This window comes from Kribbella steppae (genome assembly GCF_004342025.1).
Taxonomy (GTDB): Bacteria; Actinomycetota; Actinomycetes; order Propionibacteriales; family Kribbellaceae; genus Kribbella; species Kribbella steppae.
Genome location: NZ_SLWN01000015.1, coordinates 1 through 112925, shown reverse-complemented (window position 1 = coordinate 112925; position 112925 = coordinate 1). Strand labels below are relative to the sequence as shown.

The window sequence follows — 112925 nt, the reverse complement described above, 5'->3', positions numbered from 1 at the left end:
GTTCGAGCTCGACTGGATCCGGCCGGTGCTCGACGGAGCGGCGGATCGCGGGATCGGCGTCGTCCTGGGGACTCCGACGTACGCCGTGCCGCCATGGCTGCAGCGGGCGCACCCGGAGATCGCGGCCGAGCGTCGTACCGGGGAGCGGGTGCCATGGGGTGTGCGGCAGGAGGTGGACTATCACCAGCCGGCGTTCCTGTTCCACGCCGAGCGGGTGATCCGGCGGATCGTCGAGCACCATCGCGACCACCCGGCCGTGATCGGCTATCAAGTCGACAATGAGCCCGGTTTGTTGCTGCCGCACAACGAGAGTGCGTTCCAGACGTTCGTCGCGCGGCTGCGGGAGACGTACGGGGACGTCGACACACTCAACGAGGCGTGGGGACTGACGTACTGGTCGCACCGGTTGAGCGACTGGTCGGACCTGTGGCGACCGGATGGGAACAGCACACCGTCGTACGACCTGGCCTGGCGACGGTTCCAGGCCTCGCGGACGACCGAGTTCATCCGCTGGCAGGCTGAGCTGGTTCGCGAGCTGCGGCGGCCGGAGCAGTTCGTGACAACGTGTCTGGCCTACGACCGGGCCGCGGTGGCCGACGTACCGCTGTCGTCGACGCTGGATGTTGCGGCGGGCAACCTTTACGTGCACGTCCAGGACGGGTTGGAGCGGCCGGCGCAACCGCCGCGGTTCGAGCCCGGCTGGATCGGACGCAGCGTCGCCGAGCTGTACCTCGCGGCCGACCGCGTCTACGGCTCGCGTGGTGAACCGTTCCTGATCACCGAGACGAACGCGACCTCGATCGGCGGCTCGCAGCTGAACCATCCGCCGTACGACGGCCAGCTCCGGCAACTCGCCTGGGCGATGGTGTCGCGCGGCGCGCGGATGGTGCAGTACTGGCACTGGCACTCGATCCATCACGGCGCGGAGACGTTCTGGGGCGGAATCCTCGGCCACGGCCTGCAGCCGGGACGGGTGTACGACGAGATCGCGGCGATCGGAGCCGAGTTCGCGCAGGCCGGGGAGTCGGTGGCTGAGCTACGGCCGGATGTCGATGTGGCGATCGTGTGGTCGACGGAGAGCGATTGGGCGTTGCAGTTCCAGCCGCCGCTGGCGCATCCGGGTGGTGCGCCGGACAAGTCGTCGTACCGGACGATCGTCACCGCGTTCTACACCGGCGTGCTCGTCGCCGGGCTGCGGCCAGGCATCGTGCCCGTCGAGCGTCTTGGAGACGATCCGGTCGAGTTGGTGTCGCGGTATCCGGCGTTGGTGGTGCCCGCGCTGTACATCGCGTCCGACGCGGTGCTGGATCTGTTGGTCGGCTACGCGCAGGCCGGCGGTCACTTGGTGATCGGACCGCGGACCGCGTACGCCGATCCGGAGGCGCGGGCGCGGGCGGAGGTTGCGCCGGCGCGGTTGCGTGCGGCGGCGGGCGTTCACTACCTGGAGTACGAGAACCTGCTGGACCCGCAGCCCGTGGCCGGCCTGGACGGACACGCGACCCGGTGGGCCGAGAGGTTGATCGTGGACGACGCGGAGGTGCTGGCCGCGTTCGAGCATCCCGGCGGCGGGCGACGGCCGGTCGTCACCAGTAAGGAATTCGGGGCGGGCAGGGTGACGGTGGTCGGGACCGTTCCGGACAATGCACTCGCTCGCTCGGTCTTCACCCGTGCGGTGGACAGCGTGTGGCCCGGTCTCCCTGCCTCGGTGACGGCTGTGTCGGCGGTGAACCCTGCGGGTGAGCGGCTGTGGTTCATCCACAACTGGTCCGGCTCGCCGGTATCCGTCGAACCGCCGAAGGGCCTGACGGTCGATCGGCTTGAGCTTGCGCCTCGTGATGTGCGCGTGGTGAGGGAGGAGCGGGCATGACGTCGTACTTCGAGGATCTCGTGCCGGGGACCGGGATGCGCACGCCACGGGCATGGCTCAGGTCGTCGCGGCCGAAGCTCAGTCTGAACGGGCGTTGGCAGTTCAAGTTCTGGCCCGAGGCACCGGTGGATCCGATCGCGGGTGACGACGGTTGGGACGAGTTGGAGGTGCCGGGGCACTGGGTGCTGCAGGGGTACGACCGGCCGCGGTACACGAATACCGCGTTCCCTTTCCCGATCGACCCGCCGCGCGCACCGGACGCCAACCCGACCGGGGATCACCGGCGGTGGTTCGACCTGCCGGACGACTGGCCGCGGGACGGCGCCGTCCTGCGGTTCGAAGGGGTCGACTCGTGTTTCAAGGTGTGGGTGAACGGTGTCGAGATCGGGACGGCGAAGGGGAGCCGGCTGCCGAGTGAGTTCGAGGTCGGGTCGCTGCTGAGGCCGGGCCGGAACCTCATCGCGGTCAGAGTGCATCAGTGGTCGTCGGGGAGTTACCTCGAGGACCAGGACATGTGGTGGTTGCCGGGGATCTTCCGGGACGTGACGCTCTTGGCCCGGCCGCTGGTCGAGGATGTGTTCGTGCATGCGGACTACGACCATGTCACCGGCGGTGGGACCTTGCGGGTCGACGTCGATCCGTCGTACGCCCGGATCCTCGTTCCCGAGCTCGGGCTGGAGTTGGCGCCGGGGGAGACCGTGAGCATCCCGAGCGTGGAGCCGTGGTCGGCCGAGATTCCTCGGTTGTACGACGCTCACGTCGAGGCCGGCGGGGAGACGGTCGAGGTGCGGATCGGGTTCCGCACGGTCGCGATGGTCGACGGGCTGCTGACGGTGAACGGGCGACCGCTGTTCTTCCGTGGCGTGAACCGGCACGAACATGATCCTCGCCGCGGGCGTGCGGTCAGTGTCGAGACCATGCGCCAGGACCTGGTGCTGATGAAGCAACACAACCTCAACGCGGTCCGGACGGCGCATTACCCGCCGCATCCCGCGTTCCTCGACCTGTGTGACGAGCTCGGGTTGTGGGTGATCGACGAGTGCGACATCGAGACGCACGGGTTCATCTACCCCGACTGGCGCGGGAATCCGGCCGACGATCCGGACTGGGCGCCGATGATGCTCGACCGGATGCGCCGGATGGTCGAACGCGACAAGAACCACCCGAGTGTGATCATCTGGTCGTTGGCGAACGAGAGCCACCGCGGCCGCAACTTCGGGGTCCTGGCGGAGTGGACGCGGGAGCGCGATCCGGGCCGGGCGCTGTTCTACGAGCGGGACCGCAGTTACGAGTTCTCCGACTTCTACAGCTTGATGTATACGCCGCTGGACGAGCTGGAACGCATCGGGACGCGCACCGAGGACGTGTCCATTGACGATCCTGCGCTGGAGGCGCGTCGTCGGGGGTTGCCGTTCGTCCTCGCCGAGTATGCGCATGCCATGGGCAACGGCCCTGGTGGGCTGACGGACTATCAGCGGGTGATGGAACGGTATCCGCGGCTGCAGGGTGGGTTCGTCTGGGAGTGGATCGATCATGGGTTGCTGTTGCCGGGCGCAACCGACTACGTGTACGGCGGCGACTTCGGCGAACGTGTCCATGGAGCCAACTTCTGCATCGACGGGTTGATGCTTCCGGATCGGACGCCATCGCCGGGGTTGCTCGAGCTCAAGAAGGTGATCGAGCCGGTGCGCATCACCGGGCCCGAGCCCCTGACCATCCACAACCTGCAGACCTTCGCGACGCTGGATCACCTGGACTTCCTTTGGGTGGAGGAGGTCGACGGGGTCGAGGTCGCTGCCGGAAGGTTGGAGGTTCCTGCAGTCGAGGCGGGCGCGGCGGTTGAGGTGGGCATGCCCGTGCAGGTGGAGGCTCGGCCCGATCTGGGGGAGCGGTGGATGACGGTTCGTGCTGTGTTGGCCAAGGACGAGCCGTGGGCCGCTGCCGGGCACGAGGTCGCGTGGACGCAGTTCCCACTGCCGAGTGCGCCGGCCGAAGAACCGGTGAAGGGCGGGGACGAGCGGCTGCGGCCGGTGGACGGCAAGGTTGTCTTTGGGGGTGGGGAGTTCGACGCGCGGTCGGGGCGGCTGGTTCGGCTGTTCGGGGTGCCGGTGAAGGGGCCGCGGCTTGACTTGTGGCGGGCGCCTACTGACAACGACAACGGGCAGGGTGGGAACAACTCGGTCGCCGTCGAGTGGCGGGCCGCTGGACTCGATCGACTCGAGCACCGGGTAGATGAGGTTGTCGTCGAGGACCAGGAGTTGGTGGTCCGCGGGCGGGTCGCGCCGAACGGGCTCGGCCTGGGCGTGCGGGTGTCGTACCGGTGGCGAGCTCTCGGAGATGGGTTGCAGCTGACCGTGGATGTGGTGCCCGAGGGGGAGTGGGAGGGGTCCGCGATCACACCGCGCTGCGGGAGTTGGCCGCGTCTCGGTGTGCGGATGGCGCTGCCGGCCAGCTTCGGCAAGGTCCGGTGGTTCGGTGGCGGTCCAGGGGAGGCGTACGCCGACAGTCGAGAGGCTGCTCGGGTCGGGCGCTACGAGTGCACGGTGGACGAGTTCCAGACGCCGTACGTCGTACCGCAGGAGAACGGATCGCGGATCGACGTGCGCTGGGCTGAGCTGACGGATGCCGATGGCAACGGGTTGCGGGTGGAAGGAGCGCCGTACTTCCAGCTGACCGCCCGGCGATGGACCACCGAGGATCTGGAGCGTGCTCGTCACCGGTCCGACCTCACGCCGCGCGAGCACGTCTTCGTCAACCTGGACCTGGCCCAGAACGGGCTCGGTAGCGCGTCGTGTGGTCCGGCGGCGACTGCACAGCACACGCTGGAAGTTGCCGAGCGCACCTTCACGCTGACCTTCCGGGAATTCGGTGGGCAGGGCGACGCGGCTGTGCCATCATCGGCGCCATGACAAGCTTCTTCTTCCGACTGGGCTAGCCTCCCGCTGGCCAGTTCGAGGCTCTGCCCGCGGCCGGCGATGCGGGAGCGGACCGATTGGCCGCTCCCGACCGCTGACCGGGAGACATTGTCATGCCCTCTGCGCGCCTTGGCGCGGCAGAGTCGATCACCCGAGCCCTGTGCATCGGTGAGCAGCCGATGGTGCTGGTGCGAACCGTCACCGGCTTGGAGCGCCTGGCCGCTGCCGAGCTGACCGCGGCGAATCACCGCGTGATCGACCTGTCCAAACGTCAACTCATCGTCGAACCCACCTCCGCGACGATCGTCACCAACCCACCACGCCTCGCCGACGATCTCTTCATCGTCCAGGCCGCCGTCACCGACCCAGGCCGCACCAGAGCGGCGTTGACCGCAGCCGTGAACAGCCTTGACCTGCGCGGCTGCCCACCTGGCCGTCTCGCGGTGAGCGCGTCATTCCAGGGAACCCGCAACTACAATCGGTTCGACGTCGAAGACCTCGTCGGTGAAGCCGTGCAGAGGCTCGCCGGCTCCAGGTATCACTCGCGCCGGAACGGCACAGCTCCGCCGACCGAGCGGGTCGACTGGCGGGTCGTGCTCGACGGTACGACGATGTGGGTCGGCGTCCGGCCGTTCGACGTACCCCTCCATCGGCGCGAGTACCGCCGGCACACGGTCACTGGCAGCCTGCACCCACCAGTCGCCGCCGCAATGGCGAGGATCGCGAACATCGGCGAGGGGCATCGAGTGGTAGACCCCTTCTGCGGCGCGGGAACGCTCCTGCTCGAGGCGCAGGCCATCGCACCCAGTGCGACCTATCTGGGAATTGACAAGGCGACGATCGCGGCCGCCCGCGCGAACACCGCCGACCACGCGCCCATCCACTGGCGCACCGGCAACGCACGAGCTCTAGCCGGTCAGTTCGATCGCATCGTGACCAACCCGCCCTGGGACGTCCGCCTCGGCATCGGCGACCTCGCGCCGTACCTGAACCAATGGCGCCGGGTTCTGAAACCGGACGGGCTCGTCGTCGCGATCCTCAACCACGAACAGGCGGCAAGGATGATCGGGGACACTGCCTGGCGGATCCACGACGTGTACGACGTCGCTGTCGCCGGGCAGCATCCCCGAATCCTCGTAGCCGAGCCAGCTAGGCCCCGGCGAAGTACTCCCGCAGCCGCAGCACGATGTCCTGTTGCCCGGTGAAGGCGTTCTCACCGCCAGCCGCAACCAGGCAGAACGGGCAGTCGTAGTCGTCGGGTTCGTGGTTGAACATGTCAGCGAGGAGTAACGAAGGTTATATAGCTGGAGTTCCCCTTGCCTTCGATGCCCGAGTTCGGGCCCAACGCGAGCTGCCCCGCTGGTACCTCACGCTTGAAGAGGATCAGGCGTTGGTCCGTGGTGCCTACGGTCTCGCCTGTCTTGGTGAAGGTGTTGAGCCAAGCCGGCCACCAATCGTTCTCGCCTCGGGGGTCGTAGGCGACGTACACCGTTGCCGGGCCTGTGAGGTTAAGGGTCAGGTAGTCGGCTGGTGCGGTTGCCTTCGAGTCGTCGTTGGAGCCTGGGACCATCGCCTGTCCGGTCAACTCCGCCGGGAGGTCGGTGATCTTGTAGCTGCGATCCACGTAGATCTCTGCGCCGGGCTGTGCCTTCACGAGGTTCGACAGCTTGTCCGGGGTGCGTACGGTGACCAGATCGCTCAGCATCGGCGGCTCACTCTTGGGTACGCCGAGCATGCGCGTGCCGACCGTCTTGACCGCAGACGCGGGCTGTCCGGTCAGTCGCACGTGCTTGAAGGACGACAGCGGTACGGCGACGCGTTCGACAACATAAGACTGGTTGGCCAGCACAGGCACCGTCAGGACATCATCGCCAACGGGTCCGACGACAGTCCGGCCGCGCGAGTCGATCACGCGCACCTGCTGGCCCGGCCACGGGTTGCGGACACGCAGAGACTCGCGGCTGCCCGCCTGGATGCCGATCAGGCTCGGTACGCCGTCACGGACCTCAGTGCTGATCCGGTGACCACCTTCGATCTCCACAGACCCAGCAACATCCCACTCGCTTGGCCAAGCCGGTGCGACCTGCACGATCCCGTCGTACGACTGGACGAGCGCCTCCTGCAGACCGGTCGTCAGGACGCCGCCCCACTCGTTGTAGAAGCTCCCCTGCCGGACAGGCTCACGGCCAGTGCGGTGCACGGTGAAGCCGTTCGGGAAGATCTGGAAGTCCTGGATCCCCTTCAGCATCAGCCGCTTCACCTCGTCGGCCTGGCCGAGGCGCGCGGCCCACGTGGTGTCCATACCCCAGTCCTTGTCCTGCGGGTAGACCCGTTGCCGGTACGTCGCCTGCATCAGCTCGGAGGTCTCGTCGAAGAGCCCCCACGGCCAGAGCACCTCCATCTCCGGGTTCTGCGTGTTGTGCGCCTCTTCGTCGGTGCCGGACCACGCCAGCACCTCCTCACCACCCCGCTGCACAGTCCGGAACGGCGGAAGCTTCCCAACAGCAACCCTCAGTCGCTCGGCGAGCGCAGAATCTCCCCGCGCCGACGCCAGGTCCGCGACGATCGGGAAGATCACCCGCATCGCGGCCAGGTCGGGTGCGGGGTCATTGGTGTCCCACTGCACCTCGAGCGCGTTCACGTGCTCCAGATGCAGGTACCCGTCCTCGCCAGGTGTCAGCGCGGCCAGATGGAACTCCGCGATGTCGCGAATCAGCGGGTAGGCACGATCCAGGAGATTCCGGTCGCCGGTGTAGCGGTACTGCCACCAGATGTTGTTCACCAACTCCGGTCCACTGCTGAGGATGCGCTTCACCCAACCGGGCTCGGACATGTTGTCGCAGCCGTCGCCAGTACCGTCGTACCGCAGGAACTCCGGCACACACGTCCCCTGGGCGTTGAACCAGTGGTCGTGCGTCCACTTCTTCATCAGGTCGGCGCGGTCGAGGTAGAAGCGGAAGTACGGCGAGTTGAACTCTCCGATGCCGGCACCCAGGTTGGTCGAGATGATCATCCGCAGGTTGAAGTGCCAGTACGAGTCCTGCGCCCAGTCAGCCTGGTCCTTGGCCGACGAGAACATCCGGATGACCGCGCCGTGCGTACTGGGCACCGGCGACCGCATCGACGCGGCCATCGTGTAGAGCTGGAGCGTCCGGACGGTCTCGACGTACTCGCCGGTGCCGTCATTCGAGGTGATCCGCATCGGCGCGGCCTTCGCCCAGAACGCGTGCCACCAGTCGAGGTGCTTGCTCTTCGACTCAGTGACTGCACGACGCGCGGCCGTCGCGACGTCGCCACCCGTGTACGACGGAACGCCGACAACCAGCCGGAACGAGCCGTCCGCATTCGGGCGGAAGGTGATGCGGACAGTCAGCGGGTCGACCACGGATGCCGAGACATCGCGGGCGCCGGCGGTCAATGCGGCGACAGCGCCGGTCAGGCTGCCCGAGGCAGCGTCGCGGAAGGTCTCGGCGAGCGAGGCGACCGCGCCGGTGGCGTTGGCAGTCGGCGTACGGCCCTCCCACAGCTTGAGGTCCGCGGTCTGCGTCTTGCCGGGATCGGCGCCGGTGACCTCCAGGACGAACTGGTCCGCGTCGGCCCGCACGTACGAGCGGGCCGACATGCCACCACCACGCTGGACGAGCTGGCCGTCGTACATCGCGAGCCGGCCGGTGTAGTCGGCAGCGCGCATCAGCGGCTGGAGGCCGGGTACGACGAGGCGCCCGGCGGACTTGAGTTCGGGGAAGGTGTCGACACGGTTGAGTTGGGCACTGAAGCCCTTCTCTGCCCAGACCGCGGCACCGAGGACGCCGTTGCCGAGCGGCATCGCCTGGTACGCACGCCAGGCCGGGCCCTCCTGGACCAGGTCGGACCGCGAGACGAGCCCGGCCGGGTCGGTCCGGAGCGCGCCGTCGTGCCACGCGGTGGTGAGCTGGTCGGCGGGTTGGGCGGGTGGACCGGCCGCGGCCAGCGACCCGGCGCTGGTGGCGAGGAGTGTGACGAGTAAGGGCAGGGACCATCGACGTACAGGCATGGTGGTGCAACCTTTCGGGGCGGTATGTGTTGCTAGGAGTCGAGAGCTGTCCACAACTCGGCGGGCAGTGGCTGCCGCCAGAGCTCGACGTTCTCGCGGACCTCGGCGGCGGTGGCGCAGCCGATCAGGACTGTCGTCACCGCGGGATGAGTGGTGGGGAAGCGCATCGCGGCCGCCTTCAGCGAGACGTCGTACGACGTGCACACCTTGGCCAACTGCTCGACGCGGCTGACGATCTCGGGCGACGCAGGACGGTAGTCGTACGTCGAACCGCCGGCGAGGATGCCGGAGTTGAAGACGCCGCCGGCGATCACCGCGACCTCGCGGTCGGCCGCTGCGGGGAGCAGGTCGTCGGCGGCCGACCGGTCGAGCAGGGTGTAGCGGCCGGCGATCAGGACGACGTCGAGGTCGGTCTCGCGGACGAACCGGGCCGGGATCTCTGGACTGTTCACCCCGATCCCGATCGCGCCGATCACGCCTTGGCGGCGCAGGTCGTCGAGCACCGGGTACGCCTCGTCCAGCGCCTGCCGCACGTGGTTGTCCGGGTCGTGCAGATGCACGATGTCGACCCGATCCAGCCCGAGCCGCGTCAGACTGTCCTCGACCGACCGGGCAATCCCGTCCGCGCTGAAGTCGTACTCGACCCCGTCACCGACAACCCGCCGCCCAGCCTTCGTAGAGACCTTGTACGACGCCCGGTCCACCCCAGCCAACGCGGAACCGAGTCGCCGCTCAGCCGAACCCGCTCCATACAGCGGAGCCGTGTCGAAGTAGTCGATCCCCGCCGCCAAAGCCGTCTCAAGAGCAGCCTGAGCAGCGCCCGCTTCACCTCCGGCGAGTGGTGCGGTGCCCAGCCCCAGTGGGCCGAGCACGGTCATGGGCGAGGCTCGATGAAGTAGTCGACGCCTGGGCGGGTGCGGAATTCGACGACGCCTTCTTCCGGGCGGGCGAAGGCGACTGGGCCGGCGCTGGACTTCACGTCGACCTTGAGGCCCGTGCGGAGCTTCAGGCGGTTGCCGAGCAAGGAGCGGATGCGGGCTCGGGTCAGCTTGCCTTCGGACCAGGTGAGCTCGAGGTCGAAGCCACCGCGGGCGCGGAGGCCGCTGATCCTGCCGGTGGGGAACGCAGCCGGGACGCAGGGCAGCAGCGCGACCTCGCCGGAATGGCTCTGCATGATCATCTCGGTGATCCCGGAGACGCCGCCGAAGTTCCCGTCGATCTGGAACGGCGGATGCAGGTCGAACAGGTTCGGCGCCGTCCGGCCGGGAGCGAGCAGTTGGGTCAGGTGCTTGTACGCGTTGTCCGGCTCGAGCAGCCGCGCCCGCATGTTCAGCTTCCAGGCGAGCGACCATCCGGCAGTCACTGCCGGGCCACGCAGTTCCAGTGACTTCCGGGCCGCGTCGGCGAGTTCCGGCGTACGGCGGGGAGTGATCTGGTCGCTCGGGAAGAGTGCCCACAGATGGGAGACATGGCGGCTCGTCTCCATCGCGGCCTCTTCCCAGTCGATCAGCCACTCCTGGACCTGGCCGAGGTACCCGATCTGGATCGGCGCCAGCCGGGACCGCGCCTCGGCGACCTGCGCGGCCATCGCGGAGTCCTGACCCAGCAGGGCAGCCGCCTGGCCGAAGACCTTGAACAGGTCGTGCAGGATCTCGCTGTCCATCGTCGGACCGGCACAGATGCTGACACCTTCGTTGTCGTAGTCGTGGTGCTTGAGCTCGGGCGAGTGGGACGGGCTGGTCACCAGATAGCCCGTCTTCGCATCCGTCTGCAGCTGGTCGAGGAAGAACTCCACCGATCCACGCAGCACCGGGTAGTACTTCTGCAACGTCGCGAGGTCGCCCGTGTACTCGTACCGCTCCCAGAACAGCAGCGACAACCAGGCACCACCGGTCGGCCAGACCCCGTAGAACGCGAAGTCCACCGGAGCCGAACCCCGCCACCCGTCGGTGTTGTGATGCGCGACCCACCCAGGAGCGTCGTACATCACCTCAGCAGTCCGTGCGCCGGACTCGGCCAGCTCGGCGATCATCTGGAACATCGGGTCCCAGCACTCCGCGAGGTTGGCCGGACCCGCGGGCCAGTAGTTCATCTCGGCGTTGATGTTCAGGGTGAACTTCGACTGCCACTCCGGCAGCATCTTGTAGCTCCAGATGCCCTGCAGGTTGGCCGGCTGCCCCGGGCTGCGTGAGCTCGAGATCAGCAGGTACCGCCCGAACTGGTAGTAGAGCGCGGCCAGCTGCGGATCGCCGCCGTTGCGGAACGCGATCACCCGCTGGTCGGTCGGCAGTGCGATCGAGTCCGACGTACCGAGATCGATGTCGAGCCGGCCGAACAGCCGCCGGTAGTCCTCGATGTGTGTCTGCCGCAGGCGTCCGTACGCCGGACGCTCGGCCGGCAGATGCGTCGTCGCCTTCGCCACCTGGTCGGCGCTGACGTCGAGGTAGTTGCGGTAGCTGGACCCGATCGACAGCACCAGCATGACCGCGTCGGCACCGGCGACCGTCAGCTTTCCGTCAGCAACGTTCGTGGTCCCGCCCTCGGCGAACGCCCGGGCCAGTGCGCAGAACTTCACCGACCCCTTGAGCCCTTCGGCGTCCCCGCTGATCCCGTTCAGCGCCAGCGTCCGGTCGTCGTACCGATCGACCGTGGCCGCCTGCGGTGTCGTGAACGTCGCGTCGAAGGACAGCGCACCGGCGCGGTCCGCGGTCAGCCGCATCACCAGCACCTGGTCCGGATGGCTGACGAACACCTCACGCGTGTAGCGGACACCGTCGGCGACATAGCTCACCGAGGTGATCGCCGTGGTCAGATCAAGCTCGCGCCGGTACGACGTGACGCCGGCCTCGGTGATGCCGGGAAACCTGAGCGTCAGGTCGCCGACCGGTTGGTACTGCATCTGCTCGGTCGGGCGGCCCATGAACTTCTCATCGGCCAGCATCTGCGCGGCGAGGTAGTCCTCCTCGACGATCAGTCGCCGGATCTCCGGCAGCGCCTCGCGGCCGGCCGGGTCGTCGTACTGGTGTGGACCGCCGGCCCAGATCGAGTCCTCGTTGAGCTGGAGCTGTTCGGTCGCGATCCCGCCGTACACCATCGCCCCGAGCCGGCCGTTGCCGACGGCAAGCGCCTGAAGCCACTCGGTGGCGGGCTGGGTGTACCAGAGCTGCAGCGGATTGGTGTCGCTGCCGACCGGTTCGGGGGCGGCGATGGCGGCGAGCGGATCGGTCAAGGTGCCGGCGACGACAGCGGTGCCGGCCGCGGCGCCGGCGGTCCGCAGGACCTGGCGTCGGGTGTATTCGGTCATGGAGCGGTCTCCCTAGGGGCGGTAGGTGCGCTGGGCGGTGCCGCGGAACACGTCGTTGTGCGCGGCCGCCGGAAGCAGTTCAGTGGTACGGCGAACGACCTCGGCGCGACTGCTGGAGAGCGTGCACACGGGCCAGTCGGAGCCGAACATCAACCGGTCGCTGCCGAAGAGGTCGAGAGCCACGGCGATGAGTTCGGCGAGGGTGCCGGACGGTAGGTGGGCGGTGCCGGAGAGCTTGACGGTGACGTTCGGGCAGTCGGCGAGTGCCGTCATCCCAGTGAGCCAGTCGGCGTCGGCGGTGGCCGGGTTGCCGAGGTGGTCGAGCACGAATCGGGCGTCGGGCACAGCGGTTGCGAGCCGGGCGGCGCCGATGAGGGCAGGGGGTCGGAGGAGCAGATCGATGGCGAGTCCAGCGTCGGCGGCGGCCCGCACTCCGCGAAGGAGCGCCGGGTCGGTGAGCGCCTCGGGGTCGGTCTGGTCGGCGGGCGGGCAACGGATGCCCACCAGGTGGGAGTTCTGCGGAAGCTTGACGTCGGTCAGGAGATCGAACCAGCCGACGACGCCGAGGACGGAGGGTGTGGTCGCGGCGAGGTCGAGCAGGTCGGTGACTTCGAGCGGATCGGCGTCGGCCTGGACCAGAATGGTGTCCGGCAGGCGACCGCCGGATGCTGCGGCGAGGTCGGGGAGGGTGAAGTCGCGGCGGAGACGGTGGCCGGCGGGTAACCAGGGCAGTTGCCGGCGGGCGAGGTCCCAGACGTGAACGTGGGCGTCGAGGGGAGTCGGTGCGTGGCTGTCGGCCGGGGGTGGGCGGTTGTCCGGCGAATCAGTCATGGCGCCCCGCGGGTCTGGTGATGGAGCTCTCGCCGCGGGCGTGGGCCGAGAACAGGCGGGCCGCGTCCTCGGGATCGGTGCCGGCCAGGACCTCGACCAGATCGATGTGGCGACGGGCCATCAGGCCCCAGTCGCCGGCGTACATGGCGTTCGAGACGACCTGCAGGTTCCACAGCGCCGGCTCGAGCGTGCGCCAGACCTTCAGCAGCATCGAGTTGCCGCTGGTCGCGAGCACCTGCCGGTGGAACCGCAGGTCGGCCTCGCGGAAGGCGCCAATGTCGTGGTGCTCGGCCGCCTCGGTCATCCGCTGCACCTCGATCCGCAGCAGGTCGAGCTCCTCCGGCGGGACGTGTCCGGTCGCCCGCCGGGCCGCCGCGGTCTCCAGCAGCACGCGGACCTCCCGCGCCTCGCGGGCCTCGACCTGGGAGATCTCGGTGACGAAGTTGCCCAGCCGGGGCCGGTACGTCACCAGTCCTTCGTGCGCCAGCCGCCGTACCGCTTCCCGCGCGGGGGTCTGGCTGGTGCCGAGGACGCGGGCGATCTCGGACTCGACCACGCGCATCCCGGGCGCGAGCTCACCGGACAGTATCCAGCCGCGGATCGCCTCGTAGACCCGGTCCGAGAGCAGTTCGATGTCGGTCGACGGCGGGGGAGCGGGCTGGGCCGAGCCCAGCGCGAGTCCGCCGCCGGTGCGGTATTGGTGGATCTCCTCGCGACGACGGCGCGCGACGGTCGATTGCGACACTCCGTGAACGGCCGCGACCTCGCGCGTCGACGCCGGGTGTCCGGAATCGGCCATCGATCCTGCGCCGACGGCACCCAGCTGAACCCGGTCGACCATTCGCGGTCGGCCGCTGCGCATCCCGTCGTCGAGGCCGGCCATCCCCATCCGGAGGAACCGGCGGCGCCATTTGCCGACCGTGCCGGGGGTGACCGCGAGCAGGTCCGCGACGTCCTTGTTCGACTGGCCCTCGGCGCAGGCGAGCACGATCCGGCTGCGGATCCGCATCGCCGGGTTGGTCCCGTTCCCGGCGGCGAGATGGCTGAGCGCAGCACGCTCGGCCGGTGACAAGGTCAGCGGCGACTTGGGGCGTCCGGCATCGGGCATGGCTGCATAGTGACCCGGCCCACAGCAATCTGCCAACCCCTTATGGTGCGGACTTCTGACTCAGAACGTCCAGTTTGCCGTTTAAACGTTGACACTTGAGCGTCACTCCCTGCATCGTCCATCGCTAACGACGCCCGGCCGCCCCCGACGCCGGGAGGATCTGAGGAGGACCCCGAAATGGCTCGTTCGGTACGCCGTGCACTCGGCGTTGTGGCGGCCGCCGCGATCCTGGTGGGCGCGGCCGGCTGCGGTGGTGGTTTCAGTGACGACGGCGGCGCGGCCGGTGGCCCCACTGGCGAAGTACGCATGCTGGTGAACATCACCCCCAACCTGACCAAGGGTTACTGGGAGGAGCTGGTCAAACCGTTCGAGGAGGCCAACCCCGGTGTCGACGTGAAGATCGAGGCGCCGACCGGCCAGGGCGTGAAGGACACCCTGCCGCAGTTGCTCGCGGCCGGCAACGCGCCGGACGTGGTCGAGACGCTGATGGCGGACAAGACGCTCGCGCCGCAGATGATGGAGCTCACCGACCAGGCCTGGACCAAGGACACGCCGCTGGTCGAGCAGGCCGCGCTGGACAGCAAGGTCTACACCGTCGGTGTCGGCCAGCAGGCGCAGTCGCTGGTGTTCTACAACAAGGACGCGTTCACCAAGGCCGGTATCAGCGCGCCTCCGAAGAACCTCGACGAGCTGACCGCCGCGATGGGCAAGCTGAAGGCCGCCGGCTACCTGCCGCTGCAGACCGCCGGAGACTACGTCACCGGGTTGCAGCTGCTGCAACTCAGCGACCCGTCGATCGCGACCAAGCACCCGGACTGGTACAGCCAGGTCAACTCCAAGCAGCTCACCGTCGGCCAGACCATGCTGCCGCTGCTGGAGCGCTACGAGTCCTGGATCAAGAACGGGTACGTCGACAAGAACGCGCTCGGCCTGGACGACGTCAACGCCCAGACGAACTTCCTGACCGGCAAGTCCGCGATGTACATCATGGGCAGCTGGTTCGTCCGGACCGCGGAGAGCCAGAAGCCCACCTTCGACCTCGGTGTGTTCGCCGCGCCGACCGAAGCCGGCCAGCCCTACCCGGGTCCGCAGGGCGTCACGATGGCGGCGCCGTACATGGTGCTGAAGTCGACCAAGCAGCGTGACCTCGCGGTGAAGCTGGTCCAGTGGCTGGTCACCGACGAGAAGGCCGTGCAGAGCCAGCTCGCCCAGGACGGCAACTTCCGCAAGGGCTTCACCGACAAGCTGACCCCGCTCGGCAAGCAGGTGCAGGACATCCTCGACCAGGCGCCGAAGCACGTCGCCCAGGGCGAGGGGTACGGCGCCAACACCCTGCCGGGAGGTTTCAACGGGGAGTGGAACAAGTCGGTCCAGAGTCTCTACACCGGTAAGTCGGCGGCCGACGTCGCCAAGCGCATCGACAGTTGGATGGGGTCGAAGTCGTGAGCACCCCCGCAGCAGCCGCCCGTCTGCGGGACCGGCTGACCACCGCGAGCATGGTCGGTCCCGCGCTGCTGCTCTTCGTCGTGATGCTCGTGGTCCCGGTCTGCCTGTCGATCTACCTGAGCCTGACCGACTGGAACGGGTACAGCGCCAACCCGGCAATCGTCGGGCTGCAGAACTACCTCGATCTCGCTCGCAGCGAGGAGGCGATCCGCGCCGGCTGGGTGACCCTGCTGATCGCCGCCGTCGGCACCGTCCTGCTCAGCGTGCTGGGTCTCGGTTTCGCGCTGCTGGTGAACGGTGCGTCCCGGTTGAACGCGTTCTTCCGGGTCGTGCTGTTCTACCCGCACGTGCTGAGCGCACTCGTGGTCGGCTTCCTGTGGAGCGCCGTACTCGGGACGTCGGGTGTGGTCAACGGCTTCCTGACGTCCAAGGGCGCCGAGGTGCTGCCATTCCTGTCGAACCCGAACTGGGCGTTGGCGAGTCTGATCGGCGTACTGGTCTGGGCCGGGTTCGGCGTCAATGTGGTGCTCTACCTGGCCGGTCTGCAGACGGTGTCGCGTGATCTGCTCGAGGCGGCGCGGATCGACGGCGCCTCACCGCGGCAGACGTTCCTCAACGTCACGCTGCCCGCGCTCGCGCCGGTGGTGACGGTCAACCTGGTGCTGTCGCTGGTCACGCTGCTGAAGACGTACGACCTGGTCGTGTCGCTCACCGGTGGCGGTCCGGCCGGGTCCACGCAGACCGCGGCGTACCTGATCCTGTGGGACTCGTTCCACAACAACGCGCTCGGCTTCGGTTCGGCGCAGTCCGTCGTACTGATGCTGGTCACCGCCGGCCTCGCACTCACGGTCGCCCGGCTGCGGTCGCGGGTGGATCAGGGGGTCAAGGCATGAGTTCGATTCGCTTGGCCAGGGTTCGTACGACGGTTGCGCGGCCCGCTCCCGTCAAGTTCAAAGGTGCCGGCCGGATCGCGTTCCTGGTCGTGACGAGTGTGTTGATGCTCGTCCCGATGTACCTGCTCGTGGTGAGCGCGTTCAAGTCGCAGCAGGACATCCTCACCCACCCGTTCTCGCTGTCGCCGGACCTGCTGACCACCGAGTACCTGCAGAAGGCCTGGACCAACCCGGACTTCAACATCCTCAAGGGGTACGCCGTCACCGCGCTGTTCGTGGTCTCGGTGAACGTGCTGTCCGTCGCACTCGCCGGGCCGGTGTCGTACGTGATCGCCCGCCGGACCGAGCGCAAGTACCGCGTGCTCCTGCTGCTGTTCGTCGCCGGCACGTTCATCCCCAGCCAGGTGCTGGTGATCCCGGTCGTCTACACGCTGAAGTTCCTCGGCCTGATGGGGACCATCCCGGGGTTCGTGCTGTTCGAGACGACGCTGACCCTGCCGTTCTCGATCTTCCTGTACGCCGGCTACATCATGACGATCTCGGCCAGCCTGGACGAGGCGGCCGCGGTCGACGGCGCCGGTAAGCACCGGATCTTCTGGTCGATCGTCTTCCCGCTGATGAAACCGGCCGTGGTGACGATGGTCATCCTGAACACCTTCTCGGTGTGGAACGACTTCGTGAACCCGCAGATCATCCTCGGTCCGGGCAGCGGCCTCTACACCGTCACCACCGGCGTCTACGCAGCCGTGAGCCAGTACTCGACCGACTACACGGTCGTCTTCCCGACGCTGCTGCTCGCCGTGGCGCCGCTGCTGGTGGTCTTCGTGCTGCTGCAACGGCACGTGATCAGCGGCCTCACCGCAGGAGCGACGAAGGGATGACGACGATGACCAGCAGCTTGGATGCCACCACCGCAGCCGCCGCCGCAGCCACGCCCCGCGTCGTCGCCGAGACGCCGATCGGCAGCCCACCGGCGTGGGCGATCATGCAACGCCGCCTGTTCGACGTGATGGACGAGGGCTGGTGGCTGTTCCGCGAACGCTACTGCCTGCCCGACGGCAGTCTCCGGTACGCCGGACCGGTGCCGAGCCGGGACGGCGCGGACGACTTCTACGAGGCATTCGTGAACTGGCCGGTGCTCTACCAGCTCGGCGGTGCTGACGACCTGATCGACGTCGCCAAGTGGCACTGGGAAGGTGTCACCCGCCAGCTGACCGATCTCGGTTTCCTGGTCGACGAGTTCGAGCGCGGCTACGACTGGTTCCACATCGGCGAGTCGATGATCTTCTTCTACTCGCTGTGCGCGGCCGACCCGGGTGACGAGGAGTTCCGCGAGCGGGCCTACCGGTTCGCCGAGATGTACCTGCCTGGCTCGCCGGCCGGCAACTACGACGCGGCCACGCGCACGATCCGCGCACCACACAACGGTGGCGGTGGTCCGCGCTGGGGCATCAACGACGAGTGGCGCTCGTACGGCGCCGACCTCACGAACATGCGCATCTTCGGGTTGCCGCTGGCGGGCGTACCGGGGATCCAGACCTGGGACGACCTCAAGGATCCGGCGAAGGCCGACCTGATGGGTGCGGAGATGATCCGCCGGCTCGGTGCCGGTGACGTCGCGGTGAACCTGGCCGCGACCACGCTGACCGCCAACGCCTGGCTCTACGACCACAACGACCGGTTCGCGGCCTGGACGCTGGAGTATCTCGACGCCTGGCAGGAACGCGCCGCGGCCAACGGCGGTCTGCTCCCGGACAACGTCGGTCCGAGCGGTGAGGTCGGCGAGCTGCACGACGGCCGCTGGTACGGCGGCAACTACGGCTGGAACTGGCCACATGGCGTATACAGCGTCGGCTCCGCAGCCTGCATCGCGGCGGTGAACGGCGTACTCCTGACCGGGGACTCGAACAGACTCGATATCGCACGGAAGCTGCTGGACCACCTGTACGAGCGTGGCACCACAGCATCTGTTGACGAGACCGAGCTGAGCATCCGGGACCGCTGGCAGGCCGAGCTCGGCGAGGACTGCGCGAACCCGACCCTGCTGATCCCGAACCGACACGGCGATGACGGGTGGTTCGACTACCAGCCGCCGCAGTTGGGTCTGCCGATCTGGTTGTGGCAGTCCGCCTTCGAGTCCTCCGATCGCGAACGACTGCAACAGCTCAGAGAGCGCAGCGGCTACGACTGGCGGACCGTGCGCGACTTCCGGAACAAGGAGGACGCGGGTCACGAGGCGCCCTGGCTGGCCTACCTCGCGGGGGACAACCCCGGCTATCCCGAGGCGATGCTCGGTGTCGCGCTCTCCCAGGTGCAGCGCCGGATGGACCTGATGGCCGTCGACACCACCGACCCGGCCGAGATGAACATCCACCACTGGCAACGGCACAACCCAGTCGCGACCGAGGCCCTGCTGCAGTTGACCACAGGTACGCCGCAACTCCTCTACAACGGTGGTCTGCTGCCGTTGCGCGTGCTGTACCTCGACCCCGAACGCGGTCGTCCCGGTCTCCCGGCCGACGTCGCCGCGCTGGTCGACACGGTCGAGCCCGATCGCACCGGGCTGCAGCTGGTCAACCTGTCCGCGACCCAGACCCGCCGTGTGATCGTCCAGGCCGGCAGCTTCGGCACCGACCGGATCGACGAGGCCGTCGTCACCACCGCGTCCGGTGCGTACCCCGGCCCGTCGCCCGCCTACACGTCGCCGCCGCCGACGCCGGGCACCGCGACGATCGTTGTCGGCGGCAACAGACTTGAAGTCACGATGCGGCCGGGCCGGACCATCCGGCTCGAGCTGCGGCTGACCCGTAACGCCTATCGCGCCGCGCACGTGGCGCTTGACTGAGGAGACATATGAGCAGCGGTATCGAACAAGCCCCGGTCGCCCCGGTCTGGGACCTGCCGGTGCGCGGCGAGAACCCGCCGGCACCGGATCCCGGCCTGGTGTCCCGGTTGTCCGAGATCGGGTCGGCCACCGCCTGCGCCCGGTTGCACGGACAGGGTATCCGCCGGACCTTCGTCGACGGTCCGACCAGCATGTTTCCCGGCAAGAAGGTGGTCGGCCGGGCACTGACGCTGCAGTTCATGCCGCAGCGGGAGGACATCGCCGACGGCCAGACGCAGGAGTACATCGAGCGCAGTACGGCGCTGTGGGCCGTGCTCGACGAGGTACAGCCCGGTGACGTGCTCGTGGTCCAGGCGTACGGCAGCCACACCACCGGCTGCTTCGGCGACATGCTGGTCCGCTACTTCAAGCTCCGTGGCGGCGCCGGCATCGTGGTCGACGGCCGGATCCGCGACGTGCCGCGGGTGTCGCAACTCGACGTACCGATCTGGTCCACCGGCGCCACCCCGCACTACGCGTCCCAGTCCGAACTGTTCCCGTGGGCGTACAACGTCCCGGTCGCGGTCGGCGGCGTCCTGACGCTGCCCGGTGACCTGGTCGTCGCCGACGACGACGGTGCGGTCGTCGTACCGCGACGTCGTGCGGAGGCCGTCGTCGAGGCGGCCGCCGAGCACGACGCGTGGGAGAAGTTCAGCCGTCGACGGATCGACGAAGGCGCGCCGCTGCGCGACTACTACCCCCTGACCGAGAAGACCCGCCTCGAGTACGAGCGCTGGCGAGCCCAGAATCCGGCCCAGAATCCGGCCCAGAATCCGGCCCAGAATCCGGCGCAGAACGGTCACGCCGCCGCCGGCGACTGAACCCCTGAGAGGACCCCGCCCACATGTCCAGACAGAGAACCAAGCGTACGGCGCTCAGCGTCGGCGCCGGGGTGGTAGCCGCTGCCCTGGTGGCCGTGGCTGCCGTCCAGCTGAACACCCAGCCCGCCGGTGCGGCCAACTGCGAGAACTTCTACGTCGCACCGAACGGCGACGATGCCGCGAAGGGCACCGAGAAGAGCCCGTGGAAGACGATCACCCGCGCCCGCGACGAGATCCGGAACAAGCAGCTCAACGACCGGATGGGCTGCGACATCACCGTCAACCTGAAGGCCGGCGAGTACCCGGTCTCCTCGACGATCCAGCTCGACCAGCGCGACTCCGGCAAAAACGGGCACCGGGTCGTCTACCGCAGTGTCGACGGCCCCGGGAAGGCGACGCTGTCCGGTGCGGAGGAGATCACCGGCTGGACGCCGTACCAGGACGGGATCTACAAGGCGAAGGTCGACCCGTCGAAGCCGTTCTACACGCTGTTCGAGGACGGCAAGCGGGCCACCAACGCCCGGTACCCGAACCGTGGCACCGAGGACACCTGGTCGCCGTACCTGACGTCCATCCTCTACGAAGAGGACAAGATGGACGTGCGCAACTGGCTGTGGGGCACGCCGGGGGAATGGGACCCGACCTGGGACCTGAGCCAGGCGTCCATCACGATCTGGTCGGGCGGCTCGTGGAGCTGGTTCACCGACACGATTCCGCTGCTCGACACCAACTTCAAGAAGACCCAGACGACGCTGAAGCACTGGACCCGCTACGCGATGGTCAACAGCCGTGGTGGTTCGCGGTACTTCTTCCACAACTCGCTGAGCTTCCTCGACCAGGCGGGCGAGTACTACCTCGACTACAAGGCCGGCGAGGTCTACTACAAGCCGCGCGGCGGCACGATGGACGGCGTCCGGGTGCTGCGGCCGACCGTGAAGACCGTGCTGGATCTGGCTGGTGCTTCGCCTGATCAGCGGCTGCACGATGTGACCTTCGACGGGCTCGGGGTGCAGTACTCCGACTACGTCACCTGGTACCGCAACGGGTGGGTGTCCAGTGGGGACGCCGGGCTCGAGCACAAATATCCGGAGTACGACCGGCAGATCGAGATGCCGCGGAACCGGTTCGGTGCGATCAAGCTGACCAACACCAGCAATATCGACCTGACCCGGTTGCGGTTGTCCGACACCGGCTTCACCGGGATCTACCTGCTGTTCGCCAACGACCACACCCGGATCACCGACAGCCTGCTGGAGAACATCGGTGCCGACGGCATCAAGGTGGAAGGCGGCTGGCCGGGTGAAGGTGACCTGAGCAACCACCACACCATCTCGAACGTCTTCATCGACCATATCGGCGAACTGGTACCGGGCGACTCGGCCGGTATCGAGCTGATGGACACCGGCAACAACACGGTCTCCAACATCGTCGTGAAGCACAGCGCGCGGTACGGCATCAGCCTGGAGTCGCGGCCGGAGGTGAAGGACGGCGATCAGTACACGTCGGGCAACAGCTTCAAGTACATCCGGCTGGACCAGACCGGCCTGGACAGCGGTGACATGGGCGCGTTCTACACCTACGGCATCGACAACCAGGATCCACACCCGGTGCAGAACACCGTGGAGCAGGTGGTCATCGGTGACGTGATCCCCGACCCGTCGATGCCGGACGCCGGCGGCACCCGCGGTGTGCACATGGACGCCGGCGGCTGTGGGTTCTCGTTCGCCAACATCGAGGTCGGGAAGGTCTCCGACGACAAGTACCAGTCGTACCAGTGCAACCAGGTCACCAATGCCAACTGGGTGCAGGGTTTCGACGCCTCGAAGATGGAGTACGACAAGATCGGCGTGCTGCCCACCTTCCCCTATGACGTGGCGGGGCGGTGATCGCGGTGTGGCCGCAGCGAAGTCTGGCAGTCGGGCTGGCTCTGGGCGTAGGTCTGGTGATCGGGGCCGGTTCCGCTCTCGGTGTCACGCCTGAGAAAGAGGCCGCGGATTGTCCGTCCTTCTGGGTCGCCCCGGACGGCGACGACAAGGCACCCGGAACCAAGTCGAAGCCTTGGCGCACCGTGGAGCAGGCCCGTGACACGATCCGTGCGCGGGGTCTGAATCGGCAGCTGTCCTGCGATCTGGTGGTGAACCTGAAGGCAGGCACCTACCAGGTCGCCAAGACGATCGGCTTCGACGATCGTGACTCCGGGTCGAACGGCCACCAGGTCGTCTACCGGAGCGCGGACGGTCCGGGCAAGGCTGTGCTCGAGGCAGCGCAGGAGGTCACCGGCTGGACGCCGTACAAGGACGGCATCTTCAAGGCGAAGGTGGATATCGACCAGCCGTTCTACACCCTGTACGTCGACGGCGAGCGCGCCACCACGGCCCGGTACCCGAACCGGCGGTCGGACGTGGAATGGGCGCCGTACCTGGAATCGGTCCTGATCGAGCCGGAGAAGGAGGCCGTCCGCGACCAGGTCGGCTACACCGACGGCGACTGGAACGAGACCTGGAACCTGAACAGCTACACCGACTGGCCGGCTCAGCTGATGATCTGGTCCGGCGGCTCGTGGAGCTGGTTCACCGACACGGTGCCGATCAAGAACGCGGACTGGAAGGACAACAAGGTCATCCTGGACTACTGGACCCGGTACGCGATGATCAACTCCCGGGCCGGTTCGCGGTACTTCGTCCAGAACTCGCTGGACCTGCTCGACGCCGAGGACGAGTACTACCTCGACTGGGCCACGAAGGAGCTGTACTACAAGCCGCGCGGCGGCACGATGGACGGCAAGCGGGTGCTGCGCCCGACGCAGACCGAGGTGTTGTCGCTGGCCGGGGCCTCGCCGACGCGACGGCTTCAGGACATCGCCTTCGAGGGGCTCGGGATCACGTCCACCGACTTCATGCAGTGGTACCGCTCCGGCTGGATCAGCGCGGGTGACTCCGGCCAGAAGCACAAGTATCCGGAGTACGACCGCCAGATCGAGATGACCCGCAACCGGTTCGGTGCCGTCACCCTGACCAACACCCGCAACATCGGCCTGTCCGGGCTGCACCTGCGCGACACCGGCTACCACGGTGTCTACCTGAACGCTGCCAACGACCACGTGAAGATCTCCGACAGCCTGCTGGAGAACATCGGTGCCGACGGCATCAAGGTCGAGGGCGGCTACCCAGGGGAGGGCGACGTCGCCCACCACAACACGTTCACCAACCTCTACATCGACCACATCGGTGAGTTGGTCCCTGGTGACGCGGCCGGGCTCGAGCTGATGGACACCAGCAACAACGAGATCTCGCACATCGTGGTGAAGCACAGTGCGCGGTACGGCATCAGTCTGGAGGCCCGTCCCGAGGTGAAGGACGGCGAGGGGTACGCACTGAACAACAACTTCTCCTACATCAGGCTGGAGGAGACCGGTCTGGACAGCGGTGACATGGGCGCCTTCTACACGTACGGCGTCGACAACCAGGAGCCGCATCCGATCCAGAACACGGTGAAGCAGATGGTGATCACCGACGTGATCCCGGACGCCTCGATGCCGGACAGCGGCACCCGGGGCGTGCACATGGACGCCGGCGGTTGTGGCTTCAGCTTCGCCGACATCGAGGTCGGCCAGGTGACGGACGACAAGTACCAGTCGTACCAGTGCAACCAGGTGACCAACGCGAACTGGGCCGAGGGTTTCGACGCCTCGAAGATGGAGTACGACAAGATCGGTGTGCTGCCCACCTTCCCCTACGACGTGGCGGGGCGGTGATCGCGATGTCGACACGATCAGGTTTGATCATCGGTCTCGCGGTCGGTCTGCTGGTGCCCGCGGCGGTCTTCGGCGGCTCGGCGTTGGGTGCCGGTGCATCGCCGGCTGCTGACCAGGCCGGATGCACGTCCTTCTGGGTCTCGCCGGACGGGAACGATTCGGCGATCGGTAGCAAGGCCAAGCCGTGGCGGACGGTCGAGCATGCCCGCGACACCATCCGCACGCGCAACCTCAACAAGAACCTGTCCTGCGACCTGGTGGTCAACCTGAAGGCCGGTACGTACAAGGTCGACAAGACGATCACCTTCGACGACCGCGACTCCGGGTCGAACGGCCGCCAGGTCGTCTACCGAAGTGCCGACGGTCCGGGCAAGGCGGTGTTCGAAGGCGCCACCGAGGTCACCGGCTGGACGCCGTACAAGGACGGCATCTTCAAGGCGCCGGTGGACGTGGACCAGCCGTTCTACACGCTGTACGCCGAGGGGAAGCGGGCGACCACCGCGCGGTACCCGAACCGGCGGTCGGACGCGGAATGGGCGCCGTACCTGCGCTCGATCCTGTTCGATCCGACCAAGGAGGCGGTCCGGGACCAGATCGGGTTCAATGCCGGTGACTGGGATCCGGCCTGGGATCTGCGGCTCGGTACGTCGTGGCCTGCCCAGGTCACGGTCTGGTCGGGTGGATCCTGGTCGTGGTTCACCGACATGGTGCCGCTGCTGGACATCAACTTCACCAAGGGGCGGACGACGCTGGTCTACCCGGCGCGCCACGGGTTCATCAACTCCGGCGGCGGCTCGAGGTACTTCGTGCAGAACTCGCTCAGCCTGCTCGACCAGGCGGGGGAGTACTACCTGGACTACCCGGCCAAGCAGCTGTACTACAAGCCGGCCGGCGGCACGATGGACGGCGTCACGGTCCAGCGCCCGGAGTTGACGCAGGTGTTCTCGATCGCCGGCGCGTCGGTGAATCGACGGGTGGAGAACCTGACGCTCGACGGGTTCGCGATCCAGCACACGGACTTCATGGAGTGGTACCGCTACGGCTGGAACGGCACCGGTGACTCCGGCTACAAACGCCCGTACCCGAAGTACGACACGCAGATCGAGCTGCCGCGCAACCGGTGGGGCGCGATCACGCTGACCAACACCCGCGGCGTCCAGCTGACCCGGTTGCATCTGCAGCAGACCGGGTTCACGGCGATCGAGTTGCTGTTCGCCAACGAGAAGACGACGGTCTCCGACAGTCTGTTCGAGCATCTCGGCAACGACGGCATCAAGGTCGAAGGCGGGTGGCCGGGTGAGGGCGATCTTGCCCACGGCAACACCTTCACCAACAACTACATCCATCACATCGGCGAGCTGGTCCCGGGCGACTCGGCCGGTTTCGAGATCATGAACAGCGGCCGCAACGAGATCAGCCACACCGTCGTCGAGCACGGCGCCCGGTACGGCATCAGCATCGAGTCGCGACCGGAGGTCCCGAACCAGGACAACTACACCGGCGGCAACACCGTCCACCACGTGCGGCTGTCGCACCTGGCCAAGGACAGCGGTGACACCGGTCCGTTCTACGCGTACGGCGTCCGCAACCAGCCGCCGTACACCCCGGACGCGGCCGTGTCGCAGCTGATCATCGACGACGCCAACGCCGATCCGTCGATGCCGGACAGCAAGCCGTACGGCGTGCACATGGACTTCGGCGGCTGTGGGTTCGCGTTCTCCGACGTGAAGGTGACGAACACCGAGAGCGATCCGTACCACGGGCCGTCCGCGGGACCGTGCGACACCTTCGCCAACGTCAGCTGGGAGCCCGGGTTCGACGACTCCCGGATGCAGTACGACCAGATCGGCGTACTGCCGTCCTTCCCCTACGAGAAGCCCTGAGGTCTATGGACACGCAACGTTTTGCGGGCAAGGTCGCGCTGATCACCGGAGGTGCCTCCGGGATCGGCGCGGCCACGGCCGGCCGGATCGCCGCCGAGGGCGGCACGGTGGTGGTCTGCGATCGCGACGGCGACGCCGCGGAGAAGGTCGCCGCCGAACTCGGGGGCACTGCTCGCGGGTTCCGGTTGGATGTCACCGACCTCGGCCGCACCGAGGAGATCGTTGCCTCGCTGGACGCGGTGCACGTCCTGGTCAGCGCGGCGGGGGTCGACGTCTGCGACACCGTGCCGAACACGACTCCCTCCGAGTGGCAGACGATCCTCGACGTCGACCTGACTGGCGTCTACAACTCCTGCCGGGCGGTGCTGCCGCGGTTCATCGAGCAGGGCGGTGGCGCGATCGTGACGATCTCGTCGGCGATCGGCACGGTCGGGGAGCGCAACCGGTCGGCGTACTGCGCAGCGAAGGCCGGCGTGGAGAACCTGACCCGCGCGATGGCACTCGACCACGGCCGGGCCGGGGTCCGGGCGAACTGCGTTGCCCCCGGGCTGATCGACACACCACTGATCCGCAACGGCAAGGTCGGCGGCGAGGATGATCCTGGAGCGATGCAGGCGATGGTCGACCGGCACCACGCACTCGGCCGGATCGGGCAACCAGATGAGGTCGCGGCTGCGATCGCGTTCCTGGCCAGCGACGACGCCTCGTTCATTACTGGCGCCGTACTGCCTGTCGACGCCGGCTGGACGGCTCAATGAGCATCCTGAACGGCTACCGCGTGCTCGACCTCTCGGTGGCGATGGCCGGACCGCTGGCCGCGATGCGGCTCGGCGACCTCGGCGCTGACGTGGTGAAGGTCGAGCCTGTCGGAGGCGAGTGGCAGCGGCAGACGGCCGCCGGTGGTGCTGTTGGCAACGAAGTGAACGCGTCGTTCCTGTCGCTGAACCGGAACAAGCGCAGCCTCGCAGTCGACCTGAAGTCCGACGAGGGCCGCGAGTTGCTCTATGAGTTGGTGCGTACGGCGGACGTGTTCCTGCAGAACTACCGTCCTGGGGTCGCTGCTCGACTCGGCGTCGACTACGAGACTCTGCGTCAGTTGAAACCCGACCTGGTGTACGTCTCGGTGTCCGGGTACGGCGAGACCGGCCCGTACGCCTCCTGGCCCGGACAGGACCTGCTTGTGCAGGCGATGAGCGGTGCGTTGTTCAGTGCCGGTCGACCAGGTGAGCCGCCGGTGGCAGCGCCGTACTTCTTGGCTGATGCTGTGACTGCCTACAGCTCGTTCGAGGGCGTTCTCGCCGCCCTCCTCCATCGCGAACGCACCGGCGAAGGACAGCTGGTTCAGGTGAACATGCTGGACGCCGTGATCGCGATGCAGATGCAGGAACTGTCCGTGCACACGGTCGGTCGGGTTGCCCAGACACGGTCCACGGAGGTGCACGCGCACAGCTACATCCGGGCGCCGTACGGCATCTTCAGCACCGCTGACGGCTACCTCTCACTGGCCTTTGCCGAGCTTCCGGTGCTGGCCGAGGTGCTCGACGTACCCGCGTTGGCCGAGCTCGATGCGGAGCGGGACGGGTTCGTCCGCCGGGACGAGATCTCCGCGGCCGTCTCGGCGGCGCTGACCCGGGAGTCGACCGACCACTGGCTGACGAAGTTGCGGGAGCGCGGTGTCTGGTGTGGTCCGGTGTATTCCTACGCCGACATCCAGTCGGACCCGCAGGTGCTGCACAACGGGTCGTTCGTGACGTACGAGCACCCGACCGAGGGGACGGTGACGACGCCGGGGTTCCCGTATCGGTTCAGCCGGACGCCGGCCGAGGTACGACGCGCTGCACCGCTGACCGGTGAGCACACGGACGAGTTGCTGGCGGAGCTTGGCGTGCCGGCTGAACGTCGTGCGGAACTCGTGCGGGACGGCGTGGTGGTGTCTCGGTGACCGTCCAGTTGCGGGGGCTCACCTGGGACCATCCGCGGGGGCATCGTCCGTTGGAGGCATTCGAGTCGGCCGGCGGTGCGCCGGGTGTGCGCGTCAAGTGGGACCGGCAGCCGTTGGCCGGCTTCGAGTCCACGCCGCTGTCCGAGTTGGCCTCGCAGTACGACCTGCTCGTCATCGACCATCCAGGGCTGGGTGCCGCGGTGGAGGCCGGGGCCATCCTGCCCGTGGAGGATGTGTTCGCTGCGCGGGATCTGAAGGTCTGGCGGTCGCGGGCGGTCGAGCCGACGTGGGAGAGCTATCGGCTGGACGGGTACGGCTGGGCGGTGCCGCTGGATGCCGCGACGCAGACCTGCCTGTTCCGGCCCGACCTGCTTCGCCGGCCGCCTGCTAGCTGGACCGAGGTTCTGGACCTGTCCGGGGTGGTGCTGTGTGTTGCCGGGCCGCATGCGGGGTTGATGCTGCTCGGCCTGGCGGGTGATCGTTCGGGGGCCGGACTGCTTGATCGGTCGCGCGCGGTGGCGGCTCTCGAGCTGCTGCGTGAGGTGTGGCGGCGGAGCGATCAGAGTGCGGCTTCGCTCGATCCGATCGGGATCCATGAATTGCTTGCTGTCAGCAACGAGCTGGTGTGCTGCCCGCTGGTCTACAGCTACGCGTACTACGGCGCCGGCCTGGACGACCGTCAGCCGCTGGCCTGGTCGGCGGCGCCGCGGTTGCGGCCCGACGATCGGCTGGGCAACGGCACGCTAGGCGGCACTGGGCTGGCTGTGACGCCGCGGGCCTATGCGCGGGTGCTGGCTGTGACGAAGTACGTGCGTGGACTGCTCGACGTCGGGACTCAGCTGGACGTCGTGTCCACGGTCGGCGGGCAGTCGGCGACCGCGGCCGTGTGGGCGTCCGATGTGGTGGACAAGGCATGGAACGGGCACTACTCGGCCACGCTCGGCACGCTCACGACGTCGTACATCCGGCCGCGGTTCGACGGGTGGATCGGCTTCCAGGACGAGCTGTCGTCGCGGGTTCGCGCGCTGCTCGGGAACACCGCCGACCTTGCGACGGCGGTCGATCGGATCGAGGACGACTACCGGAGGGCAAGCCATGGATGAGGGCCGGATCCGCTTCGAACAGGACGGCCGGGTCGGAGTGTTGACCCTCGACCGACCGGCGAAGTTGAACGCGGCCACCCGCGCGATGAGCACCGAGTTGCTCGAGCTGATCCCGCGGATCGACGAGGACCCGTCCGTGCGGGCGGTGGTGGTGACGGGCGCGGGCGATCGGGCCTTCTCGGTCGGCAGCGATGTCGGCGAGCTCGATGCCTACGACGGCCCGTGGCACTTCCGGAACCGCCGCGACTACTGCGACGCGTTGCGTGGCTTGCGTACGCCGGTGATCGCGGTGGTCAACGGGTATGCGTACGGCGGTGGGCTGGAGCTGGCGTTGTCGTGCGATATCCGGCTGGCGGCGTCGACCGCGAGTTTCGCCGCGGCGGAGATCAAGCTCGGGTGGATCGGCGGCGGTGGGGTGACCGCGCTGCTGGCCGCGAGTGTGCCGGCGAGTGATGTCGCGATGATGCTGCTGACCGGTGATCCGATCGATGCCGCGGAGGCACTGCGGATCGGGCTGGTCAGCCGGGTGCTGCCCGCCGACGAGTTGTTGCCGGCTGCAACCGAGTTGGCGCATCGGATCGCCGAGCGACCACCGATCGCAGCCCAGGCGGCGAAGGCGAACCTGCGGGCCGCCCTGTCGATGGGGCTCGAGCCGGCGATCCAGTACGAGCGGGAACTGCAGGCCGTGGCCCTCGGGACTCGCGACGCAGCCGAAGGCCGAGCGGCCTTTGCAGAGCGTCGTACCGGCGACTTCGAAGGACGGTGAGCCTGTGCCGACTGAGATCGCACCGGGAATCCATCGGTTGGCGACGGACTATCCGCACGTGTGTGGTCTGCCGCTGTGGCTACACGTGATCGACGCCGGCTCCGAACTGGTGCTGCTCGATGCCGGCATCGCGTCCACGCCCGAGGCGGCGACGGCGCCGGAGTTGGCCAAGCTCGGGTTGGGGCTGGCGGATCTGACGCTGGTGGTGAACAGCCATGCGCATCCCGACCACATGGGTGGCAACGCCGTCTTGAAGGCGTCAAGTGGTGCGCGGGTGGCGGCTCCGGCCGCTGAGGTCGGGTGGCTGGAGGACAACGAGACGTTGCTGACGGAGTTGTGGGGCTCGGACCCGGCCGCCCTGGATCTGTCGCCGGCCGAACGGGACGAGTTGCTGGGCATGCTGGATGAGCGGGTGCGCGTGGATGTGCTGCTGCGCGACGGCGATCTGCTGCCGGCCGACCGTCCGCTGCGTGTCATCACCACAAGTGGCCACAGTCCCGGGCATATCGCCGTACTGGATGAGACGTCGCGGACGCTGTTCTCCTTCGACGACGTCCAGGGTCGCGGGCAGCAGTTCCTGGACGGCTCGGTATGGCTCGCACCCTTGTATACAGACGTGGAGCGCTATGTCGGCGGCCTCAGCCGGCTCCTGGAGTTGGACTTCGATTTCCTGGTGCCGTCGCATGGAGACGTCCTGAATGCGGACGCCGGACGCAAACGTATTAATGACAGCCTCGAATGGGTCGACGACATTCATAGCTTCACGCGCAGCCTGCTGCGCGCGAAGGGCTCTCTCACCGTCCGTGACCTGGCGGGTGCCATCGGTACTGAAATGGGCGATTTCGGCGGCTTGTGCTTGCAGACCGTGAGAATGGCCCGGGCCCATCTCGAACTGCTGGCTCGCCAGCGCGGCGCCGAACCCCGCTGGCACCACCTGTCATAACCCGTTTGCCGAGGCTCCCGACGCTCGTACGCCGCTCCGTTCGACCTGCGCAAATCACCAAAAAGCGACAAGATCGGACGGGACGGTAAGCGCTCTCCAACGCCGTAGAGCGCCGTTCGACGAGACGCAGGGAGTGTCGCGTGGCTCGAGCAGACGGAGTTCTCAGCCCCGAAATCCAAGAAACCAAGCGTATCGATCCGGCCGGTGCGACCGGTTCCGGACCGCCGGGCACCACCGCCCCGGCGAGGAGATCGGCACCTCCATCCGGCGGGCTCTCCTGGTGGGCGCGAGCACGCCGGGACAAGGTCCTGCTGCTGATGGCGCTGCCTGGTCTGGCCTTGTTGCTCGCGTTCCACTACCTGCCGTTGCTCGGCAACCTGATCGCGTTCCAGGAGTACCTGCCGTTCGTCCCGATGGGACGCAGCGCGTGGGTCGGTTTGGACAACTTCGCGGTCATCTTCAACGGTGACCCGGAGTTCCTCAACGCGCTGAAGAACACGCTGCTGATCACGCTGGTCCAGGTGATCTTCGTCTTCCCGGCGCCGATCGCGCTGGCGCTGCTGCTGAACAGCCTGCTGTCGGAGCGGATCAAGCGGATCGTCCAGTCGGTGCTGTATCTGCCGCACTTCCTGTCCTGGGTGATCGTGATCGCGATCTTCCAGCAAGTGCTGGGCGGCAGCGGCATGATCAACAACGCCTTGCGGTCCCAGGGAATCGCGGCGATCGACTTCCTCGGCAATCCCGACACCTTCATCACGCTGCTCACCAGTCAGGTGATCTGGAAGGACACCGGCTGGGGGACGATCCTGTTCCTGGCCGCGTTGACGCAGATCGATACGGGGCTGTACGAAGCCGCCCGGGTCGACGGCGCCTCGCGGTTGCGGCAACTGTGGCACATCACCATGCCGGGGATCCGCGGGTTGATCATCCTGCTGCTGATCCTGCGGCTCGGAGACTCGCTCACCGTGGGCTTCGAGCAGATCATCCTGCAGCAGAACCTGGTCGGTAGACCGGCCAGCGAAGTCCTGGACACCTACGTCTACAACAACGGCGTGCTCGCAGGTCAGTGGGGTGTCTCGGCCGCAGTCGGCCTGGTGAAGGGTCTCGTTGCCGTCGTCCTGGTGATCGGCGCCAACAAGATCGCACACGTCTTCGGCGAGGCAGGGGTGTACCGCAAATCATGAGCACACAAACTGACCTCGAACGGCCCGCCGCCGCGCCGCGCCGGCCGGAACTCATCGACGCACCCGGGCTTCCGGTCCGGGCGATCAAGGGCATCGTGCTCGTGCTCTGCTGCGTGGTGGTGATCGTCCCGTTCATCGGGGTGATCTCGACCAGCATCGCCAGCCAGGCCCATGTCACCAACTCCGGCGGCTTCGTGCTGTGGCCGGACGGGATCAACCTGGACGCCTACCGGACGATCTTCAACGGTGGCGTGGTGCTGCAGGCGCTGACGGTCAGCTTCGTGATCACCATCGGCGGCACGTTCATCAGCCTGGCCGGGTCCACGATGCTGGCGTACGGCCTCAGCCGGCCCGGCTCGTTCGGGCAGCGGCCGATCCTGATGATCGTCTTGTTCAGCCTGCTGTTCAGCCCCGGGCTGATCCCGAACTACCTGGTGGTGAAGCAGTTCGGGCTGCTCGACTCGCTGCTGGCGCTGATCCTGCCGACCGCGATCAGCGGCTTCAACGTGATCATTCTGCGCGCGTTCTTCATGAGCATCCCGGACTCGGTGCTCGACTCGGCCCGGGTCGACGGCGCCGGCGACTTCCGGATCTTCTGGTCGATCGTCCTGCCGCTGTCGCGGGCGGTGCTCGCGGTGATCGGCCTGTTCTATGCGGTCGCCTACTGGAACGCGTTCTTCAGCGCGATGCTCTACATCAGCGACACGGCGAAATGGCCGCTGCAGCTGGTGCTGCGGACGTACGTGATCAACAACACCGAGCTCAGCAGTGGTGATCTCGGCGGGGCGGCGGCCGACCAGCTTCCGCCGCAGGAGTCGATCCAGATGGCGATCCTGGTGATCTCTCTGGTGCCGATCCTGATCGTCTACCCGTTCCTCCAGCGGCACTTCGCCAAGGGCATGCTGACCGGGGCGGTGAAGGGATGACCATGACCAGCAAACGGATCAGCAGAAGAAGCCTCCTCCGCGGGTCATTGGCGGCTGCCGCCATCGGCAGTCTGAGCGGTTGTGCCACGGTGACCAGATCGACCGACATCGCGGCGCTGAACAAGCCGGTGCAGCTGCCGACGTACCAGCGGTTCGACGGACCGAAGCCGGACCTGCCGCGGAGTCATCCGTTGATGCCGGACTGCTTCTACCGGTTCCCGGCGCAGCCGATGAAGGTCGCCGACGGCGCGCCCGGGGACGGCAGTGACGTGTCCGGGTCCGCACCGACGTCGAACCCGATCCCGCCGACCGCCGACCGCAACCCGTACTGGCAGGAGCTGAACAAGAGACTCGGCTCGCCGATCGGGCTGACCATCACCGCGGCCGCCGACTACGACGACAAGTTCGCGACCGCCGTGGCCGGAGACACCCTCGGCGATCTGTTCAATGTCGAAGGCACGTTCGCCTATCTGCCGCAGTTCCTCGAGGCGCGGGCGCAGGACCTGACCGAGTACCTGTCCGGAGACGCGATCCTCGACTATCCGTTCCTGGCCAACCTGTCCACCGAGTCGTGGCGCGGCTGCGTGTTCTCCGGTGCCATCCGGGCGGTCCCGATCCAGCGCGGCGTGATGTCGTCCAACCTGCTGCTGGCCCGCCAGGACATCCTGGACAAGCTCGGCGTCGAGCTCGGTTCGCCCAACCTGGACGAGTTGATCAAGGTCGCCAAGGCGGTCACGGACCAGAAGAAGAATCGCTGGGCCTTCGCCCTCCCACCGTCGGCGGCGCTGGGTGCGATGCTCCGGTTGCCGAACGACTGGGAGGTCCGCGACGGTCGCCTGGTGCACAGCCGGGAACTCGAGGAGCACAAGCAGATGCTCTCGATCGGCAGGCAGATGGTCGTCGATGGGCTGATCCATCCCGACGGCGTGGCGAAGAACAACCAGAAGGTCTGGTTCAGCCAGGGCTCGGCGGTGATGACCCAGGACTCGTACTCGTCGATCCAGAGCTTCTACCGGCGCAGTGTGGTGAAGGAGTTCGCGATCGCGATCCCGGTCGTGCGGGATCAGGCCGGCAAGACCGGGCGGTTCCTGCTGGGCAAGCCGAACAACTCGATCGCGGCGATCAAGCCCAGCTCGCCGGAGCGGACCCGGATGCTGCTCGGGTTGCTGAACTGGTTCGCCGCGCCGTTCGGCACCGAGGAGTACCTGTTCCGCAAGTTCGGCCTGCCCGGGCGCCACTACACGCTGAAGGGCACCGACCCAGTGCTGACCGAGGCCGGCGGCAGTGAGGTCTGCCTGGGTGAGTTCCCGGTTCAGTACCTGGCCGACGGCGGCTATCCGGTCTACTTCCCGGGCCACGCCGAGGCGGTCGACGTGGCGCACAACCACCTCAAGGCGATCCTGCCGACGGCGATCCCGCAGCCGACCTACGGGCTCTACTCGCCGACCCAGTCGACCAAGGGCAAGGTCTTCGACACCCGGATGGACGCGATCACCAAGGACATCCAGCTCGGCCGCGCCAAGATCTCGGCCTGGGACGAGGCTGTCGCCGACTGGCGCAAGTCCGGCGGCGACGCGATCCGCCACGAGTACGAGGAGGCCATGGCCGTCCAAGGCCGCAAGTAACAACCGGCGGTCGGGGCCACGCCGCCCCGCACCTAGGGTTCCCGGCCCCACCTGCCAACGCCGCGCGCACCGCCCCCAGGGCGGTGCGCGCGGCTTCTTCTAGTCGCAGCGAAGTGTGTCGAGATTGGCCGCATTGCCCATGGCGTGGCTGCCCGCGTCGTTCGGGTGGAGGCCGTCGCCCCCGTCGTATGCAGCCTGCAAGCGACTCGGGTCGGCCGGATCCCGGGTCGCAGCGTCGAAGTCGACGACGCCGTCGAACTCACCGCTGTTCCGGATGAACTCGTTGACGGCTTGCCGCGCCGCCTCCTTCTCGGGCGTGTAGACGAACGAGCCGCCCACGGGAGTGATCGTGCCGCCGACGATGCACCGGCCGGAGGCGTGCACCCGGGTGATCAGCTGGCGGTAGCCGTCGATCAGTTCGTCCGCGCTGGCGCCGGCGTAGATGTCGTTGATCCCTTCCAGCACAAGGACAGTCCGTACACCGGGCTTGGTCAGGACGTCCCGATCCAGGCGAGCCAGCGCACTCGGCCCGGCACTGCCGGCCTTCGCGACGCCGTTGAGGACGCGGTTGCCGGAGATCCCTTCGTTCGAGATCCCAAGTCGCCGGTGCTCGGGCAGTTCGGCGTACCGGTCGGCGAGAACGTCCGGCCAGCGGCGGTTGGTGTCGATCGTCGAACCGACTGACGAGGTGATCGAATCGCCCAGCGTCGCCACGGTGTCGACCTGCTGCGGCGCGGTGACGATCGCCGCGTTGAGGAAGAACCACGCGGACGACTCGGTCTGATACGCCGTCGCCGACTCGTCCGCCGCGTGATCGCCGGAGGTCGACTTGTAGCTGTGCTGCATGGCCCGGTTGTGCGCTGTGATCACGCCCGTCGTGCCGACCACATGCAGACTCACGGTCACGCTGGTCTGCGCAGGCACCGCCCCCGGCAGCGGATCGCTGATCGCCATCCCGCCCGGCGGTATCCGCACTGATTCCTTCCCACCGAACGTCAGCCGCCGGCTCGTCCCTGGCACGACGCTCGCGCCAGCCTGATGTCGCCCGACGTACACGGAATCAGTGACCAACGGCTGGTCGCCGTGCGCGTTCGACAACCGGATCCGCAGGTCACGCCCACCGACGCTCGTCCGCATGATGTTCCGCACCGTCATGTCGTTCAACGTCCCGCCGGCGATGTCGTCACTGGCACCCCACGTCGTCACCAGTTGCGACCCCTGCCCACCATCCGCCGCGGCCCCGGCCGCCGCCGAGTCAGCCGCCGCGGACCCAGCCGCTGCCGAACCGTCCGGGGCTGCGGAGTCCACCAGGCCCGCCGCGCCCACCGCCATCACCAGCACACTCGCGCCCACTCGGCGCCACGAGGAAGAATTCATTCTGCCAAGTCACCGCTGAATAGATATAACCTCAACGAGTTGCACCTGTTGCAGCGCCCAGCGGTCCCTTTCCCGAGCCGAATGGTTGGGGACCGAACGACAGGAGGTCTCGGACTCCTGCGCTCTCACTCACCCGCAACGAACGCCCGCCGACACCGGCAACAACTGACTACCTCCTGTCCTTCGGTACCCCGATCCGCTGCGCCACGGCCGCCCTGGTGGTCGCCACGACCCACGCCGGACTTCCGATCACGTGTTGGTAGGTGAACCTCAGGACCGCCCAACCCGCCGTCACGAGTTCGTCGTACCGCCCACAGTCCGCGGCGAAGTCGTTCGCTGACCCGTGGAACTCATACCCCTCCGCCTCCAGGGCGACCCGCGCCTCCCGATGGCCGAGATCGACCCGCGCCCGGAAGCCTTCGGAGTTCACCAACACCTGCGGTTCGAACCCGTCCACGCCGTTGCTGAACAGCAGCGCGCGAAGCAAGGACTCGAGGAAGCTGCCGGACCGACGGTCCGCACAGACCGCGACCCGGCGGGCATTCGGGCAGCCGGGACCGCGGAGCGCGGAAGCCGCGGAGAGCAGTTCGTCTGGGTGGATCAGCCCGCCGGCCAACGCCGCATCAGCCACCGCGAGCGCCTCGCCGAACGGCAGCAGCCGGGCACAGTCGAGAACCGTCCGGAGTGGCGAAGTCGTCCCGGCACGGCGTTCGTCCGCCGTGACCTCGGCCCAGTGCAGGACAGCAGGCGGATCACGACGCGGCTTGCGCTTCACCGGAACGGTGATGTGTGGCTTCTCGGGTGCCACCAGCAGCGGCAGGTTCCACACCCTCGCGGCGCTCAGGTGCGAGAGGACTGCGTCATAGGCGACCGCAGTCATCCGGTCGGTTGCCAACCCCGGCAGAGCGTAGATCCCTCGCCTCAGCCGCTCCACCTCGCCATGCCGCACGGCCGAGGCGAGCGCCTTCCTGGAGGTGACGGCCACGAGCTCCGCCGAGCGCGCCGGACGCCCCATCCGCCGGAGGACCTCGGCAACAGACACCATCCGAAGATGCTGCCTGAGGTCGTCCAACCCTGCTTCGGGTTGTCCACAGGTCACCGAAGGACAGGAGGTAGTGGCCCTGCCGGCCGGTTCTGCCTCGAGTCCACGCGGGATCGAGGCGACGGGAACGGTATACCTCCTGTCCTTCGGTCCCGGTCTCAGCCGGCTTCTAGGTAGTAAGGGACAATGGTTGGTGATGACGCTGACCGAGGAAGTTCCTGCCAGTACTGATGCCGATGCCCTGTACGACGCCTTTGCGAGGTGGGTGGGGGAGCAGGGGATCTCGCTGTACCCGGCGCAGGAGGAGGCGCTGATCGAGGTGATGACGGGGTCGAACGTGATCCTGTCGACGCCGACCGGCTCGGGGAAGAGCCTGGTCGCCACCGGATCGCACTTCGCCGCGCTCGCGAACGGCAAGCGCACCTTCTACACCGCGCCGATCAAGGCGCTGGTGTCGGAGAAGTTCTTCGCGTTGTGCGACGTCTTCGGCGCCGACAAGGTCGGCATGCTGACCGGCGACGCGTCGGTGAACGCCGGTGCCCCGATCATCTGCTGCACCGCCGAGGTGCTCGCCAATGTCGCGCTGCGCGAGGGTGCCCTCGCCGACGTCGGCCAGGTGGTGATGGACGAGTTCCACTTCTACTCCGAGCCGGATCGCGGCTGGGCCTGGCAGGTGCCGCTGCTCGAACTGCCGGACGCCCAGTTCATCCTCATGTCGGCGACCCTCGGCGATGTCGAGCGGTTCAAGATCGACCTGTCCCGCCGGACCGGTCGCCCGACCGCGATCGTGTCGTCGGCCGAGCGACCGGTGCCGCTGATCTACAAGTACGTCACCACCGCGCTGCACGAGACGCTCGAGGAGCTGCTCACCACCCACCAGGCGCCGGTGTACGTCGTCCACTTCACCCAGGCCGCCGCCCTCGAACGGGCCCAGGCGCTGACGAGTATCAACGTCTCCTCGAAGGAGGAGAAGGAGAAGATCAACGAGCTGATCGGGCACTTCCGCTTCAGCAAGGGCTTCGGCCGGACCCTGCAACGGCTGGTGAAACACGGGATCGGCGTCCACCACGCCGGCATGCTGCCGAAGTACCGCCGCTTGGTCGAGCAACTCGCCCAGGCCGGTCTGCTCAAGGTGATCTGCGGCACCGACACCCTCGGCGTCGGCATCAACGTCCCGATCCGGACCGTCGTCCTGACGGCGCTGAGCAAGTACGACGGACGCCGGCAGCGGATCCTGAAGGCGCGGGAGTTCCACCAGATCGCGGGTCGGGCGGGCCGGGCCGGATACGACACGTCGGGGACTGTTGTCGTCCAAGCGCCGGATCATGTGGTGGAGAACGTGAAGGCGCTGGCCAAGGCGGGGGACGACCCGAAGAAGCAGCGCAAGGTGCAGCGGAAGAAGCCGCCGGAAGGTTTCGTCACCTGGGGCGAGGACACGTTCGACCGGCTGGTCGCGGCCGAGCCCGAGGCGTTGAAGTCGCGGATGCGAGTCAGCCACGCGATGCTGCTCAACGTGATCGCCCGCGACGGTGACGCGTTCGCGAGCATGCGGCACCTGCTCCGCGACAACCACGAGGACGCCAAGACCCAGGTCCGGCTGATCCGCCGGGCGATCCAGATCTACCGGACCCTGCTGACCGCCGGTGTCGTCGAGCGGCTGGACGAACCGGACGAGTACGGCCGGATGCTGCGGCTGACCGTCGACCTGCAGAAGGACTTCAGCCTCAACCAGCCGTTGTCGACGTTCGCACTGGCCGCGCTGGATCTGCTCGACCCGGAAAGCCCGGAGTACGCGCTGGACGTGGTCTCCATCATCGAAGCGACGCTGGAAGACCCGCGGGCGGTGCTCTGGGCGCAGGAGCACCAGGCCAAGGGCGAGGCCGTGAACGCGATGAAGGCCGAGGGGATCGAGTACGACGAGCGGATGGAACTGCTCGAGGACGTGACCTGGCCGAAGCCGCTCAACGAGTTGCTCGAGGCAACGTTCGACATGTACCGGCAGACGCATCCGTGGATTGCCGACGCCGGCTTGTCGCCGAAGTCGGTGGTCCGGGACATGTTCGAGCGGGCGATGACGTTCGGCGAGTTCATCGGCTTCTACGGGTTGGCGCGGTCGGAAGGCGTCGTCCTGCGGTACCTGAGCGACGCATACAAGGCGCTCCGGCAGACCGTGCCGCCGGACAAGGTGAACGAGGATCTGACCGACCTGGTCGAGTGGCTCGGCGAGGTCGTCCGGCAGACCGACTCCAGCCTGCTCGACGAGTGGGAGGAGCTGACCAACCCGACGGCCGAAGAGGTCGCCGAGCCGACTCCGACCGGGCCGCGCCGGATCACCTTGAACAGCAGGGCTTTCCGGGTCCTGGTCCGCAACGCGATGTTCCGCCGCGTCGAGCTGGTCTCCTTGCACCGCTGGGCCGAGCTCGGCCAACTCGACACCGACGCGGGCTGGGACGCCGGCCGCTGGGCCGAGGCCGGTACGGCGTACTACGCCGAACACTCCACCCTCAACACCGGCCCGGCAGCACGCGGCCCGGCCCTCTTCATCGTCGAGGAACACCCCGGCTACTGGGAGGTTCAGCAGATCATCGACGACCCGGAAGGCAACCACGACTGGCGCATCTCCGCCACCGTCGACCTGGGCGCCTCCGACGACGCCGGCGACCTGGTCCTCGAGATGGTGTCGTTCAAGCCGCTGTAGTCACTGGCGTCTCGAGCGTCCGGACCTCCCGGACGAACATGGGCAGCGCGGACAGCGCCATGCCGACGGTTCCGGCCGCAACGGCAGCCGTGGTGCCGAAGGTGCTGCCCAGCACGCCGCCGAGCGCAGCACCCACCGGGAGCACGCCAAAGGTGAAGGTGCGATACGCGCCGTTGCTTCGGGCAAGGGATGCCCGGGGGATCAGGAGTTGGCGGATCGTCACGGACAAGACGTTGGCGCTGCCGAGGCCGATGCCGGCCGCGAATTGCACCAGGCCGAGGAGTACGCCGTACTGGACGCCACGACCGGGCAGCAGCGCCAGCAGGAGCGGCAGGCCGGTCGACAATGCGAGGGACGTGAGGAATGCCCGACCGTAGCCGAGCCGCTTCGCGAGGCGGAGACCGATCATCGCCCCGGCGAACGCGCCGGCACCGCCCGCGCTCAGCGCGATGCCGTAGCCGCCTGCAGACAGGCCGCGCTCCTTGACCGCGAGGACGACGAGGTTCACGACCAGGATCTGCGCCGACGCGTTGTAGAGCGCGGCATGTGCGGTGAGCGCGCGCAGGAACGGGCTGACCTTGATCTGCCGGACGCCTTCCCACAGGCTCGGCCGGGCGTCCGTGACATGGGGTGCAACCTCCGTACGGCGTGCCGACCCGATCCCCACCGCGCTGGCCAGGTAGGAGAACGCGTCGACCAGCAGCGCGATGGCCGGCCCGAGCAGTTGCACCAGCAGACCGGACAGTCCTGGTCCGCCGACCTGTGCAGCCGTGGATGAGCCCTGCAACGCGCGGTTGGCGGCCGGCAGGTCCTGCTCAGGAACGAAGTCCGGCAGGTAGGCGAACGACGCGATGTCGAACACGACACTGGCCGCGCCGACCAGGAAGGCGACCGCGACCAGTAGGGGCAGGGTGAGTTGGTCGAACGCCCAGGCGAGTGGGATGACCGCGACCGCGGCGGCCCGGATCACGTCGGCGGCGATCATGACACCGCGCTTCCGCCGGCCTTCGAGCCAGTGACCTGCGAGCAACGGCAAGGCCGCACTCGGCAGATAGGTCGCCGTCGCGATCGCACTCACGCCCGCGGCGCCCGCGTCGAGGGAGAGTGCCGCGGTCAAGGGCAGCGCGACCGCCGTCACGTGGGTGCCGACCGCGGACACCGTCTGCCCGGCCCAGAAGCGCTTGAAATCGCTGTCCACCGTTACCAGTACCTCCGCCTCATCCAGTAACCGTTACCGGATCATGCCCTAACAGCGGTAACGTGGCAACTGTGATTCAGCCTGGCGAGCGCACTCCGGCCCCGGAGCCGCTCGTCCTCGTCCAGGACCTGGTCAACACCGTCGACCTGGAGATGGAACGCGACGCGCTGACGGAGCCTGCGGAGCTGAGCACGTTCTGCGCCGCCCATGGGTTGCCTGATCTGCGGTTCGACCAGGCTGACCTGGCGGAGGTGCTGACGCTGCGGGAGGCGGTTCGTGATGTCTGCCAGGCTCACGCCGGCGTCGACGTACCCGCGGAGTCGCTCGCGGCCCTCGACCGGCTGCTCGCCGAGGCACCGCTGAGGTTGGCGCTGTCGACCGACGGAGGCGTGACGATCCATCCGGCCGACGGGCTACGGAATGTGCCAGCCCTCGTCGCCAGGATCGCGGCCGACGTCGCGGCCGCGACGCAGGCCGGCACGTGGCCGCGACTCAAGGCATGTGCGGCCGACACCTGCCGATGGGTGTACTACGACCGCAGCCCGGCCGGCCGTAGTCGTTGGTGCACGATGTCGCTCTGCGGTTCCCGCAACAAGATGCGCAAGTACCGCGCCCGCAGCTAGGGCCTGTAACTAGGGCCAGGCGACGTCGACCTCGGTCTCGGCGTCGTAGTCGACGCCCGGTACGTCGAAGCCGTACAGGCGTCGTACCTCGGAGAAGAACCACGCGGCGTCGGCGACCTCTGCGATGTTGTCCTGGGTCGCCGCTTCCCATTGGGCGCGGACGGCGGCCTGGACGTCGTCGGTCAGTTCCCAGCGGTCGAGGCGGATGCGGCCTTCCTCGTCGAGGTCGAGCGGGGTGTCGCCGGTGAGCTGGTCCCACAAAGCGATCGACTGCTGGATCGGGGTCCGCAGGCCGTCGCCGAGGACCTTGTGCAGCAGGCTGACGTACAGGCCGATGCCTGGGATCGCCGAGGAGGCCTGGGTGACGGCGGCGCCGTTCACCGACGTCATCGCCTGGATGCCGTCCTTGCTGAGTGTGAGCGCGGTCTGCTCGAGGTCGGCCTTCGCGGCGCCGATCGAGCCTTGGCGGTAGATCGGACCGGTGAGCTCGGAGCCGATGTAGGTGAGCGCGACCGTGCTGAAGCCGGGCTTGGTCAGACCGCGTTCGGTCAGCGCCTCGACCCAGCGGGACCAGTCCTCGCCGCCCATCACCTTGACGGTCTGCGCGATCTCGTCGTCGGTCGCGACCTCGATACCGACCTCCTGCAGCACCGGATCCGCGCCGTCGAAGGCCAGGCTCTTGGTGGTGTGCGGTGCGCCGATCGCCTTGATCGCCGACTGGTACGTCTCCTCGGTCCGCGGGTCCACGCGGCGTGGTGCGGCGACGCTGTAGATCAGGTGATCCACCCCGCCGAACCGCCCCGCGATCAGCTTGAGCACCTCGTCCTTCGTGGTGTCCGCGAAGGCATCCGCGTTGACGAAGTGGAACTCACAGCCGAGCTCTTCGGCGAGCGCCGCAGTCTCGGCCGTGCGGTACCAGCCGGCCGTCGCGGTCCGACGGGCCGTCGGTGCCTTCTCGAACGACACACCCACCCCGTCGATCCCGTAGCGCGCGAGACCCGCGATCGTCGCGGCCAGGCCGTAGCCAGAGCTCGACCCGATCACGAGCGCAACGCGGCGTTCCGGCGTACGACGCTCGACCTGGCCGGCCAGCTCACGGACCAGCCGGGCACAGCCGTCCGGATGCGAATCCAGGAAGAGGAATCCACGGCCTACGGGCTTCACAACGCGCTCACTCATGGCCCAGACCCTAACCCGGTCCGGCGCTCCCGAACGACGAAGTGCTCAGAGAATGCACCGAGAATGCCGGGTCAGTTCCAGTACAGTTCCGCGTCGTCCGGCTCGACGGTGACGTCCGCACCCAGGCGACGGAGGTTGCCGGCGAAGTCGGTGTAGCCGCGGTGCACGTGGTGCGCGGCGGACACGAGCGTCTCGCCCTCCGCCGCGAGACCGGCGAGGACGAGGGCGGCGCCGGCGCGGATGTCGCTGGCCACGACCGGCGCGCCCGAAAGCCGCGGTACGCCGCGGACCACCGCATGGTGACCGTCCGTGTGGATCTGAGCACCGAGGCGGGTCAGCTCCTGCGCGAACGTGAACCGGCCCTCGAAGAGGTTCTCCGTCACCATCGCGGCACCGTCACTGATCGCGTTCAACGCGATCACGAACGCCTGCAGGTCGGTCGCGAAACCCGGGTACGGCAGCGTGACCACGTCCACCGGCTTCGGCCGGTCGTTCATCCGGACCCGGAAGCCGGACTCCAGCACGCTGATCTCCGCGCCGGCCTTGTGCAGCTTGTCCAGCGGCAGTTCGAGGTGCTCGGCGTGGCCGTTCCTGATCGTCACATCACCCTTGGTGATCGCGGCCGCGAACGCCCAGCTGCCGGACACGATCCGGTCCGGTACGACGACGTGCTCGACCGGCTTGAGCAGCCCGGTCACGCCGGTGATCTCGATCCGCGGCGACCCGGCGCCGTCGATCTGTGCGCCCATCTCGACCAGCATCGCGGCGATGTCCTGGATCTCCGGCTCGCGGGCCGCGTTCTCGATCACCGTGGTGCCCTTGGCCAGCACCGCGGCCATCATGATCGTCTCGGTCGCGCCGACGCTCGGGAAGTCCAGCCAGACCTCGGCGCCGTGCAGGCCCTGCGGCGCCTCGGCGATGACGAAACCGTGCTCGATGTGCACCTTCGCGCCCATCGCCTCCAGCCCCGCGACGTGCATGTTCAGCCCGCGGGAGCCGATGTTGTCGCCACCGGGCAGCGCCACCTCCGCCTGACCACACCGGGCCAGCAGCGGTCCGAGCACCGAGATCGACGCCCGCAGCTTGCGCACCAGCTCGTAGTCACACTGGTGTCCGACCTCACCCGGTACGGCGATCGTCGCGGTCCGCTCGTCCGCGTCGACCTTCACGGAGCAGCCGAGAGTGTCCAGCAACTGGGCCATGAAGGTGACGTCGAGGATGCTCGGCACTTGCCGCAGCAGCGTCGTTCCCTCCGCCAGCAGAGCCGCCGCCATCAGCTTGAGCACGCTGTTCTTTGCCCCAGTGACTTCCACGGCTCCCTCGAGCCGTGCCTCACCCGCGATCCGAAACCGTTCCACCCGCCGACTGTAGCGTTTGCCGATCCTGGCCTTTGCGTAGAGTCCTTCCATGGCTGTGAACTTGACGCGGATCTACACCCGGACCGGTGACGCCGGGGAGACCCGCCTGGGCGACAACTCGACGACTTCGAAGACCGATCCGCGGCTGGCGGCGTACGGCGAGGTGGACGAAGCGAACTCCGCGATCGGAGTGGCCATCGCCGCCGGGCACCTGAACAGCACCCTGGTGCTGCTGCTGACCAGGATCCAGAACGATCTGTTCGACGTCGGCGCAGACCTGTGCAACCCGATCACGCCGAATCCGGAGTACCCGCCGCTGCGCATCACCCAGGACTACATCGACCGCCTCGAGAACTGGTGCGACGACTACAACAGCCGGCTGACCAAGCTCCGCTCGTTCATCCTGCCCGGCGGCACCGAGGGCGCCGCCTACCTGAACGTCGCCCGGACGGTCGTACGGCGGGCCGAGCGCGCCGGCTGGGCCGCCGTCGAGGCGCACGGCCCGTCGGTGAACCTGCTCGCTCTCACCTACCTCAACCGCCTGTCCGACCTGCTGTTCATCCTCGGCCGGGTCGCCAATCTCTCCTCCGGCGGCGACGTCCTGTGGGTCCCGGGAGGCGAACGCACGCCCTGACTCCAGCCGCAGTCGCTCAGCCCAGTTGCCAGTTGAGCGGCATCCGCAGTAGACCCTCCGGCGGCAGGCCGAGCGCGGCATAGATGCCGGTGGTCAGACCGTCGAGGGTGAGGGGCTGAGCCTTGACGGCCAAGTCGTCGGTCGTCGTGGGCGCACGCAGCTGGTCCAGGAGGTTCCGGTGCGGAACCGTGGCGAGCGCGATGTTGTCGCGGTCCAGACCGGCCCGGTTGCAGGCGATCGTGAGCGCGTGCTGGAAGCCGCCGAGCTCGTCGACGAGCTTGCGGGCGTGGGCATCGGCACCCGTCCAGACCCGGCCGCGAGCCAGACTCTCCAGCTCTGCCTCGGGCAACCCGCGGTCCTGAGCCGCCTTGGCGACGAAGTCCTTGTAGATGCGGTCGAGGGTCTCCTCCAGCCGCGCCCACTGCTCGTCGGTGAACTCTTCCTGTGCGGAGTACATCCGCGCGTTCTCGCCCTCCGACACAGCCTGCTGCGTGATCCCGATCCGGCTGAGCGCATCCCGTACGACGCCCTTGCCGGTCAGTACGCCGATCGAGCCGGTGATCGTGCCTGGTTGCGCGACGATCACATCGGCCGGCATCGCGACGAAGTACCCGCCGGACGCGGCCACGCTGCCCATCGACACGATCACGGGTCGTCCGGTGGACCTCAACCGCAGTACCTCGTTGCGGATCGCGTCCGAGGCGACGTACGAGCCGCCTGGGCTGTCCACCCGCAGTACGACGGCCCTCACCTTCTCGTTGTCGGCCACAGCACGCAATGCGGCGCCGACCGTGTCAGAGCCTGAACTGGCACCACCGAGCGGGCTGCTGGAGTTGCGGCCCACATTGATCGCACCGGAGACCCGTACGACGGCCACCACCGGCTTCTGCGGCCACGGGAACTGCTTGCGCAGGTCGTGCAGAGTCCGCGGTCCGCGGCGGATGTACCGCTCGGCCAGGAGCCGGGTGGTCTCGCCGAGGCCCTTCCGCAGCTCGTCGTACACGTCGGAGCGGTAGCCGAGCCGGTCCACCAGCCCTACTTCGAGTCCGGTCTGTGCGGGCACCGGTGCGCTGTCCACGAGCGCCCGCACCCGGGCGGTGTCCAGCCGGCGTCGTACGGCGATGCCCTCGACGATCTGCTCGTACGCCGATTCGGCCAGCCGCGACGCCATCTCGCGGGCCGGCTCGGTCATCTCCTTCTCGGTGAAGGTGTCCGCGGCGGTCTTGTACTCCCGGCGCTTGCCGAACTGCGGGATCACGCCGGCCTTGTCCAGGGCGCCGCGGACGAAGACGGCCTGCACGGAGATGCCGGTGATCGCGAGGTCGCCGGACGGCTGCAGCCAGATCTCGTCGAACGCGGTGGCCAGGTAGTACGGCACGGTCCCGTGGCCGGTCTCGCCGAACGACTCGGTCCACGCGATCGCGGTCTTGCCCGACGTCCGGAAGTCCGCGACCGCCTCACGCAGGTCCTGCACCTGGGCGAGCGACAGCCGCTGGCCACCCAGGTGGGCGACCACACCGACGACCGCGTCGTCGCGCGCACCCTTGCGAAGGGCCGCCACCAACTCGCGCAGTGTCGGCAGGTGCCGCGAGCGGAACGCGGCCACCGGCGAGGCGGGCGGCGTCTCGAGTACACCGCGGGTCAGATCCAGCTCCAGCAGAATCCCCATACCCCGACCCTAGACGCCCCTGACAAGACCAGGAGGACAAGCGATCGGGTGAGCTGTCAGGGAGCGTCGAGCAACCCGCGGGCCGCGGCCTCGTCCTGCGGCCAGACGTAGACGGTCCAGCCGTCCTTGGTCCGGGCCGTGGTCGCCTTGATCCCGAAGTCCTTCAGCTTCGACGCCGTGACCCGGGCCTCGTTGTAGGTGGGCACGGTCCGGACGTCGATCAGCAGTCCGAAGGAGTCCCGTTCCGCCGGGCGCAGGTCGACACGCCGAACCAGCGAGCCACCCTTCGCTTTCGAGAAAGCCCAGCGACAGAGCAGTACCATCAGCGCGGCCAGGGCGATGGCCACGAGAGGGAACAGAAAGTACTGCTCGGCGAACACGGACACCATTGTCTCGCGAAATAATTTGGTCGCGAGGTCTTGGCAACCTTCCGTGTCCCCAGGGAGTCTTTACGATCACAAGCAGGCACACGCTGCAGTGCGGCCGATGACTCGGGGGCCGCCGGGAGAGCGGAGGGCACGGACATGCTCGCACCGACCCACGACAACACAGCACCGAACGACAACACAGCACCGAACAACAACACAGCACCGAACAACAACGTCATACACCTGACCGGCATCCTGGATGTCCGGACGGTGGGCGACGTCCGTCAAACGCTCAACCAGGTGATCGACACCTCGGTCGGCGACGTGATCGTCGACCTGGAGGAAGTCGACGCCGTCGACGCCACCGGCCTCGGCCTCCTGGTCGCCAGCCACCGCCGCACCCAGTTGCTGGGCCGCCAACTCGTCCTGTGGCACCCGATGCCGTCGGTGATCCGCATCCTCGCGGTCACCCGCCTGCACCGCATCCTGCGCGTGGAACGCACCCCGCTGGCGATCAGCGCCTGAATGTGACGTAGCACCCTGGTGACACCGATCACGAGGTAGCGACTCACCAGCGAACGTAGTCCTACTCTCGGGTACATGGCGACCGAGAAGGATCGACCGTGGGTGATGCGGACGTACGCGGGCCATTCGTCCGCGGCGGAGTCGAACGCGTTGTTCCGGCGGAACCTGGCCAAGGGCCAGACCGGCTTGTCGGTCGCGTTCGATCTGCCGACCCAGACCGGGTACGACGCGGACCACGTGCTGGCCAAGGGTGAGGTCGGGAAGGTCGGCGTACCGATCGCCCATCTCGGTGATGTGCGCGCGCTGTTCGACCAGATCCCGCTCGCGCAGATGAACACGTCGATGACGATCAACGCGACCGCGATGTGGTTGCTCGCGCTCTACCAGGTGGCCGCGCAGGAGCAGGGCGCGCTGCCGGACGAGCTGACCGGCACGACGCAGAACGACATCGTCAAGGAGTACCTGTCCCGCGGCACGTACGCGTTCCCGCCGGACGCGTCACTGCGCCTGACCACCGACCTGATCGCCTACACCGTGGCCAACGTGCCGAAGTGGAACCCGATCAACATCTGCAGCTACCACCTGCAGGAAGCCGGCGCCACGCCGGTGCAGGAACTCGCCTTCGCCCTGTCGACGGCGACCGCCGTACTGGACCGGGTCCGGGACGGCGGTCAGGTGCCGCCCGAGCGGTTCGGCGACGTGGTGCAGCGGATCTCGTTCTTCGTCAACGCTGGGGTGCGGTTCATCGAGGAGACCTGCAAGATGCGCGCCTTCGTGCGCCTGTGGGACGAGCTGACCCTGAACCGGTACGGCGTGACGGACCCGAAGGCTCGTCGGTTGCGATACGGCGTCCAGGTGAACTCGCTCGGGTTGACCGAGGCGCAGCCGGAGAACAACGTCCAGCGGATCGTGCTCGAGATGCTCGGCGTCACCCTGTCGAAGAACGCCCGGGCCCGCGCTGTCCAGCTCCCGGCCTGGAACGAGGCGCTCGGCCTGCCTCGCCCGTGGGACCAGCAGTGGTCGCTCCGGATGCAGCAGGTCCTCGCGTACGAGTCCGACCTGCTCGAGTACGACGACATCTTCGACGGATCGCACGTGATCGAGGCGAAGGTGGACGAACTGGTCGCCGGTGCGCGTGAGGAGATCGACCGGGTCCAGGCGATGGGTGGTGCGGTGGCGGCCGTTGAGAGCGGTTACCTGAAGCAGGCGCTGGTCGCGTCGCACGCTGAACGCCGGCAGCGGATCGAGTCGGGTGAGCACGTCGTCGTCGGCGTGAACAAGTTCGAGAACACCGAGCCGTCGCCGCTGACCGCCGACCTCGACACGGCGATCCAGACCGTCGATCCGGCCGCCGAGAGTGCCGCACTCGAGTCGCTGCGGAGGTGGCGTGCCGAGCGGGACGACAAGGCGGTCGAGGTCGCGCTCGCGAAGTTGCGCGAGGCTGCCAAGGGCACGGACAACCTGATGCCGGTCACCCTCGAGTGCGCCCGGGCGGGTGTGACGACGGGGGAGTGGGCGGGTGTGCTGCGGGAGATGTTCGGCGAGTACCGCGCACCGACCGGGGTGTCCGGATCGGTCGGTGTCTCGGGTGGTGGTGAGGCCATCGCCGCCGTCCGCGAGAAGGTCACGACCACCTCCGAGGAACTAGGCGGGCGGCTGCGGTTCCTGGTCGGCAAGCCGGGCCTCGATGGCCACAGCAACGGTGCCGAACAGGTCGCCGTACGCGCTCGTGACGTCGGTTTCGAGGTGATCTACCAGGGCATCCGGCTGACGCCCGAGCAGATCGTCGCCGCGGCCGTCGCCGAGGACGTCCACTGTGTCGGGCTGTCCATCCTGTCCGGCTCACACATGGAACTCGTCCCGCAGGTCGTCGCCGGCCTGCGCGAGGCCGGCCTCGAAGACGTCCCGGTCGTCGTCGGCGGCATCGTCCCCGACGCCGACGCCCGTACCCTGCTGGCGGCCGGCGTCGCGGCCGTCTACACTCCGAAGGACTACGACCTCACCGGCATGATGTCCAACGTCGTCGACGTCATCCGCCACGCCAACAAGCTCTGACAAACCCACGCGTGCTCCGCGGATTCCCACAACCGTTGTCGTGGTAGAAGAAGTGCATGACTGCGAACAACTCCCAGGTGTTGCGAACGTTGTCGAACGGTGCGGAGATCCCGATGCTGGGGCTCGGCGTCTGGCAGGTGTCCGACGGCCCGGAGTGTGAGCGCGCGGTCGAGGCGGCGCTCGAGGTCGGCTACCGGCTGATCGACACGGCGCAGGCGTACGGGAACGAGTCGAGTGTGGGGCGGGCGATCCAGAGCAGCGGGATTCCCCGGGAGGAGATCTTCCTGACGACGAAGTTCTACCCGGGGAGCCGGGACGCGCGGGTCGAGGCGGAGAAGAGCCTGGAGCGGCTCGGTACCGACTACCTCGACCTCTACCTGATCCACTGGCCGCAGGGTGGGCCGACGTGGGCCTGGCCTGGGATGGAGGCGGCCAGTGAAGCCGGGCTGACCAAGGGGATCGGGATCTCGAACTTCGGCGCCGCCGAGCTCCAAGAGCTGTTGAAGATCAGCCAGATCCAGCCGGCGGTGAATCAGATCCAGTTCAGTCCGTTCGAGTACCGCCGGGCGCTGGTCGAAGCGTGTGAGGACGCGGGCGTGCTCGCCCAGGCGTACAGCCCGCTGGGAACCGGGCGGCACCTCGGCCATCCGGTGGTCGGCCAGATCGCCTCCGCGACCGGCCGCACCCCTGCCCAGGTCCTGATCAGATGGGCACTCCAGAAGGGCCTGTCCGTCATCCCCAAGTCGACCCACAAGGCGCGGATCGAGGAGAACTTCGCCGTCCTCGACTTCGAACTCGACGAGCAGTCCGTGTCAGCACTGGACGCCCTCGACACCACCAACCAAACCGCCGACGCCCTGTCCCAACGCCAGAAGTGGTGGTCCTGACCCTCCTGGGTTGGGCTTGGCGGTCGGCACGCGTGGGTCAGCTGCCTGATTTTTCGCGGATCAGGTCTTCTACGGATTTGGGGATGGTGGTTTCGAAGTCGAGGAGTTTGGCCCAGGTGGGGGTGATGGTGAGGACGACCATCTCGTCGTAGAGGTTTTTGACGCCGGCTTCCCAATCGGGGTACTGCTCATCGGTCATCACCTTGTGGCCGGCCTCGAGGTAGCCGTCCGGGACGCCCTGGACCAGCTCGACCTGGGCGTCGCCGCGGATCAACAGCACCTTCGGCGGGAAGGCGCCGGTGTCGATGGTGAGTGCGACCTTCGGGTTCTTCCGCAGCGCCGCGACCTTGGCCGACTTCGGCGCCGTCGCCATCGCGATCTGCTCGCCCTCGCACCAGAACCCGATCGGGATCGCCCGCGGGGCCGCGTCGAGTCCGGTGTACGCCATCCGCGCCGGCTCGGACCCGTTCAGCAGTTGCTGGGCGTAGGGCTTGGCCAGAATCTCGGCGATCTCTTCGGTGGTCATGGTTCGGATCCTTCCATCGGGAGGTTGTTCTCACCCAGGGGACGAAGCCGACGACCGGTCCTCGACATCGATAGGTTGGCGAATTGTGGAGATTTTCGGATTCGGTGCCGGGACGGTCCAGGTCGGCGACGACGGCGCGGTTGAGCAGGTGGTGCACCCGGACGGCCGGCAGGTCCTGCTCGAGGACGACGGCGGGGTGCACGACACGCTGCACGCCTGGGGCAAGGGCTTCGTGATCACGGACCGTGGCAGCCACCGCTTCGACCACCCGGCGATGCTCCGCTGGCGGCAGACCGGGATCGACCTGCTGTACCAACTGGGTGAGCTCGAGTTGCGGGTCGGTCGCCGGTTCGGTGAGCAGTGGACCGAGACGTACGAGCTCCGCAACACCGGCGCCGAGCCTGTCGAGGTCGGGTCGATCGCGATCAGTACGCCGTACCGCGACATCTACCGGTCGAGCCGGGAGAGCCTCACCGGGGCGGTCCACGCGCACGTGTGGACGGGTGGTGCCGATGCGTGGGTCTGGGCGGTCCCGATGGACGGCAGTGGTCCCGGGCTCGGGCTGCAGCTCAAGGAGGGTGAGCTGTGGGCGTACTCGGTCGAGTCCCGCGAGCCCGGCACCAGCAGCAACATCCGCGGTCACCTCTACCTCCACGTCACCGATCACGCCCGTTCACCGCACGCGATGGGCGGTCAGCCGTCGATCACGCTCGCGCCGGGAGCGTCGTACCGCTGGACCTGGCAGCTTTCCTGGTACGACGACCTGCCCGGCTTCCACGCGGATCGGCAGCCACTGATCGGCGCGGACCGGTTGGCGGCGGAAGTGGGTGAGATGATCCTGCTGACCGGGGCCGGCCCGAGCGAGGTGACCAGCGACGAGCCGGGTGTGGTGCACGTCGAGGCGACGGACGGTCAGCGGACCGCGCGGATCGCCGTACTGTTCCATCAGCCGCTGCGCGAGATCGCCGAGCGGCGGGTGCGATTCATCCTCGACAAGCAGCGCCGGCCGGAGCTGGAGGACAGCCGCAGGTACGCCTTCGTGCCGTACGACAACGACAGCGGGCTCACTGTGCTGTCCGGTGCGTGGCGGGACTACTCCGACGCCCGTGAGCGGATCGGGATGGCGCTCCTGCTGCAGGAGGTCCGCGATCGCGGGTGGGGCGATCGGCCCGAGCTGGACGAGGCGCTCGCCGGCTATGCGCAGTTCGTCCGCGAGCATGTGGTGGACGAGGACGGGACGGTCCAGGACGACAGCATCCACAAGGGACATGTGCGGCTGTACAACTTCCCGTGGTTCGCGCGGTTCCTGATCGGCCAGGGCGATCTGGCCGGCGCGGCCCGCATCCTCGACCAGTACTACGAACGCGGTGGATCGCAATTCCTCGCCTTCGACCTCGGCCCGATCCTGAGCGAGCTCGCCACCCGGCTGGACGAGCCCGACGCCGGCAGGATGCGCGACCACCTCGTCCAGCACGCGCGCACGTTCATCGAGTACGGCGACGAACTGCCGCCGCATGAGGTCAACTACGAGCAGTCGATGGTTGCGCCGCTGCTCGAGTTGCTTGTCGCGGCGTACCGGATCGCGCCCGCCGAGATCGACGGTGCCGAGCTCACCCGCCGCCTGCCCTGGCTGACTGCGTTCGCCGCCGATCAACCCGACGTACGGCTGCGGCATGTCTCGATCCGCCATTGGGACGGCTATTGGTTCGGGCGGTTGCGGTTGTGGGGCGACGTCTTCCCGCACTACTGGTCCGTGCTGAGTGCGGCCGTGTACGCCGCTTGGCCGCGCGAGCTGGTCGACGAGCCGCAGGCCGCCTGGCTGGATGCGGCAGGGGAGGCGATCCTGCGCTCGAATCTGGTCAACTTCCAGGCAGACGGCTCGGCGACGTGTGCCTTCGTCTACCCGAGCTGTGTCAACGGACAGCCCGCGTACGTCGCGGATCCGCTCGCGAACGACCAGGATTGGGCCCTCGTCTACGCGCTCAGACTCGGGTGACATGACACGTGACGAGGTGGGCCCGTCCCGGGGACGGGCCCACCTTCGTTAGGCGAGTGACGGCAGCAGCTGCCGGAGCGTCTCCATCATCTGCTTGTGCACGCTGGTGCCGTAGGAGATCCGGATGGCACCGGCGGCTGCCAGCTCGGCCGGTGTCGGGCCATCCGGCGCGGTATGCGCGTTGATCGGTCCGCCGATCCCGGCCACCAGCTCGGGCAGAACCTCCAGCGGGGCGAAGATCGGGTAGACGCAGTCCACGCCGGCTCGTCGGTAGGCGCGGCCGCGCGCGATGCCGTCGGCAACATCCTTGCCGTACAGGAAGTTGTCCACCCGGGCGTTGATCACCAGATCCGCTCCGGCAGTCGCGCGGACCTCGGCCAGGTAGTCCGCGTGCTGTGCCGGGTCGACGAGTACGTCGTCGACCGAGTCCTCGAGGTTGCAGCCGACGGCTCCGGTCTCCAGCAGGCGCTCGGCGAACTCCTTCGGCGGAAGGCCGTAGCCCGATTCCATGTCCGCGGTGACCGGTACGTCGACCGCTCGAACCATCCGCGCCACCGCGGTGAACATCTCCTCCGGTGGGGTCAGCTGCCCGTCGTCGTACCCGAGGACGCGGGCGACCTGCTGGTCGCGACCGCGGGGAAGCCGGCCTCGGCCACGAGCCGGGCGCTGACCGGATCCCATGCGTTCGGCAGGACCAGCGGCGTACCGCCGTGGTGCAGCGCGCGGAACAGTTCGGCTGTGGATGCCATGTCGGGCCTCAGCTCGGCTTGTAGTGGCCGGGCTCCATCCGGCCGGTGACACCGATGCGGGTCCAGGCATTGATCGTGATGATCAACGCGATCAACTGTGCAAGGTCCTTGTCGTCGAACGCGTTCGCCGCGACGTCGTACACCTCGTCGGGGACGTGATCAACGCTGATCAACGTGATCGCCTCGGTCAACTCCAACGCGGCCTGCTCCTGCTCGGAGTAGAACTTGCGCGCCTCCCGCCAGACCGGAAGCAGGGTGATCCGCTGCTGGTCGTCGCCGACGTGCAGGAGGTCGAGCGAGTGCATATCCGTGCAGTAGGCACAGCCGTTCAGCTGGGACGTGCGGATCCGGACCAGGTGTGCCAGCTTGGGGTCGATCCCGGCGTCGGAGACCGCGTCCAGCGCGATCATCGCCTGATAGAAGTCGGGAACCAGATTGGCGAGCTTCACCCGCCGTGTCGTTGTGCTCATACCCACCAACCTAGGTCCCGACCGGCCCAGCTACATGGTCCACTTCGCGAGTGACCCCAAGGGCCAATTCGGCCCCGGCTCAGGCCTCCGGCATGGGGGCGTCGAGGAACGTCAGCACAACGTCGCGGACCAGGTCGGTGCGGGCGAGACCGAAGAAGTGGGTCGTGCCCGGGAAGACCGCCAGTTGCGAGGCGGGCACCCCGACGAAGTCGCCGTTGACGTCGCTGCCGCGCAACTGCGCGAACCGGACCGCGTGCTCCAGCTTGACGGCATCGTTGTCCCCGACGGTGAACAGCGTCGGTGCGGCGATCCCGCGGATGTCGTCGTCGGACCAGCCGGCTGTGCCGCGGTCGTAGCCGCCGAGTTTGGTCAGCAGCACCTGGAGGTGCTCGAGGTCGGGGTGCGGTGACTTGGCCAGGTACGCCGCTTCCATCGGCGTACCGGCGATCATCTCGACCTTCATCTCGCCGACCGCGTCGGCGTTCTCCGCCCGGTCGCCGCTGGGGTGGAACGAGACCGAGGAGATGATTGCCTTGCGCACCAGGTCGGGGTTCCGGATCGCGAGGTGCAGCGCCACGGCGCCACCGACGCTGAAGCCGAACACATCCACCTTCGGTACGTCGAGATGCTGCAGCAGACCGACGACATCGGACGCCAGATCGGCCGTGCCCAGCGGACGGTCGATGTCGTTCGTCCGCCCGTGCGCCTGGAAGTCGGCGGCGATGACGCGGCGGTTCGCGGACAGGCTCGGCAGCAGTTCGCCGAACTGCTGGTCGATGTCGAACAGCCCGCCGTGCAACAGCAGCAACGGCGTCCCGCCGGAACCGTGGAGCTCGTAGTACATCTGCAGGCCGTTCACCGGTGCGTATCCGGTCTCCGGTGCGGACGGAACTGGAGCGGTCTGGTCGGTCACGGCGGCTCTCCCCTGGGTCGTGCGGAACTGACGGAGCGCCTGGAGCGCAGCTGCGGTTCAGGCGTTCCCGCGATGCTAGCGGCCCGGCCGTCCACAGGCGGCACCGTTGTGGAGGGCCGGGGACAGGCGGATGTTGTTGACTTCACAGGTATCTGACTGACTGATCAGTCAGTTGCTCGCTACGATGGAGGTGATCGATCGGGCATTCCTTCGATGGGGTGAGGTGCCGCAGATGGCGCTTGTGGATGTGTCTGTCGCTCGCCGGGGAGACCGTGGGCGAAATCAGGCGAAGTTGGCCGACCATGTCGATCGGCTGGGGGAGGAGCATCCGCCGATCCCACTCGACAGTGTCGACTACACGATGAACCGGCCCGACGTGCTCGCTGAGCGTTTCGGCCCGGTGCTGTCCTACATGTCGCGGGTCGAGCTCGAAGTGGAGCGGAACGTGCTCGAGCTGAACCTGTTGCTGCCGGATCCGCCGGAGGTCGACCGGCATTTCTATGCCGACGTCTGGCTCCCGCAGGAGACGCATCACGGGATCATCCTCGATCGGCTGCAGGTGGAGGCCGGTCTCGATGCCGCCACTCCCAACGTGACCGACGTGTCGCTCAAGCTCAAGGTGCTCGGGGCCCTCGGCCGGGTGAGCGCCGTACAGGACATGAGCCGGATGCTCTACTACCTGACCGGGCTGGCCACCGAACGGTCGGCGGTGCTTGCCTACAACAAGCTTCATGCCGGCCTGGTCGAGCTGGGTGAACGGGCCGTCGCGGCCACCGTGGTGGCGCCGATCCGCCGCCAGGAACCCGGTCACTTCGCCTACTACCAGTTCGCTGCTCGTGATCTCTGGCCACAGTTGGCTTCCTGGCAGCGATGGCTGGTGCGCACGTTGCGGCGGAAGACGTTCGGCCCGGTCGGTGTCGACACCAAGCAGCAGAAGGTGGAGTTCGGGCACACGATGAAGGCCCTGGGCATCAACACCGGCGACGAGGCCGACCTGCGGCACTACGCCACCCAGGTCGGACGGGTCGAACACGAGTTGCTGTGGGCTCACCGCAAAGGTCTGCGGGTGCCGGACTACGTTTTCAAGGCACTCCGGAGCGCTGCAGGCGCAGCCGCGGACCTGAAGGGGGATCGCCGGTCTGCCACCGAACGGGGTGAACCATGACCACCACCCACGCACCGGGGCGCAACACCAAGCGGCAGGCCATCATCGAGACCGCCGAGCGCCTGTTCGCCGACTACGGGTACGACGCGACGTCGACAGCGCGGATCGCCCACGAAGCGGGCGTTCCGTCCGGCCTGGTGTTCTATCACTTCGCCACCAAGACGGATCTCCTGCTTGCCATCGTCCGCGAGCGGCCGACACCCGGTGAGGTGCTCCTCACTGCCGCACGCGGCCGCTCGGTGCACCGGCGGTTGCGTGCCGTGGTCACCGTGATGGCCGAGGAGCTGGAACGCAACCGCTCGGCCCGGATCATCGTCTTCCGGGAAGCGCAGGCACGTCCCGAGATCGCCGCCCGCGCGGCCGAGCTGTTCGCCGAAGCGGCCACCACCGTCGCCGAGGTGCTCAGTGGCGCCGAGGACGTCGTCGCCGACCCGGCCCGGGTGCGGACCGCCGCGGAACTCATCGTCAGCAGCGTGTTCCTGGACATCATCGCCCTCGGCCGGTCGGACACCGCGGCCAAGCGGCACGAGGACATGATCGAGATGCTCGAAGAGTCGCTCACCGTGCCCCCTCCGCACTGACCGCCGGCCGGTTCTCACTGCGAGAGGTACTGCGCGTACGCCGCCGCGAACTCCCGTGACGGCGGGATCGGCGTGATCACGTCGACCAGCGTGCCGCTGGGATCGACGGTCATGAAGTGACGCTGACCGAAGTCCTCACTGCGCAGACTGAGCGCGATCTCGTGACCGGCCGCACCGATCCGCTCGTGGACGGCGTCGACGTCGTCGACCTCGATCGACACCAGCACACCGGCCGGGCGGAGCCGGAAGCGCTCCGGAACGCTCGGGTGCTCCCGCTCGACGATCCCGATCTGCGGCCGGCTGCCGCTGGGAGCCTCGATTTGGACGTACCACCCGCTGTCGAAGATGACCCGGAAGCCCAGCCGGTCGACGTAGAAGTCCCGGGTGGCCGCCACGTCGTCGGCGCAGATGGTCGGAAAGATGCTGGTGATCACGGCAGATCCCCTCGCTCGGTGTTGTCCCCACCGACGCTTCACCCTCCGGTCACCGGAGAGTCAAGCGCAGGTGCCGAGCGCCACGTTCGTTCCTGCGCCCCGCCGGTCCCTCCTGGGGGCGGGGCGCAGGAAGTTGATGAGCCCGGCGGGCTGTGTCACCGCCGGCGCGGAACGTCGAGGGACTAGACCGTGGCGAGGTTGCCGCCTTCGGTTTCCGAGGTGTCTTCGGATGCTGTCGGCGCCGGGTGTGGAGTCTGACTGTCGACGACACTCCCGACGAGGTCCTGGGCGTGGATGCGGTTGCCGCTGGTGGCGGCGAGCGTCATCGCGGTGTCGGCGGTGTCCGGTGCGGTATCTGCCGGGATGACGGCCAGGTCGACGCGGGAGCCGGCCTTCCCGGAGATCGCGGTCAGGAGGCCCGCCGGCTGGCTGGAGAAATAGCCCAGCCGCACGAGCCGTCCGTCGACGGCCAGGCGACGCGGTTGACTGTCCCAGTCGTTCGGATTGAGCATCAGCCGGGTGATCGGCCCTTGGAGCGCGTCGATGGCCAGCACGAGGCCGGGAATCTCGGCGACGGGATCGGTCGAGCGAGGCCACCAGGCGCCGTCGAGGAGTTCGATCGCCGTGCCTGGTTGGAGTTGCAGGCGTGGTGTCGACGGTTCGGTGGCGGACATGACTGTCCTGCCATCGTTGGCGGTGAGTGTCACGACAAACCTCAGCTCTTGCGATCGCGCACGAGTCGGCGCAGTTGGGTCATCCGGGCGGCGCCGATCGTCGTGGCCACGATGGTCGTGCCGACGCCGGCGATGAACAGGGCCAGGGCGAGCGGCAGGGAGCCCTCCATCCAGAGGAAGTTGACCTCGACGCTGCCGGTGTTCTGCAGCATGAAGATGATCAGTACGACGAGACCGACCGCGGCGGCGCAGATCCCGAGCCAGACGGAACTGATCCGGGTGCGCGGCACCCGCGGCGGCAGCGGTTTCGAGAGCTCGTCGACGGCCGACGGCGGCGTGGCTGGTGCCGGCGTGGCTGGTGCCGGCGTGATCGGCGCCGGGGTGGCCGGTGCGGGAGGTTCGGGCGTATTTCGGGTGCGGTGAAGTACGGACATGACATTTCCCTGCGAGAGGGCCGGTGTGGCGTGCACCTCAGCTGGGATGTCGTCGATTCCGGAACTACCCCCCACTCTACGCCTGTCTGGACCAGAAAGCCCTTGCGCGGCGGCGACCAGGCTGGTCACCACGGCTCGGATCAGAGCAGGCCCGCGTCGTGGACGCGGTTCGCTATCTGCACGCGGTTGGTGGCTTCCAGCTTCACCATGATGCGCGAGACGTGCGCCTTGACGGTGGCCATGCTCAAGTAGAGCTCCGCGGCGATCTGCGCGTTGACCTTGCCTTCGCCGACCGCGATCGCCACCTCGCGTTCGCGGACGGTCAAGGCCTCGGCCAACGACCGCGCATCGATGACTTGCTGGGTTTCCGGCTCGTCGTCACCCAGTTGGGCGATCAGCTGGGCGGTCACGCTGGGGGAGAGCATGTGGTTGCCTGCGGCCACCTTGTGCACCGCCTCGACGATCTGCGCGGGTGGGGTGTGTTTGAGCAGGAACCCACTGGCTCCACCGCGCAGCGCCCGGACCACGTAGTCGTCGGCGTCGAACGTCGTCAGCACGATCACCTTGGGCGGTGACGGTTGATCCATCAGCCGGGCGAGGGCCTCGAGGCCGTCCACTCGTGGCATCCGGATGTCCATGAGTACGACGTCGGGCGCGACCCGCGCGATGAGTTCGAGCCCGGACTCGCCGTCAGTTGCTTCGCCGGCCAGCTCGATCGCGGCGTCGTCCCGCAGGATCATCGCGAGGGCGGCCCGCACCAACGCGTCATCGTCGATGATCACGACCCGGACGGGGCCACCGGCAGGCTCGTTCATGCCGGCCACGGCAACCAGGCGCGGACCACGAAGTCTCCGCCGGACGTCGTGTGCTCGAGGCGGCCACCGATCAGCTCGGCTCGCTCGGTCAACCCGAGCAGTCCGAGGCCCGAGCCGGGTGTCGCACTCGTTCCGGAGCCGACCCGCAGCGGGTTCCGCACTTCGAGCACCAGTTGGCCGCCCGGTCGACCGCTGAGGGTGACGTCGACCGCGGTGTTCGGCGCGTGTTTGCGCGCATTCGTCAAGCTCTCCTGGATCATCCGGTAGGCGCTGCGCCCGATCGCGTCGGGCGCGCCCGACAGGTTGTCGATCTGGTTGTGCAGTTGGACCCTCGTGCCCGCTCTGACGGCCTCCTGGACCAGCGACGGAAGGTCGACGAGCGTCGGTTGCGGGCGCTCCGGTGGTGCGTCGGTTTCGAGGGTGCGCAGTACGCCGAGGATCTGGTGCAGGTCATCGAGAGCGCTGTGGGCGCTCTGCCGGGTGATAGCGGCCGCATTGGCCACCTCGGCGTCGCTCAGCCCCCGGCAGTACTCCAGTGCACCGGCGTGCAACGCGACCAGCGACAGTCGGTGTGCCAGCGCGTCGTGCATCTCGCGGGCGATCCGGGCCCGCTCGGTCACCTGCGCCTGCTGGACCCGGAGGCCCTGCTCGCGTTCTGCGCGGTCGGCGCGTTCCCGCAGCGTGGCCAGGAGGTCGCGGCGCGCGCCGATGTACATGCCGATGGCGATGATCGCGCTCACGAAGACCACCGTGAACAGCACAGAGACCGCCAACGCGGCCTGACCGGGCTGGGTCTCGAAGTAGACGACAGAAGCGACGACACCCATGACCGCCAGCGGCACGATCTCGCGCCACTTCCGTCGGGTTGCCAGGGACACGGCGGTGACGATCACGGCCCCCGATGCGGCGGAGGAAACGCCCCCGATGGCGCTGACAAGCAGGGCGATGGCCAGCGGATAGCGCCGTCTCCAGCGCATCAGCACGACGCTGACGGCGCCGAGGAGGAGATCAAGGACCAAGTACGGCTGGAGGTTCCAGCTGTAGGCGTTGTAGAAGGTCGCGGTCCAGAAGCCGGCTCCGGTGATGATGGCGAAGAGGTAGCGCCACGTCGACTGCCAGCGGCTCAGCGGAGGTGGTGGAGCGGCTTGGATGGCGTCCACCTTGCCCACGGTACGGGAGGCACGTGATTTCGAGGCAGGGACCGCGGACCAGCCGACCCCCTACTGCGGGCTATCCAGGTCTATCCCGCGGTTGCCGGACCTGGCACCGCGGCCCGATGTGCCGGACCGGCGCCCGGGCCCAGGCTCGACCTCATGATCACAGTCGAAGAACTCAGCAAGCGCTATGGCGCACACCAGTCCGTCGACCGCGTGTCCTTCCGGGCGCAGCCCGGATCCGTCACCGGCTTCCTCGGTCCCAACGGCGCAGGCAAGTCGACCACGATGCGCATGATGACCGGCCTGACCCCGCCAACAGCGGGTCGCAGCACCATCCTCGGCGTCCCGTACGCCAAGCTCCCGAACCCGGGCCGGCACGTCGGGGTCCTCCTCGACGCCTCAGCGCAGCACAACGGGCGGACCGGGCGCGAGATCCTTCGCCTCGGCGCCACCGTGATGGGCCTTCGCCGTCAGCGGGTGGACGAGATGCTCGAGATCGTCGGCCTGTCCGGCGACGAGGGCGACCGTCGGGTCGGCAACTACTCCCTCGGCATGCGGCAACGGCTCGGCATCGCGCACGCCCTGCTCGGCGACCCGCAGGTGCTGATCCTCGACGAGCCCGCCAACGGACTCGACCCGGCCGGCATCCACTGGATGCGCGGGCTGCTCAAGAGCTTCGCCGACCGGGGCGGAACGGTCCTGCTGTCCTCACATCTCCTGCACGAGATCGAGGTCATCGCCGACCACCTGGTCGTGATCGGCCGCGGTGTGATCGTTGCCGACGGCAGCAAAGCGGAACTGTTGAACGCCGCAGGCACGCTGGTCCGCGGCCCGGACCCGGACGCGTTGGGCCACTGCCTCGACGTCGCGGGCTACACCTACCAGACCATCCCGGACGGCGCGTACGTCGTGGAGGCCACCCGCGAGCAGATCGCCACGGCCACCGCGAAGCACGGCGTTGTCGTCACCGAGTTGCGCGGCGCGGACGGCGCCGGACTCGAGGACATGTTCCTGCAGCTCACCGCCGACGACGCACGAGAGAAGGTCACCGCATGAGTACCGCGACCCAGCACGCATCGTTCGACCTCGAAGTATCACCGGATCCGAGCGTGACGCCGGTCCCCTTCAGCCGTCTGCTGCGGGTCGAACTGCGCAAGCTCGTCGACACCCGGGCCGGCTTCTGGCTGCTCACCGCCATCGGCGTCATCACGGTCGCTGTCATCGTCGTGTTCCTGTTCGTCGCCGATCCGGACCAACTGACGTTCATCAACTTCGTCGGTGCGACCGCGACCCCGCAGAGCATCCTGCTGCCAGTGCTCGGCATCCTCGCCGTCACCGCCGAGTGGAGCCAGCGCACCGGCCTGGTCACCTTCACCCTCGAACCGAGCCGGATCCGCATCGCCGTCGCCAAGCTGGTCGCCGTGACCCTGGTCGGCATGCTCGCGGTGGTCGTCGCACTCGGCGTCGCGGCCCTCAGCAACGTGGCCGGGATGGCGTTCATGGACGGTGCCGGCAGCTGGAACGTCGGCGCCGCCAACGTCCGCGACTTCTTCGCCTTACAACTGATCGGCATCCTGCAGGGCTTCGCCTTCGGCATGCTGTTGATGAACACCGCCGCCGCCATCGTGCTGTACTACGTGATCCCGATCGCGTGGAGCGTGCTCTTCTCGATGGTGGGCGCACTCGAGCAGGCTGCGCCCTGGCTCGACCTGAACACCGCCATGGCGCCGGCCTTCGAGCAGCAGACGTTCCAGGGCAGCGACTGGGTGCACATCGCGGTCGCCGGCACTATCTGGGTAGTCCTGCCGCTCGCCCTCGGCCTCGTCCGGCTGCTCCACCGCGAGGTGAGATCCGCCTGACCGCGCGGGGCCGCACCGAGATGTCACCGTGTCGTGCACCTACGGCACGGTGACAAGTCCATGCCGTCAGGGCACTTTCAGGGTGTGGAGCATGGCCTCGAATTCGGCGAAGAACTCGGGTGCGCCGGCGTCGCCCTGCTGCGTCCTCGCCCAGGCGACCAGCGTCCTGCCGTTGAGATTGACGACGGCGATCCGGAGCGCGAGGTCCGGTTGCAGGCCGAAGCAGGTCTCCACCGGGGTCGTCGCAGCCGGGCACCCCAGTGTGCCGTCGAGTGCGCTTGTGGTGGTGCCGGTCATCAGGGTCGCCTGCTGACCGGCGACGGTGGTCGTGCTCTGGTCCACGTAGGTCGCTCCGGCACTCACCAACCCACGCAGGTAGCTCGGGTAGTCCTTAGGCGGCGGCTGCGGAGTCTTGCTGTCCGGGTAGACCACGACCGGAAGCAGAAACCTGACGCCGTTCTGGCCGGTGAGCGCGCCCCAACTGATCAAGTTCTTCGTGTCCTCGCTCGGCTGCGGGGTGAGCGAATTGGGCAGCGTGACGGTGAACGGGACCGAAAATTCCTGGCTGGTGAAATTCGCTGAACTCGGCGCCGATGAGGGTGGCGCGGTAGGTGACTCGTCGTTCGCACTGCAGCCCAGTGGAATTGCCGTCAGTGTCGCAATGACGAGCGCCGAGCTGATCCAGCGCATTCGAACGCTCATTTTTCTCACTCCCTCACTCGGCGCCACCGGGCAATTACTCGCGTAAAGCGAGTACGCCGTACTCCTTTGACGGTGCACTTGTTGCGCGGCGATCACCAGAGCTGAGCTGCTTTCGGTTGCGGCGGTCCGGACGTTGGAAGGTTTCGGCGTTAAGAGGTGGCGGGCGGAGCCGGGGAGTGCGACGGTGGTTTAGGGGGAAATCATGAGAAAAACACCATCGCGTTATTTGGCATGGGCGCTGGGATTCGCGCTGATTGCCACCGGAGCGGCCTGCAGCGGCAGCTCGCCGGAGCCTGACACGGTCGAAAACCCTGGCCCGGTGTCGTTGAAGATCGGAACCGCCGACGACGATTCGCGGCCGGGAGGCCTGGCGATCGTGGAGTTCGTCGAACAGGTCAGAACGTTGTCGGGCGGGAAGATCCTCGTTTACCCGGTCTGGGAGGCAGCAGGCGAAGGCGTCCAGCAATGGGACCAGGTGGTCGCCCGGATGCTGAAGGACAAGGAACTCGACCTGGCGATGATCCCCAGCCGCACCTGGGACACCGAAGGCGTGACTACTCTGCGCGCTTTGAACGCCCCGTTCCTGGTGACGTCGGATGCGCTCGCCGACAAGATCGTCACCAGCAAGGACATGTCGGATCAGTTGATGGCCGGTCTCGACAAGGCCGGAGCCACCGGTCTCGCGCTGATGCCCGAGAGTCTTCGCCACCCGTTCGGCTTCCAGCACGCGCTGCTCACGCCAACCGCCTTCAAAGGTCAAGGGATCCGCACCGCGAAGTCGGACCTCGGCGACGCGACCATCCGCGCGCTCGGTGGCAAGCCGAGCGACGCGAACGGCGACGCTTTCGACGCCGGCATCCGCGACGGCACACTGGCCGGCGCCGAGACCGGATTCGTCTTGTCCGACGCCCTGCCGGTCCCCGGTATCGCGGCCGCGAACGTCACCTTCAGCACGAAGGTGAACACACTGGTGGCCAACTCCGGCATGCTCGCCGGGTTGTCGGCGGAGAACCGCGAGATCCTGCAGAAGGCCGCCGCGGCGACCCGTGAGTGGGTTCTCGCGCACCGAATCACCGAAGCCGCCAATGCGGCCGCCTACTGCAATCGCGGCGGCAAGATCGTCAAGGCGACCGCCGCCGACCTTCAGGCCCTCGACCGCGCCATGCAGCCGGTGTACGCCGAGCTGGACCAGGACGCGAGTACGAAGGCAATGATGGACCGGATCCGCCAGTTGAAGTCGTCCGTGCCGGTGCCCGCGACCGGCGTCGGCTCACCGTGCTGAGGGGGCGAGACCGTCGAGGATGAGGTTGAGGCCGAAGGAGAACTCGTCGCCGAAGTCGTAACCCGGCTTGAGGTAGTACTCGGTCGCCATCTCCACCAGGTGGGGATAGTCGCCGGCGGCGAAGTGCTCCATGATCGGCTCGGCGACGCTGCCGACGGTTTCCGGACCTTCGAACGGCAGGGATGCCTCCTGTACGGCGAACCCGTACACGTAAGCGTCCAGCAGGGCGTAGGCGTGAGCGGTCATCGCCCTCGAGAAACCCGCCGCCCGCAGCGTTGCGATGACCGCGTCATGATGGCGGAGCGTCGCCGGCCCCGGGGTCGTCCGCGACTCCATCAGCGCGATCGCCCAGCTGTGCCGCCGCAGCACACTGCGGGCCGACACCGCTCGTCGCTGGATCTCCGCCCGCCAGTCGCCGCTGGTGGACGGCAGCTCGATCTGGCTGAAGACGAAGTCGACGATGCCGTCGAGGATCTCGTCCTTGTTGGCGACGTGGTAGTACACCGACATCGGTTTGACGCCGAGCTCCTGGGCGAGCGAGCGGATCGTCAGCGACCCGAGCCCACCCGCGTCGGCCACCGCGACCGCGGCGCTCAGCACCCGGTCCCGGCTGAGCCGGGTGCGCTCCTGGGTCTTGTCGGGTTCAGATCTTTTCATGCCCGGACCATAGCAGTTTCGTACAAAGTACGATACGTTGCCCGTACTAAGTACGAATACCATCGGTGCACGGTCGTCCACGGCGGGGGCACCGAGTCAGCTCCGCCCCTCAACCACACCAGAGGAACGCCATGGCCAGCGCCACCACGACCACCATGCGGGCGATCGTGCAGGACAAGTACGGCTCGGCCGACGTCCTGCGCCACGGGCAGGTCGCCCGGCCCGAGATCAGCGGCAACGAGATCCTCGTCCGCGTGCACGCCGCGGGCCTCGACCGCGGCACCTGGCACCTGATGACGGGCAAGCCGTACCTCCTCCGCCTGGCCATGGGTCTCCGCGGACCGCGCAACCCTGTGCTGGGACGCGACGTCGCCGGCACGGTCGAGGCCATCGGCCCGGCAGTGACCAAGTTCGCCGTGGGTGACGAGGTGTACGGCGTCGCGCCCGGCTCGTTCGCCGAGTACGCCGTGGCCCGCGAGAGCAAGCTCGCCCGGAAGCCGGCCGACCTCTCCTTCGAACAGGCCGCGGTGGTCCCGATATCCGCGCTCACCGCCCAGGAGGCTGTCACCATCGGCCGGGTGCAGCCTGGCCAGCACGTGCTGATCTCCGGTGCCTCGGGTGGCGTCGGCAGCTACGCCGTACAACTGGCCAAAGCGCTCGGGGCCGAGGTCACCGGCATGGCCAGCACCTCCAAACTCGATCTGGTCCGGGCACTCGGCGCGGACCACGTCATCGACTACACCCGCGAGGACTTCGCCGCGACCCCGAACCGCTACGACGTGATCATCGACATCGCCGGCAACCCGTCGCTGTCCCGGCTGCGGCGTGCGCTCACGGCCCATGGCACGGCCGTCGTCACCGGCGGTGAGGAGGGCGGCAGTCTGACCGGCGGGATGAACCGGCAACTGGGCTTCATGATCGTGTCGCTGTTCGTCCGCCAGCGGCTGACCATGTTCGTCAACAAGGAGAGCGGCAGCAATCTCGAGCGCCTCACCGACTTGATCGAGGCCGGCAAGGTGACGCCGAGCATCGACAGGACCTACCCGCTCGACCAGGTCCCGGACGCCATGCGCCAGCTCGACGCCGGGAAGGTGCGCGGAAAGATCGCCATCACCATCTGACCAGCGCCTGCACTTCAACAGGGGGGAACCTGTTCATGATCACCATCGAAGGACTCACCAAGAAATACGGCAGCACGCTGGCCGTCGACGACGTCAGCTTCACCGCCGACGCGGGGCGGGTGACCGGCTTCCTCGGCCCGAACGGGGCCGGCAAGTCGACCACGATGCGGATCATGGTCGGACTCACCCGCGCCACCTCCGGGACCGTCACCATCTCCGGCCACAGGTTCGCGGACCTGCCGAACCCGGGACTCGAAGTGGGGGTCCTCCTCGATGCGTCCGCTCAGCATGCCGGCCGCACCGGCCGCGAGATCCTGACGCTCGCCCAGCGGTACATGGGTCTGCCGCGCGGCCGCGTCGAGGAGATGCTGGAGGTGGTCAGCCTGACGCCGGACGAAGCCTCCCGGCGGGTGGGTGAGTACTCCCTCGGTATGCGTCAACGGCTCGGCATCGCGACCGCTCTGATCGGTGACCCGGATGTACTGATCCTCGACGAGCCGGCCAACGGGTTGGACCCGGCCGGCATCCGCTGGATGCGTGACCTGCTGCGCGGGTACGCCGACCGCGGCGGAACCGTCCTGCTTTCCTCGCACCTGCTCCATGAGATCGAGGTCATCGCCGACGACATCGTCATGATCGGTCACGGCCGGATCGTCTCCCAGGGCACCAAGACCGAACTGCTGCACGCGGCCGGCACCGTCGTACGCGCTGCTGACATGGCCCACCTCGAGCAGGCGCTGACCGACTGGGGACTGGCCACGAGCCCGTCCGGCGACGGCGCTCTGCGGACCGACGCGGACGCCGCACTCGTCGGGACGGTGGCGCTCGAAGCCGGTGTCGCCCTGACCGAACTGCGCGCTGCCGAAGGCGCCGGCCTGGAGGAGATGTTCCTCGAACTCACCTCGGCCACCCAGCGAGAAGGAGCACCGGCATGAGCGCCATCGCAGCAGGAACCGTGCGCACCGACCGAGTCGCCCCACACCCGATCCCCCTGTCCCGGATCACTGCCGTCGAGCTCCGCAAGATGTTCGACACCCGCTCCGGTTTCTGGCTGATCGCCAGCATCGCCATCTCCGCCGTACTGGCCGCCGCCGGCGTCATCCTGTTCGCCCCGGACGACCAGCTCACCTACTCCACCTTCGCGACCGCGATCCGCTTCCCGGTGGTGATCATCCTGCCGTTGATCGCGATCCTGGCCGTCACCAGCGAATGTAGCCAACGCACGGGCCTCACCACGTTCACCCTGGTCCCGCACCGGAGCCGGATCATCACCGCCAAGGCGATCTCGTCGGTCGTCATCGCGATCGCGGCGATGGTGCTGACGTTCGCGGTCGGTGCCATCGGCAACCTCCTGAGCGCCGCCGTCACCGGCACCACCCTGGTGTGGGACGTGACAATCACCCAGTGCCTGTACTACGTCCTCGGGATGATCCTCAGCCTGCTGATCGGCTTCATGCTCGGCGTCCTCATCCGCGCCTCCATCGGGGCCATCGTGGCGTACTTCGCGTACACCTTCCTGCTGCCGACGATCTTCAGCCTGCTGGCCACGAGTCAGCAGTGGTTCCACGACCTGCAGCCGTGGATCGACATCCAGTTCGCCCAGGCCGGCCTGTTCGTCTTCGACAAGTCCCTGACCGCCGAACAGTGGGCCAACATCGCCGTCACCGGGATCGTCTGGCTCGTCATCCCGCTGCTCATCGGGCTTCGCCTGGTGATGAGAACCGAGGTCAAGTAGTCACCCGGCCTGATCGCAGTGCGTGCTGGTGCGGGCACCTGAAATCACCGCGGCATCAGGTCAACTTCGGGTCCCTTGGCCGCATCTAACAGGTGTCTCAAAGGGGGGACATCTTGAAGTTGTTTCGCGCCATCCATCAGCCGTTTCACCGACCGATCCGCACCGCAGTGGCCATCCTGGCCGTCGCCGTAGTCCCGGCGGGAGCGGTCGCTGTGCCGGCGCTGGCCGGCTCGTCAACCGCCACAACCGCCGCCGCTGTTGCCACCAGCAAGTGCCCCACCGGGTGGGGTTCATTGCCTGAGGCAAGCAAGTTCGCGGGAGCCGGTCAGCTGACCGACGTCCGGACCGGTCGGCACGCCTGTTTCGACCGCATCGTGTTCGACGTCAAGGGCAAGCCGTCCTGGTTCCGCGTGCACTACGTGCCGAACGTCTACACCGTGGGACAGGGCAACCTCGTGCCGCTGCGTGGAGGTGCCAAGCTGGAGATCATCCTCTCGGTGCCGTCGTACGACGACGACTACCGCAGCACGTACAACCCGGCGAACCGCAACGAACTGACGAACGTCAGCGGCTACCGGACCTTCCGGCAGGTCGTGGACACCGGCAGTTTCGAAGGCGAGACCGCGATCGGAGTCGGCGTCCGTGCCCGCCTTCCGTTCCGCGTCTTCACCCTCGGAGGCCAAGGCTCCACCAGCCGCATCGTGGTGGATGTCGCCCACCGCTGGTAACGCACTCCAGACCCTGGACCTGCTGCCTCTCGCGGCAGGTCCAGAGTCATGCCGCCGCGGGGGATAAGGTCGACTTCTATGGAGGATTCAGGGGCCACTGTGACGGGGGCGGATCTGCATCTGGATCTGGCGGCGACGCGGGGGCGGAACGACCTGGTTCAGGCGCTGCACGACTCGATCCGGAGCGGGCGGTTGCCGGCCGGGACGCGGCTGCCGTCGTCGCGGTCACTCGCGCGCGATCTCGGCATCGCCCGGAACACGGTCGCCGACGCCTACGGGCAGTTGGTCGCCGAGGGCTGGTTGACCGCGCGCCAGGGATCCGGCACGGTCGTGGCCAACCGCGCCAGTACGCCGCCGGACGCCGTACCGCCGCTGTCGTCCTCGTTGTCCGAGGCAAAGAGCTTCCGGTACAACCTGATGCCGGGTGCGCCCGATCTGTCCACGTTCCCGCGGAGTGAGTGGCTGGCCGCGGCGCGGAAGGCGTTGCCGTCGGCACCCAATGAAGCGTTCGGGTACGGCGATCCGCGCGGCCGGATCGAGTTGCGCCGGATGCTTGCCGACTACCTCGCCCGGGCGCGCGGCGTCCGCGCCGATCCGGAGCGGATCCTGATCTGTTCGGGGTATGTGCAGGCGTTGAGTCTGCTCAGCGAGGTGCTCAAGTCGCGGGGCGGCACGACCGTTTCGGTGGAGGAGTTTGGGTACGCGCTGCATCTGGACGTGGTCCGGTCCCGCGGTCTCGAACCCGTGTCGGTGCCGGTCGACGAGTTGGGTGTGCAGGTCTCCGGCTTGTCGGGTCAGGGTGCGTTGCTCACGCCGGCGCACCAGATGCCGACGGGCGTTCCGCTTGCGCCTGAGCGTCGTACGGCGGCTGTCGAGTGGGCCCGGGAAACGGGGGCGGTGCTGATCGAGGACGACTACGACGGTGAGTTCCGGTACGACCGGCAGGCGGTGGGTGCCCTGCAGGCGCTGGATCCTGAGCGGGTCGTGTACGCGGGAACGGCGAGCAAGAGCCTCGCGCCGGGATTGCGCCTGGCCTGGATGGTGTTGCCGCAGTGGCTGATCGAGCCGGTGATCGCGGCCAAGCGGACCGCGGACTACCAGACGGCCACGCTGGACCAGTTGACCCTCGCGGAATTCATTGCCTCAGGCCACTATGACCGGCAGGTACGGCGATCCCGCCTGCACTACCGCCGACGCCGCGACCGCCTGGTCGAGCTCCTCGCCGTCCGCGCCCCCGAGGTCAAGGTCGCCGGCATCTCCGCCGGCCTGCACGTCCTCCTCGACGTCCCCGGCGACGCCGAAGACATCGTCGCCCGAGCCGCCCGGCAAGGCCTGGGCCTCAACACCCTCAGCAACTACCACTTCAACCCGACCCCGGGCACCCGCCAAGCAGTCATCGTCGGCTACGGCACCCCACCCGACCACGCGTACCCAGGGGCGCTTGATCTGTTGTGCCAGGTCCTAGGCGTCTAGCGTCTGAGCGAGGGAGCGGATGTCCTCCGGACCGACCCGGCAGCAGCCGCCGATGTACGTCGCTCCGGCGTCGAGCCAGCCGGATGCCAGGCTCGCGCTGTCCGAAGCATCTCCGGTCCAGCGACGTCCACCCGCATCCCAGGTCTCACCACTGTTGGGATAGGCGACGGCCGGCTTGCCGGTCACCGCCACGGCCGTCTCGACCGCAGCCTGTACGTCGTCCGGCGCGCAGCAGTTGATGCCTACAGCAATCACCTGGTCAGCGGCGACCACTCCGAAGGCATCCGCCAGCGGCTGACCGGCTCGGGTGTGGGATCCCGAGATGGAGTAGGAGAACCAGGCAGGGAAGTCGAGCTCCGCCAGCAACTCAACCAGGACTGCGGCTTCGTCGGCGTCCGGGATGGTCTCGACCGCGAGGAGGTCCGGCCCGGCGCTGATCAACAACTCCAGCCGAGGTCCGTGGAAATCGCGGAGGGCTGTCGCGCTCACGCCGTACCGGCCGCGATACTCCGAGCCGTCCGCGAGCACAGCGCCGTACGGTCCAACCGAGGCTGCCACCAATCGCCGTCCGTCCGTCAGCGAGTCACGGACCTCGCGCGCGATCCGGACGCTGCTGGTGATCAAGCGTTCGGCCTCGTCCCGCCCCACCCCGTAGCGCTCGAACCCGCCCACACTCGCCTGATAGCTGGCTGTTGTGGCCACCGTCGCGCCTGCTTCGTAGTACGCGCGATGGACCGCGGCGATCTCCGCCGGTGCGTCGCGCAGCAGTCGCGCCGACCACAGCGCGTCGGACAGGTCGTGGCCCCGATCCTCCAGCGCGTTGGACATGCCGCCGTCGAGGATGATCGGCCGGTCAGATGCCATGGATCAGCTCAAAGACCTCATTGGCGCAGCCCCAGGACAGCGTCACGCCGGAGCCGCCGTGGCCGTAGCAGTGGATCACCGGCTCGCCGGAGGTGGTGCGGACGAGCTCGCAGCGGATCGTCGGGCGGGCGGGGCGGAGGCCGACGCGGTGGCGGAGGACCTTGGCCTTACGGAGCGGGGGGACCAGTTCGGCGGCGCGAGTGAGGATCTGGCCCGCGGTCGTCTGGTCGACGGCGAGGTTCCAGTTGCCGGGCTCGCTGGTGCCGCCGACCACGATGTCCTTCTCGCGCGGGATGACGTAGGTGAGGTCGTTCGGTCCGCGGTCGGCGATCAGCCAGTCGGTCAGCCCGCACTGCTCGACCGTCATCACCTGACCGCGGACCGGGGTGACGGTCGGGTCGGAGGCGGTCAGCCGGGCGCCGAGGCCGGTGCAGTTGACCACCACATCGGCGGTGGTGGGCAGCGCCGACAGGGCCGCTCGGGTCAGCGTGCCGCCGGCCTGCTCGAGGCGCTTGACCAGCGACTGCAGATAGACCGGCATCTCTATCACCGGTGCGGTGAACGACCAGCCGTCCTCGAACCCGGTCGGCGGCGACGCGACCCTGGTCAGATCAGGCAGTACGTCGGCCCAGCGCGGATCCGGCGTCCGGTGCACCAGGAACTCGCGCCCGTGCCGCATCCGCACCGACGGCTCGATCTCGGCCAGCTTGGCGAACTCGTCGTACGACGTCCTGGACCAGGCCGCGACGCGGTCCTCGGGCCTGGACAGGTACGGGTACCAGATCGCGGCCGCCACCGCCGACGTCGTCTCCAACGGCAGATCGCGGCCGAACACGGCCACGTCGTACCCGCCCTCGGCCAGCCGGACGGCACAGCTCAGCCCGATCACGCCCGCACCCACCACGATCACGCGCATTCACACATTGTGACGCGCGGGTTGTGATCACGCCATGTCAGCGTGCAGCGCAGCGTCAGTGCAGCCTCAGTGCAGGTCGACGGCCAGGGAGTAGAAGCGGGTGATCTGGGTGGCGCCGTTGTTGTCGTCCGACAGCAGGTAGAGCTGGCGCCGGCCGCCGGGCAGGTAGCCGCCGAGGGCGAGGGCTTCCACGTTGTCCAGCAGCGGGTTCGGCTGCGGTTGCTTGGCGACGGCACCCGACGGCGGGCAGCTGACCAGGTCGAACAGCAGCTTCTTCTGCAGGAACACGTTCTCCGGCGCATCCGCCAGCGAGGCCCGCGCGGTCACGTCGGCGGCGCGACGTAGCGACACCGTGAACACCCGGATCGTGTTGCCCACCCCCGGTACGAATGTGCGCTCCATCGACACCAGTTCGTCCCGATCCACCACGGCCAGCTCGACCAGCGACAGGCCCGGGTCGGTCTTGTACGCGTACTGCGCGACCGGCTGGTAGTCGTGGCCCGGCCGGCCGGCGTACCGGATGATGCGGTTCCGCGACTGCCCGTCGGCGTCCGTGCCGTCCGGCGCGAGCGGCCCTTCCATCCCGGCGTACAGCGAAAGCCCGTCCTTGCTGGCCGCGAGCGACTCGAAGGTCGCGTTGGTCGTCGCCTCACCGGCCGGCGCGACCTGGAAGCGCGCGGGCACCGGCAGCGAGCCGATCTGCAGCCCGTCCGACAACCGGAACCGGCGGATCGACGGCTCCCGCTCGGACGTCGCGAGAATCGTCCGCTCACCGCGCTCGACGACCAGGCCCTCACCGTCGAAGTCGGCACCCGTGTACGGCGTACCGTCCGGCCGCCGCAGGATCGTCATCCCGTCCACACTGACCGTCGGCTTGCTGCTGATCTTCAGGTTGAAGACGCGCGCCGGCGTGGTCGCGACGTTGTCCACCAGGGCCACCGCGCTGTTCCGCCCGGTCACGTTCAGCGCGGACAGCCCGGCTACCGGCTGACCGTCGAACGTCGTCTTGTCCAGCGCGTCGCTGAACCCGAGGAAGCGGGCGTCCCGCGAGCAGTCACCACCGCCGCCTGGGTGTCCCGCCGGTGTTGCCGAGGCGGTGAGCGTGGTGGTGAGAGCGGTCAGGACAACAGCAGCGGCGAGCGGCTTCTGCCAGCGCATGACATTCCTCCGACGAGGTCTGGACGACTGCAACCGATCGAAACCTACCTCGGGCAACACGAGGTGAACATCAGCGCACCAGACAGGGCCGCTTCGGGTCGAAGGACCAGTCCTTGATCAGGTACTGCATCGCCACCGCATCGTCCCGCGCCCCGAGCCCGTGCTCCTGGTAGAGCTCGTGCGCGGCGGCCAGTGCGTCCCGATCCAGGTCGACACCGAGCCCGGGACGCGTCGGTACGGCGATCGCGCCGCCGACGATCTGCAGTGGCTCCTTGGTCAACGCCTGACCGTCCTGCCAGATCCAGTGCGTGTCCAGCGCGGTGATGTCGCCCGGCGCGGCCGCACCCACCTGGGTGAACATCGCCAGCGAGATGTCGAAGTGGTTGTTCGAGTGCGAACCCCAGGTCAGCCCGAAGTCGTTGCACAACTGCGCCACCCGCACCGACCCGGCCATCGTCCAGAAGTGCGGATCGGCCAGCGGGATGTCCACCGCGCCGGCCCGGATCGCATGCGCCAGTTCGCGCCAATCGGTCGCGATCATGTTGGTCGCCGTACGCAGACCCGTCGCTCGCCGGAACTCCGCCATCGTCTCCCGACCGGAGAACCCCGGCTCGGCGCCACAGGGGTCCTCGACATACGCGAGTACGTCGTCCAGCCCCGAGCACAACGCGATCGCCTCGCGGACCGGCCAGGCGCCGTTGGGATCGACCGTGATCCGCGCCGACGGGAACCGCTGCGCGAGCGCGGTCACCGCCTCGATCTCCTCCGCGCCGGCGAACACTCCACCCTTGAGCTTGAAGTCGGCGAAGCCGTACCGCTCCTGGGCCGCCTCGGCCAACGCCACGATCGCGTCCGGTGTGAGCGCCGGCTGCCGCCGCAACGCAGACCAGCGATCGCCGAACCCATCACCCGTCAGGTAGGGCAGATCCGTGCGCGCGGAATCACCCACATAGAAGAGGTAGCCGAGCACCGGCACGCTCTCCCGTTGCTGCCCGTCGCCCAAGAGCTCAGCTACCGGTACGCCGAGGTGCTGGCCGAACAGGTCGAGGAGCGCCGACTCGATCCCGGTCACCGCGTGGACCGTCGTCCGCAGGTCAAAGGTCTGCAGACCACGACCACCGGCGTCGCGATCGGCGAACGCCTGACCGACCGTCCGCAGCAGTTGGCGATAGCGCGAGATCTCCTTGCCCACCAGGAACTCCGCCGCCTCGGAGATCGTCGAGGCGATCTTCCCGCCACCCGGCACCTCGCCCAGCCCGGTGTTGCCGGAGCTGTCGGTCAGAATGACCACGTTGCGGGTGAAGAACGGCCCGTGCGCGCCACTCAGATTGAGCAGCATGCTGTCGTACCCAGCAACAGGCACAACCTCGACCGACGCAATCGTAGGTGTCACCGGATCTTGCCGATCAGGTCGGTGAGTTGGGCGAGTTCTTCGTCGGTCAGGTCCTGGAGGGGTGGGCGGACGGGGCCTGCGGAGCGGCCGATCGCGGTCACGCCGGCCTTGACGATCGAGACGGCGTACCCCTTGGTCCGGTCCCGGATGTCCAGGTAGGGGAGGACGAAGTCGTTCAGCTTGCGGTAGACGGTGTCGCGGTCCTGGGCCAGGACGTCGGCGTAGAAGCCGAGGGCGAACTCGGGCACGAAGTTGAAGATCGCCGACGAGTAGGTGCTGACGCCGAGTTGCAGCAGCGGCAGTGCGAAGGTCTCCGCGGTCGGCAGGCCGCCGATGTACGTGAGCCGGTCGCCGACCCGGGCGTAGGTGCGGGTCATCATCTCGATGTTCCCGACGCCGTCCTTGAGGCAGACCAGGTTCTCGTTGCGGTCCGCGAGCTCGGCGACCGAGAAGTCGGTCAGGATCGCGTTGGCCCGGCTGTAGACAGTGATGCCGAGCGACGTACTGCGGCAGACAGCGGACACGTGCTCGATCAAACCACGCTGACCCGCTTCGGTCAGGTACGGCGGAAGCAGCAGCACACCGTCCGCACCGGCGGCCTCGGCCGCTTGTGCCTGGGCGATCGCGGTCGCGGTACCGCCGGTGGCCGGCGCGAGGACCGGGACCTTGCCGTTGACCTCGGAGACCGCCGCGCGGACGACGGTGTCGATCTCGGTCGGGGTGAGTGAGAACCCCTCGCCGGTGCCGCCCGCGGCGAACAGGCCCGCGACGTCGTACTGGCTCAGCCAGGCCAGGTGCTCGCGGTAGCCGGTCTCGTTGAAGCTGAGGTCCGCGTTGAAGTGCGTGACGGGGAAGGAGAGCAGGCCGGTCTTGAGCTGAGCGGCGAGCTCGGTGGGGGAGTAGTGGGTCACGCTGTCAGCGTAGGAACCGGTTCAGATGCCTGTCCAAGATCCTTTTTGGATCTATTGATGCTCTGAGAGCATCGTCGGGTCGTCGAACAGCGTGAGTACCCGCTGCAGTACCGGGCTGGTGGAGTCGCGGTTCCAGATGGCGTGCAGTTCGACCGGCTCGCCCGGTACGCCGACTTCGCAGTACGCGACGCCCTGGACGCCGAGGCTGCGGGCGGAGGCGGGAACGAGGGCGACTCCGCGGCCTGCCGCGACCAGGAGGACGACGGTGAGGATCTGCTGGACCCGCTGCTCGATCCGCGGATGGGCGTCGGCGAGGAAGCGGATGGTCAATTCGTGGAAATACCGCGCCTGGGTGGGGGAGTAGCTGATCACCTGCTCCTGGGCGAAGTCGGCCGGGGACAGCGGCCGGCCCAGCGTCGCGAGCCGATGGTTGCTCGGCACAACGGCAAACAGCTGCTCGCGGAACACGACCTGGGAGTCGAGAACCTGCGCGTCGAACGGCGGCCGGCCGAGACCGAGGTCCAGCTCGCCGCGCACCAGACCGTCGATCTGGGCCGGGGTGACGCGCTCGTGCAGGATCACGTCCACGTCCGGTAGTTCCTCGGACATCCGGCGCAGGAACGGGCCCAGGGTCCTGATCGCGGAGACGGCAGTGAAGCCGAGGCGCAGCGTCCCGGCCGCGCCCTGATCGACCCGGCGAGCCAGATCGCCTGCTGTCTCGACCAGCGCCAGCAGGCGGCGAGCCTCGGTCAGGAACGCCCGGCCGGCCTCGGTCAGCACCACCCGGCGGTTGTCGCGTTCGAGCAGCCGGACCCCGACCGCCCGCTCCAGTTTCTGCACCTGCCGGCTCAGCGGCGGCTGGGTCATGTTGAGCCGCTCGGCAGCCCGGCCGAAGTGCAGTTCCTCGGCGACGGCGACGAAGGCACTCAGCTGGTCGAGCGAGAACATGATTCCCGAAAGGTATCACTCGATGCCTTGTCGGCCTTGGACAGGCATTATCGGCCCTCCCTACGCTCACGCAATCGGCACTCCGAAGACAGCTCGCTGGTGAGGCGGTGCCGGGTGTTCGACAGATGCACCCGCGCTGCCGCTCGCGCCGCCTCGGGGTCGGAGCGGGCGATCGCGTCGTAGATGTTCTCGTGCTCGAGCACGACGCGGGTGAGGTGGGTGGCGTCCGACATCTCGTACGCCGGGTCCAGGCGGGTACGCGGCAGCATGATCATCATCGGGCCGAGCGAGCCGATCAGGTCGCTGTAGAAGCGGTTCCCGGACGCGGAGGCGACCTTGAGATGGAACGCGAAGTCCGCCTCGACCGACCTGCTCGGGTCGTCACCGATCCGCCGGAAGTCCGCCAGCGCCCGCTCGATCGCCTTCAGTTGACGGTCGGTACGACGCCCCGCCGCCAACCCGGCCGCCTCGCTCTCCACCCCGATCCGGAAGTCGAGCAACTCCAGCACATCCTCGTGCGACCGCACCTCCCGGAGGCCGGATGTTCGTTCAGGCACCTCCAGGACGAAGGAACCGCGTCCCTGGAAGGTCTCTACCAGCCCCGCGGCCTGCAGCCGGGAGACCGCCTCTCGCACCACCGTCCGGCTGACACCGAACTCGTCGACCAAGCTGTTCTCGGCAGGCAACTTGTCGCCGGGTGCGATCTCCCCGCTGAGGATGCGCCGCTTCAGCTCCTCAACCAGGTCGTACGCCAGCCCCCGCCGGTTCATCGCGTGCCGAACTCGCAGGCGTCCACCGTCCACGCCGCGCACTGGTCGCTCGTGGTGAAGCCGAGGCCGGGGCGGTCGGGGACGAGCATGCGGCCGTCCAGGGTCTCCAGGCGTTCGTTGAACAGCGGGTTGAGCCATTCGAAGTGCTCGACCCAGGGCTCGCGGGGGTAGGCGGCGGCCAGGTGTAGGTGGATCTCCATGGCGAAGTGGGGTGCGAGTTGGAGGCCGTTGTGGTCGGCCAGCGCGGCGAGGCGGAGGAACGGGGTGATGCCGCCGATGCGGGGCGCATCGGGCTGGATGATGTCGGCGGCGCGGGCGTCGATCAGGCGGACGTGTTCGGTGACGCTGGACAGCATCTCGCCGGTGGCGATCGGCGTGTCCAGCGCGGCCGCGAGGTGCGCGTGCCCTTCGGCGTCGTACGCGTCGAGCGGTTCCTCGATCCAGACCAGGTCGAACTGCTCCAGCACGCGCCCGAACCGCAGCGCCGTCGGCCGGTCCCACTGCTGGTTGGCGTCGACCATCAGCGGTACGTCGTCGCCCAGGTGCTCTCGGACGGCGCGGACCCGGTCCAGGTCGATCCGGGTGTCCGGCTGGCCGACCTTGATCTTGATGCCGCCGATCCCGTCCGCCAGTGACTTGGAGGCGCGTTCCTTGACCTCCTCGATGGGCGCGTGCAGGAACCCGCCGGAGGTGTTGTAGGCGCGGACCGAGTCGCGGTGCGCCCCGAACAGCTTTGCCAGTGGCAACCGAGCCCGCTTCGCCTTCAGGTCCCACAACGCGATGTCGATCGCCGCGATCGCCTGCGTCGCCACTCCGGACCGGCCGACCGACGCACCGGCCCAGAGCAGCTTGTCGTACACCTTGCCGATATCCGACGGGTCCTCGCCGACCAGATTCGCCGCGACCTCCTTGGCATGCGCGTACTGCGCCGGCCCACCGGCCCGCTTCGAGTAGCTGAACCCGATGCCGTGCTGATCGTCAGCGGTCGCGATCTCGGCGAACAGGAACACGATCTCGGTCATCGGCTTCTGCCGGCCGGTCAGCACCTTGGCATCGCTGATCGGCTGGTCGAGCGGCAGGACGACGGACGAGAGACGGACGTGGCGGATCTGATCACTCGGCATCCAGTCATCATACAAGTCACCAACCTGTATGACGACTGCGCAAGATCTTCCCCAACGCCTGTTTGACGCCGCCGTAACCCGGCGGATCCGTTCCGGAAACACGAGCCGGAAAGGCTTGCGGTTCCGCCCGACGCGTCATCTGGGGCTCTGCAGCTGGGGAAGGGGATCAGCGATGGATGTGTCGGAGTTGGCGCACCGCCGGCTGTTCGACTCGCTCGACAAGGATCGTGACGGCAGCATCTGGGCCTGGGAACTGCTCAGCCCGCTGGGACGTGCCGGGATCCAGCCGGGTGATCCGCGGATCCGGTCGGCGCTCACCGGATTACGCGATCCCGATGGCCGGCCGCTGGGGATCGACAGCCAGCCGGTGCAGATCGACTACCAGCAGTTCACCCAGATCGCGGAGCACAGCAGCGGCCTGGTCCGGCGGGCCCTCGAAGGAAAGCTGGCGGTGTCGCCGTCGGAGTTCATGGATCTCACCAGGGGCCTCGAGCGGATCCACGCCGACCTGCTGGACGATCGCCGCGGCGCGGTCGCCGACTACATCCCGACGCTGCGCGACGCCGACCCGGAGAAGTTCGGCATCGCGATCTGTACGGCGGACGGCCAGACGTTCTCGATCGGTGACGCCGATCTCGAGTTCAGCGTGCAGTCGACGTCGAAACCGTTCAGCTACGCGATGGCGCTGGAGGAGCTCGGCCCGCAGGAGGTGCACGAGTGGGTCGGCCAGGAGCAGAGCGGCGGGTCCTTCAACGATCGCACCCTGTCCCTGAACGCGGCCGGCAAGCCGCAGAACCCGATGATCAACGCCGGGGCGATCGGGACGCTCGCGCTGGTCGATGCCGGCAGCGAGGTGTCCGACCGGTTCGCCACGGTCCAGCAGACGTGGACCATGATGATGGGCCAACGACCGGGCTACGACAACGCGACGTTCCTGGCCGAACGGGATACCGGGCACGGAAACCGTGGGCTCGCCAGCCAGATGGCGAACGCGGGAAAGCTGAAGGGTGGCCTGGACGGCCGGGATGCCCCTGCGGATACGGCCGAGTTCTACTTCATGGTCTGTTCACTCGGGGTCGACGCCCAGCGGCTGGCGGCAGCCGGTGCCACCCTGGCGAACGGTGGTGTCGCGCCGTACAGCGGTGAGCGGGTGTTCTCCCAGGAGACCGCCGGCCGGGTGTTGTCCGTGATGGGGCACAGCGGCATGTACGACGGCTCGGGCCGGTTCGCCGACGATGTCGGGCTGCCGGCCAAGAGTGGTGTCTCGGGCAACGTGCTGATGGTGGTGCCGGAGAAGCGGCTGGCGGTCGTGACGTTCTCGCCACGGCTGGACGAGGCCGGCAACTCGGTCCGCGGCGTCGAGGTCTGCCGCCGGCTGGTGAACGAGTTCGGTCTGCACCCGTACAAGGGATTGGGCGCGGAGCGCGGCCGGGACAGCGTGCAGTCCGACGCGGACCGGAAGGCCGCGACGGCCGAAGCGATCCGGCAGGCCCTCGGTGGAACCTCCGGCGGCGGTCGCGTGAGCGTTCCGCAGAGCGCCAATGCTCGGGAGGCTGGTAACCCGGGTGTCCGGCGGAGCGGGAGACAGTCCGGCGGCCAGCAGCTGTGAAACAGAGCAGCTCCCGCCAATGGCGGGAGCTGCTGTGCTGTTGGGGTGCTTACTCGACGGTGACCGACTTCGCCAGGTTGCGCGGCTTGTCGACATCGTGGCCGAGGGCAACGGCCGCGTAGTACGCGATGATCTGCAGCGGGATGGTGAGCAGGATCGGGTCGAGCTCCGGCTCGTTCTTCGGTACGACGATCTTCGCCGCCACGCCGTCCGGCACGTCCACGCCCGGGTGCGTCACGACGTACAGCGGACCGGAGCGGGCCCCGATCTCGTGCAGCGCGCCGATGTTGCGGTCGAGCAGTTCGTCGTCCGGCACGATCGCGACACTCGGCACGTCCGGCGAGATCAGCGCCAGCGGGCCGTGCTTCAACTCGGAGGTCTGGTACGCCTCGGCGTGCCGGTAGGAGATCTCCTTGAGCTTCTGCGCACCCTCGCGGGCGACCGGGTAGCCGCGGGTCCGCCCGACGAAGAACAGACTCTCGTGCTTGGCCAGCCGGCCGGCGATCTTGGCCAGCTCCTCCTCCTGGGCGACGATCTCGGCGATATGGCCGGGGAGCTTCTTCAGGCCCTCGATCAGCCGGCGGCCGTCGGCGGGGGAGACGTCGCGGATCCGGCCGAGGTGGATGCCGAGCATCGCGAACGCGACCGCCATGTTGGTCAGCGCCTTGGTCGACGCGACCGAGACCTCCGGGCCGGCGTGCAGGTAGACACCGCCGTCGACCTCACGGGCGATGCTGGAGCCGACCGCGTTGACCAGGCCGATCACCCGGCCGCCCTTGCGCTTCAGTTCCTGGACCGCGACCAGGGTGTCCAGCGTCTCGCCGGACTGGCTCACCGCGATGTACAGGGTGTCCCGCTCGACCACCGGGTTGCGGTAGCGGAACTCCGAGGCCGGCTCGGCGTCGGCGGGGATCCGGGCCACCTCCTCGATGAACTGTGCGCCCATCTGGCCGGCGTAGTACGCCGAACCGCAACCGAGGATCTTGACCCGCTTGATCTCCCGGGCCTCCCGCGCGTCCATGTTCAGGCCGCCCAGGTGGACGGTGTGGAAGCGCTCGTCCAGACGGCCGCGGATGGCCCGGCCGACGGCGTCCGGCTGCTCGTGGATCTCCTTCATCATGAAGTGCTCGTGCAGGCCACGCTCGTACTCGTCGGCCTCCCACTCGACCGTCTTGGCGGTCTTGGTGGTCGGCGCGGCGTCCTGGGTGAAGGTGCGGTAGCCGTCGGCACGGACGGTGGCCAGTTCGCCGTCGTCCAGGTAGACAACCTGACGGGTGTAGCGGATCAGCGCGGCCGCGTCGGAGGCGACGTGCATCTCGCCGTCGCCGATGCCGAGGATCAGCGGGCTGCCGTTCCGGGCGACCACGATCCGGTCCGGGAAGTCCAGGTCGACCACGGCGATGCCGTAGGTGCCCTCGATCCGGCGCAGGGCGGCCATCACCTTCTCCTCGAGCGTGCTGCCCTCGGACTGCTCGATCAGGTGCGCGAGCACCTCGGTGTCGGTCTCGGAGCGCAGCTTGACGCCGGCGTCCTCGAGCTGGGCGCGCAGCGCGCCGGCGTTGTCGAAGATGCCGTTGTGCACGACGGCGATCCGCTCGTTGCCGCTGACATGCGGGTGGGCGTTGTCCTTGCTCGGGCCGCCGTGGGTCGCCCACCGGGTGTGGCCGATCCCGAGCTTCCCGCCGAACCGCTTCGGCAGCGACGCCTCCAGCTCACGGACCCGGCCGGCGTCCTTGTGCACCTTCAGCTCGCTGGAGCCGAGTACGGCGACACCCGCCGAGTCGTAGCCGCGATACTCCAGCCGCGCCAGTCCGTCGACCAGGATGGGCGCGGCCGGCTTGGTGCCGACGTACCCGACGATTCCGCACATGTGTTCATGCCTTTCGGAGGTTGTCGTGGAAAGGCCCGCCGCTCGGCGGAGCCGGAGTGAGTCTGTCCCCGTCAGCCGTAGACGATCCGTCGAAGCTGCCGGGCGGAGAGTTCGGGTGAGCGGACCGGCCAGTGCCGGAGCTCGGTGCCGAGCCGGGCGAAGATCTCGTCGTTGCGGGCGCCGTAGGTCTGCAGCTCACGGTGCCGGCGGCGGACGTATTCCTCGGTCGTCTCGGTGAAGTAGGCCAGGACGTCGGCGACCACCCGCCGTGCGTCGTCCGGCGGGAGGCCGGTGGTCCGGCTGATCTGTTCGGCGAGTTCGTCCACCGGACCCGCCGTCGCCTCACTGATCACGCGTCAACTGTGCAGTGTTTGAGGGTCTAAAGCCAAGGTCTTGCCCGAAATCGGGCAAATTTGCCTGTTTCGACACCAAGAGATCAGACCGCTACCGGGCGTGGACCTTACTCCTGTCATCCAACCGGCGCGAAATCGACGCGCCAGGTCTTGCCGGTCATCGGACCCGGGCGTACGACTGGCCTTGAAGTGCGGGCGACCCTCGGGGCTGGAAATCGGCCGACCCGTCGACCATCCGCTCGGACCGGGGAGGTCCCCGTCATGCACCGATCCACCCTCGTGGCCGTACTCGCGGCCCTCGCACTGGTCACCGCCGGCGGCGCCACCGCTACCGCCGGCCAGGTGGCCACCACACCACTCCGGGGCGGGTCGATCGCCCTGTCCGGAGCGGATGCCCGCGCCTTCGCCGTACCGCCGGGGATGGTGAAGCTCTGGACGGCCGACCGGGCCGGCGGCGGTACCCAGACCCGCTACCAGCAGCTGGTCGGCGCTGCGCAGGTCCTCGGCGGTCAGTTGACCGTCCTGACGGACAAGTCCGGCCGGACCGACGCCGTGATCGGCGCGTACTTCCCGGGCCTGAAGGCCAAGAACAGCGCGACCGTGTCCGCCGCGAGCGCCCGCGGGATCGCGGCCAAGCGCGTCGGCACGGCCGGAAAGTGGTCGTCCAGCCTGCGGATCGACCCCAGGGACGGGCGGCTCTTCCACCAGATCGTCAGCCAGCGAACCGATCAACGCTGGGTGCAGTGGGTCGACGCCTCATCCGGAACGGTGAAGAAACAGTACGACGCCATCGCGCACGGCGACGGGACCGGTGTGAAGGGCGACACCAAGCAGATCTCCACGACCCGGATCGGCGGCACGTTCTTCCTGCGCTCGGAAGACAAGCGTCAGGAGACCTATGACGCGGGCAACAAGCAGGTCCTGCCCGGCACGATCATGACCGACGCCGACGATCACTGGAACTTCAACCTGCCGAAGTGGAGGTCGCCCAGCCAGGCCCCCGGTGTGGACGCGCACTACTACGCGAACGTCACCGACGACTTCTACGCCGACGTCTTCGGACGCAACAGCATCGACGACGAGGGCATGACGATCATCTCGACCGTGCACTTCGCCAACCGGTACTGCAACGCCTTCTGGAACGGCGAGCAGATGACGTACGGCGACGGTGACGGCATGACCTGTATCCCGCTGTCCGGCGGCCTCGACGTGGTCGGGCACGAGCTCACCCACGGCGTCACCGAGTTCACCTCGAACCTCATCTACGAGAACCAGTCCGGGGCACTGAACGAGGCGTTCAGCGACATGATGGGCAACACGATCGAGTTCTACGCGGCCGAGCGCCGTCTGGACCCGGCGGCCACGCCGGACTGGCTGATCGGTGAGGACGTCATCCTCGCGCCCGACCTCGCGCCGGGCTTCCGGAACATGGGCGACCCGCAGGAGGACGCCGACCCGGACCACTTCAGCGAGTTCATCGTCACCACCGCTGACAACGGTGGCGTGCACTCCAACAGCGGTATCCCCAACCACGCTTACTACCTGGCCGTCAACGGCGGCAAGAACGCCGGGTGCGGCGGCAGCCTGAGCACTCACACCCACACGCTGGACTGTGACGTGACGGTTCCGGCGATGGGGCTGGCAACCGCCAGGTCGGTGTTCTACACCGCGTTCACCAGCCTGCCGGAGTTCGCGAACTTCTGCGACGCCCGCAACGCCACCGCGGCCGTCGGCGGCGCGGCCGGTTCTGCCGCGTGGGCGGCCGTCGGGGTTCACGAGGGTTGTACGCCCGCGACGCCGCCTCCGCCGCCGTGCGTGAGTGACCCGGACGCCGAGATCCCGTTCGAGTCGCCGCACCCGTACGGCAACAACGGCGACTGCACCTGGACGTATGACCACGGAACGGCCGGATTCGCGTTCCACTTCAGCCTGCTCGACACCGAGAAGAACTTCGACTACGTCATCGTGTACGACGGGGCCGGCAACGAACTCGCCCGCTACACCGGCTTGGACCGCAACGGCGCCACCTCGCCGTGCATCAGCACGCCGACCGGCTCCGTCCGCCTCCTGACCGACCCATCCGTGGTAGCCCAGGGCTTCATCGTGGACGCGGTGGTCGCCTGCTGAATCTGTTGAGCCACGGGACACCGACCCTGAACAGTGGGTCGGTGTCCAGGTGGTACACGCGTTCACGGCCTCGCAAGGTGACGTGGACGAGGCCGGCCTGCTCGAGGATGCGCAGGTGACGGGTGATCGTCGGCCAGGAGTGGTCGAACCGGCCGGCGATCTCGCCCGACGTCATCTCACCGCCACGCAGGTGCAGGACCAGCAGGATCGTCCGGCGCGAGTGGTGAGCGAGCGCGGTGAACACGCGGTCGAGGTCGTCCAGGTCCCGCCCGCCGCGGGAGCCGGCGGTCAAGCGGGCAGATCCTGGCGCACGTAATGCGGGAACTCCCACTTCGGCTGCCCGTCGCGCTCCTCGAGCAGCGGATCCATCCGCTCCCACAGCGTGAGCACGTCGGGGTGCTCGTGCGCCCGGGCGAATCCGCCGTCCACCCAGGTGAAGATCTCGACGTACGTCGGTTCGTCGACGCCCCGCAGGACGGTCGGTCGATCGTCGGTCACGAAGCCGAGGTCCCGGAGTGTTTCCCAGTGCTCGCCGAGCACCTGCCGGAACTGGTCCTCCGCGGCCGCGCGGACGCGATACGTGCAGATCACCGTTTCCTTAGCCATATTGCTAAGTAACTCTGCGCCGCGAACAGCTGTCAACAGCTCGCGGGATTCAGAACAGGCGGAGGACGTCGGATTCCATGCCGCGCAGCGCGTCGTAGTCGACGGTGAGGCACTCGAGGCCGCGGTCGGTGGCGAGGACCTTGGCCTGGGGCTTGATCAGCTGGGCGGCGAAGATGCCGCGAACCGGGGCGAGCAGCGGGTCGCGGTTGAGGAGCTCGACGTACCGGGTCAGCTGTTCCACGCCGTCGATCTCGCCGCGGCGCTTGATCTCGACCGCGACGTGCCGGCCGTCGGCGTCGCGGCAGAGCAGGTCGACCGGCCCGATCGCGGTCGGGTACTCGCGCCGTACCAGGGTCCAGCCGTCGCCGAAGGTGTGGACGTGCTCGGCCAGCAGTTCCTGCAGGTGCGCCTCGACGCCGTCCTTGATCAGGCCGGGGTCGGTGCCGAGCTCGTACGCCGTGTCGCTGTGCACCTCCTCGAGGGTGATCCGGAGCTCCTCACCAGCCTTGTTGGTGACACTCCAGACCCCCTCCTCCTCGGTCAGCTTGCACGGCGGCGACATCCAGTTGAGCGGCTTGTAGGAGCCGCCATCGGCGTGGATCAGCACGGAACCGTCCGCCTTCACCATCAGCAACCGCGGTGCCATCGGCAGATGAGCCGTCAACCGACCCGAGTAGTCCACAGAACAGGTAGCAATCACCAAGCGCACGAGAAAGCACCGTAGTCCACAACCGGCGCGGAACCTATGCCGCCTGGCCGTCCGGAGTGGCAGGCTGGTGAGCATGATGCCGAAGGTCAGCGAACAGGCGATCGCCGAGTACGACGCGGTCGCGGCCGGACTGGTGTCGGCCGGAGTGGTCCGGGGCAGCATGTTCGGCATGCCCTGCCTGAAGATCGGACGCAAGGTGATCGCCGGGATGTACGGCGACGCGATGACGTTCAAGCTCCCGCCGCAGCCGCGGGAGAAGGCGCTCAGTCTGCCGGGGGTGGAGCCGTTCGACCCCCGGATGGGCCGTCCGATGAAAGAGTGGGTGCTGATCCCGCTGAGCCAGTCTGCGGTCTGGCCGGACTATGCCGCCGAGGCGTTGGAGTACGTGCGCGGATGAACCTCATGTGTCCCGCGCGGATTCTGTTGTTGCCTGGGGATGTGGTGCAGGCGGCGGTGGAGGAGCGGATTGCGCAGGTGTATGCGGGGCCGTTCGAGGCGGCGGCCGGGGCGCGGTTGGCGGAGCGGCTCGGTGTGCGGCTGACCGTCGTACCGGAGCTGGTACGGCGTCCCGACGACGAGCTGCAGGCGATCGCGGACCTGCATCGGGGCGAGACCGTGGTTGTGCTCGGCGTGGATCTCGGGCTGCGGCTACCGGCGATCGTCGAGCACAACGGCGACGGGTGGACACGGTTGCCGAGCGACAACGAGGTGACGCTGGCGACGTACGAGCAGGCCGCCGAGAAGTTCCGGGAGTCGATTCCCACCGAACCCAACACGCAGCTGATCGAGCTGCTGGAGGAGGCGATCAACCCCGGCGATCGCGTTCTCGAGCTCGGCAGTGGCACCGGCCGCGACGCGATCGAGTTGGAGCGACGCGGTTTCGTCGTACGGCGTACCGACGCGACGCAGGCCTTCCTCGACATGATGCGCGCCGACGGGTACGCCGCCGATCGGCTGAACGCGATCACGGACGACTTCGGCGGCCCGTACGACGCTGTGTTCGCCGACGCGGTGTTCCTGCACTTCGACCGGGCGCAGCTCACCGAGATCCTGCGGAAGGCGGTGCGGGCCGCGCCGGTGCTCGCCTTCACCACGCGCGAGGGCAAGGGCGAGGAATGGTCCAACCGGAACCTCGACCTGCCGCGGCATTTCGTCCTGTGGCAGGAGGAGCCACTGCGCGAAGCGCTTGCCGCCACCGGCTGGCAGGTCGAGCATCTCGACCGCGGTGAGACGAGGATCGGATTCTGGTTCCACGTGCTGGCGAGCCGCGCGTGATGCGGGCGGGGATCGTGCTGCTGACCCGCGACGGCGTCGCCGCGATCGAGCGGGTGCGGGACGGAATGACCTACCACGTTCTCCCTGGCGGTCAGGTCGAGGACGGCGAGAGCGCGGCGGAGGCCGCTCGGCGGGAGGCGTTCGAAGAGCTGGGTGTGCTGGTCAAGATCCGCGGACTGGTCGCGGTGGTGCACTTCGGGCTGCGGACCCAGCAGTACTTCCTGGCTGAGCAGATCGGTGGGGAGTTCGGGACCGGGGACGGGCCGGAGCTCGGCAGTTCCGCCGAATCGGAGCGGGGCAGTTATCGCGCGGTCTGGTTGCCCGTCTCGGAGCTCGTCGAACGGGAGCTGAAGCCGAAGCCGATCGCGGCGACGCTGACCGGGGCACCGGACCCGGAGTGGTTGCTGGACGGTTGGCTGGAGTCGCCGGTGGTGTTCGAGGAGGTGTGAGGTTGGCCTCCCGGGTGACTCAGCTCATGGGCGGACCAGTAGTGGGACTGGCATAGTTCGGCCCATGGCTCGGGATTTGAAGACGGTGGGTGTGGTCGGTCTCGGCACGATGGGCGCCGGGATCGCCGAGGTGTTCGCGCGCAACGGGCTGACCGTGGTCGGCGTCGAGCGTGACGAGGCGGCGGCCGAGCGTGGTCGCGGGCACATCCAGCACTCGACCGACCGGGCGGTGAAGCGCGGGAAGCTCTCGGTCGAGGAGCAGCAGGCGTTGTTCGACCGGGTCACCTTCGCCACCACGATGGACGCCCTCGCCGACTGCGACCTGGTCGTCGAAGCGGTGATCGAGCGGCTCGAGCTGAAGCGGGAGATCTTCGCCGCGCTCGACAAGGTCGTCCGCGAGGACGCGATCCTGGCCACCAACACCTCGTCGTTGTCCGTCACCGAGATCTCGGTCGCCACCGAGCGTCCGCGCCGCGTGGTCGGGATGCACTTCTTCAACCCGGCGCCGGTGCAGGAGTTCGTCGAGGTGATCAAGACCGTGGTCACCGAGCCGGACGTGGTGGAGGACGTCCAGGCGCTCGCGCGCCGGCTGGACAAGGTGCCGGTGGTCGCGGCCGACCGGGCCGGTTTCATCGCCAACGCGCTGCTGTTCGGCTACCTGAACCACGCGGTCTCGATGGTGGAGTCGCGCTACGCCACCCGTGAGGACGTCGATGCGGCGATGCGGCTCGGCTGCGGCTACCCGATGGGCCCGCTCGCGCTGCTCGATCTGATCGGCCTCGACACGGCGTACGAGATCCTCGACACGATGTACAAGCAGGGCCGCAACCGCCTGCACGCGCCGGCCCCGATCCTCAAGCAGATGGTCACCGCCGGCCTGCTCGGCCGCAAGGCCGGCCGCGGCTTCTACACCTACGAGTCGCCGGACTCCCCGGTCGTGGTGGACGACGAGCTCACCCCCACGCCGAACGGGGAGGACACCCCGATCCGCCCGATCCGCCAGGTCGGCGTGGTCGGCTCCGGGACGATGGCGGTCGGCATCATCGAGGTCTGCGCCAAGGCCGGGTACGACGTTCTGTATGTTGCCCGCGGCACCGAGAAGGTGGACCGGGTCCGCGCGGCCCTGGAACGCTCGCTGGAGAAGGGCGTCCAGCGTGGCAAGCTCTCGTCGGAGGAGCGCGACGCGGCCCTGCGCCGGATCGTCGGTACGGCGAAACTCGACGACCTGGCCACTGTCGACCTGGTGGTCGAGGCCGTGGTCGAGGAACTGAGCGTCAAGCAGGCCCTGTTCGAGACGTTCGACGAGATCTGCAAGCCGGGCGCGATCCTGGCCACGACCACCTCCTCGCTGCCGGTGATCGACCTGGCGATGGCCACCAAGCGGCCGAGCGACGTGGTCGGTCTGCACTTCTTCAACCCGGCACCGGTGATGAAGCTGGTCGAGGTGGTCAGCACGGTCAGCACCTCGCCGGAGGTGGCCGACACGGTCGCGGGGCTGGCCGTTGCCGCTGGCAAGCACCCGGTGCGGTGCGGGGACCGGGCCGGCTTCATCGTCAACGCGCTGCTGTTCCCGTACCTGAACGACGCGGTCCGGATGCTCGAGGCGCACTACTCGAACGTCGACGACATCGATGCCGCGATGAAGCTCGGCTGCCGCCTCCCGATGGGCCCGTTCGAGCTCCTCGACGTGGTCGGCCTGGACATCTCGCTGGCCATCCAGCGCACGCTCTACCTCGAGTTCCGCGAGCCCGGTTTCGCCCCGGCCCCGCTGCTCGAGCACCTGGTCACCGCCGGCTACCTCGGCCGCAAGACCTCCCGTGGGTTCCGCGACTACACCTGAGATCGCGGTAGTTTGGGCCCTCGTCACTGTGTGCGGAGGGAGCCGACGATGTCGGACAGCAAGCAGCCGGGGAAACACATCACGGAGGCGCTCGGCGGTCGCCCGGGAGCACCGCGCAGCGACGAGGAGCGGATCGAGCGCGAGCGGGTCAGGAACCTGATCCAGACCGTGGCCGCCTGCTACAACACGCTCGTCAGCCGCGAGACCGACACCGGTCGGCGGACCGACCTGGTGGCCAAGCTGTCCTTCTACGACGACGAGTTCCGCCGTCGCGACACGATGACGGCCGAGGAACGGGCCGAGGTCCTGCGGACCTACCCGGAACTGCTCGAGCGCCTCCGCGCCGAGATCGGCGAATGACCGCCGACCCCACCCTGACCCCGGCCGAGTCCGACCAGGTCATCGCCCGCCGGCTGGCTCAGATCACGCCCCGGGAGCGACCGTCGCGGGCGCCGGGTGAACGGCCGTACGCCGTACTGATCGGTGGTCAACCGGCCGCGGGCAAGACAACGCTGCAGGAGCTCATCCAGGCGGCCCTGGACGCGGATCGCACCGCGGTGTACGACTTCGACGACGACTCCCTGGCCCATCCCCGCTACGACGCGATCATGCGGGCCAACGGCATCAACGGCAACGACGTCGTCGCCGGCAGTCTGCCGCCGGAGCTGCGCGGCCGCTGCCTGGACCACCTGCGAGCCGGCGAGTACGACGTCATCGCCAGCGCTCCGCTGCAGTCCGAGGACGCCGCGAGGGCCTGGCTGCAAGGCTTTCGGGACGCGGGCTATCGGGTCGCGGTCGTCTACGTCGCCACGCACGAAGCCGACAGCACGCTCGGCGTGGCCAACCGGTACCAGCAGGCGAAGGACGACACCGGTATCGGCCGCTGGGTCAAGCCCCAGCACCACAATCACGCCTATCGCGGGATCCCGGACACCGCCCACGACCTCGAGTCCCAGGGGCTGGTCGACGACATCTACGTCGTGGATCGCGACGGGAACGTGCTGTACGAGAACCACCGAACCGCCGACGGCAGCATGGCGGGTCCGCTGCAGGCCCGGGAGACGCTCGTTGCCGGGCGCAACCGCCCGCCGACAGTGGCCGAGCATCAGCGGTTCGTCGAGACCGCCCTTCCGCTGCACCGGCGGGACGACCTGGAGCCTGCTGTCGATGAAGCGGTCCGGGCTTCGATGCGCCTGCAGGTCGAGCGGCCCGCGGCGCAGCCGGACACGCGTGAGCCGGCACCCGGGAGTCGCCTCGACCAGCGCCTGATGGATCTGCAGCGCATCTCCGGCTCGGGAGTCGCGTCGCCGCACACGATCACCTCGCCGTCGTCCACCTCGTCGGTGCGAGGGACCGGCGGCGGACACTCCGGACGGTCGCCGTCGGGGGAGTCGCTGGACCGCTGAGCTGGAAACCGCCGGGCAGGTCTGACGCTGCAAAAGCGGAGGCCGGTGAGGTGAAAACCACTTAGGCTCTCGCGTGTGGAGAGACGTGCGCCGCAGGCGATGCCGTTGCGGTCCGATGCCGATGGTCAGTGGGTACGGCGCTGGACCGGCGACGACTGGTTTGCCGAGGCAGATGGCTGGGTGCGAGCACAGTTGGCCGCCGTGGGAACCACAGTCTCCGGCGCCCCGGTGCCGTACAAGATCCGCTTCTGGGCGGCCGTCTGGTGCTATCCGACCGACCACGGGCTGTTCTGGTTCAAGGAGAACAACCCAGGCCAGGCCTTCGAGGCGGCCCTGGTGGGAGCGATGGCGCAGGTGCTGCCGCAGCATGTCGTCACGCCGCTCGCGATCGACCCCGAGCGCGGCTGGCTCCTGACCGCCGACCAGGGGCCGACCCTCGGCGATCAGGAGGACGCCGACTGGCACCGGCTCGTCACCGAGTACGCCGATCTCCAGCGCGACACCGTTCCGTTCCGGGACGCGTTGCTCGCCAGCGGTCTGACCTCACTCGCACCGTCCCGCCTGTCCGGGGCCGTGCACCGTGTCGCCGACTGGTTCACGGGCCTCGCGGACGACCATCCACTTCGCCCCGGGCCGGAGACCCTGACCGGCGTACGACGTGCCGCCGACGCCGTGTCCGAGGTGGAGAAGTTGCTGCCGGGCGTCGTACCGATGGCTCTTGATCAGAACGACCTGCATGCGCGGAACGTCTTCAGGCCTGATCCGGCCGGTCCGTTCCGGTTCTTCGACTTCGGTGACGCGGTCTGGGGGCATCCGTTCGCGACGCTGGCCACTGTGCGTGAGGACGTCGACGATGCGGTCGTGACGGCGTACCTGGAGAAGTGGTCGGACCTGGCGCCGCTCGACGTACTGCGCAGGGAACTGGAGGTCGCCGAGCCTCTCCATGTGATCCACCGGGTGGTGTCCTGGCACCGGCTGCTGGAGCACGCGGACGAGATCGAGGGCGCGGCCTGGGTGGAGCACATCGACCACTGGCTGCGCGAACTCGTCCAGACTTACGGCTCCGCCGCGGCGTAGTCACCGCACGGCCCGCCGCCGATGGCTTCGGACAGCGTGGTGGAGCGGCGGTCGGGCCGCACGAGCGGGTTGTAGAAGGCCGCGATCTCGATGCTGGCCTCGGGAACGTAGTGGAAGATCAGCGAACGACGGAAGCGGTCGGCTGAGGTGTTCGGGCGCGAGCCGTGGACGACGCTGCCGTGGAAGAACAGTACGTCGCCGGCCTTCATCCGGGTCTGGACCTTCTGCAGGCCATCGGGCACCGGGACTTCTGCGTTGGTGAAGGACTCGGTCAGGTCGGCGGGTTCGGGGCAGACGAGCTCGGTTGTGTGTGAGCCGGGGACGACCGCGAGCCCGCCGTTCTCGGCGTCCACGTCGTCGACCGCGATCCAGGCCGCCAGGCAGGTCTCGGGATCGGCCCGCAGGAACGTGTTGTCCTGGTGCAGCGCCTGTCCACGTGCACCCGGTGGCTTGAAGTAGAACATCGACTGGGCGCCCAGAGCAGGACCGATCAGCGCCGTGACGACATCGAGGATCCGGCTGTCCAGCATGAGCTCGAGCGAGAGCCGGCCGGCCTCGACATCGGTCCGGCGATGTGGGTGCACGAACCGTGGGAAGCGGGCCAGTGGGTCGTCGTCCGGTACGCCGTCGTCGATCGCCAGCGAGTGGTCGGCGGCGACCTGGTCCATGAAAACAGACCTGAGCTGTTCGATCTCGGCGTCGTCGAGGAGTTGCGGGACCTGGACGATACCGTCCCGCTGATAGATCTCTGCCAGTGCGTGCATGGTTCCAGGATCGGCGGCGCCGACGGGGTGGAGCGATATCCTATCGAGCTGTGAACCTTCGAGATCCTGCTACACCGGACTCACCGACGCCAGTGGTGCGACGGCTGCTCACCGGTGAGTTCGACGAAGGACCGGAGTACGAGACCTATCGCCGGCGCGGTACGACGGACTGGCTGCTGGCACACACTCTGGACGGCGGCGGGAGGTTCGGAGCCGTCGCTGCCGATCCCGGCACGATCATCCTCGTCCGGCCCGGAACGCCCCACGACTACGGCACCCGAGGTCAGCGCTGGCACTTCCTGTACGCGCACTTCCACCCGAAGCCGGACTGGTCACCCTTGCTCGACTGGCCGGAAGTTGCCCCCGGCATCCTTCAGCTGAGCCCGGCCGGCCCTGCCGCCGCGCGGATCGCCGGCCACCTGCGCGACGCCGTCCGGCATCAACGCAGCGTGCTCCCGCAGGGCGAGCAGCTGAGCGCGAACGCCCTCGAGGCCGCTCTCCTGTGGTGCGACACCCAGAACCCCAAGGCGGTCCGGATCGACGACCGTCTGCTGCGCGTCATCGAACTGATCGACCAGGACCTCAAGGCCAGACTCGACCTCCCCAAGCTGGCCCGGGCGGTCAACCTGTCGGTGTCTCGGTTCGCGCACCTGTTCCGCGAGCAGCTCGGCGTCAGCCCGCAGCAGTTCGTCGAACGCCGTCGGCTCGACGCCGCCTGCCGCCTTCTCGAGCTCACCACCCGCCCGATCGCCTCCGTCGCCGCCGAGGTGGGGTACCCCGACCCGCTCTACTTCTCCACCCGCTTCCGCCAACACACCGGGTTGAGCCCCACGTCGTACCGCCGTGGTTAGGGAAGGAACGGCGTCAGTACGGCGAGGAAGTCGTCGAGGCGTTCGGCGTGGACCCAGTGGCCGGCCTCGGGGACCTCGGCGTACTGGACCTGGGGGAAGTAGGACGCGATGGTGGCGCGATGATCCTGCTGGACGTAGTCGGACTTGCCGCCGTAGATGAAGAGGGTCGGGCCGTCGTACCGGAGTCCCTCGACAGACGGCCAGCCGGAGATCGCGGGCAGCGCGGCCTCGATCACTGGCAGGTTCGGGCGCCAGCGGGCGCCTTGGTCGTCCAGGATCAGGTTCTGCAGGAGGAAGGCGCGTGTGCCGCGGGACTGGACCGCGTCGGCCAGTTGAGCGTCCACGTCGGCGCGACGCTGGACTGAGGACAGGTCGGCGGTGCGCATCGCCTGCGCGTACTCGACGAAGGCCGGGGGATAGGCCACCGGTGCGGCGTCGACCACGATCAGCCGCTCGACGACCTCGGCGTACTTGAGTGCCGTGAGCATCGCGGTCTTGCCGCCCATCGAGTGACCGACCAGGGCGACCGGCCCGACGCCGAGCGACTCGATCGTCTCCCGCACGTCGTCGGCCATCTCCGGATAGGTCATCGTGTCGGTGTGCGGCGACGAGCCGTGGTTGCGCAGGTCGAAGGCGAACACGCGGTGCTCGCCGGACAGACGCCGGGCCGCGGTCATCCAGTTCCGGCCTGAGCCGAACAGGCCGTGCATCACCACGACCGGCGTACCAGTGTCGCCGTACGACGTGACCGGAAGCTTCATGTACTACCTCTCACCGACGGCGCTGCCAGCAGGCGGAGTGCCAGTGGCGTCGCTCGTCGAGGGACTGGGCGCCGCCGATCGCGGCGAGCAGGCTGGGGTTCTCCGGCCAGACCACGACATGTGGCGTGGCGGGCGGGATCTGCTGCTCGCACCCGGGGCAGCGGTAGGCCTTGCTCGAGCCGGAGCCGGACACACGGCGGACGATCCACTCACCGTCGGACCGCTCCTCCCGGGCCTGGGCACCACCGAGCAGCGGCCGCTCACTGACGGGCCGCTGCCACTTGGATGGTTTCCGGCGCGACATAGCGCCTCAAGGCTAGCCGTATGAGCCAGCTCACCCTGGGGGTGGACCACCGTACGGCGGCCCACCCCTCGGGCAGTCCTCAGCTGCGGGCGACGGCGTACGCCGCGGTGCCGATCAGCTCCATCGAGACCTGGAGGCGCTCCAGGCTGACGTTCTTCGCGATGGTGTCCTCGGGCGAGTGGTACGGCGGCTCGAGGAAGGCCGGCGAGATCTCACCCCGCCAGGAGAAGTTGGCCGACGCGATGCCGACCTCCTGGAAGGACTGGTGGTCCGACGCGCCGCGCTGGACCGGGCCGACCATCTGCGGGTCGTACCCGAGCCGCACGCCGGCCGCCCGGACCGCGTCCGTCGCCGTGTTCGCCAGACCGGTGAAGGACAGCAGCCAGTAGGTGATCGCCGGGTCCCAACTGGTTGCCACCATGTCGTTCTGGAACACGGCCGCGTGCCGGTCCCGCTGGTCCTGCGCCAACTGAGCCACGTGGTACCGCGACCCGATCAGGCCCTGCTCCTCCGAACCCCACAGCGCGAACCGCAACGTCGCGTTCGTCGGGATCCGGCTGAACACCCGGGCCAGCTCCATCGTCAGCACGGTGCCGGAGCCGTCGTCGTTCGCACCAGGTGCACCGATCACCGAGTCGTAGTGACCGCAGACCACCACGATCGGCGAGTCCGCGCCACCCTTGCCGCGCCGCTCGCCGATCACGTTGTTCGAGATCAGTCCACGGTGTGCCTTGGTGCTGATCCGCAGCGGCAGCGAGTTCACCACCGCGAGTGCCTCGCGGATCAGCCGCTTCTGCACCTGGGCGACCCCGATCACCGGGATCGGCGCATCGGTGAGACCGGCGGGTGAGAACGCGGACGCCCGGCGCGGGAACACCAGGTCGGCCGGCAACAGGATGACTCCGACAGCTCCTCGCGCCGCGGCCTCCGCGACCAAGGCCGGACGCGCGGCTGCGGTGTCATCGGCGATCACGATCGACCCGGCGACGTCGGCCGGCCAGACCGGCGCAGTCGCCGGACCGACGTCCCGGACCGGTCCTTCGACGGTGACGTCCAGCTTGCCGCCGGGAGCGGCACCCGCCTGCCAGCACAGGTCGTTCGGCAGGATGTCGCGGACGTCGTCGATCTGGGCGGTGAACTTGTCCGCCACCGGGAACGGCTCCAGCTTGGTGTTGTAGCCGTACTTGTCGAGCTGGCCGGCGATGTAGTCGGCCGCCCGCTTCTCACTCTGAGTGCCGCCGATCCGCGGTCCGATGTGCTCGGACAGCACTTGCAGGTGGCGCAGCGCGTTCTCCGACGACAGGCTGGACACGATCTGCCGGTCGTACCTGTCGAGGTTCGGATGATTCGCCGCACCGGGCCGCTGGTCGTCCGCAGCCCAGGCAGGAACGGCGGGCAGAGCCGTGGCGGCGGTCACTCCGGCGACGGCGCCGAGCAGGCCGCGACGACTCAAGCCGGATCTTTCGGTCATGCAGGTCTCCTCACAAGGTGGGCGGCCCCGAGTGCTGAGACCGTAACCGATCCATCACCCGGGGCGCTGCACTTCGTGAAGTTTTTTCCTGAGCAGCTAGGGGAATCCCGCATTTGCTCCGGTACGACGGACGCCGTACCAGAACTACTGCTGTGCGCGGAGCTCGCTGCCGACCTCGTGCATGTGCTGCAGACCCATCCGGTACGACTCGATCAGGCTGGTGCTCACGTACGGCATGCCGATGCGTTCGCAGTACCCCCGGACGATCGGCTGGGCGAACCGCAGGTTGGCCCGCGGCATGCTCGGGAAGAGGTGGTGCTCGATCTGGTAGTTCAGGCCGCCCATCATCCAGTCGGTGACCAGGCTGCCGTTCACGTTGCGTGAGGTGAGCACCTGCTTCTCCAGGTGACCCCACTGGGTGTCGGCATCGGGCATCTCCATGCCCTTGTGGTTGGGCGCGAACACGCTGCCCAGGTGCAGTCCGAAGACCATGTGGTGGATCAGGGCGAACAGCACCGCCTGGCCCGGCGCCATGATCAGGAAGAGCGCGCCGAAGTACAGCACCAGGTGGGCGGCGATCAGGCCGAGCTCCAGCCGGGCCTCACGGCGCGGGCGGCCGAGCAGGAAGGTGACGCTGGAGACCTTGAGGTTGAAGCCCTCGAGGGTGAGCAGCGGGAAGAAGATGCGCGCCTGGTTGCGGCTCAGCCAGCCGTGCAGGCCGGTGCGGCCCTCGGCCTGCTCGAGTGTCCAGACGAGGATGCCCTCGCCGACGTCGGGGTCCTTGTCGGTGTGGTTCGGGTTGGCGTGGTGACGGTTGTGCTTGTCGTTCCACCAGCCGTAGCTCATCCCGAGCAGCAGGTTGCCGTGCACCAGGCCGATCGCGTCATGCAGCTTGCGGGAGCCGCCGATCTGCTGGTGGCCGGCGTCGTGGCCGAAGAACGCGGCCCGGGTGGTGAGGACGCCGAGCGGGATGGCGAGGAACAGCACCCACCACGAGCTGCCGAGGATCGCGACCCCGGCCCAGGTCGCGGCCATCAGGGCGACATTGATCCCGATCGCCATCGCGTAGGCCGCCGTACGCCGCTCCAGCAGGCCGGCTGCCTTGATCTCGCGGAGCAGGGGCGCGAAGTCGCTGCCCTTGCTGCCAGGGCGCGTGGCAGCAGGGGGTGATACGGATGGCTGAGCCATTCAGGTCCTCGTCTCAGAGCGGTGAAGGCCTAGGCGTACAGCCGCGGCCAGCGTACGTCATCAAGCCTCATCGCACTAACAGCCAAAGACATGAGTGCTATTACCCGAACTCGATGGGGAGACAGTTCCCCGGCGACAGTGGACCTAACACCACTGAGACCGGACTCACGCTCGGTCATGATGGAGGTGCTGGGCTGTTCGGCCCTCGAAACGGGAGAGATTCATGACCATCGCCACCCAGGCACCGCCGATGCGGTACCCCAGGCTCGCGCAGCCGTGGATCGCGCTGTTCCTGGCCGTCCTGGCCGAGCTCGGCATCGCGTTCTTCGTGCTCAACGTGGTGGCCGTCCCGCTGATCGCGGTCTGGGTCGGCATCCCGATGCTGCTGGTGTTCGTCCCGGCCACCCGCTGGTTCGCGAACTGCCACCGGACCATGCTGGCCGGCTTCACCGGCGAGCCGATCCCGCGCCCGTACAAGAAGCCGCCGATGCCCGGCATCCTGAAGTGGCTGCGGACCACGCTGACCGACCCGGCCACGTGGCGTGACATCGTCTGGCTGATCGTGAACGCCACCATCGGGTTCACCCTGTGCCTGCTGTCCGCCGTCCTCTTCCTGGCCACGCTGTTCTACCTGGTCTACCCGCTGCTGGTCGGCGTCACCCCGGAGGGCGTGTTCACCGAGCCGTTCGGCGGGCTGTTCACGGTCAACTTCTGGACCAGCTTCCTGATGGTCCCGGTCGCGCTGATCGCGTTCATGATCTGGCAGGCGGCCGGTGAGCGGCTGCTGAAGGCGAACGCGTTCATGGCCCGTTCGCTGCTCGGCCCGACCGAGAGCGCCAAGCTGGCGCTGCGGGTCCGCGAGCTGGCCGAGTCCCGCGCCGAGACCGTCGACACCCAGGCGGCCGAGCTGCGCCGGATCGAGCGCGACCTGCACGACGGCGCCCAGGCCCGACTGGCCGCGCTGAGCATGAACCTGGGCATGGCCGAGGAGATGGTGAACCGCGACCCGGCCCAGGCGGCGGCCCTGTTGACCGAGGCCCGGGAGTCGGCCAGTACGGCGCTGTCCGAGCTGCGCGACCTGGTCCGCGGGATCCACCCGCCGGTGCTCGCCGACCGCGGTCTCGAGGGGGCGGTGAAGGCGCTCGCACTGTCCTGCCCGTTCAAGGTCGACGTCACCATCGACATCCCCGGGCGACCGGCCGCGCCGGTCGAGTCGGCGGCGTACTTCGCGGTGGCCGAGGCGCTCGCGAACGCGGTGAAGTACTCGGCCGCGACGAACGCCTGGATCCAGATCACCCACGAGCAGGAGAAGCTGCACATCCTGGTCGGCGACGACGGCATCGGAGGTGCGGTGATCCGGCCCGGTGGCGGTCTGTACGGTATCGAGCGGCGGCTGGCCGCCTTCGACGGTACGTTGACCGTGGTCAGCCCGAGCGCCGGGCCGACCACCGTGATCATGGAGCTGCCTTGCGAGTCCTCATCGCTGAAGACCACGCCCTCCTCCGGGACGGACTGATCCGCCTGCTCGAGGCGCACGACTTCGAGGTCGTCGAGGCAGTCGACAACGGTCCCCGGCTGGTGCCCGCCCTGGTGGAGCACCGGCCGGATGTGGCCGTCGTCGACGTACGGCTGCCACCCACCTTCACCGACGAGGGCCTGAAGGCCGCGATCGAGGCCCGCCGCCAGGTCCCCGGTCTGCCGATCCTGGTGCTGTCGCAGTACGTCGAGCAGCTGTACGCGCGGGAGTTGCTGACCGGAGGCGAAGGTGCGGTCGGCTACCTGCTGAAGGACCGGGTCTCGAACGTCGCCGACTTCCTCGATTCGGTACGACGGGTTGCCGCCGGCGGGACCGCGATGGACCCGGACGTGATCGGCCAACTCCTGGCCCGCAACACCCGGGACGAGCCGATCGGCCGGCTCACTCCGCGTGAGGCCGAGGTGCTTGGACTGATGGCCGAGGGCCGCTCGAACGCCGCGATCGCGAACGCCCTCTTCGTCACCGAGAAGGCGGTCAGCAAGCACACCAACAACATCTTCGCCAAGCTCGACCTGCCGCCCTCGGAGGACGACAACCGCCGCGTGATGGCTGTCCTCACCTACTTGTCCTCCCGCTGATCCCTTACCGTCGTGGTAGGGGAAGGGGAGGACATGCCGAACTTTGGGGGGATCGACCATCTGAGCCTGTCGGTCACGGATCTCAACCGCAGTGAGCGCTTCTACGCCGAGGTGCTCGGGCTGATGCCGCTGTTCGACTTCGGGACCGCGCGCACGTTGATCGACCGGCCGAGCGGGTTCATCCTGGCGCTGGCCCGGCACGAGGCGGGGACGGCGGCGCCGTTCACCGAGCTCACCACCGGGCTCGACCACATCGGCCTGCTGGCATCGAGCCGGGACGAACTGGTCGAGTGGGAGCGCCGGTTCGACGCGTTCGGGGTGACCTACACGCCGATCCGTGACATGGAGTTCGGGTCCCACCTGAACTTCCGGGACCCGGACAACATCGCGCTCGAGTTCAGCACCTCGAACGAGGTGATGGCCGGCTGGCTGGAGGAGTTGAAGACGCGCGAGATGACCCAGGACGAGATCAAGGCCCGCGTCGCCGAGTACTTCGCGTCCCTGCAAGCCTGACCTCGGCCGGCCGCGGTGTGCGCGGTAGTGTCCGGGTAAACGTTTGTCAGTAATCTATTGACCTTCACCTGAATAGCTCGGTAAGTTTTCTACCCAGTTCCTGCATGATCCACGACTGGGTGGTGGTGGCGATGGCAGTCCGGACCGGCGCGGAGCGTCTGGCCGGCAAGCCGGGGCTGGTGGACGACGGACGCCTCGGACTGATCACGAACTTCACCGGCGTACTGCCGGATCTGCGTCCGACCTCGGTCGCGCTGCTGGAGGCCGGCCTTCGGTTGACCGCTCTGTTCGGCCCGGAGCACGGTCTGCGCGGCACGGCTCAGGCCGGTGCGAGCGAGGCCGAGGGGATCGATCCCGACACCGGGCTGCCGGTGTTCGACACCTACGGCCGCCAAGGGCTGGACGACTTGGTCGCCGATGTGGACGTGCTCCTGTTCGACATCCAGGACATCGGGACGCGCTTCTACACCTACATCTGGACGATGTACGACTGCCTCCAGGCGGCAGCGCGGCTCGGGAAGCGCTTCGTCGTCCTCGACCGGCCGAACCCGCTCGGCGGTCTGCGGGTCGAGGGTCCGCTGCTGCAACCCGGCTTCGAGAGTTTCGTCGGCCGCGCGCCGATCCCGGTGAGACACGGCCTGACCGTCGGTGAGCTCGCGCTCCAGTTGGGCGCGGCCGAGGTGATCGCGATGGAGGGCTGGACGCGCGACTCGTGGGGAACCGATGGCGTGTGGGTGCCGCCGTCGCCGAACATGCCGACACTCGACACCGCGCTCGTCTACCCCGGCACCGGTCTCTTCGAAGGCACCAACCTCAGCGAAGGCCGCGGCACCACCCGTCCCTTCGAGACCATCGGGGCGCCGTTCGTCGACGAACGGTTCGTCCCGGCGCTGCGCGATTTCGAGTTGCCTGGCGTCGTCTTCCGCCGTACCTGGTTCGAACCGGTCTTCAGTAAGGACGCCGGTCAGGCGGTGCCCGGCGTCCAGTTGCACGTCGTGGACCGGACGACGTACGAGCCGGTGCGGACCGCGCTGGAGATGCTCCACGTGCTGAGGCAGCTGTATCCGGACGACCTTCGCCTGCTGCCGTCCCTCGACAAGCTGTGGGGCTCGGATTCGTTGCGCAAGGCACTCGAGGCTGGTGACGACCCGCTCCCGCTGTTGCCCGCGGCAACGCTCGATTGGGTGCGCCCCGGCGTACTGCTCTACGAAGGGACGGCGCGATGATCCGATCGTTCGAGGTCGGCGACGGGCCGGCGCTTGCTGAGGCCTGGACGGCGGCGGCTCCGGCGGATCCGATCGGCTATCAGCGCTTCCGTGACCTGTTCCTGCTCGACCGGAACTTTGACCCGGCCGGTCTCAAGGTTGCCGTGCACGACGATCAGGTGGTCGGCGCGGCGTACGCCGTACGACGGCTGGTCGCGGCGGCCGGTGACGACCTCGAGCCGTCGGCCGGGTGGATCCCGTTCTTCTTCGTGCATCCGGACCATCGTGGTCGCGGACTCGGCCGCTCATTGCTGACCGAGGCACTGGAGTGGCTCCGCTCGCAGGGACGGTCCGTTGCCTTCTTCTCGTCGTACACGCCGAACTACTTCCTGCCCGGCCTGGACGTCGCTCGCTATCCGTCTGCGCTTCGGTTGCTGTCGGAGCTCGGTTTCGAGCGGCAGTACGACGCGGTCGCGATGGACCGGAGTCTGGTCGGATACGAGATCCCGGCGGAGGTTCGCGAGCAGATTCTCGGGTTGTCATCCGGCGGCTACAGCTTCGGGACGCCGACCGGGGACGAGCTGACCTCGCTGATCGCGCTCGCGGGCTCGGAGTTCAACCCGGACTGGGCGCGGGCAATCCGTGAGGCTGTCGTCGCCGGGCTGCCGCTGGAACGGATCGTCCTGGCGCGTGATCCCGACGGCAGCGTGCTCGGCTGGGCGATGCACGGCACGTACGAGGGCGTGATCGACCGGTTCGGGCCGTTCGGCGTACTGCCGGCTTCTCGTGGCACCGGGCTCGGCAAGGTGCTCCTGCATCTGACGCTCGAGCGGATGGCCGGGCTGGGCGCGCACAGTGCGTGGTTCCTCTGGACCGGCGAGCAGTCCGCGGCCGGGCAGCTCTATCTCAAGACCGGCTTCACCATCACCCGCAAATTCACGATCCTCCGGGCGCTACTGGTCCGGGCTGACGGGAAGGACTGACATGCTCAGGAGAGGCGTTCGGCTGGCCCTCGTGTTGGGGTTACTGGCAACCGGCGCGGCCTGCTCAGGCGGCGAGGGTTCCGGGGACGGCGGCAAGGTGGAGCTCACGCTGCTGAGTCACTACGGTTCCGACCCGGCCAAGAGCGGCCTGGACAAGATGATCGCGCAGTGGAACCAGGAGAATCCCGACATCCAGGTGAAGTCGGAAGTGGTGAAGTTCGACGACCTGCTCACCACGTTGACCGTCCGGCAGACCGGCGGCCGCGGCGCGGACATCGTCAGTGCGTACGGACTCTGGGGCGGTCAGCTGCAGAAGGCGAACGTATTGGCGAAGGTTCCGGACGACGTTGCCAAGAGCATCAAGTCGAGCTACAGCCCGGCCGCGCTCGGTGCCGTGACGACCGGAGACACGCTGCTCGGCTACCCGACCGAGTTGAACACCTACGTGCTCTTCTACAACAAGAAGATCCTCGCAGCGGCCGGTGTGACGAAGCCGCCGGCCACCTGGGCCGAGCTGCAGGATGTGGCCAAGAAGGTCGTGAAGCGCGATGCCAAGGGCAACATCCAGGTCGAGGGTCTGAGCCTGATCCAGGACGGCGACAACAAGTCGGTGCATCCGTTCCTGTCGCTGCTCGACTCCACCGGCGGCAAGTTCCTTGGTCCGGACGGCACCGCGCAGTTCGACAACACCGAGGGTAAGGCGGCCCTGAAGCTGGAGGCCGACCTCGCGGCGGCGAAGGCGACCAACACCTCGGTCTCGCCGACGAAGCAGTTCCGCAGCGGGGGAGTGGCGATGGCGATCCAGGCCGGCTGGTGGGTCGGCAGCCTGAAGACACAGATGGCGGCCAAGTACTCCTCCGATGTCGGCGTGGCGCCGATCCCGGGCCCGACGGCCGGGAGCAAGGGGTCGCTCGCCTACGGCTTCTTCATGGGCGTGAACCAGCGCAGTAAGCACGCGGACGAGGCCTGGAAGTTCCTTGCCTGGCTGAACGACCACAAGGCTGACAGCGGCGTCACCGGGATGGGGCAGTACCTGGCCGACATGGGCCTGATTCCGCCGCGGACCTCGGACCTGGCGACGTTGAAGAAGTCGCTGGACGACCCGAACCTGGTCCCGATCTACGACGCGGCGTCGTACGCGATGCCGGAACCGAACCAGCCCGGCGCCTATGAGGCGAAGACCGCACTGCACAACTCGATCATGACGGTGCTTGCCAATGGCAAGAGTCCGGACGAGGCGCTGGCGCAGGCCGCGAAGGCAGTCAAGCCGCAATGACGACGGCGGTCCGGGTCGGCGCCGTGGCGGCGCCTTCAGTTGCCCGGAAGAGTGTCCATCGCGAGGGGCGGGCGGCGTACCTGTTCCTTGCACCGTCGTTGCTGTTCTTCTGCATCTTCCTGATCCTGCCGTTCATCTTCGCGATCGTGCTGGCCTTCTCCGACTGGGGTGGGTTCGATCTCGGCACGATCGAATGGGCCGGGGTGCGGAACTTCTCGGAGGTGCTGAGCTTCGACGGCGCGTTCGTCAAGCCGATCCTGGTGAACACGCTGCTGTTCGCGTTCGGGTCGGTGCTGCTGGCGACCGTCGGCTCGGTGCTGGTGGCGCACTGCATCGAGCAGTTGCACTTCCAGGGGTTCTGGCGGGTGCTGTACTTCCTGCCGGTGGTCGCGACCGTGGTGGCGATCGGCAATGTGTGGAAGATGATGTATCAGCCGGCCGGGTTGATCAACGGTGTACTGAACAAGCTCGGCGTCAACAGCATCGGGTTTCTGTCCGATGCGTCGTACGCCCTGCCGTCGGTGACCGTCGTCCACGCCTGGGCCTCGATCGGCGGCGCCGTACTGATCCTGACCGCCGGTCTCAAGGCGATCCCGGACATGTACTACGAGGCCGCCGCGGTCGACGGGGCCACGCCGTGGCGGATGTTCTGGCAGATCACGCTGCCGTTGCTGCGGCCGTCCCTGTTGTTCGTGTTGATCACCCAGTTCATCGGTGGACTGCAGTCGTTCGCGTTGATCATCGTCATGACCGGTGACGGTGGACCCGTCAATGCGACCAACGTTGCCGCCTTCGAGATGTATCAACAGGCGTTCAAGTTCGGTGCCTGGGGGACGGCGAGCGCGATGGCGATGGTGCTGTTCGTGGTCATCTTCGTGATCACGCTGCTGCAGTTGTGGATCGCCCGGCGGCGCGGGGAGGAGACATCATGAAGCGACGCTTCCCGTGGTTCTCCTATCTGGTGGTGATCATCGGCGGGGTGGCGATGGTGATGCCGTTCCTCGACATGGTGATGAGCTCGTTCAAGGGTGCGGGGGAGTACGGCGTGATCCCGTACCAGTTCCTCCCCAAGTCGTTCAGCCTGGACAACTACCGCGACGCCTTCTCCCAGCTGGAACTCGGCCGGCTGTTCCGCAACAGCGTGATCGTCACCGTCAGCGTGACTGTCAGTGTGCTGGTCACGTCGTCGATGGCCGGCTACGCGCTGGCGAAACTGCGCTTCCGCGGCCGCGCGGTGATCTTCCGGTTCATCCTGGCCACGATGATGCTGCCGCCGTTCCTGCTGCTCATCCCGGTGTTCCTGATCATGCTCAACTGGCCGTTGGCCGGCGGCAACGACATCCTCGGCCGCGGTGGCGACGGCGGTCTCACCACCAGCTTGCTCGCGCTGATCCTGCCGTTCACCGTCAGCGGTTTCGGTATCTTCCTGATGCGTCAGTTCATGGTGTCGCTACCGGACGAGATGCTCGAGGCGGCCAAGATCGACGGCGCCAACCAGTGGCAGATCTGGCGGATGATCGTCCTCCCGCAGACCAAGCCGGTCGCGATCACCCTCGGCCTGATCACCTTCATCGGGATGTGGAACGAGTACATCTGGACCCTGCTGATCTCGTCGTCCGACCCGTCCCTGCAGACCCTGCCGGTCGGCATCCAGTTGCTGCAGAGCTTCCTCGACCCCGATCGCACGATGCCCATCGTGATGGCCGGCCTGGTTGTCAGCACGCTGCCCGTGCTGGTCGTGTTCCTGCTGTTCCAGAAGTACTACGTGCGTGGCGTCGTACTGAGTGGCCTGAAGTGAGGAGTTGCTTGTGACCAGAACAGTGCTCGCCATCGGAGCGCACATCGGCGACATGGACCTGACCGCCGGACCGACCCTGGCCAAACTGGTCCTGGAAGGCGCCAACGCGACCATCATCGCGCTGACCCCGGGGGAGCGCGGCCACCCCCGTCTCACGCCGTCGGAGTACAAAAAGCAGAAGATCGCCGAAGGCGAGGCGTTCGCCACCGCGATCGGCGCCGACTTCATCGTCCTCGACCACAGCGACGGCTTCCTCCCCGACACCGACGACGTCGCCCTCGAACTGGCCACCATCATCCGCGAGAAACAACCCGACACCCTGATCACCCACTGGAAGCACAGCATCCACCGCGACCACGAACATGCCGCCCGCCTGTCCGAACGCGCCCGCTTCCTGGCCGGCCTCCCCACCGAAGGCTTGGGGACGCTGGACGACCACCCCCGCCATTCGGTCCGGACGTTCCTGCACGCCGAGAACTGGGAAGACATGGAAGGCTTCCAGCCGACCATGTACGTTCCCATCCCCGACGAAGCCTTCTACCGCTGGGTTTCCGCCATCCGCCATCAGGCCTTCGCCCGCGGCGAGACCTACGGCTTCCGCTACATCGACTACTACACAGCCCTCATGACCACCCGAGGCTGCCTAGCCGGCTACCCCCGAGCCTGCGCCTTCCACTCCAACCCCACCCCCGAGGTCACCAAACTCGCCGGCCCGTAGAAGTCCCGGGATCAGGTGTTGCTTGGTCGTGACTGCATCAGGGCCCAGATGACCCACGCGCTGAGTGCGACCAGGAGCACTGACCAGACCGGCGCCTTGGGGATGAACAGGAAGAAGTTGATCGCGCTCACCACAGCCAGGACGATGCCAACCACTCGTGCCCAGGTCGCGAAGGTGAACAGGCAGAAGCCGGTCACGACGATGGCGATGCCCAGGACGAGATGGATCCACCCCCAAGCGGTCGTGTCGAGGTTGAACGTGTAATGCGTGGTGACGACGAAGTGGTCGTCGTTGATGATCGCGGCGAGCCCGACGATCGTCGAGAACGCACCGATCAAGATCAGAATGGCGCCTGCGAACGCGACGCCGCCCACGGCCCACTTCGAGTCGCCCAGGCCCTCGTCGATGTTGCTGTAGGTCATTTGTCTCGACCCCTCCCAGGTCGTCCGACACCCGTGCATGTCGAAGACCGTCGACACTAGGCCCACTCGAGCGGCCGCGCTTCACCCTTGGCGGAGTACCTCGACTGTCACGGTCTGACACTGACGATCGCCCTCAGTTCTCAGTCCCACACCATCCGTGCACGACGAGAGCTGCCAAGGGCCGAGAAACTCGGTCGCGACTCCCGGGCGTCCGGACCACCATGGACGGATGCTCAGTGCTGAACAGGTCAGAGAGTTCGAGCGCGATGGGATCCTGAAGATTCCGGCGGCGTTCGGTGCCGGCGACGCTGCGCGGATGTGTGAGGTGTTGTGGGGGGAGTTGGCGGGGCGGCACGGGATGGAGCGGGACGATCGTTCGACCTGGACGACGCTGCGGCCGACGGGGCTGAAGAACACCAAGCGGCACCCGGCGGCGAACGCGATCCTCGGGCCGCCGCTGAGGTCCGCGCTTGATGAGCTGCTCGGATCGGGTGGCTGGGTCGAACCTCCCCACCAAGGGCAGGTGCTGGTGACGATGCCGACGGGAGAGAGTTGGTCGGTCCCGCATCGGCAGTGGCATACCGATCTCGGATTCGATCTCCCGGCTGACGACTTGGTGGCGGTCAAGATCTGGGCCCTGCTGAGCGACACCGAAGCCGGAGGTGGCGGCACACCTCAGGTCGCCGGATCCCATCGGGTGATCGCTCGCCACCTGACCACGACCGCCGAACGCGACTTCACCACCATCCGGGACCAGGTGCTGCGATCCCACCCTTGGCTCCGCCGCCTCACCACCGCTGAGAGCGACGCGGACGCCGACCGTTCGGCCCGCCTGATGACGGAAGCCGACCTGGACGGTATCCCGGTCCGCGTGGTCGAACTCACCGGCTCAGCGGGCGATGTCTACATCACCCACCCCTGGGTCCTCCACTCGATCGCCCCGAACGCGAACCACACCCCACGCATGATGCGCAGCCGAGTCATCTGGAAGACCGGCCGGTCCAGCGACTGAGGCTCAACTCCTGCCCGAGGTGCGAGGGCGGCGTACCCATCCACCACTGTGGTTGCGCCGAATTCCCCACCTCAGGGAAAGGCAGCCACCATGTCGCACCAGTCCGGCCCCGTGCTGGCCACCAACGTCCGCCCGGCGATCGTGGCCATGGCAGGCTTCATCCTGCTGCTCCACGTCATCGGATGGGGTGTGCTCGTCGGGTTGGTCGCGCCGAGGCACTACAGCCTCGGCGCGTCCGGCGGATTTGGGCTCGGTCTGGGGCTGACGGCGTACACGCTCGGCATGCGGCATGCGTTCGACGCGGACCACATCGCGGCGATCGACAACACGACCCGCAAACTGAGCGCGGCCGGGCAGCGGCCGGTGTCTGTCGGGTTCTGGTTCTCGCTCGGCCACTCCAGCGTCGTCTTCGGGCTGTGCCTGCTGCTCGCCCTCGGTGTGCGGTCCCTGGTCGGCCAGGTCGAAGACGACTCCTCCACGCTTCAGTCGGCCACGGCGCTGATCGGTACGACGGTGTCCGGCGTGTTCCTGGTCGCGATCGGCCTGGTCAACCTCGCCGTACTTGTACGCATCGCAGCAGTCGTCCGCCGGATGCAGCAGGGCCACGATGACGAGGCAGAGCTCGAAGCGCAACTCGACCGCCGTGGTCTGCTCAATCGGCTGCTGCGTCCAGTGACCAAGGCCGTGCGCAAGCCGCGCCACATGTACCCGGTCGGACTGCTGTTCGGCCTCGGTTTCGACACCGCCACCGAGGTGTCGCTGCTGGTCCTCGCGGGTGGAGCCGCGGCGTTCGCGCTGCCGTGGTACGCCGTACTCGTGTTGCCGATCCTGTTCGCGGCCGGAATGAGTCTGCTGGACACGATCGACGGTTGTTTCATGAGCGTGGCGTACCGCTGGGCGGTCGTGAAACCGGTGCGCAGGGCGTTCTACAATCTCGTCGTCACGGCCCTGTCCGTGGCCGTCGCCCTCGTGATCGGCACCGCCGAGCTCCTGTCCATCGTGACCGATCAGCTCGACATCGCGTCCGGGCCGCTCGCGGCCATCAGCCGGTTCGACCTGAACCATGTCGGGTTCGTCATCACCGGCGCGTTCGTCGTGACCTGGGCAGTCGCGCTGCTCGTCTGGCGCTACGGCCGGATCGAGGACCGCTGGTCCGCCCGCTCGACCAGCCGCTGAGTCAGGACGGGGGTTCGGGGAGGAGACCGAGTTGGCGCATCTGGGAGGCGACGTTGACTATGCCGTTGGCTTCGGTGATGCGGTTGTCGGCGAAGCGGAAGACGAACATCTCGTCGTAGGTGATGAGTTTGCCGGTCGGTGGGACGCCCATGAATTCGCCGCGGTGGGTGCCGGTGACCGTGTTGCGGATGACGACTCGGTCGTCCTCCGCGATCAGGTCCTCGACTGTGACGTGCACGTCGGGGAAGACCTTCAGGAGCATCACCCAGACCTGTTTGAGAGCCTCCGCTCCGGTCGCCGCGATCGGGAGCGGTGTGCTCATCTGTACGTCGGGGTCGACGACCTCGTCGATGACCTTTGCGATGATCTCCGGGTCGCGGGAGTTCGTCGCAGCGTGGAGGCGGTTGAACGTGGCCTTGTTGCGTGCTGCTTCGGCTGTTGACATGTGAGTTCTCCCTATTTCTGCAGGACGGCCTGGATCTCGAGGCTGATCGACACCTGGTCGCCGACCGCGACGCCGCCGCCGTCCAGCGGGACGGTGAGGTCGATGCCGAAATCACGCCGGCTGAACTGGGCGGTCGCGGTGAACCCGACCCGCTGCCCGCCGAACGGATCCGGGCTGAACCCGCCCACCTCCACGTCCAACGGCACCGACCGCGTGACGCCGTGCAACGTCAGTTCGCCGTCCACGACCCAGCCTTCGGCGGTACGACGTACGCCGGAAGAGCGGTAGCTCATCGTCGGGTACTTCTCGGCCTCGAGGTAGTCGGCGGAGCGAAGGTGGTTGTCGCGCGGTTCGTTGCCGGTGTCAATGGACGCGAGGTCGATCGACGCGGTGACCGAGGACTCCAGCGGATCCGGTGACGTCACGATCGTGACGTCGTACCACGTGAACCGGCCTCGTACTCTGCTGATCATCAGGTGGCGGACACTGAAGCCGATCTCGGAATGCGCCGGGTCGGCCTTCCACGTGCCGACCAGGTAGCCGGGTATCGCGACTGCGACGGTCATGTTTCCTCCAAGGATGTTTCGCTCACATCCAGGAGACGAACGAGCACTCGCCTTGGGGACAGCCGTCGTCAGAGTTGTTCGAGCCGCCCGGTCAGGAAGCGCCGCTCGGGGGTCGTGGCGGCCAGTTCGAGCGCTCGGAGGTACGCCGCCCGTGCCTCAGCATCACGGCCGAGTCGCCGAAGCAGTTCGCCACGAGTCGAGTGGAAGTAGAGGTAGCCGTCCAGGTCAAGGCGGTCGACGGCCTGCAACGCCTTGGCGGGGTCACCGGCCTGAGCGACTGCGACAGCGCGGTTGAGCTCGACCACCAATGAGCCGGTCAGTTCGGCCAGTCGCCGGTACAACTCGGCGACCTGCGGCCAGTCGATCTGCTCGCGCGTCTGCAGCGACGCGATGGCAGCCTGGACGACGTACGCGCCGCGCCCGCCCAGTCCGATCGCCCGGTCAAGCACTGCACGTCCGGCCGAGATCTGGTCCAGGTCCCACAGCGATCGGTCCTGATCCTCGAGCAGGACGAGGTCCTCACCGTCGTTGGAGAAGCGGGCCTGCCGGCGGGCGTGGTGGATCATCATCAGCGCAAGCAGCCCGTGGACGTCCGGCTCGTCCGGCATCAGCTCGGCGAGCACTCGTCCCAGGCTGATCGCTTCGGCGCCGAGGTCGATCCGGCCGCTGTAGCCCTCGTTGTAGATCAGGTAGATGACGGCCAGCACCGCGTCGAGACGCTCCGGCAGCCGGTGCGCATCGGGGACGGCGAACGGGATCCCGGTCGCCTTGATCTTGGTCTTGGCGCGGGTCAGCCGGCGCTTCATGGTCTCCTCGGAAACCAGGAACGCGCGGGCGATGTCCGCGGTCTGCAGGCCGCCGAGCGCTCGCAGCGTGAGCGCCACCTGCCCGTCCAGCGCCAGCGCCGGGTGACAGCAGGTGAAGATCAGCTCGAGCCGTTCGTCCTTGATCACGGTCTCGTCGAACTCGTCCATGACGGCCTCGGTTGCCGGTAGCAAATGGATCTTCTCGGCCAGAGTGCGCTCCCGCCGGATCCGGTCGATCGCCCGGTTGCGGGCCGTCGTCGTCAACCACGCGCCCGGGTTGGACGGCGTACCCGCTTCGGGCCAGCGCTGCGCGGCGAGCGCGAACGCCTCCTGCGCGGCCTCCTCGGCCCGATCGAAGTCGCCCAGGAACCCGACCAGCGAGGCCAGCACCCGGCCCCACTCGTCGCGGAAGACTTGCTCGAGCGTGGTCAGCGCTGCACCACCGGCCTGACCTCCACAGTGCCGCCGAACCGTACGGCGGGGATGCGCGCGGCCAGCTCGATCGCCTCGTCCAGGTTGTCCGCCTCGAGCAGACAGAACCCGCCGAGCACCTCCTTGGTGTCCGCGAACGGCCCGTCAGTCATCAGCGTCCGCCCACCATCCACGCGCACACTGGTCGCCGTCTCCGCCGGCTGCAGCCGCGCCGCCCCAACACACCGCTCGTCGTCGAACAACGCCGCGTACTCCCCAAGCATCGCCGCCCGCTCCACCTCCGACAGCCCCTCGTCGTACCCAGCCTCGGTGTAGATCATCAACGCGTACCGCATCAGAACCTCCAGGCGAGTGCTCTCTCACCAGTACGACGAACAACCCCCGCCGACGGGGACACCCCAGATCCCACAACCCTCTGTAACAACCCTACGCGCCACCCGATGAACCAAGCGGGGCTGTCATCACGCCTACCGGCGAAACCAACGCCGGGTGATGACACGAGGGGGGACCAATGGGAGCAGCACTCCAGGGCTACCTGGCCACATCAGGCATTCTCTCGATCGTTGGGGGAGTGATCGGCCTGTTCGTCTTCAACTCGGTAGCCACACCAGCACCGAACTGCATCGTGCGGGGTTCGGACGTCTGCCTCGAAGCACTCGGCCTGACGTTCATCCCCTTCATCCTCTTCACCGCAGCCCTCGGCGGCGCAATCGGCCTAGCCACCCAATACATCAAGAGCCAACGCTCCTAGGCGCCGCACCGGCTGCAACCCGAGCCCGGGATGTCACGCTCGACGGTCTTTGGCCTCGAGGTAGGCGTCGCGCAGTAGCGTGAGCAGGCTCTCGTCGTACTCGGCCTTGATGTAGTTACCTCTGCCGATCTCGTTCGGTGCGGCAGCGTCGAGTTTGGCCAGCGTAGTCGGCGCTTCCTGGTCGAAAACGCTGCGGTACGGCGAGAGGTAGGGACCCTTGTCGTTCCAGATCGAGACCATGCCACGAGACTGCCCTGGCAGTCGCGGATTGAGCACCCATCGACCTTTGCCGATCGACGTGTAGAGCGACGCAAGACCGTCACGTTCCAGCTCACGGGCCCACTCCAAGAGTCGGCGCAAAGTTGCCTGCTGATCGGTAGGCACTGGTTCGATTGTCGCCGCGAATGCATCCGAGCCGCGGACGATCTCGCTGGCAGTCGTGGGCTTGCTCGTACCGGCCAGCTCAGCGGTCAGTTGTGAGCGGTCCGGCTCGATCAACTGTGGAACGAGAATGCGATGACCGGCCACCTCGTACGCGGTCACGACAACCAGGTCGAGAGCCAACCGATCGCTGGTTACGTCCTGCAAGTAGCCAACGAGATCGACCAGATCCGCCGGCGCTTCGTCTAGCACAATTACGGCCCGTAGCCGGCCCTCTGCGAGCATCCTCGAATTGAGCCTCGAACGTGTCCTCGTCAAAGCTCGGATCGGCCTCAGCCGCCGACTTGGCTGCATTGGCGATCGAACCGTAGCCGTGTTCGTCGAGGTTAGGTTCGCAAGACCGTGTTCAGCCCTCTCGCATCGAGCCGGCGCAGGTATGCGGCGTAGCCGAGCACCTGTGTCAGTGACCGCCGGCGGTCGGTGTTCGACGCCAGCTTGATCTCGATGACAACCGGTCGCCCCGTCTCCACCTCAACCGCGAGCAGGTCAGCGCGTTCCCGACCGCAGTTGACTTCCTTTCCCACGATCGCGAGCCTCGGCGTACCAGCCAGGGGCAGCATTGCCGGTGTTTCCCCGATGAGGCCATGAAGGTCCGCTTCACTCACGAATCCGGTTGCGGTCAGAGGGCGCCAGCGTCCCTCGCCGCCCAGACTCCAGACCCCAGCCATCGCGTCCCTCCCTAAGCCGCCTGCTCCCCAGGCTAAGGGGAGCATGTGCTTCGTTGCCTGGCCTGGTCGGCGGTTGGATCAGGGTGGGCTGTCGGGGTGTTGGGGGTGGTGGTTTGTTCTGGTGGTGCCGGTGGGCGTGACGTGGAAGGTGAAGCCGTGGGGTGTGGTCCATTCCACGGTCTTGCGGTCGACGCGGCGGACGTTCCAGCCGCGGCCGTGTGTCTTCACCCGGTGGCTGAAGCGGCCCAGGGGTGCGAGATTTGCTGTGTTGGTTTGGCCTGGTGGGCCGAGGGGGTCGTAGGGCTGGATGTGGTCCAGGTCGATGGTGGGACTGGTTTCGCGGTTGCCGTAGGGGAAGAGCTCCACGGGATGGGCGAGCTTGATGCGTTCGCGGATGCGGTCAGGGATCTCGTAGGCGTCGACGCTGATGGCGTCGTTGAGGTCGATGACGGGCTTGACGGTGTAGGGACCGTGGCCGACGAGCTCGGTCAGTTGGTCGGCGAGTAGGGGGCCGAGGGTCTCGGCGCGCAGGACGCCGTTGCCGGTGGCCAGTGTGTGGTCGGTGAGATGCACGTAGATCTCGGTCTTGCCCGGGCGCAGCCGACCCCTCGACTTACTGGCGTGGGCATCGTGCGGGGTGGTCTGGGCGTCGCGTGGGTTGGTGTGGGCGTCGTGCTTGATCTGCGCCAGCCGTGCATCCAATGCGCGCTGGGCGTCCGGGGTGAGCGCGTCGCCGGCCTCGGGATCGACGTACGGGTCGGGCCAGACGGTCTCGACCGGTTCGCCGGGTGGCGCGTCGAGCGGATCCGGAAGGTCGGTCTGGCTGGGGTGTGGCGCGTCGCGATCGGCCTCGTCATCCACCGCCGGATCCGCAAGATCCGCCTGGCTGGGGTGGGGAGCGTCGCGATCGGCCTCGTCATCCACCGCCGGATCCGGAAGACCCGCCTGGCTGGGGTGGCGAGTGTCGCGGCCGGCCTCGTCATCCACCGCCGGATCCGGAAGGTCGGTCTGGCTGGGGTGGGGCGCGTCGCGGTCGGCTTCGTCGTCGACTGTTGGATTCGATGGATAGGAGGCGTTGCGGGCTTGGAGGAGGAGTTCTTCGGTGTAGGCCGGGTCGGCGATGATGCCGATGGCTTTGGCGCGGCGGGTGCGCTGGTTGGTGGTGTCGCCGAGGACCTTCAACGCGTCGGCGATGCTGGCGATGGTGGCGTCGAAGCGGATGACGTCGCCGCTGGCGGCGCGGATGTAGATGGTTTTGGTGCCGTGGTCGTCGGAGCGGCCGACGTAGACGCCGCGTTCGCGGGCCTTTTGTTCGGCCTCGGCGCGGGCGGCGTCGGGGTCGGCGTGGGCTTTGGCGGCTTTGACGATGGTGTCGAGGCGGTGTGGGGTGACGGTGTCGACGATCCGTGCGAGTCGCTTGTCGATGGTTGCGGCGGCGGCGTGGGATAGGTCGAGGCAGGCGGTGGCGATTTTGCAGGCGCGCCAGGGGGTTGCGGTGCCGGCTTGGACTTTGGCCCAGACGTGGGGGAAGCGGTGTCGCAG

General features: G+C 67.9%; 105 protein-coding genes and 2 pseudogenes (1 of these 107 running past the window's edge). 58 read left to right on the top strand and 49 right to left on the bottom strand.

The annotated features are described in order from the left end of the window. The 3 genes from EV652_RS35220 to EV652_RS35210 form a co-directional block, all read left to right on the top strand. On the top strand, nucleotides 1–1867 hold the 3' portion of the coding sequence (locus EV652_RS35220) for a beta-galactosidase (protein ID WP_132213625.1). The gene continues 167 nt to the left of window position 1, outside the view; 1867 of the gene's 2034 nt are visible here — the last part of the coding sequence; its start codon lies off the left edge, out of view; it ends in the stop codon at nucleotides 1865–1867. Further along, the gene (locus EV652_RS35215; protein ID WP_132213624.1) at nucleotides 1864–4776 is read left to right on the top strand and encodes a glycoside hydrolase family 2 TIM barrel-domain containing protein; all 2913 of its coding nucleotides are present in this window, start codon (nucleotides 1864–1866) and stop codon (nucleotides 4774–4776) included. The genes EV652_RS35220 and EV652_RS35215 overlap by 4 nt, the downstream gene beginning before the upstream one ends. Before the next feature lie 119 nt (nucleotides 4777–4895). Then, nucleotides 4896–5987 (top strand): TRM11 family SAM-dependent methyltransferase, encoded by a 1092-nt coding sequence (locus tag EV652_RS35210; RefSeq protein WP_132213623.1) that lies wholly within the window; start codon nucleotides 4896–4898, stop codon nucleotides 5985–5987. A gap of 71 nt (nucleotides 5988–6058) precedes the next feature. Here the strand turns inward: EV652_RS35210 and EV652_RS35200 are convergent, their stop codons facing one another. Genes EV652_RS35200 through EV652_RS35180 form a run of 5 tightly spaced genes read right to left on the bottom strand, consistent with a single transcriptional unit; the run spans nucleotide 6059 to nucleotide 14058 of the window. After that, nucleotides 6059–8815, bottom strand: coding sequence for a glycosyl hydrolase family 95 catalytic domain-containing protein (locus EV652_RS35200; RefSeq protein ID WP_132213622.1), 2757 nt, complete (start codon nucleotides 8813–8815; stop codon nucleotides 6059–6061). Between the two features lie 32 nt (nucleotides 8816–8847). After that, nucleotides 8848–9693 (bottom strand): aldo/keto reductase, encoded by an 846-nt coding sequence (locus EV652_RS35195; protein WP_132213621.1) that lies wholly within the window; start codon nucleotides 9691–9693, stop codon nucleotides 8848–8850. After that, complete coding sequence (locus tag EV652_RS35190) at nucleotides 9690–12119, bottom strand: glycoside hydrolase family 95 protein (RefSeq protein WP_132213620.1); 2430 nt, start codon at nucleotides 12117–12119, stop codon at nucleotides 9690–9692. The genes EV652_RS35195 and EV652_RS35190 overlap by 4 nt, the downstream gene beginning before the upstream one ends. 12 nt (nucleotides 12120–12131) lie before the next feature. Then, nucleotides 12132–12950, bottom strand: coding sequence for an amidohydrolase family protein (locus tag EV652_RS35185; RefSeq protein ID WP_132213619.1), 819 nt, complete (start codon nucleotides 12948–12950; stop codon nucleotides 12132–12134). Next, nucleotides 12943–14058, bottom strand: a complete 1116-nt coding sequence (locus EV652_RS35180) for an FCD domain-containing protein (RefSeq protein WP_132213618.1) — start codon at nucleotides 14056–14058, stop codon at nucleotides 12943–12945. Before EV652_RS35180 ends, EV652_RS35185 begins: the two co-directional genes overlap by 8 nt. Nucleotides 14059–14235: 177 nt before the next feature. Between EV652_RS35180 and EV652_RS35175 the strand changes: the two genes are divergently transcribed. The 16 genes from EV652_RS35175 to EV652_RS35100 all read left to right on the top strand — a co-directional run bounded on the left by EV652_RS35175 (nucleotide 14236) and on the right by EV652_RS35100 (nucleotide 34228). Beyond that, the gene (locus EV652_RS35175; protein WP_132213617.1) at nucleotides 14236–15504 is read left to right on the top strand and encodes an ABC transporter substrate-binding protein; all 1269 of its coding nucleotides are present in this window, start codon (nucleotides 14236–14238) and stop codon (nucleotides 15502–15504) included. Continuing rightward, nucleotides 15501–16397 (top strand): carbohydrate ABC transporter permease, encoded by an 897-nt coding sequence (locus tag EV652_RS35170; protein ID WP_199238582.1) that lies wholly within the window; start codon nucleotides 15501–15503, stop codon nucleotides 16395–16397. Before EV652_RS35175 ends, EV652_RS35170 begins: the two co-directional genes overlap by 4 nt. Continuing rightward, nucleotides 16394–17278, top strand: a complete 885-nt coding sequence (locus tag EV652_RS35165; protein WP_132213616.1) for a carbohydrate ABC transporter permease — start codon at nucleotides 16394–16396, stop codon at nucleotides 17276–17278. Before EV652_RS35170 ends, EV652_RS35165 begins: the two co-directional genes overlap by 4 nt. 5 nt (nucleotides 17279–17283) lie before the next feature. Then, nucleotides 17284–19242, top strand: a complete 1959-nt coding sequence (locus EV652_RS35160) for a DUF8034 domain-containing protein (RefSeq protein ID WP_199238581.1) — start codon at nucleotides 17284–17286, stop codon at nucleotides 19240–19242. Nucleotides 19243–19250: 8 nt separating this feature from the next. Continuing rightward, nucleotides 19251–20102: an RraA family protein gene (locus EV652_RS35155; protein WP_132213615.1), complete on the top strand. Its 852-nt coding sequence runs from the start codon at nucleotides 19251–19253 to the stop codon at nucleotides 20100–20102. A 23-nt stretch (nucleotides 20103–20125) separates the two neighbouring features. Further along, nucleotides 20126–21988 carry a right-handed parallel beta-helix repeat-containing protein gene (locus EV652_RS35150; protein ID WP_132213614.1) on the top strand — a complete coding sequence of 621 codons (1863 nt, stop codon included), beginning with the start codon at nucleotides 20126–20128 and terminating at the stop codon, nucleotides 21986–21988. A gap of 5 nt (nucleotides 21989–21993) precedes the next feature. Beyond that, the gene (locus tag EV652_RS35145) at nucleotides 21994–23856 is read left to right on the top strand and encodes a right-handed parallel beta-helix repeat-containing protein (RefSeq protein ID WP_199238580.1); all 1863 of its coding nucleotides are present in this window, start codon (nucleotides 21994–21996) and stop codon (nucleotides 23854–23856) included. A 5-nt stretch (nucleotides 23857–23861) separates the two neighbouring features. After that, on the top strand, nucleotides 23862–25739 hold the full coding sequence (locus EV652_RS35140; protein WP_132213613.1) for a right-handed parallel beta-helix repeat-containing protein: 1878 nt from the start codon (nucleotides 23862–23864) through the stop codon (nucleotides 25737–25739). A gap of 5 nt (nucleotides 25740–25744) precedes the next feature. Next, on the top strand, nucleotides 25745–26497 hold the full coding sequence (locus EV652_RS35135) for an SDR family NAD(P)-dependent oxidoreductase (protein WP_132213612.1): 753 nt from the start codon (nucleotides 25745–25747) through the stop codon (nucleotides 26495–26497). Continuing rightward, nucleotides 26494–27681, top strand: a complete 1188-nt coding sequence (locus EV652_RS35130; RefSeq protein ID WP_132213611.1) for a CaiB/BaiF CoA transferase family protein — start codon at nucleotides 26494–26496, stop codon at nucleotides 27679–27681. The genes EV652_RS35135 and EV652_RS35130 overlap by 4 nt, the downstream gene beginning before the upstream one ends. Continuing rightward, complete coding sequence (locus EV652_RS35125; RefSeq protein ID WP_132213610.1) at nucleotides 27678–28784, top strand: type 2 periplasmic-binding domain-containing protein; 1107 nt, start codon at nucleotides 27678–27680, stop codon at nucleotides 28782–28784. The genes EV652_RS35130 and EV652_RS35125 overlap by 4 nt, the downstream gene beginning before the upstream one ends. Next, entirely contained in the window at nucleotides 28777–29550 is a 774-nt protein-coding gene (locus EV652_RS35120) for an enoyl-CoA hydratase/isomerase family protein (protein ID WP_132213609.1), read from the top strand. The genes EV652_RS35125 and EV652_RS35120 overlap by 8 nt, the downstream gene beginning before the upstream one ends. 37 nt (nucleotides 29551–29587) lie before the next feature. After that, complete coding sequence (locus EV652_RS35115; RefSeq protein WP_158441408.1) at nucleotides 29588–30493, top strand: MBL fold metallo-hydrolase; 906 nt, start codon at nucleotides 29588–29590, stop codon at nucleotides 30491–30493. A 140-nt stretch (nucleotides 30494–30633) separates the two neighbouring features. Next, entirely contained in the window at nucleotides 30634–31677 is a 1044-nt protein-coding gene (locus EV652_RS35110) for an ABC transporter permease (RefSeq protein ID WP_242002188.1), read from the top strand. Then, nucleotides 31674–32603, top strand: a complete 930-nt coding sequence (locus tag EV652_RS35105) for a carbohydrate ABC transporter permease (protein WP_132213607.1) — start codon at nucleotides 31674–31676, stop codon at nucleotides 32601–32603. Before EV652_RS35110 ends, EV652_RS35105 begins: the two co-directional genes overlap by 4 nt. 89 nt (nucleotides 32604–32692) lie before the next feature. Further along, nucleotides 32693–34228: a type 2 periplasmic-binding domain-containing protein gene (locus EV652_RS35100; protein ID WP_132213606.1), complete on the top strand. Its 1536-nt coding sequence runs from the start codon at nucleotides 32693–32695 to the stop codon at nucleotides 34226–34228. A 99-nt stretch (nucleotides 34229–34327) separates the two neighbouring features. Here the strand turns inward: EV652_RS35100 and EV652_RS35095 are convergent, their stop codons facing one another. Next, complete coding sequence (locus EV652_RS35095) at nucleotides 34328–35605, bottom strand: SGNH/GDSL hydrolase family protein (protein ID WP_132213605.1); 1278 nt, start codon at nucleotides 35603–35605, stop codon at nucleotides 34328–34330. 169 nt (nucleotides 35606–35774) lie between these two features. Continuing rightward, nucleotides 35775–36704: a type IV toxin-antitoxin system AbiEi family antitoxin domain-containing protein gene (locus EV652_RS35090; protein WP_255512666.1), complete on the bottom strand. Its 930-nt coding sequence runs from the start codon at nucleotides 36702–36704 to the stop codon at nucleotides 35775–35777. Between the two features lie 139 nt (nucleotides 36705–36843). Here EV652_RS35090 and EV652_RS35085 point away from each other — a divergent pair, with 139 nt between their 5' ends. Further along, the gene (locus tag EV652_RS35085) at nucleotides 36844–39345 is read left to right on the top strand and encodes a DEAD/DEAH box helicase (protein ID WP_132213603.1); all 2502 of its coding nucleotides are present in this window, start codon (nucleotides 36844–36846) and stop codon (nucleotides 39343–39345) included. Here EV652_RS35085 and EV652_RS35080 read toward each other — a convergent pair. Next, nucleotides 39332–40543, bottom strand: coding sequence for an MFS transporter (locus EV652_RS35080; protein ID WP_158441406.1), 1212 nt, complete (start codon nucleotides 40541–40543; stop codon nucleotides 39332–39334). The genes EV652_RS35085 and EV652_RS35080 overlap by 14 nt on opposite strands. A gap of 71 nt (nucleotides 40544–40614) precedes the next feature. On the opposite strand from EV652_RS35080, the gene EV652_RS35075 reads away from it, so the two are divergent. Next, nucleotides 40615–41166 carry a CGNR zinc finger domain-containing protein gene (locus tag EV652_RS35075; protein WP_199238579.1) on the top strand — a complete coding sequence of 184 codons (552 nt, stop codon included), beginning with the start codon at nucleotides 40615–40617 and terminating at the stop codon, nucleotides 41164–41166. Between the two features lie 9 nt (nucleotides 41167–41175). Here EV652_RS35075 and fabV read toward each other — a convergent pair whose 3' ends face one another. After that, nucleotides 41176–42345 (bottom strand): enoyl-[acyl-carrier-protein] reductase FabV, encoded by a 1170-nt coding sequence (gene fabV / locus EV652_RS35070; RefSeq protein ID WP_132213601.1) that lies wholly within the window; start codon nucleotides 42343–42345, stop codon nucleotides 41176–41178. Between the two features lie 71 nt (nucleotides 42346–42416). Next, nucleotides 42417–43703 (bottom strand): UDP-N-acetylglucosamine 1-carboxyvinyltransferase, encoded by a 1287-nt coding sequence (murA, locus tag EV652_RS35065; protein ID WP_132213600.1) that lies wholly within the window; start codon nucleotides 43701–43703, stop codon nucleotides 42417–42419. Nucleotides 43704–43752: 49 nt separating this feature from the next. Here murA and EV652_RS35060 point away from each other — a divergent pair, with 49 nt between their 5' ends. Then, the gene (locus EV652_RS35060) at nucleotides 43753–44337 is read left to right on the top strand and encodes a cob(I)yrinic acid a,c-diamide adenosyltransferase (RefSeq protein ID WP_132213599.1); all 585 of its coding nucleotides are present in this window, start codon (nucleotides 43753–43755) and stop codon (nucleotides 44335–44337) included. Between the two features lie 16 nt (nucleotides 44338–44353). Here EV652_RS35060 and sppA read toward each other — a convergent pair whose 3' ends face one another. Both sppA and EV652_RS35050 read right to left on the bottom strand, forming a co-directional pair. After that, a complete protein-coding gene (gene sppA / locus EV652_RS35055; RefSeq protein ID WP_132213598.1) occupies nucleotides 44354–46006 on the bottom strand; it encodes a signal peptide peptidase SppA in 1653 nt (550 codons plus the stop codon). Between the two features lie 56 nt (nucleotides 46007–46062). Further along, on the bottom strand, nucleotides 46063–46395 hold the full coding sequence (locus EV652_RS35050) for a hypothetical protein (RefSeq protein ID WP_132213597.1): 333 nt from the start codon (nucleotides 46393–46395) through the stop codon (nucleotides 46063–46065). A gap of 135 nt (nucleotides 46396–46530) precedes the next feature. Here EV652_RS35050 and EV652_RS35045 point away from each other — a divergent pair, with 135 nt between their 5' ends. The 3 genes from EV652_RS35045 to EV652_RS35035 all read left to right on the top strand — a co-directional run bounded on the left by EV652_RS35045 (nucleotide 46531) and on the right by EV652_RS35035 (nucleotide 49841). Then, nucleotides 46531–46899, top strand: coding sequence for an STAS domain-containing protein (locus tag EV652_RS35045; protein ID WP_132213596.1), 369 nt, complete (start codon nucleotides 46531–46533; stop codon nucleotides 46897–46899). A gap of 75 nt (nucleotides 46900–46974) precedes the next feature. Continuing rightward, the gene (locus tag EV652_RS35040) at nucleotides 46975–48954 is read left to right on the top strand and encodes a protein meaA (protein WP_132213595.1); all 1980 of its coding nucleotides are present in this window, start codon (nucleotides 46975–46977) and stop codon (nucleotides 48952–48954) included. 56 nt (nucleotides 48955–49010) lie between these two features. Then, nucleotides 49011–49841, top strand: a complete 831-nt coding sequence (locus tag EV652_RS35035; RefSeq protein WP_132213594.1) for an aldo/keto reductase — start codon at nucleotides 49011–49013, stop codon at nucleotides 49839–49841. A 37-nt stretch (nucleotides 49842–49878) separates the two neighbouring features. Here the strand turns inward: EV652_RS35035 and EV652_RS35030 are convergent, their stop codons facing one another. After that, nucleotides 49879–50367 carry a pyridoxamine 5'-phosphate oxidase family protein gene (locus EV652_RS35030; RefSeq protein ID WP_132213593.1) on the bottom strand — a complete coding sequence of 163 codons (489 nt, stop codon included), beginning with the start codon at nucleotides 50365–50367 and terminating at the stop codon, nucleotides 49879–49881. Between the two features lie 85 nt (nucleotides 50368–50452). On the opposite strand from EV652_RS35030, the gene EV652_RS35025 reads away from it, so the two are divergent. Then, nucleotides 50453–52363, top strand: a complete 1911-nt coding sequence (locus EV652_RS35025; protein ID WP_242002187.1) for a hypothetical protein — start codon at nucleotides 50453–50455, stop codon at nucleotides 52361–52363. Between the two features lie 48 nt (nucleotides 52364–52411). Here the strand turns inward: EV652_RS35025 and EV652_RS35020 are convergent. The 3 genes and pseudogenes from EV652_RS35020 to EV652_RS35010 form a co-directional block, all read right to left on the bottom strand. Then, nucleotides 52412–53112, bottom strand: a pseudogene (locus tag EV652_RS35020) (isocitrate lyase/PEP mutase family protein). An 8-nt stretch (nucleotides 53113–53120) separates the two neighbouring features. Then, nucleotides 53121–53582 (bottom strand): carboxymuconolactone decarboxylase family protein, encoded by a 462-nt coding sequence (locus EV652_RS35015; RefSeq protein ID WP_132213592.1) that lies wholly within the window; start codon nucleotides 53580–53582, stop codon nucleotides 53121–53123. 79 nt (nucleotides 53583–53661) lie between these two features. Then, a complete protein-coding gene (locus EV652_RS35010; RefSeq protein WP_199238578.1) occupies nucleotides 53662–54495 on the bottom strand; it encodes an alpha/beta fold hydrolase in 834 nt (277 codons plus the stop codon). A gap of 232 nt (nucleotides 54496–54727) precedes the next feature. Between EV652_RS35010 and EV652_RS35005 the strand changes: the two genes are divergently transcribed. Beyond that, the gene (locus EV652_RS35005) at nucleotides 54728–55660 is read left to right on the top strand and encodes a GTP-binding protein LepA (protein ID WP_132213591.1); all 933 of its coding nucleotides are present in this window, start codon (nucleotides 54728–54730) and stop codon (nucleotides 55658–55660) included. Continuing rightward, the gene (locus EV652_RS35000) at nucleotides 55657–56241 is read left to right on the top strand and encodes a TetR/AcrR family transcriptional regulator (protein WP_132213590.1); all 585 of its coding nucleotides are present in this window, start codon (nucleotides 55657–55659) and stop codon (nucleotides 56239–56241) included. The genes EV652_RS35005 and EV652_RS35000 overlap by 4 nt, the downstream gene beginning before the upstream one ends. A gap of 14 nt (nucleotides 56242–56255) precedes the next feature. On the opposite strand, the gene EV652_RS34995 is transcribed toward EV652_RS35000, so the two are convergent. The 5 genes from EV652_RS34995 to EV652_RS34975 form a co-directional block, all read right to left on the bottom strand. Further along, nucleotides 56256–56675 (bottom strand): VOC family protein, encoded by a 420-nt coding sequence (locus tag EV652_RS34995; protein ID WP_132213589.1) that lies wholly within the window; start codon nucleotides 56673–56675, stop codon nucleotides 56256–56258. Between the two features lie 182 nt (nucleotides 56676–56857). Then, complete coding sequence (locus tag EV652_RS34990) at nucleotides 56858–57349, bottom strand: DUF5994 family protein (RefSeq protein WP_132213588.1); 492 nt, start codon at nucleotides 57347–57349, stop codon at nucleotides 56858–56860. Nucleotides 57350–57390: 41 nt separating this feature from the next. Beyond that, entirely contained in the window at nucleotides 57391–57783 is a 393-nt protein-coding gene (locus tag EV652_RS44290; protein ID WP_158441404.1) for a LapA family protein, read from the bottom strand. Between the two features lie 140 nt (nucleotides 57784–57923). Further along, complete coding sequence (locus tag EV652_RS34980) at nucleotides 57924–58598, bottom strand: response regulator (RefSeq protein WP_132213587.1); 675 nt, start codon at nucleotides 58596–58598, stop codon at nucleotides 57924–57926. After that, a complete protein-coding gene (locus EV652_RS34975) occupies nucleotides 58595–59758 on the bottom strand; it encodes a sensor histidine kinase (protein WP_132213586.1) in 1164 nt (387 codons plus the stop codon). Before EV652_RS34975 ends, EV652_RS34980 begins: the two co-directional genes overlap by 4 nt. 153 nt (nucleotides 59759–59911) lie before the next feature. On the opposite strand from EV652_RS34975, the gene EV652_RS34970 reads away from it, so the two are divergent. Both EV652_RS34970 and EV652_RS44285 read left to right on the top strand, forming a co-directional pair. After that, nucleotides 59912–60811: an ABC transporter ATP-binding protein gene (locus EV652_RS34970; protein WP_132213585.1), complete on the top strand. Its 900-nt coding sequence runs from the start codon at nucleotides 59912–59914 to the stop codon at nucleotides 60809–60811. Then, entirely contained in the window at nucleotides 60808–61614 is an 807-nt protein-coding gene (locus tag EV652_RS44285) for an ABC transporter permease (protein ID WP_158441402.1), read from the top strand. Before EV652_RS34970 ends, EV652_RS44285 begins: the two co-directional genes overlap by 4 nt. A 66-nt stretch (nucleotides 61615–61680) precedes the next feature. On the opposite strand, the gene EV652_RS34960 is transcribed toward EV652_RS44285, so the two are convergent. Beyond that, complete coding sequence (locus EV652_RS34960) at nucleotides 61681–62412, bottom strand: hypothetical protein (protein ID WP_132213583.1); 732 nt, start codon at nucleotides 62410–62412, stop codon at nucleotides 61681–61683. A 223-nt stretch (nucleotides 62413–62635) separates the two neighbouring features. Between EV652_RS34960 and EV652_RS34955 the strand changes: the two genes are divergently transcribed. Next, on the top strand, nucleotides 62636–63598 hold the full coding sequence (locus tag EV652_RS34955; RefSeq protein ID WP_158441400.1) for a TRAP transporter substrate-binding protein: 963 nt from the start codon (nucleotides 62636–62638) through the stop codon (nucleotides 63596–63598). Here EV652_RS34955 and EV652_RS34950 read toward each other — a convergent pair. Beyond that, entirely contained in the window at nucleotides 63587–64255 is a 669-nt protein-coding gene (locus tag EV652_RS34950) for a TetR/AcrR family transcriptional regulator (protein ID WP_132213581.1), read from the bottom strand. The genes EV652_RS34955 and EV652_RS34950 overlap by 12 nt on opposite strands. A gap of 131 nt (nucleotides 64256–64386) precedes the next feature. On the opposite strand from EV652_RS34950, the gene EV652_RS34945 reads away from it, so the two are divergent. The 5 genes from EV652_RS34945 (at nucleotide 64387) to pdxR (ending at nucleotide 69312) form a co-directional block, all read left to right on the top strand. Beyond that, nucleotides 64387–65376, top strand: coding sequence for an NAD(P)-dependent alcohol dehydrogenase (locus EV652_RS34945; protein WP_242002186.1), 990 nt, complete (start codon nucleotides 64387–64389; stop codon nucleotides 65374–65376). 35 nt (nucleotides 65377–65411) lie between these two features. Next, a complete protein-coding gene (locus tag EV652_RS34940) occupies nucleotides 65412–66311 on the top strand; it encodes an ABC transporter ATP-binding protein (protein ID WP_132213580.1) in 900 nt (299 codons plus the stop codon). Next, complete coding sequence (locus tag EV652_RS34935; protein ID WP_132213579.1) at nucleotides 66308–67111, top strand: ABC transporter permease; 804 nt, start codon at nucleotides 66308–66310, stop codon at nucleotides 67109–67111. The genes EV652_RS34940 and EV652_RS34935 overlap by 4 nt, the downstream gene beginning before the upstream one ends. Nucleotides 67112–67224: 113 nt before the next feature. Further along, nucleotides 67225–67839 carry an AMIN-like domain-containing (lipo)protein gene (locus EV652_RS34930; protein WP_242002185.1) on the top strand — a complete coding sequence of 205 codons (615 nt, stop codon included), beginning with the start codon at nucleotides 67225–67227 and terminating at the stop codon, nucleotides 67837–67839. Nucleotides 67840–67917: 78 nt separating this feature from the next. Next, nucleotides 67918–69312 (top strand): MocR-like pyridoxine biosynthesis transcription factor PdxR, encoded by a 1395-nt coding sequence (gene pdxR, locus EV652_RS34925; RefSeq protein ID WP_132213578.1) that lies wholly within the window; start codon nucleotides 67918–67920, stop codon nucleotides 69310–69312. Here the strand turns inward: pdxR and mmuM are convergent. The 8 genes from mmuM to EV652_RS34885 all read right to left on the bottom strand — a co-directional run bounded on the left by mmuM (nucleotide 69301) and on the right by EV652_RS34885 (nucleotide 77396). Further along, on the bottom strand, nucleotides 69301–70176 hold the full coding sequence (gene mmuM / locus EV652_RS34920; protein WP_132213577.1) for a homocysteine S-methyltransferase: 876 nt from the start codon (nucleotides 70174–70176) through the stop codon (nucleotides 69301–69303). The two genes, pdxR and mmuM, sit on opposite strands and share 12 nt — an antisense overlap. After that, a complete protein-coding gene (locus EV652_RS34915; protein WP_132213576.1) occupies nucleotides 70166–71092 on the bottom strand; it encodes an FAD-dependent oxidoreductase in 927 nt (308 codons plus the stop codon). Before EV652_RS34915 ends, mmuM begins: the two co-directional genes overlap by 11 nt. 66 nt (nucleotides 71093–71158) lie before the next feature. Continuing rightward, on the bottom strand, nucleotides 71159–72250 hold the full coding sequence (locus tag EV652_RS34910) for an esterase-like activity of phytase family protein (RefSeq protein WP_132213575.1): 1092 nt from the start codon (nucleotides 72248–72250) through the stop codon (nucleotides 71159–71161). Between the two features lie 70 nt (nucleotides 72251–72320). Beyond that, nucleotides 72321–73643, bottom strand: coding sequence for an enolase C-terminal domain-like protein (locus EV652_RS34905; RefSeq protein WP_242002184.1), 1323 nt, complete (start codon nucleotides 73641–73643; stop codon nucleotides 72321–72323). Beyond that, nucleotides 73640–74554: a 5-dehydro-4-deoxyglucarate dehydratase gene (gene kdgD, locus EV652_RS34900; RefSeq protein ID WP_132213574.1), complete on the bottom strand. Its 915-nt coding sequence runs from the start codon at nucleotides 74552–74554 to the stop codon at nucleotides 73640–73642. The genes EV652_RS34905 and kdgD overlap by 4 nt, the downstream gene beginning before the upstream one ends. A 51-nt stretch (nucleotides 74555–74605) precedes the next feature. Next, nucleotides 74606–75502, bottom strand: a complete 897-nt coding sequence (locus EV652_RS34895; RefSeq protein WP_132213573.1) for a LysR substrate-binding domain-containing protein — start codon at nucleotides 75500–75502, stop codon at nucleotides 74606–74608. A gap of 47 nt (nucleotides 75503–75549) precedes the next feature. Beyond that, nucleotides 75550–76272 carry a FadR/GntR family transcriptional regulator gene (locus EV652_RS34890; protein ID WP_132213572.1) on the bottom strand — a complete coding sequence of 241 codons (723 nt, stop codon included), beginning with the start codon at nucleotides 76270–76272 and terminating at the stop codon, nucleotides 75550–75552. Beyond that, nucleotides 76269–77396, bottom strand: coding sequence for an L-talarate/galactarate dehydratase (locus EV652_RS34885; protein WP_132213571.1), 1128 nt, complete (start codon nucleotides 77394–77396; stop codon nucleotides 76269–76271). The genes EV652_RS34890 and EV652_RS34885 overlap by 4 nt, the downstream gene beginning before the upstream one ends. A gap of 172 nt (nucleotides 77397–77568) precedes the next feature. Here EV652_RS34885 and glsA point away from each other — a divergent pair, with 172 nt between their 5' ends. Next, complete coding sequence (gene glsA, locus EV652_RS34880; RefSeq protein WP_158441398.1) at nucleotides 77569–79005, top strand: glutaminase A; 1437 nt, start codon at nucleotides 77569–77571, stop codon at nucleotides 79003–79005. 49 nt (nucleotides 79006–79054) lie between these two features. Here glsA and glmS read toward each other — a convergent pair whose 3' ends face one another. After that, nucleotides 79055–80875 (bottom strand): glutamine--fructose-6-phosphate transaminase (isomerizing), encoded by a 1821-nt coding sequence (gene glmS, locus EV652_RS34875; protein ID WP_132213569.1) that lies wholly within the window; start codon nucleotides 80873–80875, stop codon nucleotides 79055–79057. Between the two features lie 71 nt (nucleotides 80876–80946). After that, nucleotides 80947–81228: a hypothetical protein gene (locus tag EV652_RS34870; protein WP_242002183.1), complete on the bottom strand. Its 282-nt coding sequence runs from the start codon at nucleotides 81226–81228 to the stop codon at nucleotides 80947–80949. A gap of 261 nt (nucleotides 81229–81489) precedes the next feature. Here EV652_RS34870 and EV652_RS34865 point away from each other — a divergent pair, with 261 nt between their 5' ends. Continuing rightward, nucleotides 81490–83355 (top strand): M4 family metallopeptidase, encoded by a 1866-nt coding sequence (locus EV652_RS34865; protein ID WP_132213568.1) that lies wholly within the window; start codon nucleotides 81490–81492, stop codon nucleotides 83353–83355. Here EV652_RS34865 and EV652_RS44280 read toward each other — a convergent pair. From EV652_RS44280 to nucS, 3 genes are read right to left on the bottom strand one after another with little or no spacing between them, the layout of a single operon-like run. Continuing rightward, complete coding sequence (locus tag EV652_RS44280) at nucleotides 83327–83647, bottom strand: metalloregulator ArsR/SmtB family transcription factor (RefSeq protein WP_158441396.1); 321 nt, start codon at nucleotides 83645–83647, stop codon at nucleotides 83327–83329. The two genes, EV652_RS34865 and EV652_RS44280, sit on opposite strands and share 29 nt — an antisense overlap. Then, nucleotides 83644–83961, bottom strand: coding sequence for a hypothetical protein (locus EV652_RS44275; RefSeq protein WP_158441394.1), 318 nt, complete (start codon nucleotides 83959–83961; stop codon nucleotides 83644–83646). The genes EV652_RS44280 and EV652_RS44275 overlap by 4 nt, the downstream gene beginning before the upstream one ends. Before the next feature lie 49 nt (nucleotides 83962–84010). Continuing rightward, complete coding sequence (gene nucS, locus EV652_RS34855; protein ID WP_132213566.1) at nucleotides 84011–84670, bottom strand: endonuclease NucS; 660 nt, start codon at nucleotides 84668–84670, stop codon at nucleotides 84011–84013. Between the two features lie 73 nt (nucleotides 84671–84743). On the opposite strand from nucS, the gene EV652_RS34850 reads away from it, so the two are divergent. The 7 genes from EV652_RS34850 to EV652_RS34820 all read left to right on the top strand — a co-directional run bounded on the left by EV652_RS34850 (nucleotide 84744) and on the right by EV652_RS34820 (nucleotide 90717). Then, nucleotides 84744–85067 (top strand): hypothetical protein, encoded by a 324-nt coding sequence (locus EV652_RS34850; protein WP_132213565.1) that lies wholly within the window; start codon nucleotides 84744–84746, stop codon nucleotides 85065–85067. Continuing rightward, the gene (locus EV652_RS34845; RefSeq protein ID WP_132213564.1) at nucleotides 85064–85945 is read left to right on the top strand and encodes a class I SAM-dependent methyltransferase; all 882 of its coding nucleotides are present in this window, start codon (nucleotides 85064–85066) and stop codon (nucleotides 85943–85945) included. Before EV652_RS34850 ends, EV652_RS34845 begins: the two co-directional genes overlap by 4 nt. Further along, complete coding sequence (locus EV652_RS34840) at nucleotides 85945–86394, top strand: NUDIX domain-containing protein (RefSeq protein ID WP_199238593.1); 450 nt, start codon at nucleotides 85945–85947, stop codon at nucleotides 86392–86394. The genes EV652_RS34845 and EV652_RS34840 overlap by 1 nt, the downstream gene beginning before the upstream one ends. 64 nt (nucleotides 86395–86458) lie before the next feature. Continuing rightward, a complete protein-coding gene (locus EV652_RS34835) occupies nucleotides 86459–88234 on the top strand; it encodes a 3-hydroxyacyl-CoA dehydrogenase family protein (RefSeq protein WP_132213562.1) in 1776 nt (591 codons plus the stop codon). A 48-nt stretch (nucleotides 88235–88282) separates the two neighbouring features. After that, nucleotides 88283–88594, top strand: a complete 312-nt coding sequence (locus EV652_RS34830) for a hypothetical protein (RefSeq protein WP_132213561.1) — start codon at nucleotides 88283–88285, stop codon at nucleotides 88592–88594. Then, complete coding sequence (locus tag EV652_RS34825; protein ID WP_132213560.1) at nucleotides 88591–89640, top strand: zeta toxin family protein; 1050 nt, start codon at nucleotides 88591–88593, stop codon at nucleotides 89638–89640. Before EV652_RS34830 ends, EV652_RS34825 begins: the two co-directional genes overlap by 4 nt. 75 nt (nucleotides 89641–89715) lie before the next feature. Continuing rightward, nucleotides 89716–90717, top strand: coding sequence for an aminoglycoside phosphotransferase/kinase family protein (locus EV652_RS34820; protein WP_132213559.1), 1002 nt, complete (start codon nucleotides 89716–89718; stop codon nucleotides 90715–90717). On the opposite strand, the gene EV652_RS34815 is transcribed toward EV652_RS34820, so the two are convergent. Then, nucleotides 90696–91481: a phytanoyl-CoA dioxygenase family protein gene (locus EV652_RS34815; RefSeq protein ID WP_132213558.1), complete on the bottom strand. Its 786-nt coding sequence runs from the start codon at nucleotides 91479–91481 to the stop codon at nucleotides 90696–90698. The genes EV652_RS34820 and EV652_RS34815 overlap by 22 nt on opposite strands. Before the next feature lie 50 nt (nucleotides 91482–91531). Here EV652_RS34815 and EV652_RS34810 point away from each other — a divergent pair, with 50 nt between their 5' ends. Continuing rightward, on the top strand, nucleotides 91532–92332 hold the full coding sequence (locus EV652_RS34810; protein ID WP_242002182.1) for a helix-turn-helix domain-containing protein: 801 nt from the start codon (nucleotides 91532–91534) through the stop codon (nucleotides 92330–92332). Here the strand turns inward: EV652_RS34810 and EV652_RS34805 are convergent. From EV652_RS34805 to EV652_RS34790, 4 genes are all read right to left on the bottom strand, one after another. Beyond that, entirely contained in the window at nucleotides 92329–93093 is a 765-nt protein-coding gene (locus EV652_RS34805) for an alpha/beta fold hydrolase (RefSeq protein ID WP_132213557.1), read from the bottom strand. The two genes, EV652_RS34810 and EV652_RS34805, sit on opposite strands and share 4 nt — an antisense overlap. A gap of 10 nt (nucleotides 93094–93103) precedes the next feature. Continuing rightward, the gene (locus EV652_RS34800; protein ID WP_132213556.1) at nucleotides 93104–93397 is read right to left on the bottom strand and encodes an Rv1322 family protein; all 294 of its coding nucleotides are present in this window, start codon (nucleotides 93395–93397) and stop codon (nucleotides 93104–93106) included. A 79-nt stretch (nucleotides 93398–93476) separates the two neighbouring features. Continuing rightward, on the bottom strand, nucleotides 93477–94868 hold the full coding sequence (locus EV652_RS34795; RefSeq protein ID WP_132213555.1) for a M28 family metallopeptidase: 1392 nt from the start codon (nucleotides 94866–94868) through the stop codon (nucleotides 93477–93479). 144 nt (nucleotides 94869–95012) lie between these two features. Continuing rightward, nucleotides 95013–96056 carry a fatty acid desaturase family protein gene (locus tag EV652_RS34790; RefSeq protein ID WP_132213554.1) on the bottom strand — a complete coding sequence of 348 codons (1044 nt, stop codon included), beginning with the start codon at nucleotides 96054–96056 and terminating at the stop codon, nucleotides 95013–95015. A 223-nt stretch (nucleotides 96057–96279) separates the two neighbouring features. Here EV652_RS34790 and EV652_RS34785 point away from each other — a divergent pair, with 223 nt between their 5' ends. The 9 genes from EV652_RS34785 to EV652_RS34745 all read left to right on the top strand — a co-directional run bounded on the left by EV652_RS34785 (nucleotide 96280) and on the right by EV652_RS34745 (nucleotide 104664). Then, a complete protein-coding gene (locus tag EV652_RS34785; protein ID WP_132213553.1) occupies nucleotides 96280–97572 on the top strand; it encodes a sensor histidine kinase in 1293 nt (430 codons plus the stop codon). Continuing rightward, entirely contained in the window at nucleotides 97524–98171 is a 648-nt protein-coding gene (locus tag EV652_RS34780) for a response regulator (RefSeq protein ID WP_132213552.1), read from the top strand. The genes EV652_RS34785 and EV652_RS34780 overlap by 49 nt, the downstream gene beginning before the upstream one ends. A 33-nt stretch (nucleotides 98172–98204) precedes the next feature. Next, a complete protein-coding gene (locus EV652_RS34775; protein WP_132213551.1) occupies nucleotides 98205–98684 on the top strand; it encodes a VOC family protein in 480 nt (159 codons plus the stop codon). A 104-nt stretch (nucleotides 98685–98788) separates the two neighbouring features. Then, nucleotides 98789–99910 (top strand): exo-beta-N-acetylmuramidase NamZ family protein, encoded by a 1122-nt coding sequence (locus tag EV652_RS34770; RefSeq protein WP_242002181.1) that lies wholly within the window; start codon nucleotides 98789–98791, stop codon nucleotides 99908–99910. Then, nucleotides 99907–100872, top strand: a complete 966-nt coding sequence (locus EV652_RS34765) for a GNAT family N-acetyltransferase (RefSeq protein WP_132213550.1) — start codon at nucleotides 99907–99909, stop codon at nucleotides 100870–100872. The genes EV652_RS34770 and EV652_RS34765 overlap by 4 nt, the downstream gene beginning before the upstream one ends. Before the next feature lies 1 nt (nucleotide 100873). Continuing rightward, nucleotides 100874–102148: an extracellular solute-binding protein gene (locus EV652_RS34760; RefSeq protein ID WP_132213549.1), complete on the top strand. Its 1275-nt coding sequence runs from the start codon at nucleotides 100874–100876 to the stop codon at nucleotides 102146–102148. Continuing rightward, nucleotides 102145–103080 (top strand): carbohydrate ABC transporter permease, encoded by a 936-nt coding sequence (locus tag EV652_RS34755; RefSeq protein ID WP_132213548.1) that lies wholly within the window; start codon nucleotides 102145–102147, stop codon nucleotides 103078–103080. Before EV652_RS34760 ends, EV652_RS34755 begins: the two co-directional genes overlap by 4 nt. Then, nucleotides 103077–103946: a carbohydrate ABC transporter permease gene (locus tag EV652_RS34750; RefSeq protein WP_199238577.1), complete on the top strand. Its 870-nt coding sequence runs from the start codon at nucleotides 103077–103079 to the stop codon at nucleotides 103944–103946. Before EV652_RS34755 ends, EV652_RS34750 begins: the two co-directional genes overlap by 4 nt. Nucleotides 103947–103956: 10 nt before the next feature. Further along, complete coding sequence (locus tag EV652_RS34745; protein WP_132213547.1) at nucleotides 103957–104664, top strand: PIG-L deacetylase family protein; 708 nt, start codon at nucleotides 103957–103959, stop codon at nucleotides 104662–104664. Between the two features lie 11 nt (nucleotides 104665–104675). Here EV652_RS34745 and EV652_RS34740 read toward each other — a convergent pair whose 3' ends face one another. Then, entirely contained in the window at nucleotides 104676–105086 is a 411-nt protein-coding gene (locus EV652_RS34740) for a DUF7144 family membrane protein (protein WP_132213546.1), read from the bottom strand. Nucleotides 105087–105315: 229 nt separating this feature from the next. Here EV652_RS34740 and EV652_RS34735 point away from each other — a divergent pair, with 229 nt between their 5' ends. Then, nucleotides 105316–106098 (top strand): phytanoyl-CoA dioxygenase family protein, encoded by a 783-nt coding sequence (locus EV652_RS34735; protein WP_132213545.1) that lies wholly within the window; start codon nucleotides 105316–105318, stop codon nucleotides 106096–106098. A gap of 90 nt (nucleotides 106099–106188) precedes the next feature. Then, nucleotides 106189–107274: a Nickel transporter NicT gene (nicT, locus tag EV652_RS34730; protein ID WP_199238576.1), complete on the top strand. Its 1086-nt coding sequence runs from the start codon at nucleotides 106189–106191 to the stop codon at nucleotides 107272–107274. Nucleotide 107275: 1 nt separating this feature from the next. On the opposite strand, the gene EV652_RS34725 is transcribed toward nicT, so the two are convergent. From EV652_RS34725 to EV652_RS34710, 4 genes are all read right to left on the bottom strand, one after another. After that, complete coding sequence (locus tag EV652_RS34725; protein ID WP_132213544.1) at nucleotides 107276–107719, bottom strand: ester cyclase; 444 nt, start codon at nucleotides 107717–107719, stop codon at nucleotides 107276–107278. 11 nt (nucleotides 107720–107730) lie between these two features. After that, a complete protein-coding gene (locus EV652_RS34720) occupies nucleotides 107731–108285 on the bottom strand; it encodes a YceI family protein (RefSeq protein WP_132213543.1) in 555 nt (184 codons plus the stop codon). 68 nt (nucleotides 108286–108353) lie between these two features. After that, nucleotides 108354–109481, bottom strand: coding sequence for an RNA polymerase sigma factor (locus EV652_RS34715; RefSeq protein ID WP_132213542.1), 1128 nt, complete (start codon nucleotides 109479–109481; stop codon nucleotides 108354–108356). Between the two features lie 38 nt (nucleotides 109482–109519). Then, entirely contained in the window at nucleotides 109520–109858 is a 339-nt protein-coding gene (locus EV652_RS34710) for a YciI family protein (protein WP_132213541.1), read from the bottom strand. Between the two features lie 176 nt (nucleotides 109859–110034). Between EV652_RS34710 and EV652_RS34705 the strand changes: the two genes are divergently transcribed. After that, nucleotides 110035–110274, top strand: a complete 240-nt coding sequence (locus EV652_RS34705) for a hypothetical protein (protein ID WP_132213540.1) — start codon at nucleotides 110035–110037, stop codon at nucleotides 110272–110274. A 33-nt stretch (nucleotides 110275–110307) separates the two neighbouring features. Here the strand turns inward: EV652_RS34705 and EV652_RS34700 are convergent, their stop codons facing one another. The 3 genes and pseudogenes from EV652_RS34700 to EV652_RS44270 form a co-directional block, all read right to left on the bottom strand. Next, nucleotides 110308–110907: a hypothetical protein gene (locus tag EV652_RS34700; RefSeq protein WP_132213539.1), complete on the bottom strand. Its 600-nt coding sequence runs from the start codon at nucleotides 110905–110907 to the stop codon at nucleotides 110308–110310. A 134-nt stretch (nucleotides 110908–111041) separates the two neighbouring features. Beyond that, nucleotides 111042–111239 carry a PDDEXK family nuclease gene (locus tag EV652_RS34695; RefSeq protein WP_132213538.1) on the bottom strand — a complete coding sequence of 66 codons (198 nt, stop codon included), beginning with the start codon at nucleotides 111237–111239 and terminating at the stop codon, nucleotides 111042–111044. A gap of 222 nt (nucleotides 111240–111461) precedes the next feature. Beyond that, nucleotides 111462–112925: pseudogene (locus EV652_RS44270) on the bottom strand (hypothetical protein); the annotation flags it as partial.

What these genes read in the sequence shown, in the direction of transcription:
- EV652_RS35215 (WP_132213624.1), top strand. Translation starts at nt 1,864, where the DNA reads ATGACGTCGTACTTCGAGGATCTCGTGCCGGGGACCGGGATGCGCACG.
- EV652_RS35210 (WP_132213623.1), top strand. Translation starts at nt 4,896, where the DNA reads ATGCCCTCTGCGCGCCTTGGCGCGGCAGAGTCGATCACCCGAGCCCTG.
- EV652_RS35200 (WP_132213622.1), bottom strand. Translation starts at nt 8,815, where the DNA reads ATGCCTGTACGTCGATGGTCCCTGCCCTTACTCGTCACACTCCTCGCC.
- EV652_RS35195 (WP_132213621.1), bottom strand. Translation starts at nt 9,693, where the DNA reads ATGACCGTGCTCGGCCCACTGGGGCTGGGCACCGCACCACTCGCCGGA.
- EV652_RS35190 (WP_132213620.1), bottom strand. Translation starts at nt 12,119, where the DNA reads ATGACCGAATACACCCGACGCCAGGTCCTGCGGACCGCCGGCGCCGCG.
- EV652_RS35185 (WP_132213619.1), bottom strand. Translation starts at nt 12,950, where the DNA reads ATGACTGATTCGCCGGACAACCGCCCACCCCCGGCCGACAGCCACGCA.
- EV652_RS35180 (WP_132213618.1), bottom strand. Translation starts at nt 14,058, where the DNA reads ATGCCCGATGCCGGACGCCCCAAGTCGCCGCTGACCTTGTCACCGGCC.
- EV652_RS35175 (WP_132213617.1), top strand. Translation starts at nt 14,236, where the DNA reads ATGGCTCGTTCGGTACGCCGTGCACTCGGCGTTGTGGCGGCCGCCGCG.
- EV652_RS35165 (WP_132213616.1), top strand. Translation starts at nt 16,394, where the DNA reads ATGAGTTCGATTCGCTTGGCCAGGGTTCGTACGACGGTTGCGCGGCCC.
- EV652_RS35160 (WP_199238581.1), top strand. Translation starts at nt 17,284, where the DNA reads ATGACCAGCAGCTTGGATGCCACCACCGCAGCCGCCGCCGCAGCCACG.
- EV652_RS35155 (WP_132213615.1), top strand. Translation starts at nt 19,251, where the DNA reads ATGAGCAGCGGTATCGAACAAGCCCCGGTCGCCCCGGTCTGGGACCTG.
- EV652_RS35150 (WP_132213614.1), top strand. Translation starts at nt 20,126, where the DNA reads ATGTCCAGACAGAGAACCAAGCGTACGGCGCTCAGCGTCGGCGCCGGG.
- EV652_RS35140 (WP_132213613.1), top strand. Translation starts at nt 23,862, where the DNA reads ATGTCGACACGATCAGGTTTGATCATCGGTCTCGCGGTCGGTCTGCTG.
- EV652_RS35135 (WP_132213612.1), top strand. Translation starts at nt 25,745, where the DNA reads ATGGACACGCAACGTTTTGCGGGCAAGGTCGCGCTGATCACCGGAGGT.
- EV652_RS35130 (WP_132213611.1), top strand. Translation starts at nt 26,494, where the DNA reads ATGAGCATCCTGAACGGCTACCGCGTGCTCGACCTCTCGGTGGCGATG.
- EV652_RS35120 (WP_132213609.1), top strand. Translation starts at nt 28,777, where the DNA reads ATGGATGAGGGCCGGATCCGCTTCGAACAGGACGGCCGGGTCGGAGTG.
- EV652_RS35105 (WP_132213607.1), top strand. Translation starts at nt 31,674, where the DNA reads ATGAGCACACAAACTGACCTCGAACGGCCCGCCGCCGCGCCGCGCCGG.
- EV652_RS35095 (WP_132213605.1), bottom strand. Translation starts at nt 35,605, where the DNA reads ATGAATTCTTCCTCGTGGCGCCGAGTGGGCGCGAGTGTGCTGGTGATG.
- EV652_RS35085 (WP_132213603.1), top strand. Translation starts at nt 36,844, where the DNA reads ATGACGCTGACCGAGGAAGTTCCTGCCAGTACTGATGCCGATGCCCTG.
- fabV (WP_132213601.1), bottom strand. Translation starts at nt 42,345, where the DNA reads ATGAGTGAGCGCGTTGTGAAGCCCGTAGGCCGTGGATTCCTCTTCCTG.
- EV652_RS35060 (WP_132213599.1), top strand. Translation starts at nt 43,753, where the DNA reads ATGGCTGTGAACTTGACGCGGATCTACACCCGGACCGGTGACGCCGGG.
- sppA (WP_132213598.1), bottom strand. Translation starts at nt 46,006, where the DNA reads ATGGGGATTCTGCTGGAGCTGGATCTGACCCGCGGTGTACTCGAGACG.
- EV652_RS35050 (WP_132213597.1), bottom strand. Translation starts at nt 46,395, where the DNA reads ATGGTGTCCGTGTTCGCCGAGCAGTACTTTCTGTTCCCTCTCGTGGCC.
- EV652_RS35045 (WP_132213596.1), top strand. Translation starts at nt 46,531, where the DNA reads ATGCTCGCACCGACCCACGACAACACAGCACCGAACGACAACACAGCA.
- EV652_RS35040 (WP_132213595.1), top strand. Translation starts at nt 46,975, where the DNA reads ATGGCGACCGAGAAGGATCGACCGTGGGTGATGCGGACGTACGCGGGC.
- EV652_RS35035 (WP_132213594.1), top strand. Translation starts at nt 49,011, where the DNA reads ATGACTGCGAACAACTCCCAGGTGTTGCGAACGTTGTCGAACGGTGCG.
- EV652_RS35030 (WP_132213593.1), bottom strand. Translation starts at nt 50,367, where the DNA reads ATGACCACCGAAGAGATCGCCGAGATTCTGGCCAAGCCCTACGCCCAG.
- EV652_RS35015 (WP_132213592.1), bottom strand. Translation starts at nt 53,582, where the DNA reads ATGAGCACAACGACACGGCGGGTGAAGCTCGCCAATCTGGTTCCCGAC.
- EV652_RS35005 (WP_132213591.1), top strand. Translation starts at nt 54,728, where the DNA reads ATGGCGCTTGTGGATGTGTCTGTCGCTCGCCGGGGAGACCGTGGGCGA.
- EV652_RS35000 (WP_132213590.1), top strand. Translation starts at nt 55,657, where the DNA reads ATGACCACCACCCACGCACCGGGGCGCAACACCAAGCGGCAGGCCATC.
- EV652_RS34990 (WP_132213588.1), bottom strand. Translation starts at nt 57,349, where the DNA reads ATGTCCGCCACCGAACCGTCGACACCACGCCTGCAACTCCAACCAGGC.
- EV652_RS44290 (WP_158441404.1), bottom strand. Translation starts at nt 57,783, where the DNA reads ATGTCCGTACTTCACCGCACCCGAAATACGCCCGAACCTCCCGCACCG.
- EV652_RS34980 (WP_132213587.1), bottom strand. Translation starts at nt 58,598, where the DNA reads ATGAACGAGCCTGCCGGTGGCCCCGTCCGGGTCGTGATCATCGACGAT.
- EV652_RS34970 (WP_132213585.1), top strand. Translation starts at nt 59,912, where the DNA reads ATGATCACAGTCGAAGAACTCAGCAAGCGCTATGGCGCACACCAGTCC.
- EV652_RS44285 (WP_158441402.1), top strand. Translation starts at nt 60,808, where the DNA reads ATGAGTACCGCGACCCAGCACGCATCGTTCGACCTCGAAGTATCACCG.
- EV652_RS34950 (WP_132213581.1), bottom strand. Translation starts at nt 64,255, where the DNA reads ATGAAAAGATCTGAACCCGACAAGACCCAGGAGCGCACCCGGCTCAGC.
- EV652_RS34945 (WP_242002186.1), top strand. Translation starts at nt 64,387, where the DNA reads ATGGCCAGCGCCACCACGACCACCATGCGGGCGATCGTGCAGGACAAG.
- EV652_RS34940 (WP_132213580.1), top strand. Translation starts at nt 65,412, where the DNA reads ATGATCACCATCGAAGGACTCACCAAGAAATACGGCAGCACGCTGGCC.
- EV652_RS34935 (WP_132213579.1), top strand. Translation starts at nt 66,308, where the DNA reads ATGAGCGCCATCGCAGCAGGAACCGTGCGCACCGACCGAGTCGCCCCA.
- pdxR (WP_132213578.1), top strand. Translation starts at nt 67,918, where the DNA reads ATGGAGGATTCAGGGGCCACTGTGACGGGGGCGGATCTGCATCTGGAT.
- mmuM (WP_132213577.1), bottom strand. Translation starts at nt 70,176, where the DNA reads ATGGCATCTGACCGGCCGATCATCCTCGACGGCGGCATGTCCAACGCG.
- EV652_RS34915 (WP_132213576.1), bottom strand. Translation starts at nt 71,092, where the DNA reads ATGCGCGTGATCGTGGTGGGTGCGGGCGTGATCGGGCTGAGCTGTGCC.
- EV652_RS34910 (WP_132213575.1), bottom strand. Translation starts at nt 72,250, where the DNA reads ATGCGCTGGCAGAAGCCGCTCGCCGCTGCTGTTGTCCTGACCGCTCTC.
- EV652_RS34895 (WP_132213573.1), bottom strand. Translation starts at nt 75,502, where the DNA reads ATGTTCTCGCTCGACCAGCTGAGTGCCTTCGTCGCCGTCGCCGAGGAA.
- EV652_RS34890 (WP_132213572.1), bottom strand. Translation starts at nt 76,272, where the DNA reads ATGAACCGGCGGGGGCTGGCGTACGACCTGGTTGAGGAGCTGAAGCGG.
- EV652_RS34885 (WP_132213571.1), bottom strand. Translation starts at nt 77,396, where the DNA reads ATGCCGAGTGATCAGATCCGCCACGTCCGTCTCTCGTCCGTCGTCCTG.
- glsA (WP_158441398.1), top strand. Translation starts at nt 77,569, where the DNA reads ATGGATGTGTCGGAGTTGGCGCACCGCCGGCTGTTCGACTCGCTCGAC.
- glmS (WP_132213569.1), bottom strand. Translation starts at nt 80,875, where the DNA reads ATGTGCGGAATCGTCGGGTACGTCGGCACCAAGCCGGCCGCGCCCATC.
- EV652_RS34865 (WP_132213568.1), top strand. Translation starts at nt 81,490, where the DNA reads ATGCACCGATCCACCCTCGTGGCCGTACTCGCGGCCCTCGCACTGGTC.
- EV652_RS44275 (WP_158441394.1), bottom strand. Translation starts at nt 83,961, where the DNA reads ATGGCTAAGGAAACGGTGATCTGCACGTATCGCGTCCGCGCGGCCGCG.
- EV652_RS34850 (WP_132213565.1), top strand. Translation starts at nt 84,744, where the DNA reads ATGATGCCGAAGGTCAGCGAACAGGCGATCGCCGAGTACGACGCGGTC.
- EV652_RS34845 (WP_132213564.1), top strand. Translation starts at nt 85,064, where the DNA reads ATGAACCTCATGTGTCCCGCGCGGATTCTGTTGTTGCCTGGGGATGTG.
- EV652_RS34840 (WP_199238593.1), top strand. Translation starts at nt 85,945, where the DNA reads ATGCGGGCGGGGATCGTGCTGCTGACCCGCGACGGCGTCGCCGCGATC.
- EV652_RS34835 (WP_132213562.1), top strand. Translation starts at nt 86,459, where the DNA reads ATGGCTCGGGATTTGAAGACGGTGGGTGTGGTCGGTCTCGGCACGATG.
- EV652_RS34830 (WP_132213561.1), top strand. Translation starts at nt 88,283, where the DNA reads ATGTCGGACAGCAAGCAGCCGGGGAAACACATCACGGAGGCGCTCGGC.
- EV652_RS34825 (WP_132213560.1), top strand. Translation starts at nt 88,591, where the DNA reads ATGACCGCCGACCCCACCCTGACCCCGGCCGAGTCCGACCAGGTCATC.
- EV652_RS34815 (WP_132213558.1), bottom strand. Translation starts at nt 91,481, where the DNA reads ATGCACGCACTGGCAGAGATCTATCAGCGGGACGGTATCGTCCAGGTC.
- EV652_RS34805 (WP_132213557.1), bottom strand. Translation starts at nt 93,093, where the DNA reads ATGAAGCTTCCGGTCACGTCGTACGGCGACACTGGTACGCCGGTCGTG.
- EV652_RS34800 (WP_132213556.1), bottom strand. Translation starts at nt 93,397, where the DNA reads ATGTCGCGCCGGAAACCATCCAAGTGGCAGCGGCCCGTCAGTGAGCGG.
- EV652_RS34795 (WP_132213555.1), bottom strand. Translation starts at nt 94,868, where the DNA reads ATGACCGAAAGATCCGGCTTGAGTCGTCGCGGCCTGCTCGGCGCCGTC.
- EV652_RS34790 (WP_132213554.1), bottom strand. Translation starts at nt 96,056, where the DNA reads ATGGCTCAGCCATCCGTATCACCCCCTGCTGCCACGCGCCCTGGCAGC.
- EV652_RS34785 (WP_132213553.1), top strand. Translation starts at nt 96,280, where the DNA reads ATGACCATCGCCACCCAGGCACCGCCGATGCGGTACCCCAGGCTCGCG.
- EV652_RS34775 (WP_132213551.1), top strand. Translation starts at nt 98,205, where the DNA reads ATGCCGAACTTTGGGGGGATCGACCATCTGAGCCTGTCGGTCACGGAT.
- EV652_RS34770 (WP_242002181.1), top strand. Translation starts at nt 98,789, where the DNA reads ATGATCCACGACTGGGTGGTGGTGGCGATGGCAGTCCGGACCGGCGCG.
- EV652_RS34765 (WP_132213550.1), top strand. Translation starts at nt 99,907, where the DNA reads ATGATCCGATCGTTCGAGGTCGGCGACGGGCCGGCGCTTGCTGAGGCC.
- EV652_RS34760 (WP_132213549.1), top strand. Translation starts at nt 100,874, where the DNA reads ATGCTCAGGAGAGGCGTTCGGCTGGCCCTCGTGTTGGGGTTACTGGCA.
- EV652_RS34755 (WP_132213548.1), top strand. Translation starts at nt 102,145, where the DNA reads ATGACGACGGCGGTCCGGGTCGGCGCCGTGGCGGCGCCTTCAGTTGCC.
- EV652_RS34750 (WP_199238577.1), top strand. Translation starts at nt 103,077, where the DNA reads ATGAAGCGACGCTTCCCGTGGTTCTCCTATCTGGTGGTGATCATCGGC.
- EV652_RS34740 (WP_132213546.1), bottom strand. Translation starts at nt 105,086, where the DNA reads ATGACCTACAGCAACATCGACGAGGGCCTGGGCGACTCGAAGTGGGCC.
- EV652_RS34735 (WP_132213545.1), top strand. Translation starts at nt 105,316, where the DNA reads ATGCTCAGTGCTGAACAGGTCAGAGAGTTCGAGCGCGATGGGATCCTG.
- nicT (WP_199238576.1), top strand. Translation starts at nt 106,189, where the DNA reads ATGTCGCACCAGTCCGGCCCCGTGCTGGCCACCAACGTCCGCCCGGCG.
- EV652_RS34725 (WP_132213544.1), bottom strand. Translation starts at nt 107,719, where the DNA reads ATGTCAACAGCCGAAGCAGCACGCAACAAGGCCACGTTCAACCGCCTC.
- EV652_RS34720 (WP_132213543.1), bottom strand. Translation starts at nt 108,285, where the DNA reads ATGACCGTCGCAGTCGCGATACCCGGCTACCTGGTCGGCACGTGGAAG.
- EV652_RS34710 (WP_132213541.1), bottom strand. Translation starts at nt 109,858, where the DNA reads ATGCGGTACGCGTTGATGATCTACACCGAGGCTGGGTACGACGAGGGG.
- EV652_RS34705 (WP_132213540.1), top strand. Translation starts at nt 110,035, where the DNA reads ATGGGAGCAGCACTCCAGGGCTACCTGGCCACATCAGGCATTCTCTCG.